The following is a 115,343-nucleotide window of genomic DNA, read 5'->3' as shown; positions in this document are numbered from 1 at the left end:
CCACGCTTTTGCGCGCCCTCAAGGCCCCAATCTTCAAACCCGTAAAGGTTGGTAAAAATGCGGTCTTTATCTGTCAGCATTATCGACGCCCCCGCATAAATGCATAAAACAACACCAATCCGATCGCTGCGCTAACCACCAGGCCAAAAATACCGTTGGTGAGAAAAGCTGCAAAAAATGCAATCAAACGGATCGAGATATAGGTGCCCACCATGAAGGCAATCGCCAACATGATGTTTCTCGCGTTCAACTCAATGCCCATGAAACGTTCAGCCATTAGCGTGGATCCTTACCAAAGACTTTGCGATATTCGTCAGCACCACCTTTGGCCAAAGCCTTGGCTTGTGCTTTCCAATCATCGCGTTCAATCCGACCCTTAAAGCTCAAACGATCATCGACTTCTGCGATCTGCTTTTTGGTCAGCTTTGCCACTTGTTGATATGTGGTAATGCCCAAATCATTCAGCTTGCCTTCAAGCACTGGGCCAACACCTGAGATCAATTTCAAATCGTCTTTTTGTCCTTCAGGTGCCTCGAACAAAGGTGTCTTCATTTCAGCATCGTCAGCCTTTGCCGCTGCTTTCTTCGCTGTCTTGCTTGGCGTTTTTACTTTCGCGCCTGGCTCTTCAGCTTTCTGCTTGGCTGTTGGCTTCGGTGCTGTATTTGACGCTGGCTTTGCCGCAGGTTTGCGCGCTTTAGTGGCTTTTGCAGGTACATCCGTCAATGTTACATGCCCGCCTTCCGGCGCGGCAAACTGACGGTTGATCTGTGGGCCAGTTTTCACGTCCTTGCCCGCCTCAAACTCATCGATCATTTCTTCGAAACGTTCAGGCGTCAAATCTTCATAAGTGTCTTTAAACACCATCGCCATTGGCGCGTTCACACATGCGCCCAAGCATTCCACTTCTTCCCATGAAAGCGTGCCGCTCTCATTGGTTTCAAACGGCTTCTCATTGATCTTGCTTTTACAAACTTTGATCAAGTCTTCTGAGCCGCGCAACATGCATGGCGTTGTGCCACACACTTGAATGTGTGCTTTGGTGCCCACCGGTTTCAATTGGAATTGGGTATAGAAGGTCGCCACTTCCAACACGCGGATGTAAGGCATCTCCAACATGTCAGCGACATGTTCAATGGCAGCCTTGGTCACCCAACCATCTTGGTCCTGCGCCCGCATCAATAGCGGGATCACAGCAGATTGCTGGCGGCCTTTTGGATATTTCGCAATGGTTTGCTTTGCCCACTTCTTATTGTCGGCATTAAACGCAAATTCTTGCGGTTGAACTTTATCTTCTGCGAGACGACGAACTGACATTAGCGATCTACCTCGCCGAAAACGATATCAAGTGTACCAATAATGGCTGAAACGTCAGCCAACATATGACCACGGCTCAAAAAGTCCATGGCCGACATATGCGCAAACCCGGGCGCTCGAATTTTACAGCGATAGGGCTTGTTGCTGCCATCAGACACCAAATAGACCCCAAACTCGCCTTTAGGCGCTTCCACCGCCGCATAAACTTCACCTTCAGGCACTTTGTAGCCTTCCGTGTAGAGCTTAAAATGGTGGATCAAGCCTTCCATTGATTGCTTCATCTCACTGCGTTTGGGCGGCACAATCTTGCCGTCGATTGACGAAATTGGCCCCTGCCCATCAGGCGAACGCAATTTATCAATGCATTGGCGCATAATTTTCACTGACTCGCGCATTTCTTCCATGCGCACCAAATAGCGGTCATAACAATCGCCATTTTTCCCGATCGGAATATCGAATTCCATCTCGTCATAGCATTCGTAGGGCTGGCTCTTGCGCAAATCCCATTTTGCACCAGAACCACGCACCATCACGCCAGAAAAGCCCCAAGCCCAAGCATCTTCCAACTTCACGGTGGCGATATCCACGTTCCGCTGTTTGAAGATACGGTTGTCGGTCAAAAGGCCTTCAATATCGTCGAGAACATCCAAAAATGGATCACACCATGCTTCGATATCGTCGATCAGCTCAGGCGGCAAATCCTGGTGCACACCACCAGGCCGCACATAAGCTGCGTGCATGCGCGCGCCACAAGCACGCTCATAAAACACCATCAGCTTTTCGCGCTCTTCAAAGCCCCAAAGCGGTGGTGTCAACGCGCCAACGTCCATCGCTTGGGTTGTCACGTTCAGCAAATGGTTCAAAATCCGCCCGATTTCAGAATAAAGCACGCGGATCAACTGACCACGTTTTGGCACTGTGATGCCCAGCAAACGCTCAACTGCCAAAGCAAAAGCGTGCTCCTGGTTCATCGGCGCCACATAGTCAAGCCGATCAAAATAAGGCACAGCCTGCAAATAGGTTTTGTGCTCGATCAGCTTTTCAGTGCCGCGGTGCAACAAGCCCACATGCGGGTCAACCCGCTCAACAACTTCACCGTCCAGCTCAAGCACCAAACGCAACACACCGTGCGCTGCCGGGTGTTGCGGGCCAAAGTTGATGTTGAAATTTCTAAGTTGCGCTTCGCTCATAATATGATCCTCAACCTTGCGCCTTTTCATCACCAGGCAGCACATAGTCGGTGCCTTCCCAAGGTGACAAATAGTCAAATGAGCGGAATTCTTGTGTCAGCTTCACAGGCTCATACACAACGCGCTGCAACTCTTCATTGTAGCGCACCTCGACAAAGCCGGTGAGCGGGAAGTCTTTGCGCAAAGGAAACCCTTCAAAGCCATAATCAGTCAGCAAACGGCGCAGTTCCGGGTGATTCACAAACAAAATGCCATACATATCGTAGGCTTCGCGCTCGAACCAATCCGCACCAGGATAAACTTCACAGATTGAAGCCACTGGTGTGTCTTCGTCTGTTTTCAGCTTAACGCGAATGCGCAAGTTCTGAGTTGGGCTCAAAAAGTGGTAAACCACGTCGAACCGCTCGACACGCTGTGGATAATCAACGCCACAAATATCAATAATGCAGCTGAACTGACATTGGCTGTCATCACGCAGCAGGCGCGCAACATCCACAATTGAATCTGCGGCAATGTTTAGCGTCAACTCACCAAAATTGCCTTCAACTGATTGCACAGCTTCCGGCAGTTTCGCGCTGATATAATCGCCAAGTTCTGAAAGGGAAGAATCCATTTGCCCCCTGCCCCTTATCGCTCAATGGTGCCGGTACGGCGGAGCTTCTTTTGCAAAAGCAAAACGCCATACAGCAAGGCTTCGGCTGTTGGTGGGCAACCAGGCACATAAATGTCCACTGGCACCACACGATCACAACCGCGCACAACAGAATAAGAATAGTGATAATAGCCGCCGCCATTCGCGCAGGACCCCATAGAGATCACATAACGCGGTTCCGGCATTTGGTCATAGACCTTGCGCAACGCAGGCGCCATCTTGTTCGTCAACGTGCCAGCAACGATCATCACGTCGGATTGACGCGGGGATGCGCGCGGCGCAAAGCCAAAACGCTCCGCATCATAACGCGGCATAGACATGTGCATCATCTCAACGGCACAACAGGCAAGACCAAATGTCATCCACATTAGGGAACCTGTACGCGCCCAGTTGATCAACTCGTCGGTTGACGTGACCAAAAAGCCCTTATCGGCCAGCTGATCATTCACATCTAGAAAGAACGGATCATCAGCCCCGACTGGCTTACCAGTCTTTGGATCGATAATACCTTTTGGCTGCGAAGACACCAAAGTCGAATTATTGTCTAATCCCATTCCAAAGCCCCTTTGCGCCATTCATAAATAAAGCCAATGGTCAAAACACCCAAGAAGATCATCATGGCCCAAAAGCCGAACCAGCCAACATCTTTAAATGCGACGGCCCAAGGAAACAGGAACGCAACTTCCAAATCAAAAATGATGAACAAAATGGCCACCAGATAGAAGCGGATATCAAATTTCATCCGCGCATCATCAAACGCTTCAAAACCACATTCATACGCAGACACCTTTTCAGGGTCGGGACGTTTAACGGCGATAATGAAGGGAGCAACCAAAAGTGCCAAACCGATCACTGCGGATAAACCAACAAATATGATCACGGGCAGATACTGAGAGAGCAATTCGGTCATAATTGCCTTGCCTTTTTTGACAGCTGAAACCCAGCCAAAGAATTTGTCACAAGCCAGACTCACAAAATGGAGCCGAAACTTCGATTTGGTACGGCTTACGCCAACACCTTACGTGTTTCAAGGGCTTTGGCTTCAAATTTTTAATTTATCTCCTCATTCAAATCAAATAAGGCAAGCATCGTAAATAGTTTTAAAAACTGGACTTTTTCACTCATAAAAAAAGAGCGCTCCAAAACGGAACGCTCTCTCGAACACTGTGTTGTGCACTTCAGCTTAGTTGAAGTACCAACGTGCTTTCGCGTCAATCGCGTGGCTTGATGTACCGCCGCTGTAAACTGACCAGTTGTATTCAGAACCAATCGTCACATCGTCAGAAACAGCAAACTCGATACCACCACCGAGGATGCCTACCGCGTCGCCGAAGTGATGGCCAATACCACCAACAGCATAGAGCAACACATCGTCAGATACGAGGTAACCAGCGCGACCTGTCAGGTCATACTGAGCACCATAATATGTGCCGCCATCATAGTTGGCTTGTGCGCCAACTTCGAAACCGAAAACCATTTCGTCGAACTGTGTGTTCATACCGGCAATGGCACCAATGCCCCAAACGTCTGATGCTGCATTTACATATGCACCGTTCACACCCGCATAGAAGCGGTTCCAGTCAAAGCCTGGATTAGAGTATGCAGGCGCAGCTGTTGGAGCCGGGGTATAATCAATCACAGGGTCCGCTGCGGACGCGCCTGCCGTCATTGCTGCTGATGCTAGCATAGCAATGGAAATTTTCTTCAAAATGCTCATAATTGCCTCCATGGCTCTCTTAAGCGTTACTCTCGGCATATAGGTTCTAATCTCAAGAACGCAACGGCAACCGGGAAAGTTCCGTAAGTTTCCATTTAATTCGCGCAAAAATAGCGCGTAAGAGATCCCCTAACACCTATGAATCAAATCTACAGGCAAAAGGTGACCGGAATTAGTCTGAAATGTGGCTAAATCAATTCATGGCTAACAAAGTGTAAAAAAGCCACACTACCCATCGTAGTGTGGCTTTACATGCCATAAAATGAATTTATCGCTTAATTGAAATACCAACGCATCTTAGCGTCGAATACGTGACCGTTCGTACCGCCACCATCTGTGATGTACGTATATTCACCGCCAAAAGTTACATTGTCATGCACGGCAAACTCGATGCCGCCGCCAATGCCAGCAAATGTATTGCCGCTATTGTTGAATACAACACCGCCTGTGGCATAGAGCAATGCTTCAGGTGCGACGAGATAGCCCGCGCGTCCGAAAACATCATAGAGAGCGCCTGAGTATACTCCGCCATCATAGTAGGCCGTGCCCTGCACTTCCAAACCGAACACCCAATCACCTGATTGCATATTCAAACCTGCAAGCCCACCAACACCGAAATATTGTGTGCCATCATTCATGCCACCAGCACTCAGGCCGATATAAAAACGATCCCAATCAAATGTCGAAGATGTCACAACAGGAGCAGGTTGTGTATAGATAATTGGATCGGCAGCAGACGCGCCAATCACTCCGGTAGCAACAATCGTTGTTGCAAGAATCATTGATTTAAACATTTCGCCTCACCTTTTTATTAATTAACAGTAAATTTAGGCGCGAAGCGAAAAAGAGTCAATTAGTCTCGGAAACAGCGAACTGTTCCAAGCGGTGATATACAACGATTTTTTGAAAAGTGGCGGGAGTGACGGGACTCGAACCCGCGACCTCTGGCGTGACAGGCCAGCGCTCTAACCAACTGAGCTACACCCCCTTTAATGAGAAAGTCTCGTCAAAGAGTGTGCGTGGTTTAAAACTGAAAGCACTTTGTGTCAAGCGCCATTTTCAATCTTTATGACATTGTTTTCAAAGAGAAAATATTTCTTTTTGCGAACAGTGCCGAACCACGACAAGAACCAAAATGGTGGGCGGTGAGAGACTCGAACTCCCGACATCTTCGGTGTAAACGAAGCGCTCTACCAACTGAGCTAACCGCCCCCCGTTTGGTGATGCATCGTTTAAGGTGTTCTTTCGCCCTCGTCAACAAAAAAGGTCTCGATTTTCACCGAGACCTTCAAAAAAATGCAAAAAATTTTGCTTAGACTAGTTCACAGCGTCTTTGAGCTGTTTACCAGGCTTGAATTTAGGCACGTTTGTCGCTGCAATATCAATTTCAGCGCCAGTTGCTGGGTTGCGGCCTTTGGTGGCTTTACGGTGAGAAACCGCAAATGTACCAAAGCCTACCAGGCGAACTTCGTCACCATTTTTCAATGTACCAGTAATCGCTTCGAAAACAGCGTCCACTGCGCTTGCGGCGTCTGCTTTTGTCAATCCAGCTTTTTCCGCCGTTGCAGCGACCAAATCATTTTTGTTCATTAGTCCATCCTCATTTTTTGGCCCGACTTACTTTTGTCGGGCAATACGCCATGAACCTTTTGACGATTCTTTCCCAAACGCAAGGAATTCCGGCGCTTTCAGCCCGGTTTTAGGCAAAAAAAGAGCGGAAAAGTTGCCTTTTCCGCTCCTTAAGCATCAAATTGTGGAAAACACTAGTGTGCAACCACGCCTGTGCCTTCGCCTTTTTCGGCTTTTTTGCTCGCGGCATACGCCTCAAAGTCCCACTCAATCGGCTCTGGAACTTCAACCAGAGCGTGTTTGAGGGCGTCTTCCATTTGCTTCACAGGGACAATTTCCAGCCCCTCTTTCACAATGTCTGGCACTTCAGAAAGGTCACGCACATTCTCTTCGGGAATCAGTACCTTTTTGATTCCCCCGCGCAATGCCGCCAGCAGCTTCTCTTTCAAGCCGCCGATTGGCAGCACACGGCCGCGCAAGGTGATCTCACCAGTCATCGCCACATCGTGACGCACCGGAATGCCGGTCATCACCGAAACAATCGCCGTGGCCATACCAATGCCCGCTGAAGGACCGTCTTTTGGCGTGGCCCCTTCCGGTACGTGCACGTGAATGTCATGCGAATCAAACTTTGGCGGCTCAATGCCAAAATCGACTGCCCGGGAGCGCACATAAGTCGCCGCGGCAGTGATTGATTCTTTCATCACGTCTTTCAAATTGCCGGTAACGGTCATTTTGCCCTTACCATGGGTCATCACGCCTTCGATGGTCAGCATTTCGCCGCCCACCTGTGTCCAGGCCAGGCCTGTGACCAGGCCAACTTGTGGATCCAGCTCGATTTCGCCATAGCGGTGCTTTGGCGGTCCCAAATACTCCTCGATTTTTTCCACATCGAGCATGATGGACTTTTTCTTGTCATCCATCATCAGTTCGGTCACCGCTTTCCGCATCAGGTTCGCAATTTCCCGCTTCAAGTTCCGCACACCCGCTTCACGCGTATAGCGGCGAATCAAGAATTCGAGCCCTTTGTCCGGCAAAGCAATCTCAGATGTTTCCAGGCCATGCTCTTTAATCGCGTCGGAGATCAAATGCTGACGCGCGATTTCCATCTTTTCGATCTCGGTGTAACCAGACAAGCGAATGATTTCCATACGGTCCAACAAGGGCCCCGGAATATTCAACGTGTTAGCCGTTGTGATGAACATCACGTCCGACAAATCGAAATCGACTTCGAGATAGTGGTCAGAAAATGAGTTGTTTTGCTCTGGATCGAGCACTTCCAACAACGCAGAACTTGGGTCACCGCGGAAATCCATGCCCATCTTGTCGATCTCGTCGAGCAAGAACATCGGGTTGGACTTGCCAACCTTCTTCATGGACTGAATCACCTTGCCCGGCATGGAGCCAATATAGGTCCGGCGGTGGCCGCGAATCTCGGCCTCATCGCGCACGCCGCCCAGCGACATGCGGGCAAACTCACGCCCAGTTGCCTTGGCAATCGATTTGCCCAGTGAGGTTTTACCCACACCTGGAGGACCAACAAGACACAGAATCGGTCCCTTCAACTTGCCCGTACGGCTTTGCACAGCAAGATATTCAATGATCCGCTCTTTAACCTTCTCAAGGCCATAGTGATCCGCATCCAAAACCTCTTGCGAAAACTTCAAATCGCGTTTGATTTTGGACTTTTTGCCCCAAGGTAAACCAAGCAACCAATCAAGATAGTTGCGCACAACTGTCGCTTCGGCCGACATTGGGCTCATGGCTTTCAGCTTTTTCAGCTCGGCCTTCGCCTTGTCTTTCGCTTCCTTCGACAATTTTGTCTTTTTGATCCGCTCTTCAAGCTCTGTCAGCTCGTCAGTGCCATCTTCAGAATCACCCAACTCTTTTTGAATGGCCTTCATCTGCTCATTCAAATAATACTCGCGTTGGGTTTTTTCCATCTGGCGCTTCACGCGCGTGCGAATCCGTTTTTCCACCTGCAGAACACCGATTTCGCCTTCCATCAACTCCAACACACGTTCCAAACGGCCCGGTACGGAGGTGATCGACAAAATGTCCTGCTTGTCTTGGATTTTCACAGCCAAATGCGATGCGATCGTATCTGCCAATTTCGAATGATCTTCGATCTGCGATACGGCGCCCACCACTTCTGGCGATACTTTTTTGTTCAGCTTGACGTAGTTTTCAAACTCATTGACCGCTGAGCGGGCCAAGGCTTCCGCCTCAACGTCATCATGATCATCCATCTCCATCGCAGTGGCTTTGGCTTCATAATAGTCGTCGGTGCGGACAAACTCTTCAATGCTTGCACGCGATAGCCCTTCGATCAGCACTTTAACGGTGCCATCGGGCAGTTTCAGCAGTTGCAACACAGAGGCAATGGTGCCCACATCAAACACATCTTCAGGAGATGGGTCATCTTCTTGCGCACTTTTTTGGGTCACGACCAAGATATTCTTGTCGTCGCGCATGACTTCTTCAAGCGCTTTAACCGATTTTTCGCGCCCCACAAATAGCGGCACGATCATGCCCGGAAATGCCACAATGTCACGCAAAGGTAAAACCGGATAAACCCGGCTCTCGCCTGGTGCCAAATCAAGTTCAGTTGTCTTGGATTCGGACATAATTATTCCTTTCATCAACCAGCATTGATTTCCCTGTTACAAGCGGCAAAATCAATCCTGTTCTGGACCGACAATGGGTCACAACATGGCCACGCCCTTGCAAGGACGCACCAAGACTCATTGATACTATTAGATAGGAAGTTTTGATGGCCCTACAAGTGCTTTGCAGGGCCAAATCACAAAACTTTATGCGCCGGCTTCCAGCTCTTCTTCTTTGCGGTCCGCATAGATGTAGAGGGGACGTGCGTCCTTCTCCTCAACAACATCTTCGCTGATCACAACTTCTTCCACGCCTTCTAGCGATGGAAGGTCATACATGGTGTCGAGCAAAATGCCTTCCATGATCGAACGCAACCCGCGTGCACCGGTCTTCCGCTCAATGGCTTGGCGCGCGATTGCGTGCAAGGCATCTTCGTGGAAAGTCAATTCAACATCTTCCATTTGGAACAAACGTTGATATTGGCGCACAAGGGCGTTTTTGGGTTCTGTCAGAATTTGCACCAAGGCACCTTCGTCCAAATCTTCCAAAGTCGCAATCACAGGCAAACGGCCGATAAATTCGGGGATCAAACCAAACTTCACCAAATCTTCTGGCTCAACTTCAGCAAAAACCTCGCCCAAACGACGATCTTTAGGATCGCTCACTTCGGCATCAAACCCGATGGAGCTGTGCTCGCCACGTTCGGCAATCACCTTTTCCAACCCGGCAAAAGCACCACCAACGATAAACAGGATGTTGGTCGTATCCACCTGCAAAAACTCTTGCTGTGGATGCTTGCGCCCGCCTTGCGGTGGAACACTGGCTACAGTGCCTTCCATAATCTTCAACAAGGCTTGCTGAACGCCCTCACCTGAAACGTCACGTGTAATTGATGGGTTGTCAGATTTACGAGAAATCTTATCCACCTCATCGATATAAACGATGCCGCGTTGGGCTTTTTCAACATTGTAGTCAGAAGACTGCAATAGTTTCAAAATGATGTTTTCAACATCTTCACCAACATAGCCAGCTTCAGTCAAAGTCGTCGCGTCAGCCATGGTGAACGGCACATCAATGATGCGCGCCAAAGTCTGCGCCAAATATGTTTTACCGCAACCTGTTGGGCCGATCAGCAAAATATTCGACTTCGCCAATTCAATGTCTTGATTTTTCGTGGCGTGGTTTAACCGTTTATAGTGGTTGTGCACGGCAACCGACAAAACGCGTTTCGCGCGCGCTTGGCCGATCACGTAATCGTCGAGCACTTCACAAATCTCTGCTGGCGCCATCACTCCATCGGAGGACTTAACTGTGGAGGACTTATTCTCTTCACGAATAATATCCATACACAGCTCAACGCACTCATCGCAGATGAAAACGGTTGGCCCGGCAATAAGCTTGCGTACCTCATGCTGGGATTTACCGCAGAATGAGCAGTAAAGCGTATTTTTTGCGCTGTCGCCGTTACCGTTATCTTTTGTCATCAAAGCACTCCTAAATGTGCATTTTTAGCAGCATGTCTTTAAAACGCTATCACTTGCAAATAAACAAACCGTAAGCGTTTTGGATACCTTAGCTTTTCTCTATCGTTCTCGCAAATAGCGAAACGGTGCACACACTGTGTCCCTTTTCCGCCATTTGCCTATTTGGCGGGCGCCCTATTGTTCGTTGGGCACCGCACGCTTTTCGTAAACTTTATCGACCAGACCAAACTCTTTAGCATCGTCGGCGGACATGAAATTGTCACGCTCAAGCGCCTGCTCGATGGTTTCGTAATCTTGGCCCGTGTGCTTCACATAGATTTCATTCAAGCGGCGCTTGAGGTTTTCTGTGTGTTTGGCGTGGATCAAAATGTCCGTTGCCGTACCTTGGTAACCACCAGAAGGCTGGTGCACCATAACAGAAGCGTTCGGCAACACGCCGCGCATGCCCTCGTCGCCAGCAGCCAACAACAACGATCCCATTGAAGCGGCCTGACCTACACACAAGGTAGAGATTTTCGGGCGGATAAACTGCATCGTGTCATAAATAGACAATCCAGCTGTCACAACACCGCCAGGCGAATTGATATACATTGCGATCTCTTTCTTGGGGTTTTCACTCTCCAAGAACAAAAGCTGCGCCACAATCAAAGACGCCATATTGTCTTCAACCGGTCCGGTCACAAAGATAATGCGCTCACGCAGCAAGCGTGAGAAAATATCAAAAGAACGCTCCCCACGGTTGCTTTGCTCTACAACCATTGGCACCAGCGTGTTGGTCAACATATCCATCGGATCTTTCATACGTTCCACCTTCTTTGCAATCGAATCGATTGTTTCGATCAGATATGATCCTGTCTTAACTTAGCGTAAAGGCGGGAGATAGGCCCTAACACTGAGTCATTCAAGTCACGGTTAATTTATTTATCCACCGCCATCAGCACTTCTGGCAGCTTTGCCACAAGGTCTGAGGCGATCATGCCTTCTTTTCCAAATCCCTGCGCGCAAGCCCCATGAATGAAGGCACCTGCACACGCTGCATCTATCCCGGACATGCCGCGCGCCAGCATGCCACCAATAATTCCAGCCAAAACGTCACCTGAACCCGCCGTTGCCAGAATGGCCGGCGCATTTGAATTTATGACCACACGACCATCGGGCGCTCCAATAACCGTGTCGGCACCTTTTAAAAGAACCTGCGCACCGCTCGCCTCAGCCGCTATGCGCACCATCTCAATCTTGCTCTCCGCCTCGTCCACTTTACCAAACAAACGGGCAAATTCACCGCTATGCGGCGTCAGCACGATATTATCGCCACCATATCTATGAATATGGTCGAATAATGACTTTGGATCACTCTCAAACGCCATTAAAGCATCGGCATCTAGCACACATCCGCGCTGCGCCGCAATGGTCGACAGGACCTTATCGCGCAGCGCGTTTGTCACGCCAGCGCCCGGCCCCAAAACCAAGCTGTTAAACCGTTCATCTTGCAGCAACTTTTCCAATGCCGCAGGTTTAAGCATAATTTCGGTAACATGGTGCGCTTGCACCTCAAGCGCTGCCTTATCACCAAATAGCGACACAAGCCCGGCCCCGCTGCGCAATGCCGCCATTGCACTCAATCGCGCCGCGCCACCGCTCAACGCGTCACCAGAAAGCACCAGACAATGCCCCCGGCTATATTTATGCCCCTGCGCTTCATATGGCGGTATCTGCCAAAGATCTGGCCCATTGTGCCAAACTTTCCCGCCTATTCTCGGCAACACCGCATCCAAGATGCCAATCTTCCCCAAATGGACGTCACCGCAATAGGACTTGCCCGGCAACAGGAAATGCCCCGGCTTCAACCGGAAAAAACTCACACTGGCGACCGCACGAATGGCCGCACCGCGGACGGCACCAGTTGCCCCGTCAATCCCGCTTGGCATATCGATGGCCACAATTGGCTTCCGGGCGCGATTCATCCGCTTTATTAGTTCGGCAAACGTACCAACAATATCTCGATCCAGACCAGCGCCGAAAAGCCCATCAATCAGGAGGTCACACTCATCCAGCAAATCATTGATCGGGCTGTCTTCCGCCCCCCAAAGATCCAGATGCTGGCGCGCTGCCTCACCCAGACGGTCACGCGCACCCATGAACGTTAGTTTGACGAACCAACCGGAATCGCGCAGCAAGCGGGCCACAACAAACCCATCGCCACCATTATTGCCAGGTCCAGAAACGACACCAACCGTGCAAGGCGAAAAATTGGCGCGCACATAGTCGGCCACCACTTGCCCGGCATTTTGCATCAGCTCAAATTCGGGCACGCCTTTTTGGATGGTCAGGCGGTCCGCCTCTGCCATTTCATCCGGTGTCAACAATAGGTTCAGTGATTCTGTTTTCATCGCCCATATGCTGGCATATTCCCGGTGCCTATTTCCATCATAAAACAGCCGGTGCAAACGCGACAAAACTTCTCTGCGAACCTTCATGTTGCCAAACAAACAAAAGGCCGCCCGAAGGCGGCCTAAATGCAATCAAACTAAATCTTGAAAAAGATATTAGTCGTGGTTGTGAGGCTCGAGGTCTTCTTCTTCGCTCTCTTCAACCAGTTTGATCAATTCTTCTTTGGTGACTTTCTTGTCAGTCACTTCAGCCAGTTCAATCACGTAATCAACAACTTTGTCTTCAAAGATTGGCGCACGAAGGCCAGCCAAAGCTTGTTGGTTGTTACGGAAATAGTCATATACTTGCTGCTCTTGACCAGGATATTTCTGCACTTCCGCGATCAACGCTTTTTGGTGTTCTTCTTCGGTCACTTCAATCTCGTTTTTATTGCCGATTTCAGCAATCACGAGGCCCAAACGCACCCGACGGTCAGCAATCGCGCGATATTCTTCGCGAGCTTTCTCTTCGGTTGTGCCTTCATCTTCAAAGCTACGACCATGATGCTCGATATCGTGCATCACACGGTCCCAAATGCCTTTAAACTCAAGGTCAACCAACTGCTCAGGCACGTCAAATTTGTGCGCTTCATCCAAAGCGTCCAAAACTTCCCGCTTCACGCGACGACGTGTCAAACCGTCCAACTGGCCTTTCAACTGGTCTGTGATCATTTCACGCAATTGTGCAATTGATTCCAAACCAAGAGTTTTGGCGAATTCATCGTCGATCTCAACTTTGGCAGGTGTTTCCACCTCAAGCACTTCAACGTCGAACGTTGCGTCCTTACCAGCCAAGTCTTCAGCGCGATATTCCTCAGGGAATTTCACTTCAACAACTTTTTTGTCGCCTTTTTTCAAGCCAACAAGCTGCTCTTCAAAACCTGGGATAAACTGGCCAGAACCAAGCACCAATGGTGTTGAATCTGATTGGCCGCCTTCAAATGGTTCGCCGTCAACTTTGCCCAAGAAAGACATTGTTACGCGATCGCCATCGGCAGCTTTGCCGTCTTTAGCTTCAAACGGACGGTTCTGATCGATCACAGCATTAAACTGCTCATCGACTTCTTTCTCGTCTGCTTCAACAATAGGACGTTCAATTTTGATTTTTTTGAAGTCCATCAATTCAACATTTGGCAAAATCTCATACGCAACTGAGAAGTCCAAATCTTTATTGCCTTCAAAAACTTCGTTCAAAACGGCTTCGTCTTCGCCAAAGTCGATTTCTGGCTGCGCAGCAGCTTTTTCATCGCGCTCGGTCAAAGAAGACTGAACAGCAGTGTTCACAGTCTCTTGAATAACGTCACCCATGACAGAACGGCCATAAACCTTTTTCAAGTGCGCAAAAGGAACTTTGCCAGGACGGAAGCCCTTAATGTTCACTTGGTCCTTGAGTTCGTTCAATTTGGCGTCGAGCTTCTCATTGAGTTCAGAAGCTGGAATGCTCATTTCGAGCTTACGCTTCAGCCCTTCATTGAGGGTTTCAGAAACCTGCATGCGGAATATCCCGTTCTTTAATTCGATCGATCATTGTTCGCTGGGAAGAATGGTGCGGGTGGAGGGACTTGAACCCCCACGCCTGAGGCACTAGAACCTAAATCTAGCGTGTCTACCAATTTCACCACACCCGCCAATAACTTCCCTCAGCGATGAAGTCGGCGCTGGGTCTAACCCAATTGCAAACAACAGTCAAAGCACTTTCGTGATTTTTTTGCTCTATTTCTCGAAAAACTGACATTTTTCCCGTTTCGCCCTCACCTGTTGGTCAAAAAACCACACATTTGTCACCTGCCTCAGCAACGAAGTGACCTAAAGACACCTCCAAATCGACTGCCTAAAAAAAAGGCAGCTTGCTCATTATTTAGGCAAAGACAACCAAAGCGGACTGCCGCAATTTTAACCGCAAACGCATAAGTAATTGATTTTTAAACACTTCGCCACCTTGGCAAAAACTGGCACGCGGCATGCATATGTAGGGGCAGACGAACCAAAGCCTTATGGAGAATGGGTCTCGTGAAAAAAATAGAAGCTATTGTGAAGCCATTTAAACTTGATGAGGTCAAAGAGGCCCTTCAAGACGCTGGCTTTCAGGGGATAACAGTTACCGAGGTAAAGGGTTTTGGCCGCCAGAAAGGCCATACCGAGCTTTACCGCGGCGCAGAATATGTAGTGGATTTTCTGCCGAAAGTGAAAATTGAGATCGTTGTGGCCGATCATATGGCGGAAGAGGCTGTTGAAGCCATCCGCAACGCGGCCCAAACCGGGCGCATCGGCGACGGCAAGATTTTTGTTTCCACGATCGATCAAGCCATACGGATTCGTACCGGGGAAACCGACGAAGACGCAATCTAAGTCAACAACCAACTAAATAGTAAAACCCAACAAGGGATAACAGGATAGATCAATGACAACTGCTAACGATATTCTGAAACTGATCAAAGACGAAGACGTACAATTTGTTGATTTGCGCTTCACTGACCCACGCGGCAAGCTGCAGCACGTCACTATGGACGTGAGCGCTGTCGACGAAGACATGTTTGAAGATGGCGTCATGTTTGACGGCTCATCTATCGGTGGTTGGAAAGCCATCAACGAGTCAGACATGGTGTTGATGCCAGACAATGAAACAGCTCATATGGACCCGTTTTTCGGCCAGGCAACTTTGGCCATCAATTGCGACATTCTTGAGCCAGCCACATTTGAATCATACAACCGTGACCCGCGCACCACAGCGAAAAAAGCTGAAGCCTATGTGAAATCATCAGGCATTGGTGACACAGTTGTTGTTGGTCCAGAGCCAGAATTCTTCATCTTTGACGATGTGCGCTTTAAAGCTGATCCATACAACACCAGCTTCCAGCTCGATAACATCGAACTGCCAACCAACACAGACACACGCTATGAAGCAGGCAATATGGGTCACCATATCAGCCAAAAAGAAGGCTACTTCCCAGTGCCTCCTTTGGACAGCGCGCAAGATATGCGTTCAGAAATGCTGACTGTGTTGAAAGAAATGGGCGTAACTGTTGAAAAGCACCACCACGAAGTGGCGTCTGCTCAGCACGAATTGGGCATCAAGTTCGACACATTGACCCGCATTGCCGACCAAGTGCAAATCTACAAATATGGCGTGCACCAAGTCGCTCAAGCCTACGGCAAAACAGCAACCTTTATGCCAAAGCCAGTTTATGGCGATAACGGCACAGGCATGCACTGTCACTTGTCTATCTGGAAAGATGGTAAGCCAAACTTCGCTGGCGACGGCTATGCAGGCTTGTCAGAGCAGTGCTTGCACTTCATTGGCGGCATCATCAAGCACGCTAAAGCAACAAACGCCTTCACAAACCCATCAACCAACTCTTACAAGCGTTTGGTTCCGGGCTTTGAAGCACCCGTATTGTTGGCTTACTCAGCGCGTAACCGCTCTGCGTCTTGCCGTATTCCATTCGGTTCGTCACCTAAAGCGAAGCGCGTTGAAGTGCGTTACCCAGATCCAATGGCCAACCCATATTTGGCGTTCTCTGCCTTGTTGATGGCTGGCCTTGATGGCATCAAAAACAAAATCAATCCTGGCGATCCAATGGATAAAGATTTGTATGAGTTGCCAGCTGAAGAGTTGAAAGAAATCCCAACTGTGGCGTCTTCATTGCGCGAAGCTTTGGAAGCGTTGGATTCAGACCGCGACTTCTTGAAAGCTGGCGGCGTGTTCGATGACGACCAAATCGATGCATACATTGCACTGAAAATGGAAGAGGTTATCCGCTTCGAGCACACACCTCACCCAGTTGAGTTTGACATGTATTATTCCTCATAAGGAATTCCCTCCTATCCCCTAGGTAGCAATACCTAAACCTTAGGGCGCCTCCGGGCGCCCTCTTTTTTTGCCCAAATCCAACACGCATACCCCAACGCGTTCCTCACTCAAAATGTACCATTTGACATAGGGGTACATATAATACATATAGAGGATATGAAGATTGTCATCGATATCGAAAATGAAGAGCCGCTCTTTTCGCAACTGATCGCGCAAATCAAGCTGGCGGTGCAAACCAACGCGCTCAGCCCTGGCGCGCCGCTACCGTCCATTCGGCAATTGGCGAATGATTTGGAAATCAACAGTAAGACCGTGGCCAAAGCCTACAAATTGCTGGAACGCGACAAGATCATCGTCACCAAGGGCTATCGCGGCACCTATGTGCATGCCGATGCCAAATCAAACAGCGCGACAGATCTCAATGCTTGGACACATGAAATATTGGCAGATGCAACGGGCAAATTGCGCGCTGCTGGCGTGACCGATTCTGAAATTCGCATCGCTTTTCAAGCCTGCATGAACAACCAAAACAAACAGAACATTGGAGATTAATATGTGGATCGACGTTGTGTTTTACATCGTACTTCTAAGCCAGGTGATATTGATCTCATTCTACTACCCTGCGAAAATCGTGCGCCGCACCACTTATGTGCTGGAAACCTGCCCGCCCGAGCAATATCCAAAGCTTTATGAAAGCACTTTTTATGCCGAGCCCGAGGCCGTCATCCGGCGCACACTCACCCGCTTCAAATTGATGAACATGGCCATCGGGAATCTGGGCATAGCACTTCTGATTGCCATGGCGATTACTTATTATTCACCCCATGAAATCAAGCAGAACGGTCATATTCTGTTCGTGCTCTTGTTCGCGATCCTGCAAATGGTGCCCTGCTTTTATATTGAATTTGCTACATGGCGCTGGCACGCCCATGTGCGCGCCACAGTTCAACCCAGCAAACGCACAGCGGACCTGCGTCCACGTCGGCTGTTTGATTTCATTTCTCCAATATGGGTGGGTTTGGCCGGGGGCTTGTTGATCACCTGGTTCGTCCTATACCTCACCATCAATAATGATGGCACGCCATGGCAATGGAATCATTATCTCACCATGATCATTTTTCCCATCCAGATGCTGTTCGCATTCAAGATTTATCGGGCAATCAATGGCAAAAAATCCGATCCGCACCAATCCTATCAGGATCAGATCAGAAATATTCAGACGGTGGTGCAAGTGAACATTTTCGCCAGCATCGGCATGAGCCTGTTTTTGATCATCATGGAGCTGGTCAATCTGTACCGCTTGGATATGTATGAACCACTATTTCTCAGCGGATATGTACAATTCATGGTGATCTTCGGCATTGGGCAACTGATGCGCACCTATTCGATCAAATCTGTCGACTTTGATGTCTATAAGGCAGAGACAGCATAAGTCCTGTGGACACATTGACGAAGGGCGCCATCATTGGCGCCCTTTTGTCTATTCTTTGGCGCGTGGCACAATTTTGCTGCCCTGCTCAATCGCAGCAGAGGGATAAAGGATCACTTGATCCCCCTCTTCAATGCCACTGACCACTTGGGTCAACACACCATTGCTTTGTCCAATTTCAATCTGCGTCAATTGCGCCTCGCCATCCTTGGCCACAAATACTGACCAATTGCCATCTTCACGAAACAGAGCACTGGCGGGCACCAGCAAAACATCGTTTGCTTGCCAAACCACAATAGCAACCTCAAGCCGATAGCCATGCCCAAGCGCCGTGCGCTCCTCAATCGGGCTAAGCAGATCAATTTCCACACGCACCCGTTGCTCTTCCACGCCAAGGGCAGAATATTTGGTCTCCCCGAAAGGGTGCACCCGCCGCACTTTGCCGCGCAAATCATTGTCGCCGCCCCAATCCCGCAGGATCACTGGGTCGCCTTCGCTCACCTGAACTGCATCAGAGGAAATCAACTCTGAAACCACCTCCAAATCGGAGGCAACATCACCAATCTCCATAATGGGCGCACCGACGGGCAAAGTGGTTTCACTTTCTTGCAACACCTGCAAAATGCGCCCATCGATCGGCGCATAAAGCGGAATTTCATCACCGTCATGATCGCCACCCGCATCTGCCTGGCCAATATCTTCACGACCATTCAGGCTTGCGCGCGCATTCGCCAACTCGGCTTCGCGCATGGCAATGGCGGCCTCTGCCGTTTCGCGGCTAGCACGGCTGGACCGTAAATTGCCCTCCGCCCGTTCGAGCGTGGCTTCGCTTTCAATGCCGCGCTCCGCAAGCGCACGGGTGCGTCTAAACGCAGCTTCAGCAAGTTCCTCGCTTGCAATGGCCGCATTCAAATTGGCTTCCGCAACCCGCAGCGAGGCCCGCGCCACATCCACCGCCGCAATCGCCTGCTCTCGCGTGCGGCTGTCCAGCACAGCCGGATTGATCGGCCGCATCTTGGCCACAACCGTTTCACCTTGCGTCACCAAATCGCCCGCATGCATCTCAACGCGCAGCAATCGTCCGGCAACCGGGGTCGAAACCGTATAGGTTTCCCGCACCCGTGTGCGGCCCTCCTCGTCGATGGTCACCGCAAGGTCACCCCGATTGACGACACCTAAATCCACCTCGGTGGGTTTTGGCATAAGCGTCAGTGCAATCGTTGCAGATACAGCCGCAACGGCCGCAAAGATGAATAGGTTTCGAGAAATTTTTGCGCGTTTGGGCATAATGTTACTCTCTTGTCTTCAAAGCCAAGGTGATGTCAGATCGGCCGAGGTCTCGCCACACCAGCCACCCGGATGCGAGTGCTGCGCCGACGACAACGGCAATTGCGGTCCCATATGCCTTTGGGGCATATACGACAGGAATTTGATAAAGGTCCGTAGAAAAACCGGCGGCAATCAGGGTCGTCAGGCCATTGCCCAACAACACACCCAACGGAAGCGCCACTAGGGTCACAGCGCCGAGTTCGCCGAGCAATACAAAAGCCGTTTCGCTTTTATAGAACCCCATAACCCGCAAACTCGCCAGGTCCCGCGCCCGCTCATCCTGCGCAACCCGGGCCACATTATAGATAATACCGAACGTAATCGCGAAAGCCATGAAGCCCATGATAAAGCGCGAGGACCCTGCGCCCTGGTTCATGACCTCTTGGAACGCCTGCTCGGCTTCTCGCCGCAAGCTCACCCCGGCCACCATCGGCATACCCTTTAGGGCAGTATAGATCGCGTCTTGCTCGCCATCATAAATTGAAAGATAGGCACCAGATACGCGCAATGGCTCGCCCATTAAACTGTTCAACGCGTCAATGTCCATAAAGGCCGGCGACCCAATCAAACTTTGCGCAATGCCTGCAACGCGCGTCGAAACAACCATTTGGCTGCCCTCGCGAATATCCACAGTGATGCGATCACCAATGCCCACATCGAGGATATCGGCCAGCGGTGTCGACAGCACAATCCCCCGCGTGGGCAAGGGAATTGGTGCCGCGTTGGAATCAAGCGCCCGAAACAATTGCGACTGAGGCGCCAACCCTGTCACCGCGCCGGAATGGCTGCGGCGCCCATTGCGCAGCACCACCGCCACGTTGCGCACAGGCTCGGCCAAGGTCACGCCCGGTAAACGCTCTAACTCAAAAATCGTTTTGACGGGCGCGTTGGTCACAAAACTCACCGTCGCGTCGGATCTGTCGATAACGTTGAACGTTCTGTCGAGAACCGTGTCAAAACCCTCATAAATAATCAGCATCGACAGGCTAAGCGCCATGCCTGCGGCGATCCCCGCCACAGCACCCATCATGCGCCAGGGTTGCCGCACCAGGCGCCGCACCACCATGCGTGTGGGCTGATCAAGAAATGTCATCACATGGGACCCAACGGCGCCCGCTTTCGAAAAGTCTGGCGGCGCCGCAGGCCGCATCGCTTCCGCCGGGGTCAAGCGAAACACACGACGCAACGCAAATGCGCCGCCCAATGTCGCCACAAATACGCTGGTCAAAATACCCGTTACAAAGGAGGAGAATTCCAAACGAAACAGAAGAAAGGGCAATTTATAATAAGTTGTGTAAAGCGGAATGGTCATCCGCCCCAACCCAACACCGAGCAGGCAACCAAACAAAGCCCCGCTTAGCGCGATGATCACCACAAGCTGCACATAATGGCCGCTCACTTCTGTATCCGTATAGCCAAATGCCTTCATCAATCCGATTTCTTCGCGTTCAGATTGGATCGTGCGACTGGTTACAATATAAAGCAAAAATGCCGCCACCAGCATGAAGATGGGCGGCACATTCTTGGCCGAGATTTCAAGGCCCGCAATTTCTTCCGATATAAACCGATCCGAGGGATGATCTGCCAGCCCGTATGCGCCCGGCGAGCCATAAGGCTCAAGCACGCGATCAACATCATCCAACACGGCATCCACCACCGCACCACGCAACAAAGTGATCAATGCCTCATTAAACGCCCCTTCAAGATCAAGCGCCGCTGCCAGTGCCGGTCGTCCAATCCAGATCACGCCAAACCGGGCATCATCGGGGATCATTTCCCCCGGCGCTGCATAATAAATGAATTCGGGCGATTGGGCGGTGCCAACAACATCAAAAGTCCGCCGCGAACCATTCAGCGTCACTTCAATTTGATCGCCCGGCACAATGCTGTGCGCCGCGGCAAAGCTATCAAGAAGCACAATCTCGGCTGATTTCCCGCTGTCTGGGCGTCGCCCTGCTGTCAATCGAATCTCATTGAGATGCCGCAACTCATGCGTCGGCAGAGATAGGATACGTGCGGACACAGGAATCTCGCGCGTGGGGATGTCGATCAATCCCATGCCTGAAATACGGGTCTGCACGGTCGCCACGCCCGGTATGTCATGCAATTGCCCGGCCACATGCTCGGGCGCCCGCGACACAGGGGCAAAAACCTGCGCAAATTGATGCCGCTCATAATAGGCGTCGCGCGTCTGTGAAAGCGAGGCCACAAGCCCCGTCATCATGACCTGCAAGGCAACACCAATGCCTATCACCAGCATAATCGCCAGCGCTTGTCCCTTGATTCGCCATAAGTCACGCGTCAATTTGGCATGAAGCGGTTTGAGCCGTCTCACCACTCGATCTCCTCTGCGGCAAGACGTTCTTTGTTCAACACCACTTCGCGGATGGCGCCATCGGCAAAATGGATCACGCGATCTGCCATGGCCGCAGTGGCCGCTGCGTGGGTGATGATGAAAACAGTGGTGCCCAATGTTTCATTCACATCCTGCAACACCCGCAACACAGCCCGCCCCGTGGCGCTATCCAAAGCGCCTGTCGGCTCATCACAAAACAAAACATCAGGCTGTTTGGCCACCGCCCGCGCAATCGCCACCCGCTGCTGCTCACCGCCTGAAAGCTGCGCTGGAAAGTGATCCAATCGCTTCCCCAACCCCACCAGATGAAGCGCGTCATCAGCGCTCATCGGGTCGTCAGCAATCTCAGTGACCAGCTCAACATTTTCGCGCGCGGTCAGGCTGGGCATCAAATTGTAGAACTGAAAAACAAACCCCACATGATTGCGCCGATACATGGTCAACGCCCGGTCATTCATTTCAGTCAAACACATGCCGCCAAACTTCGCCGACCCGCTGGTGGCCTTATCAAGGCCACCCAAAATATTGAGCAGGGTCGACTTGCCGCTACCCGACGGCCCCAGCAAAACCACGATTTCACCCCGGCCGATCTCCAAGTTCACCCCGCGCAGGGCATGCACAGCCGTGCGCCCCTCGCCGTAGGTCTTGGTCAGTTCTTCCACCACATATGCTTTTGCCAAATCGGCTTCATTAATCTTTGCCATACCTCAACATAAAACAATTCGCGGCGCATAAATTGACCGACATCAACTTGCCACGCTTATCTGGCTCAATTTGAAATGAAACCAATTCGCCGCCACGCTCGTTTCACTATTAAGTCCCACGCAAGCTGAGGAGTTCACCAATGCTGATCAAGTCTTTGTCCGCCACCCTTTTCGTCGCCGCACTGGTTGCGCCCGTCGCCGCGCAAGATGCAGCCTATGGGGGCCCAAAAAATGTGCCCGAATTTGCCCCCGCGTTTGAAAACCAAACACGTGCGCCGATCATGCAAAGTGAGGTGTCCCTAAACGTAGAAGAAATCGCCACGGGCCTCACGCATCCATGGGGCATTGCAGTGCTGCCCAACGGCGGATATTTGGTGACTGAGCGCGAAGGGCGTTTGCGCCATATCGACGCCCAAGGCAATTTGGTCGATGCCCCAATTGAAGGCGTGCCGCAGGTCTTTAATCGACGACAGGGCGGCCTGCTTGATGTTGCGCTGGCCCCGGATTTTGAGAAAAGCCGCGTGATATTTCTGACCTATTCAAAGCCGATGGGCAGCGGCACATCATCCACCGCCGCCGCGCGCGCTGTCCTGTCCGAAGATATGCGCACGCTCACCCAAGTGCAGGACATTTTTGTGCAGCAGCCCCCGTCTCCAACCCCTATGCACTATGGCAGCCGCATTGTCTTGCATAACGGATTTGCCTATATCACCACGGGTGAACACTCCTCACGTCAGGAACGCGAATATGCACAGCATTTGGATAAGACCTACGGCAAAGTCATCCGCGTCACCCCAAATGGTGAAACACCAACAGACAACCCCTTTGTCGGCCAAGCGAACGCGATAGACAGCATTTATGCGCTTGGCCTGCGCAACCTGCAAGGCGCGGCTCTGCGCCCCGGCACCGATGATGTCTGGGTGCTGGGTCATGGCCCCAGAGGCGGCGACGAGTTGAACAAGCTGCAGGCAGGCGCCAACTACGGTTGGCCCGTGGTCAGCTATGGCGAAACCTATGGCGGCCGCCCCATCGGCAGCGGCAAACCGCGTGCCGAAGGCTTCACAGAACCACGTTATTATTGGGATCCGGTGATCGCGCCGGGTGGCTTTGATTTTAAAACTGGCGACGTGCTTTCTGACTGGAACGGCAACATCATCGCCTCATCGCTCAATCCCGGCGGCATTGTGCGCCTGGCGCTGGATGGTGACAGCGTGACCGGCGAAGAACGCCTACTCCCCGAACTTGGCCGCGTTCGCGATATTGAGATCGATAAGGACGGCTCCATCCTCGCCCTTACCGATTCCGGCAATGGCAAAGTGGTGCGGATCACTGGGGAATAGTGTCCGGATGTGGATTCAACACGCCCGTGAAGGCGCGAAGGCGATCACTTCGCGCCGAGATAATGGGCTGAATGTGCGTCCAAGCAATCAGCAATGGCGCGTGCGGGCAATGTGCCCACCTTTTGCCCCAGCAAGTGGAGCACCATAGCCAGATTGCGCCTATTGCTGTTTTGCCACGTCACAATCAGCCATTCACCGTCAAAGCCACTGGGGGACAGCGGCACAAGCCGCGCCAAAAGTCCCGTATATTGATCGACACTTAAATTGGCCCGCAAAATAAGCTCGGCAAGGCAAAGCTCTTCATTGGCAGAAAAGTTCTTGCGCGCATCCAAATAGATTGTCAGCAACAAATCCACCAACGCGCGCCGATCGTCATAATTGTAACTCATATGCTCAATGGCAGACCCCACAAAGAACGTCATGTGGTTCATAAAATGGATAAAATAGCCGTCCGCGCTTAATACGTGATGGGCAGAAGCAGCCTCCACATAAGGGACAATGCACGCTTCGATCGCGCCAACAGGCAAAGCCGTCGGCTCGATCTGACCGGAATCAAGCAGCGCGGAAAGATATAAAAATCCATAGGACTGCAGCACAGGATCAGTCTGCCGCTGCTGCCAACTGGCTAGGCCGCGAAATAAATCCAGCCCTGCCCCTGCACTCAAATCCACGGCCCGACATTTGGTATAGATGGTTTCATAAAAGGCTTCAGCGCTTGCCGGTTTTACCGACAAGAGCAAATCCTCGAATTCTGCATTTATCAAAATTCACTCCAAAAATTATTATAAAAATAAAAAGCACGCTCAGGTGCCGCCGCAAAAATATGAACTCATTATATGCGATTCCCACGCCACAAACTGGTTTCTTTTGAAACCAAATGAACTTCAATTAGTTCGGGCAGCTAAATGGGCATCAAAAACAAAAGAGGCCGGGGAAATCCCCGGCCCTTCTCAATCTCATACAAAGCGCCTGCGCTTATTTAGTGCGCAACATTCATATTTGCCGCTTCCATCTGCCGAAGCGCCGCTGATGACCGCAGCACGGTGTCCCGCTCTACTTCTGCAAAGTTCAGCACCTCATTGGTTAGGTAACCAAACCGCACCATTTGTTGCGCATGCACTTCCAAAACAGCGCGCGCATAGGCGGGGCTCAAGCCTTTTTTCCACGGCTCGTTTGATGCCTTTTGCCCAGCAAAGCCAACGGCCTTGACCGCCTCATCAGCCGCTGTTTTCAACTCTTTGGGATCAAGTCCAAGACGCATATGATCCGCAAGGCGCTTAAATTGCGCGTGTGGATCATTCAGTAAATCTTCAAACCGCACCACCAGATCATGCGCCAAAGTTGGCTCAGTCCAGCTTTGCACGTTCTCCGACCAGGAGCCCCAAGGCTCGAGGGCGTTCTGCGCAGTTGTTGGCTGCCGATATTCCGTGGTGGCCAACAATTTTATCGCATCAAGCGGCTGTTTTTTACCGGCATAGGCAAATGCCATCACCAGATTCAACGGATTGCGGATCAAATAAACACTGCCACCGGAAACCTTCGTGTTGATGCTGAGAACATCATGAAACTCAGCACGAACCGCATGCGTTTTGACGAACGGCAATCCGGGATATTTTTTCGATAGATAATCGTGAATTTTAGGGCGCGCCGCCGCGATTTCCGGCTCACTCATTTCCGAGGGGGCCTTACCGATCACTTCGCGATAGAACCAGACATCTGTATCCCACGGCACATCACGATTGATATATTCTAGGCTTGCCGGCTCATTCGGGCGATAGCCTTTAATTTTTGCGGCCTGTTGCAGAAACGAACGCACTGCCAAATCTCCGCTATGGGGATATGACGCGATCCAAAATAGTGGCCGACCCTTCGCTTCACTCATAATCACTCGCTTTTAATCAAATTCTTGCTGCGCGTTTTACAAGGCTTTCATCATGGCGACAACCCTGCCGCCATGCATGAACAGGATTTTCTATTCTAGCCGTTAACGGCCGCCACTTCTTTTGCCTGCAACCGATCAAAGAATGGCTCTGGGCTATCCACCTCAATCAAACGGTCTCGCCGGTCAATTTCAAAGAACCGCGTGCCCACGGCCCGCACAAAATGCCGATCATGTGAAATCACCAAAGCGCTGGGTTCGCGCTCCACCAATTCCCGCTCCAATTGTTCACGCCCATCAATGTCCAAATGATTGGTTGGTTCGTCTAACAAATAAAAGTTCGGCTCCGTCAAGCGCAGCGCCAGCAGCACCAACCGCGTCCGTTGCCCAAAGGACAATTGGGCAATCGGCTGGCTTTGCTGCTCATATATATAGCCGATATTGGCCAGCAATCCCTTCGCCCGCTGGTCCCCCACATCAAAATGCTCCGTCACAAAACTCAATGGCGATTGCTTATCCGGCAGCATATCCAAATTCTGATCCGCATAGGCCACCACATTAGAGGGCGTTGTCCAAATGCCGGCCACTTCCTGGCCACTCAGTGCACGACGGACAGCCTTGATCAGCTGGGTTTTACCCCGGCCATTCTCCGCCAACACCACGATGCGGTCGCCCTGATAGTGAAACAGCTTTTCAATCGAAAAAAGCTTTCCCCCATCAGGCGTTGCCACTTGATAATGATCAAAGCTCATTGCCACCTTGGCATGAGAGCCCCGATTGGCAAGTGTCACATCGCCTTGTCGGTCTTTATGCAATGCCCCAATCTGATCCTCAATTTTGGCTGCACGCACCTTGAGCTGCTTCGCCTTCGTTTGCAGCAGGTCTGAACCGCTATTCAACCCCACATTATAAAGCTTGGCCGCGTTGGTGCGCAGGCGATTGATTTCCTTCATGTCGCGCTCGGCCTTGTTTCGCGCGGCCTGATCCAATTCCTCAAGCGCGATCCGGGCATGAGAATAGGACACATCAAACGAAAGGCAGGTGCCGGGCCGCAAAAACAAGGTCTTGTTGGTCACAATGTCTAAAAATGCCCGGTCATGACTGGTCAACACCGTCACCACCTTGCCTTGCATTGCCTTCAACACCCGCTCAATCAGGTAGATTTTTTCCAAATCCAAATGGTTGGTCGGTTCATCCAACACCAAAATATCAGGTTCACCCACCAACAGCCGCGCCATCATCACCAGTCGACGCCAACCGCCAGACAATTCTGCCAACTGATAATCAAAATAGTCATAAGGCACAGCCAAATCATTCAGCGCCACATCCACACGCCATGCCTCGAAGTCGCGTTGATCTGCGGGTAGTGCTGACAACACATAATCACGCACCGTTAGCGGCAAATCATCGGCGGCCAATTCCTGCGGCATATAGCCGATCTTGGTGCCGCGAGAGGTGATGATTTGCCCTTGATGTGGATCTAACTGACCCACAATCTGCCGCAACAGCGTGGTCTTGCCCTGCCCGTTGCCGGCCACAAGGCCCAAGCAATCGCCCTTATTGAGCGTCAGATCTAAGTTTTGGAATAGGATGTCGCGCGCAATCGCACTGATGGATTGAAATTGTAATATCGTCATAATCTTTGTCGCTATTTATGCTGGCCATAGGCCAATGAAATCCACGTCATCAAAAGGATGACGCCATTAAGCGAGTCACAAAGATGTTTCGACCTTTTGCGCCCGCCCTACTTCAAATTTTGAAATAGGGCCCAACGAGGTCCGAAATATAAACGATATTGATGTGCCAAATCCATCGCCCTCCGGGGGAAGCGACATTGCTTCTCATGCAAAACTAACCAACCAAAACGCGATTTGGCAAGAGATCAAACAAAAAAGAAAACGAGGGCTAAACCAACAGACAGAAAATGTCTGGGCATTTGGATATGGGCAAGTCGGTACGCAAAACTATTAAATCCGACTTGCACCATCCAATTGGATAATGTCGTGGCAAAAGATCCGGTTACGCTGGTTTTCGCTCTGACACTCATACGGGAACTCCAAACTCTTCGACCGTATGAAATGATTTTTAGCAGCACGTTGTTAAAAAAGTGCTGACGCCTCAGAAAGATTTTATCAATAATTTCCGCAGCTTAGTCAGGCATAAAGTTAAACAAACCTTTACTACTTGTTCGACTTTCAGTCGCTTCAACCACTTAAGGGTCTCATTCTGAAACAGCCGCACTTAATTCACCTGTAAATCACCGAAAAATTACGCCAGAAAAAAATCTTTTCTTTTGTTTTTTCAAAATCAGTCGATAAGTCCCGCAAAGCGGCAATTTTCCAGGTGAAGTGATTGACCAAGCGCCCGGGCCAACAAATATGGTAAGCAAGGCATAAGAGATGATTCGAGGCGTTAGAATATGAGCAATAGTGACGATCTGTTTTCAACAATTGGCGGCAGCGACGAACCGAGCAAAACGGAAAGCGCGACCCCTGAAAACAAATCTGCGCGCCCAGATCCTAAAAAACCCAATGTCATGCCTGCGGCCTCAAAGGAGAACCTCTCCTATAGTGCGCAAGATATTGAGGTGCTTGAAGGCCTAGAGCCTGTCCGCCGTCGCCCCGGCATGTATATTGGCGGCACCGATATTAATGCCCTGCACCATTTGTTTGCCGAAATCATCGACAACTCAATGGATGAAGCGATCGCGGGCCACGCATCGCGCATTGAAGTTCATCTGGATGCCGAGGGCTATTTGGCCATCACCGATAATGGTCGCGGCATTCCGGTGGAAGAACATCCAAAGTTTCCCGGGCGCTCCACGCTCGAAATCATCATGACCACCCTGCACGCTGGCGGTAAGTTTGATTCCAAAGCCTATGAAACATCGGGCGGTCTACACGGCGTAGGTGTTTCCGTGGTCAACGCGCTTTCCGACGATTTGATCGTTGAAGTTGCGCGCGACCAGACGCTCTATGTGCAAAAATTCTCTCGCGGCCATGCGGTCACAGGCATTGAAAATCTCGGCCAAGTGCGTAACCGCCGCGGCACCACCATCAAGTTTCACCCCGACGCACAAATCTTTGGCGAGGCGGCCCGCTTTGCACCAAAGCGCATTTTCGAAATGTCGCAGGCAAAAGCCTATTTGTTTGCTGGTGTTGAAATCCGTTGGTCGTGCGACCCAGAATTGGTCGAAGGCAGTGACACACCGCCGAAAAAGACCCTCCATTTCCCAAATGGGTTGAAAGACTATGTCGAACATCGGGTTGAAGGCCGCACCCGCATTGTCGAAGAGATTTTCGCTGGCCGTGCCGGCGCTGCGGGCAAGCATGGCACCGTCGAATGGGCCATCGCCTTCACCCTCGGGGACAATTTTGTCTCGTCTTATTGTAACACGGTGCCAACACAGGATGGCGGCACCCATGAAGCAGGTTTGCGCGCCGCTTTATTGCGCGGTCTGAAAGCCTATGCCGATCTGACAGGCAATAAACGCGCCTCCATTCTGACCGCCGAAGATGTTTTGTCGACATGTAGCGCAGTGTTGTCTGCCTTTATTCGTGAGCCTGAGTTTGTTGGCCAAACCAAAGATAAGCTTTCGACGACCGAAGCCACCAAGATCGTTGAAAACGCCGTGCGCGATGCCTTCGACCATTGGCTGGCCGCATCGCCAAACCAAGCCAGCAAATTGCTTGATTGGAGCATTGAGCGCGCCGAAGATCGATTGCGCCGCCGTAAAGAAAAAGAGATCGACCGCAAAAGCGCCACGCGCCGCCTACGGCTGCCGGGCAAACTGGCGGACTGTTCGCAAGGCGCGGCACAAGGTGCCGAAATCTTTATTGTAGAGGGCGATTCAGCGGGCGGCAGTGCCAAACAAGCACGCAATCGCGCCAACCAAGCTGTGTTGCCGTTGCGCGGTAAAATCTTGAACGTTGCAGGGGCAACGCGCGACAAAGTCACCGCCAACCAACAAATCGCAGATATAGCCCAAGCGCTCGGTTGCGGCACCCGCGAAAAATATCGCGGCGACGATCTTCGCTATGACAAAATCATCATCATGACCGATGCCGACGTAGACGGCGCCCACATCGCAGCCCTTTTGATGACATTCTTCTTCCAGGAAATGCCGGACCTCATTCGCGACGGCCATCTGTTCTTGGCCGTACCGCCGCTTTACCGCATCACCCAAGGGGCAAAAACCCTTTATGCCAAAGATGATGCCGACAAAGACCGGCTGATGGCGGAAGAGTTTACGGGGCGTGGCAAAGTTGAAATCACCCGCTTTAAAGGCTTGGGCGAAATGCCCTTCAAGCACCTTAAAGAAACCACCATGAAACCGGGGTCTCGGACACTGTTGCGCATTGATGTTGCAAGTGAATTCGACGACACCAAGAAAAGCATTGACCGGCTTATGGGCAACAAACCCGAACTGCGTTTTCAGTTTATTCAGGAAAATGCAGCCTTTGTTGACGACCTGGACATCTAAATTCATCGCCAGTTCAGATCCCAGCCGTTAAGAAAGTTTCCTAATAACCCATTGACTTAGCGGCTATTGTCGTTATGGTCTCGTGCGCGGGGCCACTAAACATATCACGACCAAAACAACTGGCAGAGTGGACGTATTTACTTGAGCGAAAAATTTTCAAATCTTGGATTGAGCCAATCCGTTGTCGATGCGGTAACTGACGCAGGTTACACGCAGCCAACTGATATTCAGCAAAAAGCCATCCCACACATTCTCGAAAAGCGAGATATTGTCGGGATTGCTCAAACAGGCACAGGGAAAACAGCTTCGTTTGTTTTGCCCATGTTGACCTTGCTGGGCAAAGGTCGGGCCAGAGCGCGTATGCCGCGCACCCTGATCTTGGAACCAACACGCGAATTGGCCGCACAAGTTCATGAAAACTTTGAAAAATACGGCAAAAATCACAAGCTCACCGTAGCCTTGTTGATTGGTGGCGTTTCCTTTGAAGAGCAGAACAAAAAGCTGGACCGTGGCGCTGATGTCTTGATCGCGACCCCCGGCCGTTTGCTTGATCATTTTGAACGCGGCCGTTTGCTGATGACCGGCGTTGAAATTTTCGTCATCGACGAAGCTGACCGCATGTTGGATATGGGCTTTGTGCCGGATATTGAACGTGTGAGCGCACTGTTGCCGAAACGTCGTCAAACCTTGCTATTCTCTGCAACTATGCCAGATGAAATCGCAAAACTGACCAGCAAATTCCTGACCAATCCTGAGCGTATCGAAGTCGCACGGCAAAATTCTACTGCCGAGACCATCACGCAAAAAGCGGTCAAGGTCGGCACCAAGCCATTTGAAAAGCGCGCTGCTTTGCGTGATCAAATCAATGCGGCGAAAGAATTGAACAACGCCATCGTTTTCTGCAATCGCAAGCGCGACATTGCCACCCTCACCCGTTCACTTGAGCGACATGGGTTTAATGCCGGCGCACTGCATGGCGATATGGATCAAAAAAGCCGCATGGCAACATTGGATGGCTTTAAGGCTGGTAAAATCAAAATTCTCGTGGCCAGTGATGTTGCTGCCCGCGGGCTCGATATTCCCGAAGTAAGCCACGTCTATAATTTCGATGTACCCACCCATGCGGAAGATTACGTACATAGAATCGGTCGCACAGGTCGCGCGGGCCGTTCGGGACAAGCGATCAGCTTGGTCACAAAAGCGGATGAAAAATATTTGACGGCAATTGAAAAACTGATCGAGCAAACCATTCCTGTTGAAACCTTCCAACAAGATGGTGGTGACAATGCCGCACAAGAGAAGCCGAAAAGCGAGCGCCCCAAGCGTACGCGCGGTGGTAAAAAGCAGCAACCGGCTGAAAACGCTGAAAAAAGCGCCGAGGCCCCCTCGACAGAATCACCAAAATCAACAAAAACTGGCCGCAAGAAGCGTTCAGGACATGACAATCAAGATCGTGTGCCATTTGGTCAATCTGACCAGGTGCCCGCCTTCTTGCTCCGTCCGGTTCGGCGCGCAAGTTAGAGCTGTTTTTAACGCAATCTTTATAGATCGCGCATTAGAAACACTGAGTGGGTAAATAAGCTTTGGGGAAATTGCATCAAATTGCAACTATCCCAAAGTCTGGTTCGGAAAAAGATATGCTTGTATCTGAACATGACTATCAACGTACTCTCGAGTACTCCTTTGCCGCTTTGGGCATGCTCAAGCGCGCGAAGATTCCGCCCTATCCCCACTTTTACGAACTTTGCTACACCTATGCTTCGGGCATCAACGAGCAGCTTAATGAGCGGCTTAATATGCTATTGGGCGAAGACAACACACTTTCAATGGAAAATGTGTTGCAGGTTTATCGCGAGTTCTTTGACAATCCATCTGACCTTGAATCACGACTGACCAGCGTTTCGCAAGAGATGTCATCCAAAATTGACGCGGTTAATCGCGCCATGGATGACGCCATCGACACGGCGGAAGGCTACTCAGGGTCATTGGACAAGGCCGAGCAACAATTGCTTGGCGCAGTTGATCAAGAAGCGTTGCGCATTTTGGCAAAGCAGCTTTTGCACGAAACGCAAAAAATGCAGGAAGCCAACAAGAACCTCGAAGAAAAACTCAAAGTATCAAAACAAGATATTTCGAGCCTCAAGCGGGACTTGGATACGGCACGCCGCGAAACAATGCTGGACCCACTTACCAAAATCGCCAACCGCAAGAGCTTTGATCAGCGTCTAAAGCAAGTGCTTGAACTGTCTAAAAAGACAGGCACAACATTCTGCTTGTTGATGATGGATATTGATCACTTTAAGGCGTTTAACGACAATTACGGCCACCAAACAGGTGACCAGGTTTTGCGTCTTGTTGCAATGACAGTGAAGTCAAACCTCAAAGGCAGAGATCATGCATCTCGCTTTGGTGGCGAAGAATTCGCAGCAATCCTGCCCGACACCGACATTCGCGGCGCGCGCACCATTGCCGAAAAAATTCGCAAAGCTGTCCATGCCAAAGAATTGCTCAAACGCTCCACTAACGAGAAGTTGGGCCGGATCACCGTTTCTATCGGCGCAGCGCAATTCCGGCACGAAGAATCAATTCATGAACTGATCGATCGTGCTGATGGGTGTTTGTACACCGCCAAGCGTTGCGGGCGTAACCGCGTGATTTGCGAAACTGACGAAGAGTTCCGCAAACCAAAAGTCGCTTAAGTTTTCAATAGATTATTCGCGAACAGATCCGCTAGTCAGCGTTCGCACGTGCTTCTGCAAGCGCTTTCAAATCTGCAGGCTCAAGCATAACGCTCTCGCCGCAACCGCACGAACCTGTTTGGTTCGGGTTGTTGAAGGTGAATTCAGAGCCAAGCAGCTCTTCCTTAAAGTCCATCTGCGTGCCCAAAAGAAACATCGTTGCTTTTGGGTCGACAAAGACGTCCACCCCATGCTCGCTCACATGGTCATCGCCTGGCGTCTTTTCTTTCACATAATCAAGGGTATAAGCCATGCCAGCACAGCCGGCATTCTTTACCCCAACGCGCACACCGATCACGTCATCATCGCCTGATTGCGCGATAATGCTCTTCACCTCGTCGGCGGCCCGTTCGGTTATGCTCATGATTTTCAAAGCCATTTTACCACCAATTCAGGGCGACCATCGCCTCTTCTGACATGCGTGTCTGATCCCATGGAGGATCAAATACCATGTTCACTTTAACATCCTGTACGCCTTCAACCGAGGCCACAGCATTTTCCACCCAAATCGGCATTTCGCCAGCCACCGGACAGCCCGGCGCCGTAAGCGTCATGTCGATTGTGATGTTGCGGTTGTCATCGAGATCAACCTTATAAATAAGCCCAAGCTCGTAAATATCGACAGGAATTTCAGGGTCATAGACCGTTTTCAGCGCCCCAACGATATTGTCGGTCAACTGCTCGATCTCTTGCGGAGAAAGATTCGAGCTTTCAGTCGAGATCGTCGCCGCATTCGGGCTGACTGGCTCTGCTTGTGCAGTTTCTGTTTCGCTCATTTTCTTCTCCTAACCAAAGAATGTCTGCGCTTTGCCAATGGCTTGAACCAACGCATCCACATCATCTTTCCCATTATATAGGGCGAATGAAGCGCGACATGTAGAGGTCACGCCAAATCTTTTTAGCAAGGGCTGCGCACAATGGCTGCCCGCCCGCACCGCAACACCGTAACGATCAAGGATCGTCGACAGATCGTGGGCATGTACATTTTCAATGGCAAACGAGAAGATGGCTCCTTTGCCGGGCGCATCGCCAATCAGCCGCAACGCATTGATTTTTAAAAGCTCTTGCCGCGCATAGTCACCAATTTCATCTTCATGCGCTTTGATATTGTCGCGGCCAATGCTTTCAATATAGTCGATTGCCGCGCCCAAGCCAATGGCTTGCACAATGGGCGGCGTGCCCGCTTCAAACCGATGTGGCGGCTCGGCATAGGTCACATTGTCCTCAAACACATCGGCGATCATCTCGCCACCACCTTGGAAAGGTCGTGTGTCTAACAAACGATCATATTTGCCGTAAAGAATGCCAATGCCAGTCGGGCCATATAGCTTGTGGCCCGTGGCGACATAGAAGTCGACGCCCAAATCCTGCACATCAACCGGCAAATGCACCGCACCTTGCGACCCATCCACCATCACAGGAATACCACGCGAATGCGCTATTTCTGTGACTTTTTTGATCGGCACAATCGTGCCCATCACGTTGGACATGTGCGTAATCGCCACAATTTTGGTGCGATCTGTGATCGCGGCTTCAAATTGGTCCAAGTCAAAGCTGCCATCTTCGGCAACATCCACCCATTTGATCACCGCGCCCTGACGTTCGCGCAAAAAGTGCCACGGCACAATGTTGGAATGGTGCTCCATCTTGGTGATGATGATCTCATCACCCTCACCAATTTTTGGTCCCACAAAGCTTTGCGCGACCAAATTGATGGCTTCTGTGGCCGAGCGTGTGAACACAATCTCGTCCACCCGCTCCGCGTTGAGAAACTTTTGCACCTTGGTGCGCGCATCTTCAAACGCCTCTGTGGCGCGATTGGATAACGTATGTAATCCACGATGCACATTGGCATATTCGTGCGCATAGGCGTGCTGTATCCGCTCCAAAACCTGGTTAGGTTTTTGCGCCGATGCCCCACTGTCGAGATAAACAAGCGGATGCCCGTTCACTTCTTCCGACAGAATGGGAAAATCACCACGAATTTTGCCAAGATCCAGCATAATTACTCCGTTGCCGCCAACCACGCATCCACGCGGTTTTCCAATTTGGCGTGAATTTGCTCATCTTCAATTTCGTCGAACAATTCCGCCAAAAAGGCTTTAATCAACATAGATTCTGCTTCCGCACGTGGAATGCCGCGGCTCATCAAATAGAACAGCGCATCTGCATCCAACTCGCCGCAAGTTGCCCCGTGGGCGCACAACACGTCGTCAGCGAAAATCTCAAGCTCAGGCTTCACCAAAACTTCAGCGCGTTCAGACAGCAACAAGCCTTGGCTCATCATCTGCGCATCAGTTTTTTGCGCATCCGGCGCCACAATGATTTTGCCTTGGAAAATCGCTTTGGCGCGATCCCGCACGATAGACTTAAAGCTTTCCGTGCTTGTGGTGTTCGGCACGGCGTGGTTCACATTCAACGTGAAATCGCCATGCTGCTTGTCCATCAAAAGGGTCAAGCCTGCGAAGTCGGCATGGGCGCCCTCGCCTTTAAACTCCGCCTTAACATCTGTACGGCCCAGCTGGAAATTGGCGTGGGTCACAAAAGTGCGCAAGTTCGCCTTTTCGTGCAAATCATAGCAATTTTGCACAAATTGACGGGCGCCTGTGGCGTTTTGATCAAGTTGAAGATGCAGCAAGTTCGAATTGGCTGCCACATCCATGGCGCAGTCCGCGAACCGCAAGCCGCGATCATTCTGCCCTTCAAACGTCTCGATAATGGTCGCTTCTACGCCATCGGCCGAAGTCACCTTCAGCTTGCTGGCCGCAACACTATCCGCCCCCGCATGCACCTGAGCAATGTGGATTGGCTTATTGAGCGATTTTGAAATCGAAATTTCGATCTGACTTTGGGCAAACCCATCCATCAAATTGATGATCTGATCATCGCCAACTTTTTTGGCCACATCCACAGACTTAATTTCAACGCCGTCAATTGCATCCGCATGCACCAACTTGCCGTTCACGATAACAACGCGGCTAAAGCCGTTAAATTGTTCGCTTGGCAAATCATCATTGGCTTTCGCCAGTTCAGCCGGGACATCGCGCAACAAGGTGCGCAAATCGGTATAGTGATATTCTTCAATCCGACGATGCGGCAAACCATGCTCGGTGAGCGCCGCCTTTGCGTCCGCCGCGCCAGCCGCTTGCAACAAATCCGCAAGCTGGTTTTCGGCATCCGTCAGTTTCACAATATGTTGTTCCATGAATTTCGCTCCAGCGTTGGATTAAGCAGCAGTGCCGTCAAACTCGGCATAGCCTTTTTTCTCAAGCTCAAGCGCCAACTCGCGATCACCACTTTCAACCACACGACCGTCTGAGAACACGTGCACACGATCAGGCACGATATAGTTCAACAAACGCTGATAGTGGGTAATGACAAGCATTGAGCGATTGGCATCACGCAAATGGTTCACACCATCAGAAACCACTTTCAACGCATCAATATCGAGGCCAGAGTCGGTTTCATCAAGCACGCAAAGCGATGGCTGCATCAGCGCCATTTGCAAGATTTCCGCACGCTTCTTTTCCCCGCCAGAAAAACCAACATTCAGCGGACGCTTCAACATATCTTGGTTGATTTCCAACTGGTTGGCTGCGTCTTTCACAAGCTTCATGAAATCAGGAATTTTCAACTCTTCTTCGCCGCGTGTTTTGCGCTGCGCGTTCAAAGCCGCTTTCAAGAAGGTCATGGTGGCAACACCAGGAATTTCGATCGGATATTGGAACGCCAAGAACAGGCCCGCTGCCGCGCGCTCGTCCGCACCCATTTCCAACAGGTCTTCACCCATGAACAGGACCTGACCTTCGGTAACTTCATAGCCTTCTTTGCCCGCCAACACATATGAAAGTGTTGATTTGCCAGAGCCGTTCCGGCCCATAATTGCGTGCACTTCACCGGCAGGCAGGGTCAAATCCACACCTTTCAGGATTTGCTTGTCTTCGTCTTCCACTTTCACGTGGAGATTTTTAATTTCCAGAATTGGCGTTGTCATTTCATGTCCTCAATTCTCGCGCCGCAAGATTGGCGCTCTATCTTTGTTCAAAAGGCGGGATCACCACATATAGGTGATCACCAGCCAAACACTTACGGCGGCAAAAACCCCTGCAATGCCACCGATAATCTTATACCCTTCGGGCTCTTCCGCCTTCACGCGGCCAGCCACCACATAGCCCATGCCGAGCCCGGCGATGATGGCAACGATGATTGCGCTCCAGCCCATTAGCCCACACTGCCTTCAAGGCTGATGCCGATCAGCTTTTGGCTTTCCGCCATAAATTCCATCGGCAAATGCTGCAGCACTTCACGCACAAATCCATTCACGATCAGCGCCACCGCCTCTTCTTCGTTCAGGCCGCGTTGCTGGCAATAAAACATCTGATCATCGGAAATCTTGGAGGTAGTCGCCTCGTGCTCAAACACGGCGCTTGCGTTGCGGCTTTCAATATAAGGCACCGTGTGTGCCCCACATCTATCGCCGATCAGCAAGCTGTCACACTGGGTGAAGTTCCGCGCGCCGGTTGCTTTCGCATGGGCGGAAACCTGACCACGATAAGTGTTCTGCGATACGCCGGCTGAAATACCCTTTGAAATAATCCGGGAAGAGGTGTTCTTGCCCAAATGGATCATTTTGGTGCCGCTATCCACTTGCTGGTGGCCATTCGAAATCGCGATGGAGTAGAACTCACCTTGTGAATTGTCGCCGCGTAAAATGCAGCTTGGATATTTCCAAGTGATCGCAGAGCCGGTTTCAACTTGCGTCCAAGAAATCTTGGAGTTTTTGCCGCGACAATCGCCACGCTTGGTCACAAAGTTATAAATGCCGCCCTTGCCGTCTTTATCGCCCGGATACCAGTTTTGAACGGTCGAATATTTGATTTCAGCGTCGTCCAAGGTCACCAGTTCAACCACGGCCGCGTGCAGTTGGTTCTCATCACGCATTGGCGCGGTACAACCTTCGAGATAGCTCACATATGAGCCTTCGTCGGCAATAATCAACGTCCGTTCAAACTGACCAGTTTTCTCTTCATTGATACGGAAATAGGTCGACAGTTCCATGGGGCAGCGAACGCCTTTTGGAATGTAAACAAATGACCCGTCAGAGAACACAGCCGCGTTCAACGTCGCGTAGAAATTGTCTGAGGTTGGCACAACAGAACCGAGATATTTCTTCACCAGCTCAGGATGCTCTTTCACCGCTTCAGAGATAGAGCAGAAAATCACGCCCGCTTTGGCCAACTCATCTTTAAAGGTGGTCACAACAGACACACTGTCAAACACAGCATCTACGGCAACTCGTGCGCCTTCAACGCCGGCCAAAACAGCCTGTTCAGACAGCGGAATACCCAATTTCTTGTAGGTTTCCAAAAGCTCCGGATCAACTTCATCAAGGCTTTTTGGCCCTGGTGTCGATTTCGGTGCCGCATAATAATAAAGGTCTTGGAAATCGATTTTGGGATAATTAACGCGCGCCCAGCTTGGCTCTTCCATTTGCTGCCAGCGGCGGAAGGCTTCCAAACGCCATTCCAGCATCCATTCCGGCTCATCCTTTTTCGCCGAAATAAAGCGCACAATATCTTCATTCAGGCCTTTAGGCGCCATATCCATTTCGATATCGGTCTTAAAGCCATACTTGTACTTATCGACGTCAATTTCCTTGACCTGATCAATGGTTTCTTTAACCGCAGCCATTTCAAGACCTCTCTTTCATCAACCCTATCGTGACAGCTCTAGGCGCTTGCCCGCGCACTGCCCTTAAACTTTTCCGCTATCTGCGCACTTGCAGATAAAAACGCCTCAACATCTTCAGGCGTGCTGTTCCACCCAACGCTTAGACGTAACGCACAGTCTGCAAGCGCTGGATCAATCTTCATGGCGTCCAAAACGTGTGAACGCGACACTTTGCCCGACGAGCAGGCAGAACCAGCCGAAAGCGCGATCCGCGCCAAATCATACTGAATCATCGATATATTGTTTTTGATGCCCGGCAGAGCAAACGCGCTGGTAAACCCTGAGCGCGGCACTTCCGCGCCAAAAATCACGACATCGGCAAAAATCTCGGCCAAGCCGCTTTCGGCTTTGGCCACCAAATCATGCGGCACATTGGCGAAGTTCTCCTGCGCCTGCGCTGCCGCCACGCCAAACCCGGCGATCAATGCCGCTGATTCCGTGCCGCCGCGTCGGCCTTGCTCTTGTCCCCCACCGGGGATCAAGCGCACATCATCCACGCGCGGCTTCAAAATAAGCGCACCAACGCCCGCTGGTCCGCCAATCTTATGGGCGGAGACAGAATAAAAATCAGCCCGCGATGGGTCGAAATAAAATTCAACCTTGCCCGCGCCTTGTGCACCATCCACCAGCAAATAGTGCTCGCGATCAAATAATAGCTCACCAATCTCGTGAACTGGCTGCACAACCCCGGTTTCATTATTCACTTGTTGCACCGCAACCAAAACCCGCGCACCCGTCGCATCGGCTTCGTCAAGTTGACGCTCCAAAGCGCCAAGGTCCAACAATCCATTAGGCAATAAAGAAATAAACTCGAACGCAACGCCCGCGGTTTCAACCGCGCGGATCACGGCCATATGCTCGCCAGCACCCACCAAAATACGGTCAATCTTTTCACTGCGTGCCAAACCCCAGATTGCGTGGGTCAGGCTTTCAGTCGCTGAACCAGTGAACACCACCCGTCCCCGCGCCGTGCCACATAGCAGCGCAACCTTGTCGCGCGCATCTTCAATGATCGCGCGCAGTTTGCGGCCATTCTCATGTACGGAAGAAGGATTCCCCGGAATCGCCATTGCATCGACCATGGCCGTCTGCGCGTCCGGCAACAAAGGTGCCGATGCGCTATGGTCCAAATATGTCACTGCATTGCGACTCATCGAAAAAATTCACTCTTTTTCAGGGCCATAGGCCGATTCAACCAATCAGTTCTTGAATTTTGCGCTCTACAATAGGTAAAAGAAGCGCAAGATTATTGACTGTTGGGCGAAAAACTAGTTTTGAATAATTCTAAACTGGTTTTTCGCACTCACGTTTTAGGTAGCGTGCCGACATTCGTCAACCCTTTTCGCCGAACAATCCCTGCATTCGGCAAAAGCATTTGGTTTTGTGTGGGGATAGAAGGTCTCGTGTATGCCTGAAGTATTCTTTAATGGTCCAGCTGGTCGTCTTGAAGGACGTTACCAACAAGCAAAAGACCCTAATGCGCCCATCGCGGTGGTGTTGCACCCGCATCCAGAATTTGGCGGCACCATGAACAACCAAATTGTCTACAATTTGTTCTACATGTTCGCCCAACGCGGTTTTTCCGTTTTGCGTTTCAATTCACGTGGTGTTGGACGTTCGCAAGGCACGTTCGATCACGGCGTGGGTGAACTCTCAGACGCGGCGGCAGCGCTTGATTGGTTGCAAACTCTCAATAAAGAAAGCCCCGGCGTGTGGATCGCTGGCTTTTCGTTCGGTGCGTGGATTGGCATGCAGCTTTTGATGCGCCGCCCCGAGGTTGAAGGCTTCATCTCCGTTGCCCCACCAGAAAACCTTTATGATTTTGCCTTCTTGGCCCCTTGCCCGTCCTCTGGCCTGATCATTCATGGCGAGAAAGACCGGGTTGCACCGCCAGAATCAGTGCAAAAACTGGTGGACAAGCTCCAACAGCAAAAGGGCATCACCGTCGAACAAAAGATTGTCGAAGGTGCCAACCATTTCTTTGAGGACCGTATTGAACCCCTCATCGAAGATTGCGCCGAATATTTGGATCGTCGACGCGAAGAAATCGCTCAGGGCGGTGGCCGATAGCCACCGACCGGGCAGCAGCTAAAAAATAAGAATAAAAGGAAAAGCATATGACCTACAAATCCGACTTTTTGCGCACGCTTGAAGAGCGCGGATTTTTGTATCAGCTTTCTGATGCAGAGGGCCTCGACAAAAAATTGTGTGAAGGTCCGGTCACAGGTTATATCGGCTTTGATGCCACAGCAAAGAGCCTGCATGTGGGCAACCTCGTGCAGATCATGCTGCTCTATTGGCTGCAAAAAACCGGCAACAAGCCTCTTGTTTTGATGGGTGGCGGCACCTCCATGGTCGGGGATCCGTCTGGTAAAGACGAGATGCGCCAAATGATGACGCCGGAAATCATTGAAGACAACAAGTCAAATATCCGCGAGATATTTTCTGGCCTGCTTGAATTTGGTGACGGCGAAACCGACGCACAAATGCTCGACAATGCCGAATGGCTGATGAAGCTGAACTATGTTGAGTTTTTGCGCGATGTCGGCAGCAAAATCTCGATCAACCAAATGCTCACCCGCGAAAGCGTCAAACAACGTTTGGATCGCGAACAATCGCTGAGCTTTTTGGAGTTCAACTACATGATTTTGCAGGGCTACGACTTTGCCGAGCTCAACAAGCGCTATGGCTGTACCCTGCAAATGGGTGGCTCCGACCAGTGGGGTAACATCATCTCGGGGGTCGATCTGGCCCGCCGCTTGAACGGCGCCGAATGCTTTGCAGTGACCACACCACTGATCACCAAGTCGGACGGGTCCAAAATGGGCAAGTCCGTTGCTGGTGCCGTTTGGCTGCGCAAAGAAATGCTACCGGTCTATGACTACTGGCAGTTCTGGCGCAACACAGGCGACGCTGATGTGGCCAAATTCGCAAAATTGTTCACCACGCTGTCGTTGGACGAAATCGCCCGTTGGGACGGTTTGGAAGGCAACGAGCTGAACGATGTGAAAAAGCAGTTGGCCACCGCTGCAACGGCAATGATCCATGGTCAGGCCGCAGCGGAAGAAGCAGCAGAGACAGCCCGTCGCACCTTTGAAGAAGGCGCGATTGACCTCACCTTGCCCACCGTGGAAGTCACCAAAGCTGAGTTGAATGAAGGCGTCGGCATCCTTAGCGCATTTGTCACCGCCGGGTTGGCAGGCTCAAATGGCGAAGCGCGCCGCCTGATCAAATCAGGTGCGTTGAAGGTCAATGACGAAAAAGTCGACGATGAACGCGCCACATTGGGCGAAGGACAGCTTTTGCCTGAAGGTGTGATCAAATTGTCCGCGGGCAAAAAACGCCACATCTTGTTGAAGCCTGCCGAATAAGGCCGACATCACCAAAAATCAAAAAGCCCGGCCAGTTGCGCCGGGCTTTTTTGTTACTGATTTTCAACTTGCTCAAGCGCCCGGCGTGCTTCTGGATCACCTTGCGCCCGGAACTCAAAGATCTGCCGGAACACGCCTGGTGCCAAAATTGATGCCGGGTTGATCGAGAATTGCGGATCATCCAATGGTCCGCGCACTGCAAAGGTCACGCCGATCAGCCCTTCCCCGTCACGCCCGCCCAATATCGCACCAAGCAGTGGAAGCTTTTGGAAAATATTGTTCAAACCAAACAGCGGAATATAAGTCCCCACCAAATCATATTGGCGCTGACCGGTGTAAATATTGCCCCGCAATGTCCCACCAATCGTGCCCCCATCAAGCGCACCCTTGGTCACAGTTATCACGCCATCGCCGCCATTGAACTCAATCTCAGCTTGCTTGAAGCGCAACTGGTTCTGACGTTCAATCAATTTGCGACTATCCCGGTGGTTGCCCAATACGAGTGCGACCTTCTCTTCATCCGCAATCGCAAAATCATTCAATGTGAACCCGCCAGAAATGCGTCCGGCTTTGTCATTTATGTTCAGCACCAAGCTGCCCACCCCGTTGAGCAAACGCGGATAAATGCCAACAAAACGCAACAAGGTGCCCAGATCATTCGATGCTGCGACCATCGATCGACCAAATTGCACGGGGTTTGTGGTGATCGACACGGACTTATCATTGCCAAATGACGTTTGCATATTCACCGTGCGGAAATCGGCTCCGCGAAAAACAAACCGTCCATTGGTGTTGTAGGCAGTTGTTTTGTAGAACCCTAAGGCACGATCCAAGGACAGGCTGATATCAATGACCTGATCTTCTGCGTTGGAGGTTGCGGCCGATGTCCCTTGGTCTAGCCCCAAAAACCGCCGCAACATCGGCTTCAAATCAAGCTGTTCACCGGAAAGTTCAACCTTAAACCCGCCTTCAATAGGCGAGAGTTCCACTTGAGCTTTGTCCCCGGGATTGAGCTGGAAAGTGGACATCTTGGCACTGGTCAGCCCTTTTTCATAGTGAAAGTCCAGCTCACCTGCGATGCGAACATCACCGAACCGCAAATCAATCTGGGGCACATCAACACTGTCCTCAGCCATGCGGATTTCTGCGTTGAGCTGGCCCGCCACACCCTTTTTCTTGGTGACACCCAATTCAGAGAATTTCAGCGCCGCATTGGTCAGATCAACGGCCACCTGAATATCGTCACCCACCGGACGACCCACAACCCGGATGGGCCCGGTCACAAACTGCGACACATCAAAGCCAAGTTTCGCGCGTTCCTCTTCCGACAAGGTTGCAGACGCCGTAATAACCGGTTCCGCATCGTCCTCAGCCTCGATCCGAAGATCGGCGAGAACATCATCAACCAAAACGCGACCAGACGCCTGATACCCGGCCTGGGAGGCGGTAAATTGCAAGTCACCTTCTTTGACGTCGCGGCCTTCGATCGGCGCCGCACTCGCAAAATCCTGCACACTGCCATTCAGCGTATAATCAAGCCCTTCCGGCTTACCATCACCAAACTGCGAGATGGTGGCGATCACATTAATGTCCGCCGCCCCGGTCAAATCCTCAGGCTGATAGTCGAGATCAAAATCCTCGAGCAAATTGAGCGGTTCTTTCGACGCAATCGAAATCAGCGTGCTGACATCGCCTTTTAGATCGCCAGAAATCTCAAACACTTGATCTGTGGGAAATGTATTGCGGTTCAGATAGGCTGCATTGGTGATCTCCACCTGCCCCGCCGCATCACTCACCGTGCCGCGATCAAATCCCATTTCAATAAAATGGTCCTTCACCTTAATGGTCGTCGTGCCGCCAATATCAATGGTGGGAAACCCGGGCAAAGGTAGCAGCGATACATGCTGCGCTGTGCCGAGAATGGTCAGTCCATTTTCAGGAATCTTCTTGTTCTCGCCCTTCTCGCCGATGGTGCCGACCGGAAAGTCAAAACGCATTTTGGCGGTATTCAAGCGGCCGTCACTGACATTCTCAACGAACCATTCGCGCGCTTCACGGGCCAGAAAATATGGCCACAACCGCTTTAAACTGTCCGCATCCATATTGCGGGCGACCATTGCCAAATCCAGACCAATACCCGCCTGCAAAACATCAACGCGACCATCGGCTTGCAGCGAATACTCACCCGTATCAATTGTCACCTTGTCGATGCCAATCGCACCATAAACGGGGGCAGACCAGCCATTAAACACGATATTGGGGATGGCCTTTTCCGGCGCTTCCATATCGTTCGGATGCAAATAAACATTGGCCAACTGCATCCCGATGCCGACTGTGGGCCCGAATTGTTCGTCAAGCCCAAGCGCGAACTCACCAGAAATATCAGCATAGCTCTGCCCAATCTCGATCCTTGTGGGCGACAAGTAGTAGCGACTTTCGCGCGGCTTCCACTCCACTTCAGCCACTTCTGAACGCACTGGAAACGTGTCGCCTTCAATGGCGGCCAAGGTTCCGGTCACATCCACATTGAATTGACCTAAATAGACCCCATCCTGATCAAAACTGACATCAAAATCGAGCTGAGACCCGCCCTTCAAGGCAAATACCCCATCCTGATCGTCCATAAAGGGCATGATCAGTGCCAAATCGAGATTTTCGAACGCACCAGATACCCGACGCCCGTCATTCACTTCTGGTGTCCAGAAAAAACTGCCAGACGTGCGACGCCCTGCAGCGGTAAACCGCGCAAACATGGACACGCCATTTTCATAGGCCAGCAATTCAAGCTCAACTTCGTCAAGCGATCGATAAAGCTGATAAATCCGGTCCAACACATCAATGCGCCCGCCGGTCACCGTCAGTTTGCGATACGCGCCATCAGCGGTGTTTTCAGCGAACAGCGCCAATAGGCCTTCAAGCCCATTAACCGCCTCAATGGCCCACGCATTGTCGGATTTAACCTTCAGGTCTTCTTCGCCAGCCCGCAATTGCACGCCATCATCGCTAAACGTCACGCTTAGGCCCGTTTGCGCCCCAACTTGCAGGCGTACCGTGGGGGTGTCGCCCACCGCCTCTTCATCAAACTCAAGGTTGGCAAGATTAACGCCGTTAAAATCCTGCACCAGCTGGACGTGCGGTTCGCGCACCTCAACTTCGATGGCGGGACGGCCAGAAACCCAAGCGGGAAAAAACCACCGTAAATCAACGTCTTCCGCAACAAATTGCGCTCCAGATTGTTGGTGCCAAACCTTAAGCTCACTCAGATTGAGGGCCGGAATCCAGCCTTCCCGCAGCGTTAGGCCGGCTTTTTTAAAGTCGGCGGCATAGCCGGGAGGCAATTGTTCCTCAATCTTTTGTGCGACCAGCCCGTGCACGCCGGGAAAAGAGACCACATTCAACGCCAAAATAATGACGGTGAGGACGATGAGAGCAACGAAACCGCCGGAGAAATGCACCCGCTTCTTCTTGTGCAAGGGCCTTGTGTCTTTGGGCGAATTAGCGCGTTTTTTCTTTTGTCTCATTAAAGGCTTTTATGCTGCGGGTTGAATTGTGTCAGCTTCAATGGCAAATGATTGAACAAGCTGATATTTTGCTCTTAAATCTCAAAATGGGCTGATCTGTGACCAAATCGAATCTTCTTGTCCTCTCATAAGGGAAATCTCTGATGGCTGAACTTCAAATCGGCGATGTCGCCCCTCATTTCACCAATCCAACCGAATCGCAAGATTTTACCCTGTCTGAGCATAAGGGTAAAAACATAGTGCTATTTTTCTACCCAAAAGACGACACACCAGGCTGCACAGTGGAAAACATTGATTTCACCGCCCTCCTGCCAGAGTTTGAAGCACACAACACCATTCTAGTCGGTTGCTCTGCTGACCCGGTGGCAAAACACGCCAAATTCAGGGAAAAGCACGATCTCAAGATCATCCTGCTATCAGATGAAGACCATAAAACCATGGAAGCCTATGGCGCTTGGGGCGAAAAGAAGATGTATGGCAAAACATTCATGGGAATCAAACGCACCACGTTCCTAATCGATGAAAATGGTAAAATCGCGCATATCTGGCGCAATGTTCGCGCCAAAGGCCATGCCCAAAAAGTACTCGATAAACTAATTGAGCTTGAAAATGGCGCGTGAGCTGTTTGAAAGCGCAGTTGCCATTGTCCATGAGCCAGATTTGGTCAAAAAGACTGATCTGGCGATGGATACGGCGCGGGCGTGGCTCAAACGACAAATGGGCAAGGGCCGATATGATGATTTGGCCTTGCCTGACCAGCCCGGACGCCCCGAAAAACCTGAACTGTTGCCGCCGGGCAAAATGCCCAAACGCAACTTGCGCACCGAGCATGGCCGCAAAGCCCATATTCACGCCCTCGCCCACATTGAATTGGGCGCCGTGGACCTGACATGGGATCTGGTTGCACGCGGGTGCGGCCATAATTTGCCGCGCTCTTTTTTGGATAATTGGGTTCAAGTCGGGCTGGAAGAGGCAAAGCACTTTCGTATGCTCTCCAATCGCTTGAACGAGTTGGACAGCGCCTATGGGGATTTCCCCGCCCATGATGGTTTGTGGCAATCTTGCGCAGATACCGCCCACGATCTATTGGCGCGCCTGGCCATCATTCCCTTGGTTTTGGAGGCGCGTGGGCTGGACATCACCCCTGTAATGATTGAACGCACCCAAGCGGTGGGAGATGAGGCAACAGCCAAAATTTTGCAAACCATCTATAATGATGAAAAGCGCCACGTGGCGTTTGGCGCCAAATGGTTTCGGTATCAATGCGACATTGAGCGCAAGCAACCCATACCAACTTTCCAGTCATTGGTGCGCAAGCATTTTCGTGGGGCATTAAAACCACCCTTCAACGACAAAGCCCGCGCTGCAGCTGGGCTAACACCCAGTTTTTATAAGCCCATCGCTCCCATTATCGGATAGTTAACCATAATCCTCCATCTTTAGCAGTAGAAGAGAATCGACGCTAAAGAATGGGCGGATCAAGTGAGTGTATCGCGTAACTTTTCGGGTAAAGTAACAAGCCAGAATGGCCACACCCAAAAGAAATCAGACCTGGATCGCTGGTGGGTTTATGGCCTCGTCGCCATCCTGTTTTCCGGCAACATCGCATTCGCGATCACACTATATATGTCGCCTGATTTTGCGGCGACACGCGACGCTCAAGCGGCGCAAACCATATCCGCCTATGAAACCCGCATCGCTACTTTGCGCGCCGAACTGGATCGGTTGCACTCGCGCCAATATGCCAAGGCGGGCGATATAAACTTGCAGCTGCAAGATCTGCTGGCCCAGCAAGAACAAATTCTAGAACAACATGATTTTGTGCGTTCAATCGCGAAAAAGGCAAAAGCTGTTGGAATTGAAGTGCCCGCGCAAACTGACCCAATAAAAACAAGCGCGTTGGGCTTTGCACCAACCAACTCGTCAAAAACAGACATTCATGCGATCATTGAAGACCTTCAATTGATGAAGGAAGATACGATTTCAGCCCTCACAGCCCTAGGCACCGAGGCGGAAAGATCGACCGCAAAAATCATGACTGAATTATCCCGCGTTGGCCTCAAGCCCCGCTTTGAAGATGATGCCGTCGGCGGCCCCCTTTTGCCCCCCGCAATGGGCGATGCATTTGCGGAACAAATGCAAGCGGCCAATTTCGCGCTGGATGCACTTTCAAAGTATGAGCAGGCCAAACAGCATATTTATTCAGCCCCCGTTTTCCGCCCCCTGCCCGAATCTTACGGTCTAAGCTCCCGGTTCGGTAACCGTCGCGATCCCTTCACCGGGCGATCCGCGTTTCATTCCGGATTGGATTTTCGCGCACCGAGTGGAGCGTCTGTCTCCGCGCTTGGCGCAGGTAAGGTCACGTTTGCCGGACGCAAGGGCGGTTACGGCAACGCAGTTGAAATCACCCATGTAAATGGTTTGATGTCACGCTACGCGCACCTTTCCAAAATCAAGGTCAAAAAGGGCCAGCACGTCACGCCACAAACGATCATTGGCTTGGTGGGCAGCACAGGGCGCAGCACGGGCCCTCACTTGCACTTGGAAGTGCGCAAAGATGATCGGCCGACCAACCCCGCGCACTACATCAATGTTGGGAAAAAGCTAAGAAGCCTGCTTTAAAGCAGCCGCTTAGTCATCCTCGTCTGATTTGCCAACCCGTTGCGCCAACGCAGCTTCCATAAACGCATCCAGATTGCCATCCAGCACATCATTCGGCGCGGTGCTTTCAATGCCTGTGCGCAGATCTTTCACCATCTGATAGGGCTGCAACACATAGGAACGGATCTGGTGTCCCCAGCCAATCTCAGATTTCTGCGCGGTCTCGGCATTGGCCTCCTCTTCACGCCGCTGCAACTCAGCCTCATAAAGCCGCGCCCGCAACATGTCCCATGCTGTCGCCCGATTCTTATGCTGTGACCGATCATTCTGGCATTGCACCACAATGCCGGTCTCAATATGAGTGATGCGCACGGCACTATCAGTCGTGTTCACGTGCTGACCACCCGCGCCAGAGGCACGATATGTGTCGATCCGCACGTCAGATTCAGACACTTCAATGTCAATTGAATCATCAATAACCGGATAAACCCAGATCGATGAAAAGCTTGTGTGTCGACGGGCTTGGCTGTCGAACGGTGAAATTCGCACCAACCGGTGCACGCCGCTCTCAGTTTTCAGCCAACCATAGGCGTTGTGCCCTTTGACGAGGATCGTGGCAGACTTAATGCCAGCTTCTTCGCCGTCATGCACTTCCATCACTTCGACCTTGTGGCCCTGGCGTTCCGCCCAGCGTGTATACATGCGCAACAGCATGTTGGCCCAGTCTTGGCTTTCAGTGCCGCCGGCGCCCGCATGCACTTCCACATAGCAATCATTGGCATCGGCTTCGCCAGAAAGCAAAGTTTCCACCTGCATACGGTCAGTTTGGGCTTTAAGGCCGATTAGCGCTTTTTCCGCTTCGGCCACAACTTCATCGTCGCCTTCCATTTCCCCCAATTCGATCAAATCGATATTGTCGGTCAATGTAGCCTGCAATCCATTGATGGAATTGATTTGGCCTTCAAGATATTGCCGATCCCGCATCACGCCTTGCGCTTTTTGCGGGTCATTCCACAGGTCGGGATCTTCGGCGCGCTGGTTTAGCTCGTCTAGCCGTGACTGGGCACTATCCCAGTCAAAGATGCCTCCTCAGCAAGCTCATGGCCTGCTCGATCTCATCAACAACACTTTGAATTTCTGCGCGCATAATCACTCACACTCATTTGTCTGTGCATGTGATCTATCCGATCGACCACGCCCCATCAAGCCCCTCGCCCGTGGGCGAAGGCAATATCCAAAGCTTAGAACAAACCGCCACGTCCGGCATTAAAGTCTTGCGATCCACCTTCCAGATCCACAAACACGTCCGAATCCACCCCGATCACAGATGTGATCAAGTTTGGTCCCGTGCCGGGTTTAAATGCTTCAACGATCGCACCTTCGCCGCCACCAGCAACCTTCACACCGGTTTTGGGGTCAATCCAAATCGGGGTCATCCCACCCGGTATATTGAACGGGGTTGGTGGTTTGCCTTTCATGGCATTTTCCATAAAGTCACGGAAGATCGGTGCGGCCAATTCGCCACCAGTGGCATTACGGCCCATATTGCGTGGCGTGTCGTAACCGACATAAACGCCAACCGCCATATTTGGGGTAAAGCCAACAAACCATGCATCTTTATAATCGTCGGTGGTGCCGGTTTTGCCAGCAACAGGACGGCCCAGAGCGCGGACGCGTGTGCCGGTACCCCGCTGGACCACGCCTTCCATCATCGATGTGATCTGATATGCCGTCATAGGATCAAGAACTTGATCACGGTTATCGATCACCAATGGTTCGGCTTGGTTTTGCCACTCTTCAACCGCACAGCCATCACAGATCCGCTCATCATGCTTAAACACTGTATTGCCGTAACGATCCTGCACACGGTCAATCAAAGTCGGATTAATCTTGCGCCCACCATTGGCAATCGTGGCGTAGGCAGCTGTCATCCGCAGCACGGTGGTTTCACCTGCCCCCAAAGCCATCGCCAAATAGGGCGGTAGATTATCGTGAATACCAAACAAGCGCGAATATTCAGAAACCAACGGCATGCCAATATCTTGCGCAAGCCGCACCGTCATCACGTTCCGAGAACGTTCAATGCCGCGCCGCAATGTTTGTGGCCCATAAAACTCGCGTGAATAGTTGTCCGGCTGGTAGGACGTGCCGTCGGCGTTTTTGATTGACAATGGCGCGTCCAGCACCACAGAAGCGGGCGTATACCCATTATCAAGCGCTGCAGCATAAACGATCGGCTTAAACGATGAACCCGGTTGACGCTCCGCCTGTGTGGCGCGGTTAAACTCACTCTCGGCAAATGAGAAGCCACCCACAAGGGCCAATACACGCCCGGTCCGAGGGTCCATCGCCACCAAACCGCCTTGCACTTCTGGAGGCTGGCGCATTTGATAGACACCCTCATTGTCCGGCACCTGCTCCACATAGATCACATCGCCCACATTTAGGATTTGTGATAGCGGCTTGGCGATCCACTTCTGCTCTTTGCCGGGTAGTTGGCCCGTTTCACGTTCGGCCAGCAGATTGCCTTGCAAATCCTTTTCCGGCCGCAACCCAACAACAGCCGAGTTCTGTTCCAACTCGATCACAACGCCCAAGCGCCACTCTGGTACATCACTTAAAATGTCCATTTCGGCCAGATCGTCGCCCCAATCATCATCAAGCTCAATCGTGGCCACAGGGCCGCGATAGCCCTTGGTCTGGTCAAACTGTACCAACCCATTGATCAAAGCGTCGCGGGCGTAGGATTGCAATTTTGGGTCCATTGTGGTGCGCACGGACAAGCCGCCGCCATAAAGCTGGTCCTCACCATAGATACGTGCCAAACGCCGCCGTACTTCCTCGGCGAAATATTCTGCAGAATAGACTTGTGAGCCTGAGGTTCGCGGAAACACATTCAGTGGTTCTTGTTGCGCCGCTTTCGCCTCTTCCGCGCTAATATAGCCTTCGGCCTCCATGCGACCAATCACATAATTGCGCCGCTCAATCGCCGCTTTCGGATACCGGATTGGATGATAGTTTGCCGGCCCTTTTGGCAACGCCGCGATATAGGCCGCTTCTGCGATGGTCAGCTCGTAGAGCGCTTTGTCGAAATAGTTCAGCGCCGCCGCGGAAATACCATATGAATTGAGCCCCAAGAATATCTCGTTGAGATAGAGCTCCATAATCTTGTCTTTGGAAAAGGTTTGCTCAATCCGAATGGCAAGCAGCATTTCCTTGATTTTACGATCCCAGGTTTGATCAAGCGTCAGCAAAAAGTTCCGCGCCACCTGTTGTGTGATGGTAGAGGCGCCCACCAGCGGACCACCAGTTCCATCGATCTTTTTCTGAATATTGTCACGCACCGCACGCAAAATACCGTCAAAAGCCAAACCGCCGTGCGAATAGAAGTCTTTATCCTCCACCGCGACGAACGCGTTCACCACCATCGGCGGGATCGTCTCAATAGGTTGGAACAAGCGCCGTTCACGCGCATATTCGCCAAGAAGCGACCCATCCGCAGCGTGCACCCGCGTCGTTACCGGCGGTTGATAGTCTTTCAAAACCGTATAATCGGGCAAATCCTCAGAGATCGTCCACAGAAAGTAGCCCACACCAGCCAACGCAATTAACCCGGTGAAGAAACCGAATGCAAAAAGCCAGCTCAAAATTCTCAGCATCTATTCAAACCTAGTTCGTTACTTTGATGGTCAGTGCTAACCTTCAAATCCATTAGTGACCCCACGCTATCGCCCGAAACAAGGGCAAAACTGTGAACGCACGGCTTTAATCAGTTTTGCGCTTCCGCGTCAAAATATTTAACAATTCCTTGCGCCAACGCTTGTGCCGCCTTCTCCTGCCAGCTTTCTTCGGCAAGATTTTCCATATCTAGCCCATTAGACAAGAAGCCGAGCTCCAATAGGATGGACGGAACTTCAGGCGATTGCAGCACGAAAAAGTCGGCCCGACGCAACGGATATGGCCGCATGGGCAATTGTGTTTCGATATCGTCTACGATGGAGCGTGCCGCCAGAAAGCTCTGCCGCCGCGTTTCCCGCCGCATCAAATCAATCAAGATGTTGACCACTTGATCATCATCCTTTGGCGCATCAAAACCAGCGATCAAATCGACACGGTTTTCACCCTCAGCCAACACCTTGTCCAACACGTCGGTCGCTGCTTCATCTCTTGTGTAAACGCTTGCGCCGCGCACGTTGGGGTCGTCAAAACTATCCGCGTGCAGCGAAATCATCAGGCTCGCTTTGTTTTCCCGTGCCAATTCAACCCGTTCATTCAAGCTCAAAAACTCGTCTCCCGTGCGGGTCAGCGCCACATCAAACTTGTCTGTGGCCAGCAAGTGCTTTTGCACGCGTTTGGCAAATTCAAGCACCACATGTTTTTCTTCTAAGCCGTTCTCGGCTTTTGCCCCACCATCAATGCCGCCATGACCGGGGTCCAGCAAGATCAGGGGGCGGATTTGCACCACGCTGGGCAACGCCCCCTCTGTCGTGGGCGTGCTTGGCGCCTCTGGCGTTTCAGCCGCAGCCTTGTCTTCGGCACCCGCCTGCCCCGTTAACAACGCCTTGGATCGTGCCACAGCTTGATCAAATATCTCCCGCTCACCTTCGGCAATCTCAACCACAAGGCGCGCCGGCTGTTCACCCACCGCTTCAAGCATTTCAATGGTGGTAACTTGAACGGGTTTGTTCAAAAACAAAACCAAACGGGCGCGGCCTTCATCCACCATGCCGATGGCGGTTTCCCGCACCAAACCGTCCGTCTTTAGCTCTGTTGGCGCGTCATCGGCCAGTTTTTCAACGCCCAGTTCCACCACCAGCCGATCCGGTTGGTCTATGGGAAACGTCGCATAGCCTGCCACGGCGCTCAGATCGACCACCAAACGGCTTTTATCCGGCCCAACGGCCAGACGCGCATCAAGAATTTGGATGCCTTGCTGTGCCAACGCGCCGCCAATAAGGCTGAGCTGCATCACAAAGATCAATAAGAAGTGTACAAAAAGGCGCTGAGGCATCACGATCCGTGCATAAAAATTTAATTGACCCTTTAGCTCATATGCGATTCGTGCAGGTTTTTGAGGCCATTGAATGCGATCAACCTGCAGTTTCTTGCCATTCGTTGCTTGAATTCAACGCTTTTCAGCCCAACATAAATTTAACGCCAATAAACATATTTGTTGCTAAAATTGACGTTGGAGATTAAACACTAACCATCAGCAGGCGTAATGCCCTCGATTCTTGTTCTATAGTTTGACCCTCAAACTGGTCAAAAATTTGTCAAACCTTCCTCGAGAATGACAATTCTGAACAATAGAACCGACAGCATTTGCTGAGAACGAGATTCGGCCGAAGCGGCCATGCCGGCAAACCGTCAAGAAATAGTGCGATTTGCCACCCAAATGAAAGAAGACGAGATGAGGTTTGAAAAGTTGCATTGCATAAAGGGCCCAATTGCCCGCGACGCAATCGCACACGCCGCATTGTCTTCAAATGCCAATCTCTTGCGTGAGCAAAAATCCGCAAGACAATCTTACATTTTCGCAACGCAACCGCTCACTCCGTCAAAAACGGGTGGGCTGCGCTCATTTGCGCCAAGGCTGCGTATGCGTGGAGCTTTAATATATGCCTACGAAAAGAATGTTGGTGGATGCAATCCACCCGGAAGAAACACGAGTAGTTGTCACTAACGGGAACCGTTTAGAAGAATTTGATTTTGAATCGGCCACACGCCGGCAATTAAGAGGCAATATCTATCTCGCGAAAGTGACGCGGGTTGAGCCATCTTTGCAGGCCGCTTTTGTGGATTATGGCGGCAATCGCCACGGTTTCCTGGCTTTTTCTGAAATTCACCCAGATTATTATCAGATCCCACTTGCGGATCGTGAAGCGCTGTTGGCTGAGGAAGAAGAAGAGGTCAATGACGATTTGGCTGATTCAGATCAGCCTGCAATGCTGAAATCCGATAGTCCTGCGTCTAAAGAAGATGATGGCGACAGCGAAGCAGCTTCAGACAATGATGATGAAAATGGCGACAGTCAGCAATTTGACGAAGTCGGCACGGAAGATGCGCTGGAAGAAGTGCCAGAGCGCAAGCGCAAGCGTCCCCGCTCCTACAAAATCCAAGAAGTGATCAAACGCCGTCAGGTGTTGTTGGTTCAAGTGGTGAAAGAAGAGCGCGGCAACAAAGGCGCGGCGCTGACAACTTATTTGTCCCTCGCCGGTCGCTATTCAGTTTTGATGCCAAACACGGCGCGTGGCGGCGGCATTTCTCGCAAAATCACCAACGCAGTTGACCGGAAACGCTTGAAACAAATCGCAGGCGAACTGGACGTGCAAAAAGGCATGGGCGTTATTTTGCGCACTGCTGGCGCAAGCCGCACCAAAGCCGAAATTAAACGCGACTTTGAATATCTGTTGCGCCTTTGGGAAAATGTGCGCAGCCTGACGCTGGAGTCTACGGCCCCTTGCCTCGTTTATGAAGAAGGCAGCCTGATCAAGCGATCCATTCGCGACCTCTATAACAAAGAGATCACCGAAGTGCTGGTGTCTGGCGACGATGCTTATCGTGAGGCCAAAGACTTTATGCGCATGATCATGCCTTCGCATGCCAAAAATGTGCAGCCATTCCGCGATGATCAACCGATCTTTTCCAAGTTCAATGTGGAAGAGCAACTCGATTCCATGTTCTCGCCGAAGGTGAACTTGCCGTCAGGCGGCTACTTGGTCATCAACCCGACTGAGGCGCTCGTATCGGTCGATGTGAACTCGGGTAAGGCCACAAAAGAACACAATATCGAAGACACCGCACTGCAAACCAACCTTGAAGCGGCGCACGAACTGTCACGGCAGTTGCGTTTGCGCGACATGGCGGGCCTTGTGGTGATCGATTTCATCGATATGGAAGAAAAGCGCAACATTCGCAATGTTGAGCGCAAACTCAAAGACAGCCTGAAAAACGACCGTGCACGCATTCAGGTCGGCCGTATTTCACATTTCGGTTTGCTCGAAATGTCGCGTCAGCGCATTCGCTTTGGTGTGCTTGAAAGCTCAACCAACGCATGCCCAACATGTAACGGCACAGGCCTTGTGCGGTCTGTCGAAAGCCTTGCCTTGATGGTGATGCGCGCGATCGAAGATCAGGTCATGCGGCGTCCGAACCAGGCGATCAATGTGAAGGTAGCATCTGAAGTTGCCCTTTACATTTTGAACGCCAAACGCCCATCCCTCTCTGTGCTGGAACAACGTTACAATTTGGCCATTTCAATCACAGCTGAGCCCCATATGCATGGCGATCAGTTCACGATTGAAAAAGGCGATCCATACGACAATGGCGAGCCGCGCATCACCAACCACGTGAAGGTTGATTCTGCGCCTGTTATTGATTTGGTTGAAGACGAAGATGTTGTCGCCGAAACCGAAGAAGAAGACAACAAAGAAGAAAAGCCCGCGCGTCGCCGCAAGCGTCGTCGGGGCAAAGGGCGCGATCGCGACGAGTCAGACAATCAGAACCAACAGCAAAATCAGGATAATGCCGATAAAGCTGAGGCGTCTGACCAGGATGAAACGTCCAAGCCAAGTGACGATGAAGATGGCGAACAACCGAAAAAGCGCCGCCGTCGTGGCCGCCGCGGTGGTCGCCGCAATCGTCGCAACCAAGACAATGATAATGGCGCAAACGCCAGTCAGCAGGATGGTCAGCAATCTGACGACGAGAACAAGTCAGATGCGCCAAAAGACGATCAGAACAAATCTGAAGCGCCAGCCAATTTCGACCAGGAAGCCATTGAGGCGGTTGAAGAAAATGTAACACGCGCTAAAGATCCAGAGGATAAAGACACGGACGCGTCGAAAGAAGCCGCGTTGGCTGATGCGAAGGTGGATACCAAAGCGGAAACGCTTGACGATGAAGACGCTAAGGCAACGCCGCCTAAGCCGAAACGTCGGCCGCGTCGCAAAAAGTCGGATGACAACACATCCGATGCTGCACCTCAGGAAGAGGCCGCAAAAACTGATGACGACAAAGGCACCGCAGATGCCGCTGAGGAAAAGCCAAAGCGTCGTCGTGCACCGCGCAAACGCGTAAAAAAAGACGATGAGACTGCGCCTGCCCAAGAGGCTGCTGCAGCATCAACTGAAGAACCAAAGCAAGATGCCGTGAAAGCGCCTGAAGTACGCGAAGAGCCGAAGCAGGAGCCAACGGAAAAGCCGAAAACCGATAAGCCAACGGAAGACGGCATTATCGTTACATCTTCATCCAGCAGTGACGACGAAGATGAAGGCAAAGCCAAGGAAAAAACCAAAAAGGGTTGGTGGCAGCGCGGCTTCTTTTAAAGCCAGCAATTGCTAGATCTAAAGTGACAATGGTCGGCTCAAAAAGCCGGCCATTTTTTCTATCGCCTCAACCAGCATGTCATGGTCACCAGCGTAGGAAAACCGCACAAATTTGTGGCCATTCACGCGGTCAAAATCCACACCTGGCGTTGCTGCAACGCCTGCTTCTTGCAGCAGTGCTTTACAAAACGCCACACTGTCTTGCGCAAATCCTTCAATCCCGACATAGGCATAAAATGCGCCATCTGACATGCGCGCATCTTTAAAGCCCATCTCGCTCAGCGCTTCCACCAGCAACATGCCATTGCGCACATAAGCCGCCTTTTGCTGATCATAATAGTCACGGCATGGCAACGCGACCCGCCCGGCAACTTGCGACAGGCTGGGGGCGGAAATAAACATATTCTGGGCCAAAATCTCAGTTTGCCGCACCATTTCGTCAGGCAGCACCAGCCATCCCAGCCGCCAACCAGTCATGCAATAATATTTCGAAAAGCTATTGATAATCAGTGCATTGTCGCTCAATTCAAGCGCGCTTGTCTCTGGCAATCCATGGCTCAGGCCATGATAGATTTCATCTGAAATAAACCGAACATCCAGATCATCACAGGCGTTCATAATCCGCGCAAACTCTTCCCGTTCAATCATCGCCCCAGTTGGATTGGCAGGCGATGCCAGCAACAAGCCATCAAACGGCGTTTCACTGTGCGCTGCCCGCACAGCATCAGCATCCAGCCGCCAGCCATTGCTTGCGCTGAGTTCAATTTCGACCGGTTCGAAACCGAGGCTCGAAATAATATTGAGGTAGGCGGGATACCCAGGTCGGGTAACCGCAATTTTGCTCCCCTTTTCAAATCCCGACAAGAACGCCAGGACAAACCCGGCGGAAGACCCATTGGTCACCAAAATATTCTCAGGATTGACGATGGCCTTATGCTGTTGGCGATAATAATCAACCAACGCCCGCCGCAAGGCCAAATCACCTTTTGCAGGAGTATAGCGTTGCGGATCAGTTTGCGCGCTTTGTTGCACCGCCGCGATCACTTCTGGCGCAGGTGCCGCGCCGGGTTCCCCCACTTCCAAATGACAAATTTTGCGCCCTTCGGCCTCCAGCGTTTTGGCCATCGCCAGAATTTCCATGGCGAAAAAGGGTTGCAAATGCGGGAGCTGCGCGATCTCTGTCATCAAATTGTCCAACTGTTCGCGTTTTTGTGAGGTCAACGGCCCGTGCCAACTGCACGAAATGCCGTTATAGTTGCGCCCACAATGTCAGTGATTCATGGTTTCAGTAAAGGCCAAAACATGCCAAAGCATCTGCGGTTAATCCCGGCTTTATTCGCCATTCTGTTGGCCTTTGCTCCCATCAGCGCCATGGCGCAGCAAATTCGTTTGATCACGGACGCTGAAACGCAAAACATGATCAAGGATTTTGCACGTCCACTGCTCAAAGCTGCGGGCGTAAATCCACGAAGTGTCAGCGTTAATATCGTCAATGATCGGCGGTTTAATGCCTTTGTCATCGAGAGTGGCGATATTTTCATCAATTACGGCACCATTTTGGATTCAGACACGCCCAACGAGCTCAAGGCCGTGTTGGCGCACGAAATCGGCCATTTGGCCGGCGGCCACTTGCGACGTCTGCGCGAACAGGCTGAAGTCGCAGGCCGCGTTCAGGCGGTTTCAATGGTGCTCGGTATTGGCGTTTTGGCTGCAGCCTCCGGCAATGATCAGTCCGGCGAATTGGGCAGAATGGTCTCAGGCTTCATATTGGGCTCAAGCGCCGCCGCCCAAAACAATTTCATGGCCTACCGCCAATCCGAAGAAAGCGCAGCAGATGCCGCCGCGCTAAAATATCTGGAGCGCACCAAACAAAGCGCGCAAGGTTTGATTGAAGTGCTCGACCGTTTGCAGCGCAACCAGTCCAGCCGCGCCGCCGCCGCTGGTTATTTGCGCACGCACCCCTTGGCAGAAGATCGCCTCAACCAAACGCTCAATCGCGCCGCAGGCAGCCCCTTCCGCAACAAACGTGATTCAAGCGAAGATGTTCAGCGCCTAGCGATGGCAAAAGCCAAGCTTACCGGATATTTGGAACGCACCCAGACTGTGCTCAACCGCTATCCCAATTCAGATAAATCCCTGCCTGCACGCTATGCCCGAGCCATTGCAGGCTATCGCGCAGGTGCTGGTCCGGCTGCGGTTCAGCAAATGGCCGCGCTCGCCTCGGCCAATTCGCGCAACCCGAACTTGCAGGAACTTCTAGGGCAAATGCTGTTCGAAACCGGCCAAGCCACAGCGGCGCTCAAGCCACTGGCCCGCGCTGTTCAATTGGCGCCCAATGAGATCGAATATCGTCTGATCTATGGTGCTGCCCTTTCCGACACGGGTCGCAGCCAGGATCTGGATGAAGCCATCATTCAGCTTTCCCGCGCCACACAAATGGATAGCGGTTCAGCCCGCGCCTTTTCGCTTCTTTCGCGCGCCTATGGCCGTGCCGGTCGCACTGGCGAAGCTGACCTTGCCGCCGCCGAAGCCGCCTTCCTACGCCGCGACATTCGCTTGGCGCGTGGCTTGGCGAAAAAAGCAAAACAGAATTTGCCCGAGGGCAGCCCCGCTTGGTTACGCGCTGATGACATTTTGGCGCTAAGCTAGACACAAATCTTTTCAAACTGGATCGACATTTATGACCCTTCTAAACTCTATTCTCAAATTGCCGCTGATCATTGCGACCATGTTGGCACTTTTGATCCCCGCACAGGCCCAATCCGTTGGCGACATGTCAAAGGACGAACTGAGCGCCCTCATCGAGCAAATTGTGGAAGAAAAAATCGAGAATCTGCTCGCCGATACCCCAAAAGCATCAGCCGCCCAAGGTCGCTTTGGCGTCGCTGTTGAGAACTATCTTTTGGCCAACCCGCAATTGCTGGAGCGCATGTCTGTGGCGCTGCAAACCCAAAGCCAGCAAGCCGAAATTGCTCAAACCAGCCAAACATTGGAAGCACTTGGTGATCGGGTACACAACGATCCAGACCAAGTCGTGCTCGGCAACCCGGATGGTGACGTGACCATCATTGAGTTTTTCGACTACAATTGTGGCTACTGCCGTCAAGCTGTGGGCAACATGTTGCAGCTGTTGGAAGAGGATAAGGATGTTCGCTTCATCCTGCGTGAATTCCCGATTCTCAGCCAAGGGTCTGCTGATGCAGCGCGCGTGGCGACCATCGTCAACCGCAGCGGCAAAGTCGACTACATGGAATTTCACACCAAACTTTTCCAATCGCGTGGCCAGGTTGATAAGGAACGCGCTTTGGAAGTTGCCGCCGAGTTGGGGCTAAACCCGGTTGAGGTTGAGCTGCAAATGCAAGACCAGTCAGTCACCCAAGCCATTGGGCGGACTTACCAATTGGCTGATGCCCTCGCCATTAGCTCCACACCAAACTACATCATTGGCAATGAAGTGGTGCGGGGCGCAGAAAGCTATGAAGGGCTAAAGCGCCGCGTTGATAATATGCGCGAATGCGGGGAAACCACCTGCCCCTAAGGCTGTGAATTGAGTTGAGGCGGTGCAATAGTTGCGCCGCCTTTAATTTTCAATTCGACGCCCCACAATGCATATACCGCCCAAATGACACAAAAGCGCAACAATTTCATATGCTAGTGGTGTAAAACCGCGAGTAATCTTTGCCTTTTCATTTGTTTTCATATAGTGCAAGCTCCTGCACGGGAGATAAAAAGGTATAACCCGCAAAATGGCGAAACAAATTCATATTCTAAACGGCCCTAATCTTAATCTGTTGGGCGAGCGCGAAGGCAGCATATACGGTCACGTTACATTGGCCGATATAGAGCAAAACTGCCAAGAAGAGTGCGCGCGTTTGGGCTTTGAGTTGGAATTTGCCCAGACAAATCATGAAGGCGACTTGGTTGAGCTGATCCAGAATGCGGGCAAAACCGCTGATGGCATCATCATCAATCCCGCTGCCTACACCCACACATCTGTGGCGATTCATGATGCCATTCGCGCCATCAACATCCCGGTGGTCGAGGTGCATTTGTCTAATATTTTTGCGCGGGAAAGTTTTCGTCACCATTCATATGTGTCACCAGTCGCACTGGGCACAATTTGCGGTTTTGGCCCGGCGGGTTACATTTTGGCCCTCGGTGCTTTAACATCACACATTCCGGAATAACAAAATTGGAGAGCCCCTTAAATGAGTAAAGGTTCACAAGTTGATCGCGATCTGATCCGTACGATTGCTGAATTGCTGAACGAACAGAACTTGGTTGAAGTCGAACTTGAGCATGATGATTTTCGTGTTCGTGTGACCCGCAGCCATGCTCAAGAAGTGGTTCACATGCCAAGCGCGCCATATGCACCAGCACCTGCCGCGCCGGCAGCGGCACCAGCGCCAGGCGCAGTAACACCTGCCCCGGCAGCGGCCGAAGCCCCTGCGGACGATATTGGCTCGAACCCCGGCACCCTCACCTCACCTATGGTCGGCACCGCCTATATGGCGCCTGAACCCGGTGCATCCAACTTTGTGGAAGTCGGCACCAAGGTGACTGAAGGTCAAACCATTCTCATCATCGAAGCGATGAAAACCATGAACCAAATTCCGGCACACCGCGCAGGCACTGTCACCAAAATCTTGGTGGAAGATGCGCAACCCGTTGAATTTGGTGAACCTCTTGTGGTGATCGAGTAAACCTGATGCCCATGTTTAAAAAAGTTCTGATTGCAAACCGAGGCGAAATCGCGCTGCGCATCTTGCGTGCGTGTAAAGAGCTCGGCATCTCAACGGTTGCGGTGCACTCCACAGCCGATGCCGACGCCATGCATGTCCGCTTGGCCGATGAAAGTGTATGCATTGGCCCAGCGTCCGCCACCCATAGCTATTTGAACATTCCATCCATTCTGGCCGCGTGTGAAATCACCGGTGCAGATGCGGTGCACCCTGGCTATGGCTTCTTGTCCGAAAATGCGCGCTTTGCCCGCATTCTGGAAGAACACAACATCACCTTTATTGGCCCTTCAGCGCACCATATCGAAATTATGGGCGATAAGATTCAAGCCAAGCTCACCGCGAAAGAACTTGGCATCCCTGTGGTGCCAGGATCCGATGGCGGGGTGACCAGCGATGTGGAAGCGCGCAAAATCGCCGCTGAAATTGGCTACCCAGTGATCATTAAAGCGGCCTCAGGCGGCGGTGGTCGCGGCATGAAAGTGGCCAAGACTGAAGCAGAAGTTGGCACAGCGCTGTCAACGGCACGCTCAGAAGCAAAAGCTGCCTTTGGTGATGATGCGGTCTATATCGAGAAATATCTCGGCAAACCGCGCCACATCGAAATTCAGGTACTGGGTGACGGTAAAGGCGGTGCCATCCATTTGGGCGATCGCGATTGCTCCTTGCAACGTCGTCACCAAAAAGTGTGGGAAGAAGCCACCTCACCCGCCGTTACGCCTGAACAACGAGCCGAAATTGGCGGCATTGTTGCCGATGCCATCGCCAAGATGAAATATTCTGGCGCAGGCACCATCGAATTTCTGTACGAAAATGGCGAGTTCTATTTCATTGAGATGAACACCCGCTTGCAGGTGGAGCACCCGGTGACCGAAAGGATCACCAATATGGATTTGGTCTATGAACAAATTCGCATTGCCGCCGGGCACCCAATTTCTGCCAAACAGGAAGATATCACCTTCTTTGGTCATGCCATTGAAGTGCGTATCAACGCCGAAGACCCAGAAACGTTTGCCCCCTCACCGGGCCGCATTTCGTTCTACCACCCTGCTGGTGGTGTGGGTGTGCGCGTTGATTCAGGTGTTTATCAGGGCTATAACATCCCGCCCTATTATGACAGCTTGATCGGCAAACTGATCGTGCACGGCCGCACCCGCGAAGAGTGCTTGCAACGCTTGCGCCGCGCTTTGGGTGAATTTGTGGTCGATGGCGTAAAAACCACCCTGCCTTTGTTCCGACGTTTGATTGAAGAAGAAGACGTGATCACGGGCAATTATGATATTCATTGGCTCGAAAAATATCTCGGCATGAAATAGATTTAAGGGCCCCGCGGGGCCCTTTCTTTTGAACCTTATGCAAGAAGACGAATCTGATCCATATGACGTGACGCTGACCTCAGATATGATTCTGGGCGCCTATGCGCATGGCATTTTCCCAATGGCCGAAAGTGCGGATAGCCCAGATTTGTTTTGGGTTGATCCCGAGTTGCGCGGCATCATCCCGTTGGATGGGCTTCACATTTCCAAATCCTTGCGCAAAGCCTTGAGAAAAAAAGACTATGAGGTCCGCTTCGATCATGACTTTGATTTGGTGATTGGCCATTGCGCGGCCCCCATGCGTGACCGCGAAGAAACGTGGATCAATCCTGAGATCAGAGAGCTTTACGCCCAGCTATTTGAACGGGGATTTTGTCACACCGTTGAAATTTGGCGGGATGGTGAGATCATCGGTGGCCTCTATGGCCTTGCCCTTGGCGGCGCGTTCTTTGGCGAAAGCATGTTTCATCGGGCAACAAATGGCTCAAAGATTGCGCTTGTTGAACTGGTCAATCACTTGAACGCCAAAGGCTTTGAGTTGCTCGACACGCAATTCATCACACCACATTTGGAAACGCTCGGCGCAATCGAAATCACGCGGGAGCAATACCAGGCCCGCCTCGCTCAAGCCCTAAAGGTGCGGGCGGCGTTCTAGCGGCTGTCAGGCGGCGGAATGTCAGAGCTTTGTTTGCAATCAACCAACCAGATGTCATAAACCGCATGGTCCACTGCATTCAGCGCCGGGCTGTCTGCAAACATCCAACCGGTGAAAATCCGTGTCACCGTCTGCTTCAGGGACACTTGATCCACTTCCAAAAACACAGAGGTGCGCTGGGTTTCATTTGGCGGACGTGAATAACAGGCGCGCGGCGTAATTTGCAGCGCCCCGAATTGTACCGTTTCGTCGATATATACATCAAAAGTGATGATGCGTCCGGTTACTTTGTCGAGCCCTGCCAAGGAGACGACAGGATTCGCGACTGGTTCTGCCCAAGCGGGTGCAGCGCCAATCAAGAATAGCAAAGAGAACAGTGTGCGCCGCAACATGGTCAAATTAAACAACCCGCAAAACCAGGCTTATTCTGGTGACCAGGCGTCATAATCCCCGGTCACATCTGGACGTGTTTCATTGTTCAACATGCTGCCTTTGGGCCGATAAGCATAGGCTGTGCCGGTCATGTTTTGCTTGTGTGGCAACTCCCAAGACCGCGCGTCATATTTTTTGTCGACGGGGGAAATGTCGGTGCGGTGATGCATCCAACCGTGCCAACCAACAGGAATGCGCGATGCTTCGGCCGGTCCATTATAAAGGACCCAGCGGCGATCGCCTTTTTTGGATTTGAAATAGCGGTTACCCGCCTCATCTTCGCCAACAAACTTGCCGTGCAATGCCGTGTGAAGACGCGTGCCAAGGGTTTGTCCGTGCCACCAAATAAACAATTCCGCCAAAAACTGTTTCATATCAGTTCCAATCGCCACAATCTGTCGTGTTTCTTGTTGCCAAGCATTTAGCACCTAACATCGGCAAAGCCTAGTGCGCAAAGATGTTTTGATTGAAAAAATCCGAAGAAACTGGCCAAATCATGGCCAATAGAGCCATTCCCCTGCAGCCAGCCTACCCGCCTCTCAATAAAATGCCGAGTTGAGGATGCGATCCACGTCGGATTGGATCGAATTAATCTGCGCCATATGTTGCGCTTCAGCCATCGAATCGACACCAAACTTGGAGCGGTTGGCAAATTCGGCATCTACCCGCTGCAACAGGCTGGGCACAACATATCGCTGCCCGTTCAGCTCCATAGGCATCTGCGCCGCCAATATCCACGAGATATAGTCAAACAAGCGTGTGCACGAGATCGGCTTGGCCAACACCGCATGGGCGCCCCATTTGATCGCTTTATCGAAGCGGCGCTTGCGCACCACACTCATGACCACAATGATGGGCGTCAGACACACAGGATATAGACGGCGATCTCGAAAGTGTTTGAGAAAATGTCCCCCGTTTGAACTATCGTCACTCCAATCCACCAACACAATATCTGGTGGGTCAGACAGAATCGATTCGGCGGCACGTTCGGTGCTGGAAAAAACGCGCAATCCCCTCACGCCAGAGGCGCTAAGCATTGATCGATAAAGGATTTGCATGTGCCGGGCTGGTTCGATGACGACTATATTGGAGTCGGAGACGTGGAAGGACTTATGATCGAATTGAAATGACATGAAAAAAATCCAAAAAAAACGCAAATACACATTCAAATTATGCCCTTGACAGGCTTTGGACAAAAGTTAGGGCCGTCCCCAATCGGATCAATCCGCAAGCAGTTTCGCGTGTCGAAACCTTCACCTTTCATTTAGGATAAGCAGAGTTTTGCTGATTTTTTCGTGAGATAGCGCCGCAAGATCAAGTGGTTTGGTCGCCGAACAATATAGGCAAATATTGCCGAATCTGCCACACGAAGCCCGAATCGCGTCTGCCACAACTTATCCCCATTGTTCACATATTATATACCAGATATGGGCCATATTTAGCCCTCAGACTACTAGTGGTGGTAATTTTCGAAAAAAATTGCCTTGAACAATATTGGGAAAAATGTAGGTTCGGAGATGCAAATTGAGTATCCGTATGATGACCGATCAACCACCCAAGGTTGCGTAGCCAATAAGCTGCACAGCGACCGAAGCGGTGACCGCCATTTGGGAATGCCCCGCAAGCGCTATAAGGCGCAATTGAGGGTAAAGTGGCAAGGGATTGGCCCCACATATGCGTGCAAATTTGCATCCACTGCCCGGCTTCATACTGGCAAGAAAGTCAGGCGGACGGCGGATAAAAAAAGGCGAATAAGCCTCGTGAGTGCGGCTCGCAACTCACACCCAACAGGAAGCGAACAAACAGAAACTGAAAAACCATATTGGTTTTGATCGGACAATATATTTTGTCCATAATTTTGGGGACGAACTCAAATGCGCATTAAGCGGCACTACACCAAAAAAGGCCAATCGGCCTATGCTGGCATCGAATTTCGCAAGGCCACAAGCGAAATTAAGAACCCGGACGGTTCAATCGTTTTCCGGTTAGACAATATTGATGTTCCCGCATCATGGTCTCAGGTGGCTGCAGATATTATTGCGCAGAAATATTTCCGCAAAGCAGGCGTTGCGAAAGTTCTCAAAAAAGTTGAAGAAAACAGCGTGCCTTCTTGGCTGTGGCGCTCCGTGCCGGATGAAAAGGCACTTGAAAAGCTGCCCGAAGAAGAACGCTATGGTTCTGAAATTGATAGCCGTCAGGTGTTTGATCGCTTGGCTGGCACATGGACATATTGGGGCTGGAAAGGCGGCTACTTCGATAATGAAGAAGATGCCCGCGCCTTCTTTGATGAGCTTTGCTATATGCTCGCCACCCAAAAATGTGCCCCCAACTCCCCACAATGGTTTAACACCGGCCTGCATTGGGCCTATGGCATTGATGGCCCTGGCCAAGGCCACCATTATGTCGATCCATTTTCTGGCGAGCTGGTGCGCTCAGCTTCCGCTTATGAGCATCCCCAACCCCACGCCTGTTTCATTCAGTCTGTTGAAGACGATTTGGTCAGCGATGGCGGCATTATGGATCTTTGGGTGCGTGAAGCGCGCCTGTTTAAATATGGCTCCGGCACAGGTTCAAACTTCTCTTCCTTGCGTGGCTCCGGCGAAAGCCTTTCTGGCGGCGGCAAGTCCTCTGGCCTGATGTCATTCCTCAAAATTGGTGACCGCGCAGCGGGTGCCATTAAGTCTGGCGGCACCACACGCCGCGCAGCGAAAATGGTTGTGGTCGATATCGATCACCCGGATATTGAAGAATATATCAATTGGAAGGTGAAAGAGGAGCAAAAGGTTGCTGCCCTCGTCACCGGGTCTAAAACCGTTTCCAAACACATGAAAGCCATCATGAAGGCTTGTGTGAATTGCGAAGGCGCAGGCAATGATTGCTTCGACGTCACAAAAAACCCTGCCCTGAAGCGCGAAGTGCGCGCGGCGAAAAAAGCGATGGTGCCTGAAAACTATATTCAGCGCGTGATCCAGTTCGCCCAACAAGGCTATACCGACCTTGAATTCCCTGTTTACGACACTGATTGGGATTCAGAGGCATATTTGACCGTTGCTGGCCAAAACTCAAACAACTCAATCCGCGTCACCGACGGCTTTTTGAATGCCGTTGAGGAAGATGGCGATTGGGATTTGATGGGCCGCATCAGCCAAAAGCCAACCAAAACCCTGAAAGCCCGCGATTTGTGGGACAGTGTGGGCTATGCCGCTTGGGCTTGTGCCGATCCCGGCATTCAATACCACACCACCATTAACGACTGGCACACATGCCCAGCGTCTGGCGACATTCGCGCGTCGAACCCCTGTTCAGAATATATGTTCCTGGACGACACCGCCTGTAACCTGGCCTCGCTGAACCTGCTTCAGTTCCGCGCCAAAGACGGCCAGTTCATGATCGATGCGTTCGAACATTCTGTGCGCTTGTGGACCATTGTGCTTGAAATCTCTGTGATGATGGCGCAATTCCCATCTAAAGCCATTGCCGAGCGTTCTTATGAGTTCCGCACCTTGGGTCTTGGCTATGCCAATATCGGCGGCCTGTTGATGACCTCAGGCATCGGCTATGACTCAGACGAAGGCCGCGCCATCGGCGGTGCCATCACCGCGATCTTGACCGGTGTGTCTTACGCAACATCAGCGGAAATGGCGAAAGAGCTGGGCCCGTTCCCAAGCTACAAGCCAAACGCAAAGCACATGCTGCGCGTGATCCGCAACCACCGCAATGCGGCCCACGGCAATGATAAGGGCTATGAAAAACTGTCCATCAACCCCGTGCCGTTGGATCATGGCAACTGCCCCGACGAACGCTTGGTCGATCACGCCAAAAAAGCGTGGGACAATGCCCTGAAACTCGGCGAAAAGCACGGCTACCGCAACGCACAGGTTTCTGTGATTGCCCCAACCGGCACCATCGGCTTGGTGATGGATTGTGACACAACCGGCATTGAGCCAGACTTTGCTTTGGTGAAGTTCAAAAAACTCGCTGGTGGTGGGTACTTCAAAATCATCAACCGCGCTGTGCCAGAAGCGTTGCGCACCTTGGGCTACTCAGAAGACCAGATCGCAGAGATCGAAGTTTACGCAGTGGGCCACGGCAATATGAACCAGGCCCCGGGCGTCAACCCAACCACGTTGAAAGCCAAAGGCTTCACTGACGAAAAGATCGATGCCATCAATGCCGGTCTCGGCAGCGCATTCGACATCAAGTTCGCCTTCAACAAGTGGAGCTTGGGCGAAGAGTTCTGCAAAAACGAGCTTGGCCTCACTGACGAGCAGCTCAACGACATAAACTTTGACATGCTCGCCGCGCTTGGTTTCTCGAAAAAAGAAATCGACGATGCCAACATCCATGTGTGTGGTGCCATGACGCTTGAAAAAGCACCGCATTTGAAAGAAGAGCACTATAAAGTGTTCGATTGTGCCAACCCATGTGGCCGGATCGGCAAGCGCTTCTTGAGCGTGGAAAGCCATATCCGCATGATGGCCGCGGCACAGCCTTTCATCTCTGGCGCGATTTCAAAAACCATCAACATGCCAAACTCGGCCACGGTTGAAGAGTGTAAAGAAAGCTACATGCTCTCTTGGAAACTCGCTTTGAAAGCCAACGCTTTGTACCGCGATGGCTCCAAACTCAGCCAGCCTTTGAACGCGCAATTGCTTGCCGATGATGAGGATGATGAAGATGGTTTGGACGCAACAGAAGAGTTGATCGCAAAATCACCCGTTGAGCGCACCGCGGCTATTGCTGAAAAAGTGGCCGAACGCGTTGTAGAACGTGTGGTTGAGCGGGTCCGCGAGCAGGAGAAATTGCCAACACGCCGCAAGGGCTACACCCAAAAGGCCAAAGTTGGCGGTCACACCCTCTTCTTGCGCACTGGCGAATATGAAGATGGCCGATTGGGCGAAATCTTCCTTGATATGAACAAGGAAGGCTCAACCCTACGCGCCTTGATCAACAACTTCGCCATCTCCGTATCTCTTGGCCTGCAATATGGTGTGCCACTTGAAGAATATGTTGAAACCTTCGTATTCACCAAGTTCGAGCCTGCTGGCTTCGTGCAAGGCAACGACTCGATCAAGAACGCCACGTCCATCTTGGATTATGTGTTCCGCGAATTGGCCATTTCCTATCTGGATCGGTCCGATTTGGCCCACGTCACCCCCGGCAGCGGCGGCGACAAGGGATCAAGCGTTACCGACGACAGCGAAGGCATGGCCGCAGATCAGTTTGTCTCCAAAGGCCTCACCCGTGGCCGCGTGAAGGACAAAACCTTGATGCTGGTCTCGACCACCGAGACCACCAGCACCACCAATAAGGTGCAAGCCATGCAAACCAGCGCCGCCACCATGATGAAGGCCACCACGGCCCTCAAAAAGGAAGTGGAGCAGGAAATCGGCAAAGTTGAAGAAAGCGCCCCGGCCCCCATGGCCGACGCCAGCATCCAACGCAGCCAAGCCCGCATGAAAGGCTACGAAGGCGAAAGCTGCCCCGAATGCGCCAACTTCACCCTCGTGCGCAACGGCACTTGTTTGAAGTGTGACACTTGCGGATCGACGACTGGGTGTAGCTAAGGCTCAGGCGGAAACGCTGGATTGAAATGATTTCCCCCGGGCGGCGCAAGCTGGCCGGGGGTTTGTTTTTTGAGGAAGTACAATGACTAACCGTAGAGAAGAGCTTGAACAAATCAAACCTCACAAGCCCAACAAAAGCAAATGGCCGAAGCACATCCGCACTGTTGAGCTTAACGAAACTGACAATTTGGGGATCGATGCAAAAGGCCAACTTTATTGGGACGGTGAACTCATTCACATCCGTAAGCACGAATTAGGTAAAATCGAACGAATTCAGGCCTGGATCATAGCAGGCGGAACAATTATTTTTGCTTTGACAGCGTTGGGCCAGCTCGCCCAATTCCACAATATTGATTGCCTGCTACCGTGGCTAGAATATCGGTGCAGCGTTATGACATCTTCCGGTTAGGCGGCGCCGTCGGCAAACCTCTACCTCATTACAATACGGAAACGTGAAATGGACCCCAAGATCAAGTCTTGGGGTGACGATGATGGGTGGCGCTGATGTCGGGGAAACCACGCACAACATTTGATCTCGTGACAACATATGTGGTTACGAAGGCCCTCTCCACCTCCCCGTCATTGCAAGACTTGATCTTGCAATCCATTTGCGGGCAACCACAAAGCACCTAGACGGCGACCAAAGGCACCCTAACCCGCAATCGCATCATACAAATCATCCCACCGCGGATTGGACTGCTCAATCAGCTCCACCTTCCACCGCCGAGGCCAGCCTTTAATGGTCTTTTCGCGTTGAATGGCGGCAGAAATGCTGTCGTGCGGTTCAAAATACACCAGAGACTTGAGCCGATAGCTATGGGTGAAGCCTTCAACCACCCCCTCACGATGTTCCCACACACGCCGCACCAAATCAGCAGTCACGCCAACATAAAGCGTGCCGTTAATTTTGTTTGTCATGATGTAAACCCATCCACCCATGCGCAAAAGATTGCGCGCAATTGGGCCCCAAGATCAAGCCTAGGGTGACGATGGTGGCTGCTATTGGAGAGGTGCAGTTGCAATAAACGCGACGTGCCGGGCCGAAAATCCATCTGGTTTCCCAACTTCGCAGAAAATACGGCGGTAATTCCCCGGTCAAGGCACAACCCAAAATTGATTTCTCGGCGCGACTAAAGCATTCGTCCACACATGAAACCGCACGCAACACACTGAAAAAAAATCACAATTCGGCATACAGTTCAAGCGGACAGCTCTCCTGCCCTCCAAAACCACTCGCAAACTTATCCCCGCCCCCAAAAGCGGTGGTATAATTCACCTATCCTCTGCCCCAAGCGGTTTGTTGACGGATAAACGGGGTATACCGCCCAAGGGCGGTGAAAGAGGAGGCAGTGGGCCAATCGGACGCGATGGGCCACGCGGCTTTGGTTGATGTCGCCCGACACCGAGGGCAAACCGTTGCAATATGGTGCAACGGTTGGGGCTATTGGGTCAGCACCCCAACACACCATTGCTTGCGAAAAAAGCTGTCGGCGCGAGGCGAACGAGACCTCACCCTATTGCGCAACACCACGAGTTCTTGAACGCCTCGTGCCCCGCAAGCTCAACTGGCGAAACCATGCGTTCCGCCAGCCAATCAACGTGCAAAATTGTTTTCAACCTGCTGAGAAACATGCAGCAATCGAAATTATTTCTTCTTCTTTTTCTTTTTGGGCTTATCCGCTGACATTTCATCATCGGCGAAACCGTCATCGCTCTCGTCCGTTTCGACATCGCGTACAACTTCAATTTTGACCCTGGCCATAACGCCGGCCAAACCGCCGAGAATGGCAAGCCATGGCGCGGCCAAAACCACAACGCCACCAACCACAACGCTGCCTGTCAACGGCACTTCAATCATCACATCATCATTGGACGAGCGCACGCGCAATTTGCGCACATTGCCTTCAGAAATCAGCCGCGTGATTTCTTCGACCAGTTTGTGGCCAGCCACTTCAACCTCTTCGGTAAAAGTTTCCCAACCGCCTTTGGGTTCGTCTGAGTTTTTCCGTTTTTCATCAACCATGACATCCGCTCCTGTGCTGCCGATCAGTAAAGATGTAGGGATTGCAGCGACAAGAACAAGTTTCCTGGTCGATAATAAACGCAAAAAAGCCGCCTTGAAATAAGGCGGCTCATTACAATCGGATACTTTAACCGTTGAGTTAGCTTACTTTTTTTCCTCCGGCCGCACGTCGCTGTATTCTTTTGTCGCAGGCTTGCCGCGGAACGTCACCCAAAAGAAATTCAGCACATAAACGCCAGCCGTTTGGAACACGCCTTCTTCCGCTAACCGGCGACCAGAAGTGCGCATGGGCAGCTTAAATGTCCACTTCACCGGGCCAACTTTAGAGAGGCGCACGGCAATATCCGTGTCTTCGCCATAAAACGAAATCGAGGTGTCATATCCCCCCGCTTTCAGCCAGGCGCTGCGGCGGATAACAAAGTTGCCGCCTTGGATCATGGAGCCGACTTTCAACACAAATCGGTTCAGCAAATAAACCGCATAGGAGATGCCATAAAACAGCCGCACCAAAAACTGGTTCCACAACGACAAATCATAATAGATATATGGGCCGCTCAAGCCCACCAACTCCGGCTGCTTTTCAAAGCTGGACAAAACGGTCTCAATCCAACCCTCGGGCAACTCAGTGTCTGCGTCAATATTGGCCACCAGTTCGGCAGTTGAGGCATTAAAGCCCGCGCGTCGGGCATAAACCAGGCCTTTATCGAACTCGTCGACCACTGTTACGCCCTGGTCTTTAAAGCTTTCAGCAATCTCTTTGGTGCGGTCTTTAGAGGCGTTGTTGACCACGATAATCTCGCACTCAACGCCGGACTCTTTCACCCGCTTAACCACGGATTCAAGGCATCGGCCAATCAACCGCTCTTCATTGTAAGCGGGAATAACAAAAGCCAATTGCATCTGTGCTCCTTCCGGGTGCCCGTTCAACGCGCCGCACACCTTGATAAAACAAATAAAACGTTGGGCGGTGCATTACACCATTTTGACTAAAGGTCAAACACTTGCCATCCAAAACCCACTATTGACCGCGCGAAACCTTTGGTGATGATAACAGCATGACAGAGATAACACCCGAACAATTCTTGCAAACGATTGAAGATCCACAGCGGCGCGCCGACTGCACCCGCATCCACGACATGATGCTGGCCGCCAGCGATTGGCCGGCCAAAATGTGGGGGCCGTGCGTGATTGGCTATTCCAGCTACAAATATAAATACCCCAGCGGCCATTCGGGCGAAACGTTCCGAATTGGCGTCGCCAATCGCAAAAACCAGATCACGCTCTATATCCTTTGGTATCCCGATAAGGATGATCCCCTTCTGGCAAAACTGGGCAAGCACAAAATAGGCAAAGGATGCCTTTATATCAAACGCTTAAGCGACATTGATGAATCAGTTCTAGAACAATTGATCGCGCGGGCTGTGCGCGAATTTGGCCAACGCCACGAAATCGTGGAATAATGTTTGTCGGGGGACATCCAATGAGCAAAAGCGATAACAAAACCCAGCAAACCAATGAGAGTGTGGATGAATATCTGCTCAAAATTGGCGATGAGCAAAAACGCGCCGACGCCTTCAAAATAAAAGAAATGATCGAGCGCCTGTCCGGCGAACCGGCTAAAATGTGGGGCAGCTCCATCATCGGCTGCGGCACCTACCATTATAAATATGAGAGCGGCCGCGAAGGTGATTTTATGCGCGTTGGCTTCGCCCCACGCAAAGCCAATTTGGTGGTCTATATCATGAGCGGCTTTAAAGAATATGATGGGCTACTGGAAAAGCTCGGCAAACATAAAACTGGAAAGAGCTGCCTTTATATCAAGCGCTTAAGCGATATTGATGAATCAGTTTTAGAAGAACTCATCACCCTTTCACTCGCCTATATGGCGGAAAAGTACCCGGAGCAATAATGCCGACCATTACCGTTTCTGAGCAGTTTAATTGCTCGCCCGAAATCGCCTTTGCGGTGCTAAAAGACTTTGAAAATACCCCAGAATTCATTGATGGCATCATCAACAGCACCCTGCTGACCGAAGGGCCAATTGATGTTGGCTCTCGTTTCCGCGAAACCCGGATCATGATGGGCCGCGAAGCTGATGAAGAAATGGAAATCATAGAGCTCCAAGCGCCGAGCATCATAAAACTCTACGCCTTTTCGCGCGGCACTGAATATCACACCACCTACGAAATCACGCCAAATGAAAATGGCGCCAAGGTGACATTAATCTTTCAACCCAAGCCAAAAACCTTGATGGCAAAGGTGATGAGCGCACTTTTTTCGCGCATGGTCGGCCAAGTCGCAGATTTGCTGCAAAAGGATTTGCGGGACGCAAAGCTGGAAGCTGAAAAGCGGCAGGAACAGGCATAATCTGGGGAGGTTATTGGCCGCCACAATCCAGCACATGAGGGCTGCAAAGGGGGAGGAGCTGAAAAGCGGCGGCCATTTCGCAATCAAGGGCTGATTGATTGCTCAGCCAGATATGGGCATGCCATTGGGCAAATTAAAGGCTGTCACACGTTTGTGATCAAAAAAATTCAAAAGCTGCATCACCGTCAAATTGATGCTAGTTTCGACAAACGATAATTGTGAGATTTACAGGGTATTCATATGAACATTATTCAACCGCCAAGCCTCCCCTTTAAGAGCTTCGACAAAGCAAATGAGGCCGTTGAATATGTGAAGGAAATCTATGCTCGCAACACCACTTTTATCCGCGATGCTGTGCTCAAGCTGAACAAGGGTGAAGTGCCAAGTGGGCGCGTGCGCGCCAGCTACCCCCTAGCAAGGGTCCGCAACACCAGCTTTCAAAAAGTGGATTCCCACCTACCGTTCGGCTTTTTGCATTCACCGGGCACCTATCAAACCACCCTGTCCGACCCGGAGCTGTTCACCCATTATCTCACCGAGCAATTTGAATTGCTGCTGAAAAACCATGACTGCCATATCGAAGTCGGGGAATCGGATACGCCCATTCCAGTTCACTTCGCACTCGAGCCAAGCGACACGCTGGATGGCGAAACCTTCAACGCCTATGATATTCCACTGCGTGACCTCTTCGACGTGCCGGACCTCACCCACACCGACGATGAGATCGCCAACGGCACCTTTATTCCGCCTGCGGGCGGTCCCTACCCGTTGGCCGCGTTCACGGCACCGCGCGTCGATTATTCCTTGCACCGTTTGGCGCACTACACCGCCACACGCCCGGAGCATTTCCAAAATTTCGTGCTGTTCACAAACTATGGCTTCTATATCGAAGAGTTTTGCCGCACCGCCCACCAATGGATGGAGGACGGACATCCCGATTATGATGCCTTTGTTGAACCAGGCAACGTCGTCACCACCAACAAGCGCCTTGGCGGCGGCTCTGTTGGGGCGGCACCCCCGCGTGAGCCACAAATGCCCACCTATCACCTCAAGGCCAAGCATGGCGGCGGCATCACCATGGTCAATATCGGTGTTGGCCCGTCAAATGCCAAAACCATCACCGATCATATCGCCGTGCTGCGCCCCCACGCGTGGCTGATGCTCGGCCACTGCGCAGGGTTGCGCAACTCACAAGCCCTTGGCGACTATGTGCTAGCTCATGCCTATGTGCGCGAGGATCATGTCCTCGACGCGGATCTGCCGCTCTCTGTGCCCATCCCTGCGCTTGCAGAGGTGCAAGTGGCACTCGAGGAAGCTGTCGCAGAAATCACAAATCTGTCGGGTCAAGATCGAAAACGCATCATGCGGACGGGCACGGTGGCCACTTTCGACAACCGCAATTGGGAATTGCGCGACCAAACCGAAATCGCCCAGCGCCTCTCACAATCGCGCGCCATCGCACTGGACATGGAAAGCGCGACCATTGCCGCCAACGGTTTCCGCTTCCGCGTACCCTACGGCACCCTGCTCTGCGTGTCTGACAAGCCCTTGCATGGTGAACTCAAACTGCCCGGCATGGCCAGCGACTTCTATCGCACACAGGTCTCAAAGCACCTGCAGATCGGCATCCGCGCGATGGAGATTTTGAAAAAGCAGCCTGCGCACGCGATTCACTCACGCAAGCTGCGTTCATTTGCCGAAACGGCGTTTCAGTAAGAATTAGTCTGCTGTGACCAAAACATCAGATATTGAAAAACCCGGCCAATTTTCACGTTGCCGCGCTTCGCACTTCAACTGAACGGAATAGTCGGACTGGTCTGTCAGGCTTAAATCCAAACTTGAACCAAGAGCTAGCTCCAGTTGAGACAGATTGCGTTTTGCATCAGTCATATTTGTGGTGGTAATTTGGGCACCGTTCAATGCGGTAAGCCCCACATCTTCGCCGTTTGGCACCATATAGGGCTTATTCTTCTCCGCCGCCCCTGGGTCATATTGGATCAGACCAATTTCAATTCGACTTCCTGGCAACGGTGGAAGAATAAGATATCGCCACGGCAATCTCTTTTCCAAGAGGCCGAACAACCACTTAAAGCGTGTTTGTTCTATAACGCCATGTGCAATATTGGCTTGAGACAGCTTTTGAGCAACTGTCTCAAGATCTTGATCAACACGAAAGAAAACACAAAATGCGCCACGCTCGCCGGCTAGGTGGCGCTGCACCCATTCATGCCGCCAAACACTATCATCATTGGTAATCTCCACGATTTCAAAGTAATCACGTCCAATCCAAACGTTGGAAACCTTAAAACCCGTCGCTGATTTCCCCCAATCGGGCTCAAAAGGTACATCCGCAGACTCAAGCTTCGATTTCAAAGCCGACACATCTTGGGCGCCCGCCATGTGCACAACGATGTGATCGAAGGGCATCCCGCTAGACATGGAATTACCCGTCTTGCTCAAGGCCAATGGCTTCAGAAACGGCAACGGCGGTCATATTTACAATGCCGCGGCTGGTCACTGATGGGGCCAGAATGTGCGCGGGGCTTGCGGTGCCCATCAAGATCGGCCCAACTGCAAGTGCTTTATTAAACTCCTTGATTAAGGTCATGGAAATATTAGCACTTTCGAGGTTCGGGAAGATCATCAAATTGGCTTCACCTTCCAACGCACTATTGGGGATATAGCGCTCGCGCAACATGGCATTCAATGCCACATCGCCCTGCATTTCGCCTTCCACAACGAGGTCTGGTGCCTTTTGCTTGAGCAGGCGATAAACCTCACGCATTTTCGCTGAACTATCACCGTCACGAGACCCGAAGTTCGAATAAGACATCAGCGCTGTTTTCGGCTCAAGGTTGAACCGTTTCAAGTGGTCTTGTGCCTGCATGGCAATCTCAACCAACTCGTCAGCACTTGGGTCCATCGACACATAGGTGTCAGCAAAGAAGAACACGCCTTGCTGCAAAATCAACATGGAAAGCGCCGAAACGTCTGACGAATTGGCGTCCAGCCCAATCACAGACTTAATATCGCGCACGTGCTTGATATATCGCCCCTGCAAACCACAGATCAAAGCATCCGCTTCACCGCGCTTAACCGCCAACGCGCCAATCACGGTGGTGTTGGTGCGCACAATCGTCCGTGCTGTGTCTGGCGTGACCCCTGAACGCCCGACGAGCGAATGGAACAAGTCAACATACTCGCGGTACCGCGGATCATCCTCAGGGTTGATAACCTCAAAGTCCTCACCTGGCCGCAAATGCAGACCAAACTTCTCGATGCGGTGTTCAATGACCGACGGACGACCAATCAAAATTGGCTTGGCAATGCCATCTTCCAAAACAACCTGTGTTGCGCGCAACACGCGTTCGTCCTCACCATCCGCGAACACGACGCGTTTCGGATCAGATTTTGAACGTTCGATGATGGGCTTCATCACCATGCCAGACCGGAAAACAAACCGTGTCAGGCGGAATTTATAGGCCTCAAAGTCCTCAATAGGCCGCGTCGCAACGCCACTGTCCATCGCGGCTTTAGCCACGGCGGGCGCAATGCGCAAAATCAAACGTTGGTCAAACGGGTTGGGGATCAAATAGTCAGGGCCAAATGTGGCGTCCGTGCCGGTGTTGCTTGCTTCCAACGCCGGCTCATGCGCCAGTTTGGCAATGGCATGCACCGCGGCCATCTTCATCTCTTCATTGATCGCCGTTGCGCCAACATCGAGCGCACCACGGAAGATGAAGGGGAAGCACAGCACATTGTTGACCTGGTTGGGGTAGTCAGACCGCCCCGTGCAAATCATCGCGTCAGGACGGGCTTCACGCGCCAATTCAGGCATAATCTCGGGGATAGGATTGGCCAACGCCATAATGAGCGGATTTGGGGCCATCTTGGCCAACATTTCCGGCTTTAACACGCCTGCCGCAGAAAGGCCGATGAAGATATCCGCATCTTCCATCACTTCTGCGGTTTTCGTCAGGTCAGATTTTTGCGAAAACGCCGCGCGCCAACGATCTACATCGTCCTTGCGCTTGTCGGTCACCAAACCGTCACGGTCAGCCACCCAAATATTTTCCCGCTTGGCCCCAAGGCTGATCAGCAAATTCAAACATGCGATCGCAGCCGCGCCAGCACCGGAGGTGACAATTTTAACGTCTTCAATCTTTTTCTTGGCCAGACGCAACCCGTTGATGACAGCAGCAGCAACAATAATCGCCGTACCATGCTGATCATCGTGAAAGACCGGAATTTGCATGCGTTCACGCAGTTGCTCTTCCACCTCAAAGCAATCCGGTGCTTTGATGTCTTCAAGATTAATGCCCCCAAAGGTCGGCTCAAGCGGCGCAATCACTTCCACCAACTTGGCGGGATCGTTTTCATTGACCTCAATGTCGAACACATCAATGCCAGCGAATTTCTTGAAGAGAACGGCTTTACCTTCCATCACGGGCTTTGAGGCCAAAGCGCCAATCGACCCAAGCCCCAGCACAGCGGTGCCATTGGAGATCACAGCCACCAAATTGCCTTTGGACGTATAATCCGCCGCAAGCGATGGATCTTTCTCAATCTCTTCACAAGGTGCTGCAACGCCTGGCGAATAGGCCAGCGCTAAGTCGCGCTGGTTCCCCAGCGGCTTGGTTGCTGTAATTTCAAGTTTGCCGGGTTTTGGCCACTTATGAAAATGCAGCGCTGCTTCGCGCAAAGATTGTTGGGTTTCGTCAGAATCCTGAGCCATCTAAGTCCCTTTCGTTCACCGATAATGGTGTGCCACCAATTGCAGCAAAAGAAAAGTGCAACTTATTCAGATTCGGTCAGTAAGGGGAAATTCTAAAGCGTGGAAAACGGTTAGATGTGCTCCTATGCAACATCTTCTTCGTCATCATCATCATCGTCGTCAAACACAACGAGGTCATCGTCAAAATCATCGATCAATTTGACTTCCTCATTGTTCATCCGCTCTGCCAACGCAATATAGCTATCGATGGGCAATGCCGGCGCAAACAAAAACCCTTGTGCCTGACGAATACCCTTGGCGCGCAAATAGAGCGCTTGCTCTTCCGTTTCCACGCCCTCAGCGATGATTTCCGTGTTCAGCTCTGTCGCCATGCCAATCAGGGCATCAACCACCGGCACGGGCACATTGCGATGGCGGATCAATTCCACAAATACGCGGTCGATTTTAACAATATCAATCCCAAGCTTTTGAATATAAGCGAGGTTTGAATGCCCGGTGCCCGCATCATCAAGTGCAACCTTCGAACCGAGTTTGCGCAAATCTTCGATGACGGCGTTCACACCCTCCATATTGGACAGGGGCTGGCGTTCTGTAATCTCAAATACAAGCTGTGAATAACGCACAGCGGTGCCGCTAAAGATCGCCTTCACATCTTCCACTATCGCACCATCGCGGAAATGGCGTTCAAACAGGTTGATGCTGATTTTCAAATGCGGGTGACGCGCGCACAAATCTTCCAAATCATCGCGCACCTGCTCCATCAGTGACAAGGTCATCGGAATGGCAAGGCCGGAAAGTTCCGCATATTCAATAAAGGCGCCTGGCGAGATGATTTCACCATTTGGCTTTTCCCAGCGGATCAACACCTCGCACCCAGCGATTTGCCCGGTTTGCAGGTCAATCACCGGCTGATAACGCGGTTTCAGCTCGCCCGCCTGGATAGCACGCTCCAGATCGAAGGTCGGCACCTGTGAGCGCCGTACATATTGAATGCAAAGCCAAAGGAAAACGCCACTTGCTAAGCATGCAACAATGGTAAACCCGATTTTGAGGTCGGCATATTCAGCCCGCACCACATCCATCAGCACCGCAGCGCTCAATTTGATCGGCACGTTCTGCGCAACCTGCTCTACGAACAGGAAGTCGCGTTCCCGGTTAGGACTGTTGTAATAGGCATCCGGGTCACCAAACTCAAGAATCGCCAACCCACTTGTCAGTGCATATCTGGTCATAATTGCACCGCGGATCGCATTACTCTGTTGCACCAGCATTTGCACATTGATCGGCACAAAAGCGGAAACTTCGCGCCCCGGACGAACTTTCAAACTCACCTTGATCAAGGGTTGTTCACTGTCCTGGATGCGTACAATCGTCATTTCCTGCGGCCCAGTGGGCATCGTCATGGTCGGTGTAATGGTCGAGTATTTGAACCCTTTGCCATAAGCACTACAAAGAACATTGCCATCGGTCGAATTGACGACCAATTGACGAAGCAAATAGTTGGACCGCATTTGTTCGGCGGCGCTGTCGATAAATGTGGGGGTGCACAGGGATGGGCTGCGGCTGACAATCGCCGTAAGCGAACGAAGCGCGCTATCCACACTGCCCTGGGTCTCATTGATGATTGTATTGACTTGCTGCCGCAGCTCTTTGCTTTCGCGCATGCGGACATATTCATCCAACATGAAATCGACAGTTAGAATCGGGGCGAACGCCAACAAGGCGCACAAAAACATCAGAAAGTGAGAAAACTTGGCTTTCACCGTCGCCCTGCCCCGCAATTTAAGCCACTGAAATTATTTATACCCTAGCGGGCTTAACACAGGATTAACCACGTCCAAAGCAAAACGGCGCCCCCAAAGGAGACGCCGCTTCAAATTCGATTTATCGAAATCGCCTATTCTTTCGGCAAATTCAACCGGATATGCAATTCGCGCAACTGACGGGCGGAAACGTCTGATGGCGCATCCATCAGCAAATCTTCGGCCTGTTGGTTCATTGGGAATGCGGTCACTTCGCGAAGGTTTTCTTCGCCGCATAACAACATCACAATCCGGTCAATACCGGGGGCAATACCACCGTGCGGCGGTGCGCCATATTCCATGGCCCGCAACATGCCGCCAAATTTGTCATAAAGAACAGCTTCGTCATAACCAGCAATGTCGAATGCCTTCTTCATGATTTCTGGCCGATGGTTCCGGATCGCGCCAGAGCTCAACTCAAAACCGTTACACACAATGTCATATTGATAAGCATTGATGGTCAATGGATCTTGGTTTTCCAACGCCTCTAGGCCACCTTGCGGCATGGAGAATGGGTTGTGAGAGAAATCGACTTTCTTCTCGTCTTCGTCCCACTCAAACATAGGGAAATCAACAATCCAGCACAGCTCAAACCGATCCTTATCGATCAAATCAAGCTCTTGCCCTGCCCGTGTGCGAGCAGCGCCAGCAAAGCTGACGAACTTGGATGGCAGGCCGCATAGGAAGAAGACCGCATCGCCATCTTTCAGACCAAGCTGATCACGGATAGCTGCCGTGCGCTCTGGGCCAATATTCTTCGCAACTGGGCCAGCGCCCTCACCGTCACGGAAGAAGATATAGCCAAGGCCAGGCTGGCCTTCATGCTGTGCCCATTTGTTCATGCGGTCGCAGAATGCGCGCGAGCCACCCGTTGGTGCAGGGATCGCCCACACTTCAACTTTGGGGTCGTTGGCGATCTGGTTGGCGAAAATGCCAAAGCCAGAGCCGTCAAAATGCGCGGTCACGTCCTGCATCTCAATCGGGTTCCGCAAGTCTGGCTTGTCGTTACCATATTTGCGCATGGATTCTGCATAAGGAATGCGCGGGAATTCTTGGGTGACGGGCTTGCCTTCACCAAATTCTTCAAACACACCACGCAACACAGGCTCAATCGCTTGGAACACGTCTTCTTGTTCCACAAAGCTCATTTCGATATCGAGCTGATAGAATTCACCTGGTGACCGGTCGGCCCGGGCATCTTCATCGCGGAAACAAGGCGCGATTTGGAAATAACGGTCAAAGCCAGAAATCATCAACAATTGCTTGAACTGCTGCGGCGCTTGCGGCAGAGCGTAAAATTTGCCGGGATGCAGACGTGATGGCACCAAAAAGTCCCGCGCGCCCTCAGGGCTCGATGCGGTCAAAATCGGCGTTTGATATTCCATAAAGCCTTGATCGACCATGGTGCTGCGCAAGTGCGAAATGATCTTTGAGCGCATCACGATATTGTTGTGAATACGTTCACGACGCAAATCAAGGAAGCGGTATTTCAAGCGGATATCCTCAGGATATTCCTGCTCACCAAACACAGGCATCGGCAATTCTTTTGCCGCACCCAAAACTTCCATCTCGCGAATATAGATTTCAACTTCGCCGGTTGAGAGGTCTTTGTTCACAGTTTCAGCGCTACGCGCTTTCACTTCACCATCAACGCGAACAACATATTCAGAGCGGACTTTTTCAGCCAATTCAAACGCATCAGAATCAGGATCAATCACGCACTGGGTCATGCCATAATGGTCACGCAAATCGATGAACAATAGACCGCCATGGTCCCGGATGCGGTGCACCCAACCTGATAGGCGAACCTTCTCATCCACATGGTCTTTATTTAATTCAGCACAAGTGTGGCTACGATATAGATGCATCTAATCCAATCCCGGAATTTTTGGGGCAATTTTGCTGGCGAAAAGCGCACGCCATGCCCGATTTGTCAAGCATCTCATACGTTTTTCATTCTGCTCTTGCAAGTCAGCATCATTTCCAGCCATTATCGGCGCAACAAATAGCCTCGCAAGAACCGCGCAAAAATAACTGAAAGCACCTATGCATATAATTACTGAAACGTCCGAACTGGCCAGATTTTGTCAGGCTGCTGCTGCCCATCCTTACGTCACAGTCGATACTGAATTTTTGCGCGAGACCACCTATTGGCCCAAACTATGCTTGGTGCAAATGGCAACGCCCGACGAGGCCGTAATTGTAGACCCGATCGGTACTGACATTGACCTGGCGCCGATGTTCGAACTGTTCGCCAATGAAGATGTGGTCAAGGTTTTTCACGCAGCCAAGCAGGATGTAGAGATTTTCGTCAATCTTTCCGGTGAGGCGCCTAAATCCTTGTTCGACACTCAAGTGGCAGCTGCCGTTTGTGGTTTTGGCGACAGCATTTCCTACGACAATATGGTGCGGCAAATCACCGGGGCTCAAGTGGACAAAAGCTCCCGCTTTACCAACTGGTCTCACCGCCCCTTGACGGAAAAGCAACTCACCTATGCCCTTGGCGATGTCACCCATTTGCGCGACTGCTATTTGCACATTGTCGCCGAATTGGACAAACGCGATCGCTGGGCGTGGATCAATGACGAGTTGAAGGCGCTTATGCAACCGGAAAACTATGTGGTGATGCCCGAAAATGCGTGGAAACGCATGAAGATGAAGGTCAATCGTCCACGCGACTTTGCCCTGTTGAAGATGCTCGCGGCATGGCGGGAAGAAAAGGCGCAGAAACAGAATGTGCCACGAGGTCGCGTATTGAAGGATGAGGCCCTGTTCGAATTATCGCAGCAGCAACCCACCAACCCAAAAGCGTTTGACCGCCTCCGCGCCTTTTCAAATGGCTTCGGACGGTCCAGCACAGCCGCTGAACTGATCAAGATCGTAGAAGCGGCAAAAGAATTGGACAAATCTGAATTGCCCAAAATTCCCCGCAAGCCAAACGGCCCCTCACCCAAAGGCGCAATTGGCGATTTGTTGCGCGTGTTGCTGAAAGCAGTGAGCGAACAAGAGGGCGTGGCCCCGCGTATCATCGCCACCAGCGATGACATCGATTCAATCGTTTTGTCAGATCAAGCCGATGTGGCCGCCTTGACGGGCTGGCGCGCCGAAGTGTTTGGCGAAAAGGCGCTGGCAATCAAACATGGGAAAATGGCCCTGGGCGCCACAAGCGAAGGCATCGTGCCGGTCAAAGTTGACCTGACCCCAGAGGAAATTGACTAATTGATGCGAATTTCAGCTTGCCGATCCACAAGACTGGCAAGCTGATCAAAGCGTCGGATCATCTTTTCTGCCGCCAAAAATTCCAATCCCTTCGGGATGCATAAATAGAGTTTTTCGTCATCAGCCAACCAAGACAGCTGGTTTAAAACACCCGGCATAGCTGCGGAGAGCAGATAGGCGACCCGATAAATCGCGGCAACCGTCAATGCATGGTCGCGATGGCTCTCTTTGCACAGATTGAGAATATGATCATGGCCGAGCTTTTTGGCCTTCAACCCATTGTAACGGGCCGCCAGGACCATAGCGACATAGGCCCGTTCTGCGTGATCAAGCCCCACAAATGATCCAAGGGTGACCAAATCCACCGCCTGCGCGCCGCGATAATCTGGATGTCCGCGCCAGGACACGTCCGACAGCAAACAGGCGGCTTCGCGCAACCGTTTCAGCGCACCACTCTCTTCAATTCGCAATTGTGTGAAAAATGCCGATGTGAACGCGGATAGATCGGCACTGTGCGCCGGGGCACGAGAGCGCAGCAACGAATAGTCCCGACAGGCCAATAAAAGAGGGTCCGCCCGCTGATCATCATCGCTCAATTGACCAAACAGATAGCCTTCACGCAGGCCCAATGCCGAGAATTTTACCGATGAAAACGCGCCAATCTCCAGCACCGCCTTTAGCGCCGCAGCACCGAAGGGCAGCAATGTGCGCCGGTTCGACGATAGGCTTTGTGCCTCTTCAGGCAGCTCGCCTTTCTTAGCGCGCTTCAAAACATGGTCACAAAGGGCCAGCATATCCGGCGCATCCACGCGATATCCCTGCACCATGCTGAGCGGATATTCATGGGTGATCTGATGCAGTTTTGCCAAAGCACGCCACGTGCCGCCAATGGCAACAAATTCCGGCAAATGCTGATTTCGAATTAATGGCGATTGTTCAAGCTGCTTGCGCGCAAGCTCGAGCGCCTTTAGCGCATCATCGTCACTGTCATCTTGCAGCCGGATAGCGCCCAAAGTGTAGCTTTCACCGCCGAAAACATTGTCGCCATCAAGGCCTGCCAGTTCAAGACTGCCGCCCCCAAAATCGCCTAGCAATCCTCTCTGGTTGGGCATACCGGCCAAGGTGCCAAGCGCCGCATAATGTGCTTCCTCCTCACCAGAAAGGATTTGCACCTCAACGCCCATAATTTCTTGCACTGCTGTGATAAATTCGGCGCCATTTTTGGCGTCGCGCGTCGCCGCGGTCGCCAATACATAAAGCGTTTCGACCTTGGTGAGCTCACACACCATGGCAAACCGACGCATTCCCGTCAGCGCACGCTCAACCCCTTTGGCGTTGAGTTCGCCAGAATGGGCAATGCCGCGGCCAAGACCGCACGCTACTTTTTCATTGTAAAGTGGGGTGAGCGCCCGAACATGGCGCTCATAGATGACCAAACGAACAGAGTTGGACCCGATGTCCAATACAGCAATGGGATTGTCCCCACCGATACGCCCTTGCGCTGTGGGCTTACGCAACGCTTTTACAAAGCTTTTGATCAATCCTCGTCCTCATCATGACGACCATCCTGAGACAGTGCACTGCCCCGGCCTGAAAGCGACGGATTATTCATGAAATATTCCTGCGCATTAAAGACCGGTTCGTCCTCGAGCGGTTCGATCCGCCGCGATGTGCCATCGGGCAACACTTCCCAGCTTTGCTGATTGTCATTGATGTTGGCAACCATAATCCGATCAAGCACCTGCTTATGAACGGTTTTGTTGAACAGTGGCACAAGGGCCTCCACGCGCCCATCAAGATTGCGCGGCATTAGATCGGCGGATGAGATGAACACCGCTGCCTTGCGTGACGGCATTTCATGCCCCCGCCCAAAGCAGAAAATCCGCGAATGTTCGAGAAAGCGACCGACAATCGACTTAACACGAATTTTATCGGAAAAGCCCGGAATACCAGGCCGCAAACAGCAAATACCGCGCACCACCAGCTCAATTTCCACCCCAGCCTGCGATGCCACATAAAGCGCATCAATAATGCGCGGATCTACCAATGAGTTCATTTTGAACCAAATTGTTGCTGGCTTCCCTGCCTTGGCATATTCAATTTCAGCGTCAATATGCTCCAAAAGGGTTTCGCGCAACGACATGGGCGACACCGAAATGCACTCAAGGCCAGACGGTCTGGCATAGCCTGTCACAAAGTTAAACACCCGCGCCACATCGCGCGTGATCGCCCCGTTGGAGGTGAAATAGGACAAGTCGGTGTAAATCTTAGCGGTGATCGGGTGATAGTTGCCCGTGCCGATATGGCAATAGGACACCAGCTTGCCCTTCTTCTCCCGGCGGACCACTTGGCTCAATTTGGCGTGGGTTTTCCAATCGATAAACCCAAACACGACTTGCACGCCTGCCCGCTCCAAATCACGCGCCCAGCGAATATTCGCCTCTTCATCAAACCGCGCCTTAAGCTCCACAAGCGCGGTGACCGACTTGCCCGCTTCCGCCGCCTGAATCAGGGCTTTGACAATCGGGCTATCGTTAGAGGTGCGGTAAAGCGTTTGCTTGATGGCCACTACATCTGGATCAGACGCCGCTTGCTTGAGGAATTGCGCAACAATATCGAAGCTTTCATAGGGGTGATGCACCACAATATCTTTTTGCTTGATCGCCGCAAAGCAATCCCCGTTGTGATCGCGCACACGCTCTGGAAAGCGGGCATTAAACGGCTGGAACTTCAGTTTTGGCCGTTCAATATCGCAAAGCTTGGACGCATCCGCGAGGGCCAGAAAGCCCTCGACCTCAAATGTATCTTCAATACCCACATGCAGTTCGTCAGCAATACGACGACGCAAGCCGCGCGGCATAGAGCGTTCAATTTCCAGCCGGATCACCTGGCCGCGGCGGCGTTGCTTCAACGCAGACTCAAACTCCACCACCAGATCAGCTGCTTCATCATCAATCTCCATTTCGCTATCGCGAATAAGACGGAAAGCACCTGCCCCAACCACTTCATAACCGGGAAACATGCGCTCAAAAAACAGATTGATCAGCGTTTCAATCGTGACCATTTCGATGCGTTTGCCCGTGGTCAAATCCTGCGGCAAAAACACAAACCGATCCATGTTCTGGGGCACGCGCACCAAGGCAGTGAGCGTATGATCTTCGCCCCGCTGCTGCAATTCAAAGGCGAGCGAAAAGCCCAGATTGGGAATAAAGGGGAATGGATGCGCCGGGTCCACCGCCATAGGCGTCAGCACCGGAAAAATCTCTTCCTGGAACAATTCTTCTAAATATTTGAGCTGCTTGGGGCCAAGATCTTCTGTGTCCAACAACACGATCTCATGCTCTGCCAATTCATTGCGAATGGATCGCCAGCTATCTTGCTGCTCCAAATGCAGATGTTGCGCTAACGCCGCAATCTCTTCCAATTGTTCAGACGCTGTCATGCCATCGTCGCTCAACCGGGTCACCCCCGCGCGCAATTGGCCTTTGAGACCCGCCACCCGAACCATGAAAAACTCATCAAGGTTGCTGGCGGAAATCGAGACAAAGCGAAGGCGTTCAAGCAAAGGATGATTTTTGTTCCCCGCCTCTTCCAACACCCGCATATTAAATTGCAGCCACGACACCTCACGGTTCACAAAACGCGCAGGGCTTTTTGACAGCACTTCAATATCAGGGGCTTCGCTCTCCGGCATATCCGCCAGATTCATCATCTCATCCATAATTCACATCCAACAATTTGAGCCGCAATCGTGCGCGTTTGCGCAACCAAATCTGCGCCTTTGCCCAAGGGCTTAAATTGATTATATGGCAATTGTGTAACAGAATTATTGACTATAGAGCCGCGCCAAGGCTTCTCCGGCCAACCGTTTGGAAATTGGCTTATGCCGCTCGAGCGACATTTGATCCATCATTTCCACCAGCGTTACCACATGGGCGGGTGACCGCTCCATCCGCGACAGCAAATAAGGAATAAGGCCCGGATCAATCTGAATTTGTCGGTCATCGAACAGTTTGACGAACAATTGCGCCAAATGCGCATCATCAAGCGGCGATATTTCCAAGTTCAGCGCCAACCGAAGACGTGACCGCACATCCTGCGTTTCCAACGGCCACTCTGCCAACGTACGGTCTGCCGTCATCAAGAGCGGCATTTGCGATCGCATGGATTGATTGAGCAGGTTGAACAGCGGTGTTTCGCCCATCCAAAGCGCATTGCAATCCTCAACCAACAATGGCCCATCCATATGTTGCGGCCAAGCCGCCCCACTGTCGCGCGACAATATCTGCGCACCCGTGTGGGCCGCCCACATGTTCGCCAGATGGGTTTTGCCAGACTTTTCAGGCCCAATCAGCAAAGTGGTTGGCCCTGGCCATTCGCGCATGCCCATCAAATATTCATAAGCCTGCAAATTGCCGGCGCTCACCACAAAATCGTCCTCGCCGAGCGCCGTTTCAAATGGCAGGTCGAGCACCAATTGTTGTGAAGGAGCTTTTTGGGCGGTCATGCGCGATCCTTAAGCCTGCTCTTGGGCGGCATCAGATTCGCCCGCCATTTCTTTTTTCGCCTGCTCGAGCTCACGCTCGGTTTTGGCTTCGTAAAGCGAGCTCTCTAGATATTTGCGCACCGCATAGCGCACCAAAACGCCAGTAACAGCAGCCAATGGTACGGCCAACAACACGCCAACGGCACCAAACAAAAGCGCAAACGCAAACAACGCAAACATCAACCATACCGCGTGCACGCCGATGGAACGGCCAACCAGTTTCGGATAAAGCACATTGCCTTCAATAAACTGGCCAAACATAAAGATACTGAAAACCACGGCAATCATAGTCCAATCAGGCCAAAACTGCACGATCGCGACGCCCATGGACAAAACAAAACCAATAAGGAAACCCACATAGGGCACAAAGGAAAACAGGCCCGCAGACAAACCGATTGCCAAGCCGAAATTCAACCCCACCAAGGACAAGCCTGTAGCGTAAAACGCAGCCAAAATCAGCACCACGCTAGATTGGCCGCGCACAAAGCCCGCCATCGCCTGGTTGATCTCCACAAACACGTCGCGAATTTCGTCGCGATAGGCGCGTGGCAACAATTCATCGCCGCGCTTGATCATATTGTCCCAATCCAGCAGCAAATAGAATGCCACAACAGGCGTCACAATCAACAAGCCGACAACGTTGAGAACCGCCAAGCCGCTCTGCATGACGCGCGACAGGAGTTCGATGGCAAAGCCGACGCCCTGGCCCAGGAAGTTCGAAATATTGCCCTCAATTTCGGCCAATTGCTCCTCGCCAATCCATTCGCGCAAGGCGGGCGCATATTCGGACACCAATTCCTGCAAATCCTGCACATAGCCCGGCAAGCGTTCAGCCAACCCAACCATCTGCCCCAAAATGCTGGGCACAAGGAACAAAAAGGCCCCCACAAATGCTAGCACGCACAAGAGCATGATCAAAAAAGTGGCCCACAAACGGGAAAATTTCAGCCGCTCGAGAAAGTCTGCCGCGGGGTCCAGCATATAGGCCAAGACCATCCCGGCGATGAAAGGCAACAATATGCCGCGGAATACCCACAAAAACAAAACGGTGACCACCAAAATCACCAACCAGGTTTTTATTTGGTTTTGTAGTGTCATTCCCCACTCCCACTCTTGCGCGAACGCCCGCAATTCTTTATCAGCGCTGTTAAAGCGTTTGCGGCCCCGTTGCAAGAAGCTGCACTCTATGCCCCAACGCAAATTATGCATCTAATTTGTGCGATTGCACGTTGCCACACATATGGGGAATGGACCAGCCCAATGCCAGATCAGACCAAGAAAAACACAAATTCACTTTCTTATGCAGATGCAGGTGTGGATATCGATGCCGGAAACGCCTTGGTCGACCGGATCAAACCGGTCGTAAAATCCACAGCCCGCCCTGGTTCTGATACAGAAATCGGTGGTTTTGGCGGCTTGTTTGATTTGAAAGCCGCAGGCTTTAAAGACCCCATATTGGTCGCCGCAAATGATGGCGTGGGCACCAAACTCAAAATAGCAATCGATAGCGGCATTCACGACACGGTCGGCATCGACCTGGTAGCTATGTGCGTCAATGATTTGATCGTGCAAGGCGCGGAGCCCCTGTTCTTCCTCGATTATTACGCGACTGGCCAATTGGACAATGACGTAGCCGCTGCCGTGATTGAAGGCATTGCCGCAGGCTGTCGCGATGCCAATTGCGCCTTGATCGGCGGCGAAACGGCTGAAATGCCCGGCATGTACAGCAAAGGCGACTATGACCTTGCGGGCTTCTGTGTTGGTGCTGCGGAACGCGGCAATATGCTGCCCACAAACGACATTGGAGCTGGCGACGTGTTGATTGGCCTACGCTCCTCAGGCGTTCACTCCAATGGTTATTCGCTGGTGCGCAAAATCGTTGAGATCAGCGGCCTGAATTGGCAAAGCCCTGCCCCGTTTGAAGATGGGGTGACACTCGGCGAAGCATTGCTCCGTCCGACACGGATCTATGTGCGGCAAGTTTTGGCCGCCCTCAAGGCAGGCCACAAGATCAAGGCCCTCGCCCACATCACAGGTGGTGGCTTCACCGAAAATATCCCCCGCGTGTTGCCAGACACATTGGCGGCCAGCATTGACCGCTCAGCGATCAAAGCCCCACCAGTATTTGGCTGGTTGGCCAACACAGGTGGCGTGGAAACCAACGAAATGATGCGCACCTTCAATTGCGGCGTCGGCATGGTGCTCGTGGCCAGCAAAAATGAAGCGGATGAACTCATCAACGCATTGAAAGATGAAGGCGAAGAGCCAATCGTTCTGGGCGAACTGATCGAGCGCGATGGTGACGCCGTGACTTATAGCGGTGAGCTTGCGCTATGAGTGGCAAAACCAAAGTCGCCATTTTGATCTCAGGCCGCGGCTCAAACATGAAAAGCTTGATTCAAGCTGCGAAGGATAAGGAATATCCTGCTGAAATTATTGGCGTCTTCTCCAATCGCGCTGACGCCGCCGGGCTCGAATTTGCCAAGGACCATGGCATTCAAACAGCCGTTATCTCCCATAAAGACTTCGAAAGCCGCGAAGCCTTTTGCGACGCCCTTGATGAACAGCTTGAAGCGTGGGGCGCTGAGTTTATTTGCCTCGCCGGCTATATGCGCATCCATTCAAACGCATTTGCGGAAAAATGGTTGGGCAAGATGCTCAATATCCACCCCTCTCTGTTGCCACTCTTCAAAGGCCTGAAGCCTCAACAGCAGGCACTGGATGCAGGTGTGAAGGTCTCGGGCGCCAGTGTTCATGAAGTGATCCCTGAACTCGATGCCGGACCGATTGTGATGCAGGGCGTCGTGCCCGTACTCGAAGATGATGATGCCGACCGCCTGGCAGCCCGCATTCTCAAAATCGAGCATCAAATTTATCCCAAAGCACTGGCACATTATTTAAAGGTGCAAACCAATACTGACCGATCAGCCGCCGCTGATCAAAGCCTCATCTGGCCGCAATAGGAGATAACACATGACCAAAACCGTACTGATCACTGGCGCAAACAGAGGCATTGGATTGGAATTGGTCAAACGTTATTTGCAGGAAGATGAGTGGCACGTGATCGGCACGTGCCGCCATCCTGAAAACGCCGTCGAGTTAAAGCAACTGGTGGACAGCTCATCCAACCGACTGACAATCCTGCCCCTCGAAGTGACAGATAGCGCTTCAGTTTTGCAGCTCAAAAATAGCTTGAGCGACAAAATAATCGACGTGCTGATCAACAATGCAGGCATTTTCAACGATCGCGGTTCGAGTATTGGCTCGTTTGAATTTGACAAATGGGCCGAAAGCTTCGACGTGAATGTGCTGGGGCCGATGCGGGTGACAGAGGCATTGCGCGATAATCTTGACCATGCAAACACCGCCAAGATCGTCACCATCTCCAGCCAATTGGGCGCCCTTAGCCGTCGTGCTGTATCCAATTACGCCTATTGCAGCTCCAAAGCCGCACTCAACAAGGCCATGTCCACCCTGGCCAATGAGCTTGAGGACACCAACATGATCGTCGCCATGTTCCACCCGGGCTGGGTGCAAACAGACATGGGCGGCAGTGATGCGGAGATCACCCCGGCGCAAAGCGCTGATGGCATTTTCTCAACGACAGAAGAGCTGACCAAGGCTGACAGTGGCAAGTTTTTGAAATGGAATGGCGAAATCCACCCCTGGTAGACTGATCACGAGAATTGATCACACTATTGCCAAAAACGGTTCGACCAATTTTGACTCATCGGTTAGGTTCGTCGCGCTAATTAAGTCACGAAAGCAAAAACATGCGCATTTCCGATTGGTTGATTGTTATTCTGTTGGGCACCGTTTGGGGCGGATCATTTCTGTTCAACGCCATCATGGTGAAAGAAATTGATCCCATCACCATCTCATTCGGTCGTGTGTTTTTCGCCGCACTTTTGTGCTGGGCGGTCTTTTTTGCCCTTGGCAAGCGCATCAGTATTAACGGGAAAACACTTTTGGGCCTGTTTGTCCTTGGCGTCATCAATTTCGCCATTCCATTTGCTCTGTTTCCACTGGCGCAAAAGAGTGTTTCTGTTGGTGTATCCGGGATCACCAATGCCCTCACCCCGATCATGGTAGTGATTGTTTCGCAATTGTGGCCTGGCGGGGAAAAGGCGACTTTTAACAAATCTCTCGGTGTCTTGGCGGGCTTTACCGGTGTCACCATTCTGGCCATTCCGGCTCTGCAACAGGGTGGACACAGCGAAGTGTGGGCCATCGGGCTGATCATGTTGGCAACGCTTTGCTATGGTTTCGCCATGAACATTATCCGTTCATACCACCATATCGATTCCACGCTTACTGTCTGTGTTGCACTCACCGGCGCATCGCTGGCCCTGTTCCCCTTCATGCTGGCAATTGAGGGGGTTCCCACCATTGCCAAGCCCGAAACATGGTGGTCCATCGGGTACATCTCGATCATTGCAACGGGTATTCCGTTCCTGATCGTCTATAAGCTTGTGGAACGTGTTGGCGCCACCAACTTCTCCACCGCGACGTTCGTTGCGCCAATCTCAGCCCTGATTTTGGGCTTTGTTGTGCTCGGCGAGCCGATTTTGCCTGTGCATCTATTTGGCATGTTGGCGATTTTTGTGGGGATCTTGATGATCGATGGGCGGCTTTTCCTATTGTTTAAAAAGGCCAAACCGAGCATTTAGAGTGCCTTGGCATCTGGAATTGATCTTTTATGCAAGCACTTAATGAGGGCGTAAACTCAGTCACACCCTCATTAAATCGTGTGCTATTTGCTACTGAACGGAACCGCGTGGCGCGAACAATATGATCATCGCCGCGAGAACGGCCAACCCGGCACCAATCAAATCCCATCTGTCAGGTATTTGCCCTTCCGCCCCCCAAAGCCAAAGCAGTGATGCAGCTATATAAATACCACCATAGGCCGCGTAAGCCCGGCCTGCATGGTCGCTTGGGGCCAGCGTGAGCAAGTAAGCAAAAGCAATAAGCGCCACTATGCCAGGAGCTGCCCACCAGATGGACTTGCCCATGCGCAGCCACGCCCAAAATGCAAAGCAGCCCGCAATTTCCGCAAGCGCAGCGGCGGCATATATTGCAGCAGTCAAAACAACTTGGTTCATGGTTTCACCATACCTGACTTTTTTTCAACATATCGATCTCAACCGATCCATAAAGCTTTCGGGCTTGTCTATAGGCAGCTCGCAAGACTCGCCAGCATTGCAACCAGCGTTGGGTCCGCAGGAGCAAGACTTGGTCCGCAACTGCGCCTTGCGCTGCTTATGACGATACCAAATATAGGCCCCACCGCCAGCGAGAAACAGCGCCGCCAGCCCAAACTGGCCTAAGAGTGAAAGGGTGACACCACCAGCAGCAAACAAGGCGATCACCGGCGGGGCAATAAGGGGCGCACAACAAACCACGCAGGCCGCCACAAGCACTCCACCCGTTTTGGCCGCATTCATTTTTGTGGAACTTTTGCTCATGCTATCCCCCGATCTATTTTTGCTACAAAGCTGTCGAACAATTCATCGATTATTGCTGCTGCCGATTTCGGCGCAGTGATGGTTAGGTCCACCTTGTCGTCACTATGCTGCCATGCAAAATCAAGGAACGGGCAGCACTCCGCTTCCTTGGCCACAAGGTTTTGCAGCGTGCTCAAAGCTTCCTTGCTATAGGTGAGCTGCAGCCGCAGTGGTTCGCGCTGGCTGGCGAGCAGCGCACGCTGCCCAAGCGCCTCGATATTTTCTGCACGTTTCTTAAACCCATTGCCCAGCGAACATGCGATCACAGGCGTAGGTTCAATGTTGTCGCGGGCTGCTGAGCCACATGTCGAACAACATGTGTCCGTTGCGATATTTTCTGAATTGGTCTCCATCTCAAATCTCTCCATCCTTGTTCACGATAGACAGACCTTACTTCTTCAAGTAACTTTAAGGGCAAGAGGAAAATTGAAATTGGAGTTCTTAATGGCGAGACAAGTGCAACGACTCACCATAGGCGCGTTGGCGAAGGCCACAGGCGTGACCACGCCAACAATCCGTTATTATGAGGATATTGAACTCCTCCCACCCGCCGAACGGTCGGAAAATGGGCAGCGCATGTATGTTCAGACCGATGTTTCTCGCTTGATATTTATCAAGCGCTGCCGCGACTTCGGTTTTTCAATTGAGCGGGTTCGGCTGCTTTCAGGTCTTTCAGTTAGCCAGGACAAGGATTGCTCTGAAGTGCGCGACATTGCACGTGTTCATCTGGACGAAGTGCGCACCCGCCTTGAGGAACTAAAGGCGCTGGAGTGCAGCCTAAGCAATTTTGTCGGCGCCTGCGATAAAGCCTGTGCGGGCGGGGCGAGCGTGGATTGTACAATCTTCAAGGATCTATCAGAACCAACACAGAATTGCTGCTAACACGGCAATGGGGCCCATAAGGTTTCCCTCAATGCTCACAGCGACTTGGTCCTACGGAACTCATAGAGTTCATCGTCCGCGAACCGTTTTTACCCGTGCATCTGTTTCGCATGATGGCAATTTTGTGAGGATCTTGATGATTGATAGGCGGCTTTTCCTACTGCCTAAGAAGGCCAAACCGAGCATTTAGAGCGTCAATTCCATCAAAATCTCGTTGACGCCTTCTGGTGCAAACTCAGACGGAGCGCGTGCTTTCTCCACAAAGCCGTAGGCCTGGTAAAATCGAACAGCTCGATGGTTGGGTTCATAAACCTCCAACCGCACCAAACGGGCTTGCGGAAACGCGGCAATGCCCTCGTCCAGCATTTTCTTGCCAAGCCCCAAGCCGTGATATTGAGATGCAAGATAGAGGCGCGCCACCCGGACAATGCCGGGTTCTACCTCACGCATCAAAATCTGCCCGACGACCTCGTCACCATCCACCGCTAGCAACGAGAGAATAGCGTCGCTCTCAGCTTCTTTGCGCAATTGCTGATCCGTCAGCCACAAGCTCACAAACCGCTCAACGCGCTTTGCACCAATGAACCCGTCGTAGGTTTCATGCCAAATGGCCCTCATACAGGTTCTCAGCTTTGCTATGTCGTCCACCCGACTAGGGCGAATAAGGATTTCACTGTCCATGTCGAAATTATAATCAGATTAGAGGTGAAACCAAGCTAAAGCGCCTTGGTCATCCGAAATTCATAAAGTTCATCATCCGCAAGCTTGTCACGCAATTTTTCGCAAACGGCAAAGCCTTGCGCCCTGTAAAACGCCACCGCCCGCGCATTGTTTTCATACACCTCAAGGCTGACACGCCTACCTTGCGGAAATGCGGACAGCGCGACATCCAGCAATTGCGCGCCAACACCATGACCATGGTAGGTCGCTTGGAGATAAAGTCGCCTGAGATGCAAATGCCCCTCACCTTCGTCCGCGACGAGAGCATGGCCGACAATGTCGCCATTATTTTCGGCAACCAAGGACACACAATTTTCTGCAGTCGTTTCGGCCGCCAGCTTTTCAGGCGTGTGCCACATTGTTGTGAGTTGGTCGACACGCGCACGACCCAAAAACGGCGCGTAGGTCTGATGCCACACCTGCTGCAGCATCGCCTTCAACCCAGAAACATCATCAGCCCTTGTGCGGCGGATAAGCACGTCAGCACCTCAAATCGTATGTCGAACAAGATGAGGTTGGCGCTTGCTTTCAACTGCCCACCACTCTTTCTTCAGCTGAGCGCGACTTTTGGGCAATTTTTGGTCGAGAACATCAATGGATTGAATGCGGTCCGCCCGGAAGGCGCGAAAATCCTGCCGCAACTCACACCAGCCGAGCAAAAGCCGCTTGAAGTTAAAATAGCCAAGCGATATCGGCCACACCCGCCGCCGCGATTGGGCGCCCGCCTCATTGATATAGTCAATCTCGATGATTTGACCGCTGCGCAGCGCCTGCCGCAATTGCCCGGAGGTTACCACACCAACATAGGTTTCCGTGCTGCCAGGCGGCGCATAAAGCGACACATCGTAAAATTCGTCGCGCAAATGATCCGGCAAAACGGCCGCTATCTTGGCCACAATATCTTTGGCTGCCATTTGCTGATCAGCGTCGCCGTGCGCTTCCACCCAACGCGCCCCCAGCATCAACGTTTCCAGCTCAAGCGAATTGAAAAGAAGTGGCGGTAAATCAAGCCCATCTTCAAGCACATAGCCAACCCCCGCCTCACCGCGCACAGGCACACCGACAGATTCCAGCGACGCCATATCGCGATAGATGGTGCGGGGTGTTACCTCAAGTTCTTCAGCGATCTTTTGCGCCGAAATGGGCTGATATTTGGCGCGGCGCAAAATCTGCACAATTTGTAATAACCGATCTGCGCGACGCAATTTAATTCTCCATGCTGACACAACGCTGTCAGTAGCGTGTCAGTATTTTAATCGTCATTCAAGCCAAATCAAAGGATGCAGATATGACGATCAAATTTTTCCAACCGCCCGTGGCGCCAGGCACCCCTTGCCTGAGCCCCTTTTGCGCCAAACTCGACATGCTGTTGCAACTCTCCGAACTCGATTTTGAACGCCATGTGCAAGGCGACCCGCGCGAAGGGCCGAAACAAAAAGTACCCTTCATCGAAGACGCAGGCAAACGGCTGGGAGACAGCAATTTTATTGCCGAATATTTGCAGGAACAGCACGATTTTGACTCACTACGCCATCTAAGCGCAACGGACCGCGCCATGGGCAACATGGTGATTTCAACAGTGGAAGAAAAGCTCTATTGGGTGCTCGTATATGGCCGTTGGCACAAGCCAGAGAACGCGGCAATTATGAAGTCGATCTTCTTTGGCCACATGCCCGATGACGCGATGCGCAAAGAGATCAGCGATGGCGCAGAGCAAATGATCAACAACACGCTTTATGGCCAGGGCATTGGCCGCCACACAGAGGAAGAAGTGGTGGCGATCGGCTGCCAGATCATCGACGATTTAAGCACGCTTTTGGGCGACAGCACCTGTTTTTTCAGCAACATTCCAACGCTTATCGATGCCAGTGTTATCGGCTCATTGGTCAATTTCGCCTACGGCCCGGTGCAATCACCGGTGGCTGAACATATACGGCAAAAGCCCAATTTGGTGCAGTATATGGATCGGCTGGCGCAGCAATATTTTCCCAATTTGGAAAAGCAAGCGGCATAAAGAATTGGGGCGGCTTGCCGCCCCATCATGCGCTATTCCTGCATTGGCACGGTGGGCGAAGACACATCGATCATCTGACCATTTGGATCTTCAACCAACAAGCGTTCTTGCCCATAGGGCATGGCTGTGGGCGGTGAAATGATGTTGGCACCCGCCTGTTGCGCCGCAGCATGGGCAATATGAACATCCGCCACGACAAAATTGAGAATACCGCCAGTGGCGCGGGCGGCCATTCCTTCAGGGACAATCGGGTTGTTGGCATCAAGGATCGCCAATTCGATCACTGGACCATCTACCGGGGTGAGAATCACAAACCAATCACTGTCGAAATGGCGCTTCAGGTCCAAAATGTCGGTATAAAAAGTGGCTGTTGCCTCCACATCCTGTGCAAGCATTGTATAGAAAATACGCGAAACCTTATTGCTCATAAAAATCTCCTGAGAAAAGAATTTAAAGAACTTTGGTCATCTTGATGCTGGGCGGCTCATTTTCTGGCGTCGGCTCCGGCCCAGCTTCAAAAAAGCCGATATGCTTATAAAATCCGATGGCGGCCTGGTTTTTCTCCAAAACAGCCAGTTCCAAATGCACCGTGCCCGGAAATACTTCGAGCACTGCATTTAGCAGCGTGGTGCCAATTCCCGCGCCTTGCGCTGTTTCCAACACATAAAGATAGCCGATCAAAACAGATCGGTTTTCGCGTGGCAATGCATAGCAATGCCCTACGATTAATCCATCATTTATGGCCAGAATATTGGCGGCATTTTTGTCGGCGATACGCTCTTTAAAATTGCGCGGCGCCAACCACATCTCGCAAATCTCATCAAGCTGATGCCCGGGCATCAGCCCGCGATAGCTTTCGCGCCAAGACTGCCGCATCATCACGCTGAGTGCACTTGCATCGGCAAGGCGAGCGTCGCGGATCGAAAATGCCATCGGACCCGCGACCATCAGTTTAAAGTCCTAATTTCGACTTCAAAATTTCATTCACGGCTTGCGGGTTGGCTTTACCCTGCGATGCTTTCATCACCTGACCAACAAACCAGCCCATCAATTTTGGATTTTGTTGTGCTTTGGCCACTTGGTCCGGGTTGGCGGCAACGATCTCGTCCACCATCTTCTCAATGGCACCCGTGTCAGTCACCTGCTTCATGCCGCGCTCTTCAACGAGCTTGGCTGGATCTCCACCTTCAGTCCAAACGATTTCAAACAGATCTTTTGCGATCTTACCCGAAATATCGCCCTTGGAAATCAAATCGACAATGCCGCCCAATTGCTCAGCGCTCACAGGGCTGGTGGAAATCTCAAGGCCCTCTTTGTTCAAACGACCAAACAATTCATTGATCACCCAGTTTGCCGCCAATTTGCCATCACGACCGTCCGCCACTTTTTCATAAAAGTCGGCTGAGGTGCGATCTGCCACCAAAACGCTGGCGTCATATGGTGTAAGGCCCAATTCCTCAACGAAGCGATGCCGCTTTTCATCGGGCAATTCGGGCAAGCCAGCCTTCAAGCCCTCAATAAAGGCATCGTCAAATTCCAGCGGCAACAGGTCTGGTTCCGGGAAATAGCGATAATCCTGCGCATCTTCTTTAGAGCGCATAGAGCGGGTTTCCCCGGTTTTGGGGTCGAAAAGCCGTGTTTCTTGGTCAACAACGCCGCCATCTTCCAAAATATCGATTTGCCGACGGGCTTCATATTCAATCGCCTGGCCGGCAAACCGCATAGAGTTCACGTTTTTGATTTCGCAGCGTGTACCAAAGTCACCGCCGGGCCGACGCACGGAAACGTTGATATCCGCCCGCAGCGAACCCTGCTCCATATTGCCGTCACACGTGCCCAAATAGCGCATAATGGTGCGCAGCTTATTGATATAGGCCTTGGCTTCGTCAGACGAGCGCAGATCCGGCTTAGACACAATCTCCATCAGCGCCACGCCAGCGCGATTGAGGTCGACAAAGCTCATATTTGGATGTTGGTCGTGCATTAGTTTGCCCGCATCAGTCTCCAAATGCAGCCGCTCGATACCAATTTCAACTTCGCCATCCTCACCCATGTCGAGCAAAACCTTGCCTTCGCCAACAATCGGGTCGAGATATTGAGAAATCTGATAGCCAGGTGGCTGGTCGGGGTAAAAATAGTTTTTGCGGTCGAAAATAGAATGCTTGTTGATTTGTGCTTTAAGGCCAAGACCTGTGCGCACAGCTTGGCGCACACATTCTTCGTTGATCACTGGCAACATGCCCGGCATCGCCGCATCCACAAAACTCACATTGTTGTTGGGTGGCTGGCCAAACTCGGTTGATGAACCGGAAAACAGTTTGGATTCCGAGGTCACTTGCGCGTGCACCTCCAAGCCCAAGACCATTTCCCAATCGCCCGTTGCGCCGCTGATAAACTTCTTCGGGTCGGGCGTGCGTGTATCAACAAGTGTCATATTTTCTTCTCTTCGCTTGATGTCGCGATAGGATTAACTCGCGCTGTCGCTTGTTCTTCTTATGCTATTCTTGGCTGCGGCGGGCGGCAATGACGCCCTTTTCAAAATTCACGTTCCAGTCGATCAAGGTCCGCCAAATCAGCTCGGCTTGGTCCTCGTCCAAATTCTTTTCTAAAGCGCGCTTCCGCACTTTTTCAATCACCGTTTCAATGCGCGCAGGATCAAACGCTTCGTGCGGGTCGGTCTTGATGGCCGCCATCCGGGTCACATAGGCATGGCGCTCCGCAAACAATGAAATCAATTGCTGGTCCAGCCGATCAATCTCGGCGCGTACATCGTCCTTCGTGTGACAGTCTTTAGGCGTCTTCATCAATTCGCTCAATCTGGTCAAAATCCGCATTTACGATAAGACGCGCCAATCAAGGCGCGCCAACGATTTGGATTAAAGCAATTAGCCCCAATTGTCTATTGCTGTGGCAGGCTTTTTCAGTCCATTTTTGCCGCTAATCCGCCAATGTCACCACTCGAAAACCGATGTGCCCATCATTATAGGAAGGGCCATCCTCAAAATGCTTATAGGCAGAGCGCGCCACAAACGGATTTGAGCCCCACCAGCCGCCCTTTTCAGCCTTTTTGTAGCCTGTTTCTGGGCCGGTTGGATCATTGACCGGGCTGTTCGCATAATACCCTTCTCCCAACCAATCCTGCACCCACTCCATTACATTGCCAGACATGTCGAGCGCACCAACCCAACTGGCACCCGCCAGATATTGGCCCACGGGCGCTGTACTCGTCTGGCCAACAATATGAGCATGTTCTGCAACCCAATCATCGCCCCACGGATAGGTCCGGCTTTCTGGCCCGCGCGCCGCGTACTCCCACTCAGCCTCAGTCGGCAATCGACCACCACGCCAAGCGGCAAAGGCTTCGGCTTCATAAAATGTGATGCAGGCACGCGGATGATCTGGTTCATCGGAGGTGTCACAAGGCAGTGGCAAAATGGCGATATATTGCCCTGACAACCATTTTTTGCCCGCCTCACTCCAATATTCTGGCTTTTCATAACCCCCCGCGGCTGCAAACTCAGCAAAGGCCGCATTAGTGACCTCTGTACGGTCAATCCAATAATCGTTCGTCAGGCAAACCTTATGCGCCGGTGTTTCATATTTCGGCGCCGCATTCGCGGCCCATTCTGGCGCGTCCAGACTGTTGATATGAGCGCTTAGCGCCGATTCATTTGTTCCCATTTGAAAGCACCCCGCAGGCACAAATACTTGCGTCACGCCGCTTTCATCCTGTCGCTCAGATCCAGCTTCAATTGCCATTGCGCTAGACCCTGTCATGAGCGCAACACCAATTGTCAGCGCCCGAACCACATTTTGTTTGGCCAAGTTTCCCATCCCCTTTTTCCACCAACTTTAAGCAGCAACGGCGAAATTGCAACGCACGATGCAGCGTTGCCGAATTGCCGCACTCGCTGCGCAATTACAGTTGAAAATAAGATTGAGACTAGACCAAATCGAGCAAATCACTATTGGATAAAATTCCTTCCGAACCTACGGAGTTTTAATGCAACAACTGTCGGAAACCCGCTAAGGACCTGCCGCAAGCGCAGGTCTAAAACGAATTTAAAGACATCATGCGAATGGGCTGGTGGCTTTACGGGTTTGTTGCGCCTTGAAAGATCAAGGCAAAGATCGACAGAATATCAATGGACATATCAAAAGAAGAGCAACACATCTTGCACCATTTGGCGCAAGGCGGCGTGCTGCGCGTGACAAAGAACGAACATAAAAAAGTGACGAAGGTTGAATGCCTTACCCGCGAGGGTTGGCGACTCGAGGCCATCAATGTCCCGCTGTTTCAAAAGATGAAACGCAGGAAATGCATTGCCTCATCCGGTGGCCAACCCTACCGGATCACACGACGCGGACTTGAACTGGTGCGCAGTCAACTCAACAATCGGTAAATCTGAAGGGCGGCCTTGTGCCGCCCTATTTGTTGGTTTTGGCTGAGGGCCGAAGCGCGGCCTCATCCACCAATTCAAATGGCTCTGCACTAAACATGGCGTCCAACCCCACGCCCAGAGCCTTTGATAAATTCAGCGCCAATTCAATGGTTGGGTTAAACTGCTGACGCTCGATGTAGCCAATTGTTTGCGGGTGCACATTGATCAGCTCCGCCAATTGCTGACGTGAAAGCCCCCGCTCAACGCGCAGCATTTTCACCCGATTGTAAAAATTGACCTGTTTGCTGCTCATAGATCATCCTCAACCGATTGCTCACCAGACGCGCCAAGCATCCAGCTCAACACAATATGCTGCGCTGATGCCACAACCACCCAAATCGGGATTGCGAATGCAACATAAACGGCGAATGCCACATCAAGATTCTGAATTGTCAAAAAGAGTGCGGGCGCAAAAAACAGCGAAAATGCAAAAATCACCACTGAAAGACTATGTGATCGCGCTTTGGCTTCGAGATAAATCTGCTCCATGCGTTCATCAAAATGCTTAAACATGGCGCGATTGACCTGAATGACCATCGCCGCCTCAGAAAGCCACGCAATAAACACAACAATGGCGAGCAATGCAAAGTAGGGCAACATCGACCAATTCTGATCCGTTGCGTAAACAAGCAAGCCTGACACAAAGCCGATCCCCATTGCCCCAAGGATAAAAGCGATCACTGTGAGGCGGCGCGCCAAAGCGCTTTGCAAGCCCTCGCCCAATTGCGAGTCAGCCATGCGCTCGATAAAGCGGACATATCCAATGGCACTCAAAAACTTAAAGTCTCGGGATTTCTTTTCATATTTGGGATAACTATACATCATGCAGCTCCATCGGTGCTTATATTAAACATAATATAGCATATATACTACATTTTATAAATTACAAGATACAAAATGAATTTTATCCCGGCACCACATGAATTCCAAATTTTGAAATGATCGCCGCCAATTGGCTTTCGGAAACTTTCATATTCCGAATGCCCGAAAGGGCGGTAATATCAATAGAGTCGAGATTTGCGCCTTGCAGATTGGCATTTTCAAAATTGGTGCGATCATGCAGCACATTCGCCAAATCGCTTTCGCTTAAATCGGCACCGTAAAAGCTGCTGTTTGACAAATCAGCCCCCATCAAGCGGGACCGTACAATTTTGCAATCGTCAAAATTCAACTCATTCAACTTGGCATAATCAAGTTGGCAATCTTCAAACCGCACATCGCGCAACATCTTGTTGTTGCCCACCTCGCGCCCCAAAATGGCGCGGCGCAAATCAACGCCCATCATTTTGCAGTCAGCGAACCGCACCTCATAAAGTTTGGTGCCCATAAAACTGGCGTTGGAAAGGTTGCATTGCTCAAACTGAACGTCGCGCATTTCCACTCGCTCAAAGCTGATTCCCTTATGGGATTCGCTATTGAAGAAGCGGCAATTCTCAAAGCTCACATTGTCGAACTTCGCCGATTTCACACTGGCTTTGGACAGATCGCAATTGATAAAGCTGGCATCTATAAACTCAGCTTCGCTTATGTCGGTCTCCTCGAACACGCAATCTTCAAACTTTGCGCCGGTGAAGTCTTCATCGACCAAGTTTAGCTCAAAAAGAAGGCACGCCTGAATGGGCGTGCCTGCATCAACCCGATCCAACAAATCGGCTTTTGATATTTGTTCGCGAACCAAACTTACCACCACTGTTTGGGGGTAAAATCTTCACCGTGCGCTTTTTCGATCACGCGGCCAGCCGCAAACAATGTTTCTTCATCAAACGGCTTGCCGATCAACTGCAGCCCCAATGGAAGGCCCTGCCCATCTTTGCCCGCAGGCACCGCGATGCCTGGCAAGCCAGCCATGTTCACTGTTACGGTGAAAATGTCATTCAGGTACATTTTGATCGGATCTGTTGCCATGTCCTTATCGGCTACACCAAAGGCAGCTGAAGGCGTGGCTGGCGTCAAAATCGCATCCACACCATCATTAAAGACATCTTCAAAGTCTTTCTTGATCAAGGTGCGCACTTTTTGCGCCCGCAAATAATAGGCGTCGTAATAGCCAGCAGAAAGCGCATAAGTGCCGATCAGCACACGGCGTTGCACTTCACGACCAAAGCCTTCGGCGCGGGTTTGCTCATACATGTCGGTGATGTCTTTGCCCGGCACACGCAAGCCATATTTTACGCCATCATAACGCGCCAAGTTGGAAGAGGCTTCCGCAGGCGCCACGATGTAATAAGCTGGCAAAGCATATTTGGTGTGTGGCAAAGAAATATCTTTGATGGTCGCACCTTCGGCTTTCAACCATTCAAGCCCTTGATGCCAAAGTTTCTCAATCTCTTCGGGCATGCCCTCAACGCGATATTCTTTCGGCACACCAATGGTGAGGCCTTTCACGCCACGCTCAACGGCGGCGGCAAAATCCGGCACAGCCAAATCAACTGACGTGCTGTCTTTCGGGTCAAAGCCTGCCATCGAGGTCATCAAATGCGCACAATCTTCCACCGTGCGGGCAATTGGGCCAGCCTGATCCAATGACGACGCAAAGGCAACAACACCCCAACGCGAACAACGGCCGTAGGTCGGCTTAATGCCCACCGTGCCCGTAAATGCAGCTGGCTGACGGATTGAACCGCCGGTGTCTGTTGCTGTGGCCCCTGCACAAAGCCATCCGGCAACGGCAGATGCAGAACCGCCAGAAGAACCACCAGGCACCAAATCCTTATTGCCGTCTTCAGCACGCCATGGATTGATGACGGGTCCGTAATAGGAGGTCTCGTTTGATGAGCCCATGGCAAACTCGTCCATATTGAGTTTGCCCAACATCACCGCGCCATCGTTCCAAAGATTTTGCGTGACGGTGCTTTCATATTCAGGCTTAAAGCCATCCAAAATGTGGCTCGCGGCTTGGCTGTGCACACCTTTGGTGCAGAACAAATCTTTAATGCCAAGGGGCACACCTTCCAGCGCACCGCCCTCACCTTTGGCCAAGCGTTCGTCACTTTTTTCAGCCATATCCAGCGCCTGATCCGCCGTGACAGCGACATAAGCATTAAGGCTTTGCGCTTTTTCAATGGCGTAAAGGTAAGACGCCGTGACCTCTTTCGAAGTGAAGTCTTTATTTTTCAAGCCTTTTACAGTGTCTGTAAGGCTCAATTTTGTCAGTTCAGTCGTCATGAATTCGTTCCACGCGCAGCGCTATATTCTGCAATCTTGAGGATATGAGAAATTGAAGGGCGTTGGCCTATTCAACCACTTTGGGGACCATAAAGAAGTCGTCTTCGCTCAACGGCGCATTGGCGACAATCTTTTCGGGATAACCACCATCCGTGATCTGATCTTCCCGACGGCGCAACGCCATGGGGGCAACAGATGTCATTGGCTCTACGCCCGAAACATCCACCTCAGACAATTGGTCAACAAAGCCCAAAATAACGTTCAGCTCGCCTTGAAGCTTCTCAACATCATTTTCTTCAATCTTAATGCGGGCAAGACGGCCAATCCGTCTTACGGTATCGGCATCAACCGACATGGCATTCTCCTGAAATAGAAATTAGATCGTCCGCTTTTAGCAATGCGATGCCGATCTCGCAACCAAAGATCAGCAAAAAACACATGTTGACCCCTAATCCCCATAAAGCAAGGGCCACACTGCTTCTCGCAATGCGGCCCCATGGAGCTTTAAAGATTTGGAAAACTTAGTTTTCTTGATCAACACGCACGGCAAATGTGGCCGTGCCAACAATTTTACCGGTGTCATCGCGCACAGGCACGCTCACCTGGCTTTGCACAACCTGTGTCGATTCATCCAACTCGATATCGCCAAGGTCCACACCACCACTATTGAAAGGAATGGACCATTTGTCCTCATCGCCCTGCCAATAGTCCGAAGTTACTGCACTTTGGCCAACATTAAGCCCTTTTGCGTCCACCACAAAAATCTCAGTCAGCACACCATTGCTGTTCGCTTGCACTGATTTTAGGTAATTCGACAAGGGCCGATCCATGACCTCATTGATAAATGGCTTGTCCTCGGCATCAACCTCTGCGCGCCATTGGGCATCAAGTTCATCAATTTTCGCCTGATCATATCCGGCCGTCATTTCATTTTGCTGCACAACAGATGACCAAACAGCCTCACTGTTCACCACCTCAGCAACAGGGCCCGCCACAATCTCATTCAGTAAGTTTTCATAATCGTTCGCCGCAGCGATTTGAACGAAACCCAAAGAAACAATAGCCGTCGCCAAAACCAAATTACGCATTCTCGATCTCCTTCTACAAGACCATAGAAGGGTGCAGCCCATCGGGTTAACGAAGGTCCAATTTGAAACGGTTTCACCGAAAAATCTGATGGCACCGTTAGAAATTAGTTACAAAATAGAATAAAGGCCGATCAATCACTACCAACACGCACAGCAAAGGTGGCTGTGCCTATGGTTTGGTTACGACTATCTCTGACTGGAACACTGATTTGGGCTTGTACTTTTCCGGTTGAGTCATCCAAAGAAACCTCGCCCAGATTAATGCGGCCAGACTGGAAAGGCACTCGCCACTTTTCTTCATCGCCCTGCCAATAATCTGAGGTCACTTTACTCAGCCCCACATTTAAACCCACGGCATCGGTGATGATAATCTCCGTGATCACCCCTTCGCTATTGCGCTGAATACGCTTTAAATAGTCAGACAGGTCCCGCTCGAGGACATTGGATATTAGGGGCTGATGCTCCGCTTGCAATTCAGCACGCCATTTCTCATCCAGCGCCAAGATTTCATTTTGCGAGTAGCTCTCGGTTTGTTCGTTCTGTCGCGCAATTGCCGCGCGGACTTGATCACGGCTCACAACCACAGCGATCGGTCCGGCAACAATCTCATTGAGTAAATCTTCATACTCGCTGGCACCTACTTGCTGCCCAAACACAGCAAGCAAACCCAAAATAATAAAGAATCTAGAGAGCAAGGTTCCTCCATTTTCTTTTCTGTTTCAACTGACGGGATCAAATCTCGACAGCGTAACCCGGCTCCAATATTTGAGCGGGACTATCCCCAACGGCGCACACAAAGCGCTCGAATAGCTCTTCGTCCGGCGTGGGTATGGCCAAAAGGTAATGCCTGGGCTGAATAGTCATCGATTTTTTCGCTTTAATTTCTTTAAAGCTCTTAATCAATTCATCTCGTTCGGCCGCCGCAATGATGACTATAGCATCCGATACCCAATCTGCAGGCAGTATACCATTTTCCAGCCCATCAATCACGATGATAAGGCGTTCTATCCCCACCCTGTCAATCAGGAGGAAGTTTTCGCCCTGCAGATAAAGGTCACCGGCACTATTGTCTTGATCGATTAACCGGCGCGGTCTTGCAGCAGGCTCCTGGCCCGAAAAAGCGGTAAAAGGTGCCGTGGGCTCGTCCTCAAAGGCGATGATCTTCGCCCCTGCTGCTTTCCCGGCATCAATATCCTGAATATTTTGTTTGTTTTTCGCGATCAAAAAATGCTCTAAGCCAAGCTCAAGACGCAAAACATTTTCACCAAGCCAAGTAATACGCATAATTAAAATTCCTATCAGTATATGAAAATGCTAATACAGATTTGGGCACGGTGCAATGGAACTTATGAGAGATTTTTATGTCAGTTGATAACCCGGCAGAATTGCCCGGAAAAGGCCGATTGATGGGCCTGGATTTGGGCACAAAAACCATAGGCGTGGCCATCTCTGACGGGCTGCAATATACAGCGACCCCGCATTCCACCATCAAACGCAAAAAATTCACGCAGGACGCCGAGCAGCTTTTAGCCATCATCAGCGATAATGACGTTGTGGGGATTGTAATTGGCCTACCGCTCAACATGGACGGGTCCGAAGGGCCGCGCGTTCAATCCACCCGCGCCTTCCAGCGCAACTTTGCTCAAAAGACAGATCTGCTCATGGCCTTCTGGGACGAACGCCTGTCCACCAGCGCGGTCACGCGCACCATGATCGAGGCAGACATTTCCCGCGCCAAGCAAGCGGCAGTGGTTGATAAACTCGCGGCCAGCTACATTTTGCAGGGTTATCTAGATAGTAAGCGCTAACAGTTTTTTTAAGGATATGGAGCCAGCTCACTTGTTATGACCGCCGCATTGGGTTATGCCCGATAAACCGATTTGGAATGGCAGGCAAATGACTCCCAACTCGCGCACAAATTCTGACAATGCGTCTGGCACCAACGTGCCCACTCAACACCATTTTTCTCAAAAACATCTTTTAGGCATATCGCACCTCAATCCAGTGGAAATCACTGAATTGCTGGATCGGGCCGAAGCGATGGTGGACATCTCCCGGCAACCCAGAAAGGCAAAACATAGCCTTAAGGGCCGCACCCAGATCAATCTGTTCTTTGAGAACTCTACACGAACCCAATCCAGCTTTGAGATTGCAGGCAAACGATTGGGCGCGGACGTGCTCAATATGGCGGTGCAAACTTCCTCTGTGAAAAAGGGCGAAACCCTGATCGACACAGCGGCAACTTTGAATGCCATGCAACCCGATGTGATCGTGGTGCGCCATGCGGCATCCGGCGCCGTAGAGCTTTTATCACAAAAAGTGGCTTGTTCAGTGATCAACGCTGGCGACGGCACTCACGAGCATCCGACACAGGCCCTGCTTGATGCCTTGACCATCCGCCGCAATAAAGGCCGCCTGAACGGCCTGACCGTGGCCATATGCGGCGACATTGCCAATTCGCGGGTCGCCCGTTCCAATCTTTTGCTGCTGGGTGCCATGAATGCACGTACCCGCGTCGTCGCGCCGAAGAACATGTTGCCCACAGGGGTTGAACATATGGCCGCCGAAGTCTTCACCGATATGGAAGAAGGCTTAAAGGGCGCCGACGTGGTGATGATGCTGCGCCTGCAACATGAACGCGCCTCAGGCAAAATGATCCCCTCTGTGCGAGAGTTCTACCATTTCTACGGCCTGGATGAGCGCAAGCTGGCCTTTGCCAAAGATGATGCCATCGTGATGCACCCTGGCCCCATGAACCGCGGCGTCGAAATTGCACCGACCATTGCCGATGGCCCCCGCTCTGTGATCACCGAACAGGTGGAAATGGGCGTGGCCGTGAGGATGGCCGTATTAGAGGCGTTATTGGCCAATGGGGAGGCAAGCTGATGAAAAACGAATTGATCATCAAAAATGCCCGCTTGGTTGATCCCGCCTCCGGCAAAGATGCGAACGGCGCCCTCTGGATTAAGAACGGCAAAATCAAAGAGATCCATTGGGGAAACGCACCTGATGCCCCTGAAGGGATCGAAACGCGCGACGCCCACGGCAATGTGATTGCCCCCGGCCTGATCGATACCCGCGTTTTTGCAGGCGAACCGGGCCGCGAGCACCGCGAAACCTTGGAAAGTGTCTCCAATGCCGCCGCTGCTGGCGGGGTCACCAGCTTTTTGCTGATGCCTGACACGACTCCGGTGATCGACGATGGCGCACTTGTGGATTTTATCATCCGCCGCGCTGAAGCCACATCCTGCGTGAAAATTCTACCCTCGGCCGCCATTTCAAAGGGGCTTAAAGGACAAGACCTCACGGAATTTGGTTTGCTGAAAGCAGCTGGCGCACGCGCCTTCACGGATGGCAACAGCTCGATCCAGAGCACCGCCATGCTGAAAAATGCTTTTACCTACGCGCAAAATTTCGACATGCCGATCATCCACCAAGTGGGTGATCGCGAACTGATCGGCTCTGGCGTCATGAATTCCGGCATCCTGGCCACAGGGCTTGGACTTAAGGGCATTCCCCACGAAGCCGAAACCATACCCCTGGCACGGGACCTGCAACTGGCGGAAATGACTGGCGTGCGCTATCACACTGCGCAGATTTCCTGCGGCAAAGCTGCCGAGATGATGGCCTATGCCAAGCAAAGCAATAAAAACATCAGCGCGGGCATTTCGATCAATCATTTGTGCCTGAACGAAAATGACATTGGGTCATACCGAACCTATTTCAAACTCAGCCCGCCTTTGCGCGCTGAGGACGAGCGGCAAAAGATGGTCGAAGGTTTGCGCAATGGCACAATCGATATCTTACATTCTGCCCACGACCCGCAGGACACTGAGGGCAAGCGCCGCCCATTTGCAGAAGCCACCGATGGCGCAATTGGCCTCGAAACATTGCTGGGTGCAGCGCTGCGTTTGGTGCATGACGAACAAATCAGCCTTCTGGACCTTCTCAAAACCCTCACCATCAACCCTGCCAAGTTGTTGGGCCTTGAAACAGGCCGCTTGGCCAAAGGCGCAGCGGCGGACCTGATTGAGATCGACCTCAACTACCCATGGGTCGTGGCGGAAACCGACCTCAAATCACGCTCGCAAAACACAGCCTTTGAACATGCTCGCCTATTCGGTAAGGTGACTACAACATGGGTGAACGGCAATATTGTTTTCGAACAAGATGGCACAACAGCGCCATAAGCCTTTGGCCGATACTATTTGACGGGGATCATCATGGACTATGTAAATTTCATCATTGCAATCGCTGGCGGCTATCTGCTGGGTGCAATCCCCTTTGGTTTAGTGCTCACCAAGCTGGCTGGCTTGGGTGACATCCGTGAAATTGGGTCCGGCAATATCGGCGCCACCAACGTGCTGCGCACCGGACGGAAAGATTTGGCCCTACTCACCCTGATTGGCGATGCCGGCAAAGGCGGCCTGGCCGTGCTGTTGGCGCGCTATGCATTTGGCGAGCAAGCTGCCCTATTGGCAGGTGTTGCCGCATTCGCCGGTCACGTATGGCCGATCTGGTTGGGTTTCAAAGGCGGCAAAGGTGTTGCCACATATATCGGGACCCTGTTGGCCCTCAATTGGATGGTGTGCCTGCTGTTCTGCGCCACATGGCTTATTGTTGCGGTGCTGCGCCGTTATTCTTCACTCGCCGCGCTCAGCGCTGCAGCAGCGGCCCCTGTTTTTGCCTATATCTGGTCCGGCGTTGCGTTAAGCGCTGCTTGTGCCATACTCTCGCTTATTCTTTACTACCGACATAAAGACAATATTTTAAGATTACTCGATGGCACAGAAACCAAAATCGGCGGCGCAAAAGCTGCCAACGGCGAGACGTCATAAGCAATTTGGCAGGTGCCGCTAATGGACGGCACTGCGCAATCAACAGAAATTGGCGAACAAACGCTTTTTGATTGGCTCCGGCTTATCCGGTCAGACAATGTCGGGCCCGCCATGTTCAGGCGGCTGATCAATCGCTTCGGCTCAGCAGAGAATGCGATAGAGGCGCTGCCCGACCTCATCAAAGGATCAACGGCCAAACGCGCGATCCGACTGGCGCCGCCGGACAAGATCGCACAGGAAATTGAACTCACCCGCAAATTCAGCGCACAATTCGTCACGCTTATCGACCCTGCCTATCCAGAGCTCCTCAAACATATCAGCGACGCCCCGCCGGTTCTGATTGTCTTGGGCAACAAGGAGTTGCTCAACGCCAAAGCAGTTGCTGTGGTGGGCGCGCGCAATGCCAGCGCGGCAGGCACGAGCGTCACCAAGCAAATCGCGCATCAACTGGGCGAGGCTGGCTATGTCATCGCCTCCGGCTTGGCCAAAGGCATTGATGCCGCTGCGCACGCGGCGGCGCTCAAGACGGGCACAATCGCTGTATTCGCCGGGGGCATTGATCACATCTACCCTGACAGCAATATCGAGCTTGCCCGAAATATCCTGCGACACAAAGGGGTTTTGATGACCGAACGCGCCTTTGGCAGCGTGCCGCGGGCGCAAGACTTTCCGCGCCGCAACCGCATTGTCTCCGGCATTTCTCAGGGCGTCGTGGTGATTGAAGCCGCCATCCGTTCCGGGTCATTGATCACTGCCCGCATGGCACTTGAGCAAAATCGTGAAGTGATGGCCTTACCCGGCTTCCCGCTCGATCCCCGCGCCGAAGGCGGCAATAAACTGATCCGCGACGGCGCAACTTTGGTGCGACATGCGGATGATATCTTGCAAGAATTGGAACAAAGCCGCACACCCAAGCAACAAGGCTTCTTGCAAGAAGATGAGTTCGACACTATCTACACCTCAACGCAACAAGCCCCCAATGCAACCGAACAGGTGCTCAGCGCGTTAAGCCCCACACCAACACCAATCGATGATATTGTGCGCCATACAAAGCTGCCGGTGGCGATTGTCTCAACGATATTGTTGGATTTGGAAATCGCTGGTCGACTTGAACGATCTGCGGGTCAGCTTGTCGCGCTGCGCCCCTAAAAACTGATCCAAACACGCAGCAAAACCGAATATGCAAAGAGGCACTTTACCGTTTGGTCATTGACAATTGGACCAAAGCAAGACCATGTTGCCGCCGATTTGACGTTAGGACCTAAGGACCGATTGAATGAAGCTGGTTATTGTCGAAAGCCCTGCAAAAGCGAAGACCATCAATAAATATTTGGGCAAAGACTATGAAGTTTTGGCTTCATTTGGCCACGTGCGCGATCTGCCATCTAAAGATGGCTCCGTCGACCCCGATGACGATTTTGCCATGAAATGGGAAGTCGACAGCGACAGTAAAAAACGTCTCACTGAAATCACCAAGGCCACAAAGGCCGCCGACGAACTGATTCTCGCGACTGACCCTGACCGCGAAGGTGAAGCCATTTCGTGGCACGTATTGGAAGTGCTGAAACAGAAAAAAGCGCTGAAAGACAAAAAAGTCAGCCGCGTCGTATTCAACGCCATCACCAAAAAGGCGATCTTGGAGGCGATGGAAAAGCCGCGCGAACTCGACACGCCGCTGGTGGATGCCTATCTGGCCCGCCGCGCGCTCGATTATTTGGTGGGCTTCACCCTGTCGCCTGTGCTGTGGCGCAAACTGCCCGGCTCACGCTCCGCTGGCCGTGTGCAATCAGTAGCGCTGCGCCTTGTTTGTGAACGCGAAGAAGAGATTGAAAAGTTCAAGCCACAAGAATATTGGAGCGTCACCAGCACGCTCAATCAAGGCGGCAAAGACTTTGATACGCGCCTCTACACCCTCAACGGCAAGAAGACCGACAAGTTGGAAATCGCGACACAAGAACAAGCCGCGTCGCTGAAAAGCGCCATTGAAGCGGGTAACTTGCAGATCAAATCGGTTGAGAAAAAGCCAACCAAGCGCAATCCCTATGCGCCGTTCACCACATCAACCATGCAGCAGGACGCATCGAGCCGCTTAGGGTTTTCCCCATCGCGCACCATGCAAGTGGCTCAACGCCTCTATGAAGCTGGTTTGATCACTTATATGCGGACAGATGGTGTGCAAATCGCCCCTGAAGCGATCAACGCCACACGTGCGCAGATTGAAAAAGAGTTTGGTGGCAACTACTTGCCCGAAAAGCCGCGAATTTATCAATCCAAAGCCAAGAACGCGCAAGAGGCCCACGAAGCGATCCGGCCAACAGATTTGTCGCGTAATCCTAAAGACACTAAGAGCCTCGAGAGCGATCAGGCACGCCTTTATGAATTGGTGTGGAAACGCACCATGGCCAGCCAGATGCGCGCCGCTGAAATTGAACGCACCACCGCCGACATCGATGTGCTTGGCGGCAGCGACCAGATTACGCTCCGTGCTGTTGGGTCGGTGACCACTTTCCCCGGCTTTATGTCGCTCTATGGTGTTTCCACCACCGAAAAAGACGATGAGAACAGCCGCGAATTGCCACCACTGGCCGAAGGGGACAACCCAGCGCTGAAGAAATGCGAAATTGAACAGCATTTCACTCAGCCGCCCGCCCGCTTCAGCGAAGCCAGCTTGATCAAAAAAATGGAAGAGCTGGGCATTGGCCGCCCCTCCACTTACGCCGCAACGCTCGGCGTGTTGCAAGCGCGTGATTATGTGCGGCTGGAAAAGCGCACCTTGATCCCGGAAGACCGGGGCCGATTGGTGACCGCCTTCTTGCAAAGCTTTTTCGAACGCTATGTGGAATATAGTTTTACGGCGAATTTGGAAGAACAGCTCGACCGCATTTCAGCGGGTGAAATCGACTATAAGAAAGTCCTGGTCGATTTTTGGCGCGACTTTTCCGAACATGTCACCGAAATCAAGGATTTGCGCGTATCCGAAGTGCTCGACGCCTTGAACGCCTTGCTCGGCGACCATATCTTCCCGCCAAAGGAAGATGGCAGCGACCCGCGCAAATGCCCAGATTGTGACACAGGCCAACTATCGCTCAAAGTTGGCCGCTATGGCGCCTTTATCGGCTGCTCCAACTATCCAGAGTGTAAACACACCCGCCAATTGGGCGAAAGCGCCACAGGCGAAGCCGGCCAAGCGGATGGCACAGGTGTGGTGGGCCAGCACCCGGAATATGGCGTCGATATTGAATTGAAAAAGGGACGTTTCGGTCCCTATCTCGAAATGGAAGTCGATGGCGAGAAAAAGCGGTCTGGTTTGCCCAAAGGTTGGACCCCGGACAGCATCGACCTCGACAAAGCCGTGAAACTGATCTCACTTCCCCGTGACGTTGGCGAACACCCCGAAACGGGCAAAATGATCACTGCAGGGCTTGGCCGCTATGGCCCATTCGTGTTGCACGATGGCACTTATGCCAACTTATCGGATATTGAAGAAGTGTTCAGCGTTGGCTTAAACCGCGCCGTATCCGTTCTGGCTGAAAAAGCCGCCAAAGGCGGCCGTCGCGGCGCCGCGCAAACACTAAAAGAATTGGGCGATCACCCAGAGGGTGGCCCCATAACCGTAAAAGATGGCCGATATGGCCCTTATGTCAACCATGCGAAAATTAATGCCACCCTGCCCAAGGACACTGACCCACAGTCCGTCACCTTGGAGCAAGCGCTTGAGCTGATTGCAGCAAAAGCGGCCAAGGGCCCGGCAAAGAAAAAACGCAAAGCCCCCGCAAAAAAGAAGGCTCCGGCCAAGAAGAAGGCGGCGGCGAAGTCATAAGAAATAATTGAAGGATTAAAATGGCAGGAAAAGATAAAACGTCACGCCTGAAACAATCACCTGAGGCGCGGCAAAAACCTAATTTCCGCGCCAAACAAAACCGCGATGGCACCATGCCAACGCGCGAAGAGATTGTGGACTATATTGTTCGCTTTCCGAACCATGCCAGCAAGCGCGATTTGGCCAAAGCTTTTGGCATTCGCGGCGATGACCGCATCATCTTCAAAGCACTCCTAAAAGAGATGGAAGAAGATGGCTTGCTGACGCGGGACAAGAAAAAATATCACCCCGTAGCGGAACTGCCCTCTGTCACCGTGATTGAAATCCCCTTTGATGCAGATAGCGATCACATGATTGGCTATCCCGCCAAGTGGGATGGCGATCAGGAAAGCCGGCCGAAAGTGCTCATTTCTAAGGGCAAAAACGACCGCGCGGTGCCCGCGCCGGGCGATCGGGTGTTGGCGCGTATTGACCGCGACGAAAACAAAGACCCCATTTATACCGCCCGGCCCATGAAAGTGCTGGATAAGCCGAAAAAGGCATTGATCGGCATTGTTCGGAAAACAGACAAAGGCGCGCGCCTGATCCCTGTGGACCGCAAGGGCAAGGAAATGCAAATCCATCAGGGGGATATTGGCGACGCCAAAGAAGGTGACCTGGTGGAGGTCGAGCAATATGTGTCTGGCCGCATGATGGTGCCACGCGCCCGCGTCACACACATTATTGGCAACCCGAAAAGCGAAAAGGCCATCAGCCTGATCGCGTTGCACAATCAGGATATTCCCTACCGTTTTCCGAATTCAGTGATCGAAGAAGCTGAAGCGCAAGAAGCTGCGGGCCTTGAGGGACGCGAAGATTGGCGCCACATTCCCATTGTCACCATTG

108 protein-coding genes and 3 tRNA genes (2 of these 111 cut by a window edge) are annotated in these 115,343 nt (G+C 51.8%); 41 read left to right on the top strand and 70 right to left on the bottom strand.

Annotation, left to right across the window (positions count from 1 at the left end; all coding sequences use genetic code 11):
• The 18 genes from nuoF to G549_RS0112080 all read right to left on the bottom strand — a co-directional run.
• Window positions 1-80 carry the 5' end (the start) of an NADH-quinone oxidoreductase subunit NuoF gene (gene nuoF, locus G549_RS0112165; protein WP_027835258.1) on the bottom strand. 1,228 nt of this gene lie to the left of the window's left edge, so the window shows 80 of its 1,308 coding nt (coding positions 1-80); the start codon lies at window positions 78-80; its stop codon lies off the left edge, out of view.
• Entirely contained in the window at window positions 80-277 is a 198-nt protein-coding gene (locus tag G549_RS0112160) for a hypothetical protein (protein ID WP_027835257.1), read from the bottom strand. Before G549_RS0112160 ends, nuoF begins: the two co-directional genes overlap by 1 nt.
• Window positions 277-1,314, bottom strand: a complete 1,038-nt coding sequence (gene nuoE / locus G549_RS0112155) for an NADH-quinone oxidoreductase subunit NuoE (RefSeq protein WP_027835256.1) — start codon at window positions 1,312-1,314, stop codon at window positions 277-279. Before nuoE ends, G549_RS0112160 begins: the two co-directional genes overlap by 1 nt.
• Window positions 1,314-2,504 (bottom strand): NADH-quinone oxidoreductase subunit D, encoded by a 1,191-nt coding sequence (locus G549_RS0112150; RefSeq protein ID WP_027835255.1) that lies wholly within the window; start codon window positions 2,502-2,504, stop codon window positions 1,314-1,316. The genes nuoE and G549_RS0112150 overlap by 1 nt, the downstream gene beginning before the upstream one ends.
• A gap of 10 nt (window positions 2,505-2,514) precedes the next feature.
• Window positions 2,515-3,117, bottom strand: coding sequence for an NADH-quinone oxidoreductase subunit C (locus G549_RS0112145; protein ID WP_027835254.1), 603 nt, complete (start codon window positions 3,115-3,117; stop codon window positions 2,515-2,517).
• 14 nt (window positions 3,118-3,131) lie between these two features.
• Entirely contained in the window at window positions 3,132-3,710 is a 579-nt protein-coding gene (locus tag G549_RS0112140; protein WP_027835253.1) for a NuoB/complex I 20 kDa subunit family protein, read from the bottom strand.
• Window positions 3,701-4,066: an NADH-quinone oxidoreductase subunit A gene (locus G549_RS0112135; protein ID WP_027835252.1), complete on the bottom strand. Its 366-nt coding sequence runs from the start codon at window positions 4,064-4,066 to the stop codon at window positions 3,701-3,703. The genes G549_RS0112140 and G549_RS0112135 overlap by 10 nt, the downstream gene beginning before the upstream one ends.
• Before the next feature lie 273 nt (window positions 4,067-4,339).
• Window positions 4,340-4,873 carry an outer membrane protein gene (locus G549_RS0112130; RefSeq protein ID WP_036222568.1) on the bottom strand — a complete coding sequence of 178 codons (534 nt, stop codon included), beginning with the start codon at window positions 4,871-4,873 and terminating at the stop codon, window positions 4,340-4,342.
• Window positions 4,874-5,148: 275 nt separating this feature from the next.
• Entirely contained in the window at window positions 5,149-5,667 is a 519-nt protein-coding gene (locus G549_RS0112125) for an outer membrane protein (protein ID WP_027835250.1), read from the bottom strand.
• 117 nt (window positions 5,668-5,784) lie between these two features.
• Window positions 5,785-5,861: transfer RNA gene (locus G549_RS0112120), tRNA-Asp, on the bottom strand.
• A gap of 148 nt (window positions 5,862-6,009) precedes the next feature.
• Window positions 6,010-6,085 (bottom strand) — tRNA-Val (locus tag G549_RS0112115).
• 105 nt (window positions 6,086-6,190) lie between these two features.
• A complete protein-coding gene (locus G549_RS0112110; RefSeq protein ID WP_027835249.1) occupies window positions 6,191-6,463 on the bottom strand; it encodes an HU family DNA-binding protein in 273 nt (90 codons plus the stop codon).
• A 173-nt stretch (window positions 6,464-6,636) separates the two neighbouring features.
• On the bottom strand, window positions 6,637-9,069 hold the full coding sequence (gene lon / locus G549_RS0112105) for an endopeptidase La (RefSeq protein ID WP_027835248.1): 2,433 nt from the start codon (window positions 9,067-9,069) through the stop codon (window positions 6,637-6,639).
• A gap of 186 nt (window positions 9,070-9,255) precedes the next feature.
• On the bottom strand, window positions 9,256-10,533 hold the full coding sequence (clpX, locus tag G549_RS0112100) for an ATP-dependent Clp protease ATP-binding subunit ClpX (RefSeq protein WP_027835247.1): 1,278 nt from the start codon (window positions 10,531-10,533) through the stop codon (window positions 9,256-9,258).
• 174 nt (window positions 10,534-10,707) lie between these two features.
• A complete protein-coding gene (locus G549_RS0112095) occupies window positions 10,708-11,334 on the bottom strand; it encodes an ATP-dependent Clp protease proteolytic subunit (protein WP_027835246.1) in 627 nt (208 codons plus the stop codon).
• 116 nt (window positions 11,335-11,450) lie between these two features.
• Window positions 11,451-12,923, bottom strand: coding sequence for a bifunctional ADP-dependent NAD(P)H-hydrate dehydratase/NAD(P)H-hydrate epimerase (locus G549_RS0112090; protein ID WP_036222566.1), 1,473 nt, complete (start codon window positions 12,921-12,923; stop codon window positions 11,451-11,453).
• Between the two features lie 156 nt (window positions 12,924-13,079).
• The gene (gene tig, locus G549_RS0112085) at window positions 13,080-14,456 is read right to left on the bottom strand and encodes a trigger factor (RefSeq protein ID WP_027835244.1); all 1,377 of its coding nucleotides are present in this window, start codon (window positions 14,454-14,456) and stop codon (window positions 13,080-13,082) included.
• A 50-nt stretch (window positions 14,457-14,506) separates the two neighbouring features.
• Window positions 14,507-14,590 (bottom strand) — tRNA-Leu (locus G549_RS0112080).
• Between the two features lie 382 nt (window positions 14,591-14,972).
• Here G549_RS0112080 and G549_RS0112070 point away from each other — a divergent pair.
• From G549_RS0112070 to G549_RS0112055, 4 genes are all read left to right on the top strand, one after another.
• Window positions 14,973-15,311: a P-II family nitrogen regulator gene (locus G549_RS0112070; RefSeq protein WP_027835243.1), complete on the top strand. Its 339-nt coding sequence runs from the start codon at window positions 14,973-14,975 to the stop codon at window positions 15,309-15,311.
• A 52-nt stretch (window positions 15,312-15,363) separates the two neighbouring features.
• A complete protein-coding gene (gene glnA, locus G549_RS0112065) occupies window positions 15,364-16,773 on the top strand; it encodes a type I glutamate--ammonia ligase (RefSeq protein ID WP_027835242.1) in 1,410 nt (469 codons plus the stop codon).
• Window positions 16,774-16,929: 156 nt separating this feature from the next.
• Complete coding sequence (locus tag G549_RS0112060) at window positions 16,930-17,325, top strand: GntR family transcriptional regulator (protein WP_027835241.1); 396 nt, start codon at window positions 16,930-16,932, stop codon at window positions 17,323-17,325.
• A 1-nt stretch (window position 17,326) separates the two neighbouring features.
• Complete coding sequence (locus tag G549_RS0112055; RefSeq protein WP_027835240.1) at window positions 17,327-18,205, top strand: hypothetical protein; 879 nt, start codon at window positions 17,327-17,329, stop codon at window positions 18,203-18,205.
• Between the two features lie 48 nt (window positions 18,206-18,253).
• Here G549_RS0112055 and G549_RS0112050 read toward each other — a convergent pair whose 3' ends face one another.
• Genes G549_RS0112050 through G549_RS0112040 form a run of 3 tightly spaced genes read right to left on the bottom strand, consistent with a single transcriptional unit; the run spans window position 18,254 to window position 22,591 of the window.
• A complete protein-coding gene (locus G549_RS0112050; RefSeq protein ID WP_027835239.1) occupies window positions 18,254-19,489 on the bottom strand; it encodes an efflux RND transporter periplasmic adaptor subunit in 1,236 nt (411 codons plus the stop codon).
• 4 nt (window positions 19,490-19,493) lie between these two features.
• On the bottom strand, window positions 19,494-21,866 hold the full coding sequence (locus G549_RS0112045) for an ABC transporter permease (RefSeq protein WP_036222741.1): 2,373 nt from the start codon (window positions 21,864-21,866) through the stop codon (window positions 19,494-19,496).
• Entirely contained in the window at window positions 21,863-22,591 is a 729-nt protein-coding gene (locus G549_RS0112040) for an ABC transporter ATP-binding protein (RefSeq protein WP_036222563.1), read from the bottom strand. Before G549_RS0112040 ends, G549_RS0112045 begins: the two co-directional genes overlap by 4 nt.
• A gap of 140 nt (window positions 22,592-22,731) precedes the next feature.
• On the opposite strand from G549_RS0112040, the gene G549_RS0112035 reads away from it, so the two are divergent.
• Window positions 22,732-23,931: a PQQ-dependent sugar dehydrogenase gene (locus G549_RS0112035; RefSeq protein ID WP_027835236.1), complete on the top strand. Its 1,200-nt coding sequence runs from the start codon at window positions 22,732-22,734 to the stop codon at window positions 23,929-23,931.
• Between the two features lie 44 nt (window positions 23,932-23,975).
• Here the strand turns inward: G549_RS0112035 and G549_RS0112030 are convergent, their stop codons facing one another.
• From G549_RS0112030 to G549_RS20150, 3 genes are all read right to left on the bottom strand, one after another.
• On the bottom strand, window positions 23,976-24,695 hold the full coding sequence (locus G549_RS0112030) for a hypothetical protein (protein WP_027835235.1): 720 nt from the start codon (window positions 24,693-24,695) through the stop codon (window positions 23,976-23,978).
• A gap of 215 nt (window positions 24,696-24,910) precedes the next feature.
• Window positions 24,911-25,813, bottom strand: a complete 903-nt coding sequence (locus tag G549_RS0112025; protein ID WP_027835234.1) for a sulfotransferase domain-containing protein — start codon at window positions 25,811-25,813, stop codon at window positions 24,911-24,913.
• 95 nt (window positions 25,814-25,908) lie between these two features.
• Window positions 25,909-27,447 (bottom strand): ABC-F family ATP-binding cassette domain-containing protein, encoded by a 1,539-nt coding sequence (locus G549_RS20150; protein WP_036222560.1) that lies wholly within the window; start codon window positions 27,445-27,447, stop codon window positions 25,909-25,911.
• Window positions 27,448-28,229: 782 nt separating this feature from the next.
• Between G549_RS20150 and parE the strand changes: the two genes are divergently transcribed.
• The 3 genes from parE (at window position 28,230) to G549_RS0112000 (ending at window position 32,992) form a co-directional block, all read left to right on the top strand.
• Window positions 28,230-30,293 carry a DNA topoisomerase IV subunit B gene (gene parE / locus G549_RS0112010; RefSeq protein WP_027835233.1) on the top strand — a complete coding sequence of 688 codons (2,064 nt, stop codon included), beginning with the start codon at window positions 28,230-28,232 and terminating at the stop codon, window positions 30,291-30,293.
• A 141-nt stretch (window positions 30,294-30,434) separates the two neighbouring features.
• On the top strand, window positions 30,435-31,814 hold the full coding sequence (locus G549_RS0112005) for a DEAD/DEAH box helicase (RefSeq protein ID WP_027835232.1): 1,380 nt from the start codon (window positions 30,435-30,437) through the stop codon (window positions 31,812-31,814).
• A 116-nt stretch (window positions 31,815-31,930) separates the two neighbouring features.
• The gene (locus tag G549_RS0112000) at window positions 31,931-32,992 is read left to right on the top strand and encodes a GGDEF domain-containing protein (RefSeq protein WP_027835231.1); all 1,062 of its coding nucleotides are present in this window, start codon (window positions 31,931-31,933) and stop codon (window positions 32,990-32,992) included.
• A gap of 31 nt (window positions 32,993-33,023) precedes the next feature.
• Here G549_RS0112000 and G549_RS0111995 read toward each other — a convergent pair whose 3' ends face one another.
• The 8 genes from G549_RS0111995 to G549_RS0111960 form a co-directional block, all read right to left on the bottom strand.
• Complete coding sequence (locus G549_RS0111995) at window positions 33,024-33,410, bottom strand: HesB/IscA family protein (RefSeq protein WP_036222557.1); 387 nt, start codon at window positions 33,408-33,410, stop codon at window positions 33,024-33,026.
• Window position 33,411: 1 nt separating this feature from the next.
• Complete coding sequence (locus G549_RS0111990) at window positions 33,412-33,807, bottom strand: SUF system Fe-S cluster assembly protein (protein ID WP_027835229.1); 396 nt, start codon at window positions 33,805-33,807, stop codon at window positions 33,412-33,414.
• A gap of 9 nt (window positions 33,808-33,816) precedes the next feature.
• Window positions 33,817-35,034: a cysteine desulfurase gene (locus tag G549_RS0111985; RefSeq protein WP_036222554.1), complete on the bottom strand. Its 1,218-nt coding sequence runs from the start codon at window positions 35,032-35,034 to the stop codon at window positions 33,817-33,819.
• A 2-nt stretch (window positions 35,035-35,036) separates the two neighbouring features.
• Window positions 35,037-36,236 carry a Fe-S cluster assembly protein SufD gene (sufD, locus tag G549_RS20145; RefSeq protein WP_051213737.1) on the bottom strand — a complete coding sequence of 400 codons (1,200 nt, stop codon included), beginning with the start codon at window positions 36,234-36,236 and terminating at the stop codon, window positions 35,037-35,039.
• A 21-nt stretch (window positions 36,237-36,257) separates the two neighbouring features.
• Window positions 36,258-37,013 (bottom strand): Fe-S cluster assembly ATPase SufC, encoded by a 756-nt coding sequence (sufC, locus tag G549_RS0111975; protein WP_027835227.1) that lies wholly within the window; start codon window positions 37,011-37,013, stop codon window positions 36,258-36,260.
• 72 nt (window positions 37,014-37,085) lie between these two features.
• On the bottom strand, window positions 37,086-37,253 hold the full coding sequence (locus G549_RS21835) for a hypothetical protein (RefSeq protein WP_156905551.1): 168 nt from the start codon (window positions 37,251-37,253) through the stop codon (window positions 37,086-37,088).
• On the bottom strand, window positions 37,253-38,722 hold the full coding sequence (gene sufB / locus G549_RS0111965; RefSeq protein WP_027835226.1) for a Fe-S cluster assembly protein SufB: 1,470 nt from the start codon (window positions 38,720-38,722) through the stop codon (window positions 37,253-37,255). Before sufB ends, G549_RS21835 begins: the two co-directional genes overlap by 1 nt.
• A gap of 38 nt (window positions 38,723-38,760) precedes the next feature.
• Window positions 38,761-39,915 (bottom strand): cysteine desulfurase family protein, encoded by a 1,155-nt coding sequence (locus G549_RS0111960; protein WP_027835225.1) that lies wholly within the window; start codon window positions 39,913-39,915, stop codon window positions 38,761-38,763.
• Window positions 39,916-40,168: 253 nt separating this feature from the next.
• Here G549_RS0111960 and G549_RS0111955 point away from each other — a divergent pair, with 253 nt between their 5' ends.
• Both G549_RS0111955 and tyrS read left to right on the top strand, forming a co-directional pair.
• Complete coding sequence (locus G549_RS0111955) at window positions 40,169-40,831, top strand: alpha/beta hydrolase (RefSeq protein WP_027835224.1); 663 nt, start codon at window positions 40,169-40,171, stop codon at window positions 40,829-40,831.
• A 47-nt stretch (window positions 40,832-40,878) separates the two neighbouring features.
• Window positions 40,879-42,132 carry a tyrosine--tRNA ligase gene (tyrS, locus tag G549_RS0111950; RefSeq protein ID WP_027835223.1) on the top strand — a complete coding sequence of 418 codons (1,254 nt, stop codon included), beginning with the start codon at window positions 40,879-40,881 and terminating at the stop codon, window positions 42,130-42,132.
• Between the two features lie 53 nt (window positions 42,133-42,185).
• Here tyrS and G549_RS0111945 read toward each other — a convergent pair whose 3' ends face one another.
• Entirely contained in the window at window positions 42,186-45,605 is a 3,420-nt protein-coding gene (locus G549_RS0111945; RefSeq protein WP_169449647.1) for an AsmA-like C-terminal domain-containing protein, read from the bottom strand.
• Window positions 45,606-45,796: 191 nt separating this feature from the next.
• Between G549_RS0111945 and bcp the strand changes: the two genes are divergently transcribed.
• The 3 genes from bcp to G549_RS21435 all read left to right on the top strand — a co-directional run bounded on the left by bcp (window position 45,797) and on the right by G549_RS21435 (window position 48,275).
• Window positions 45,797-46,273 (top strand): thioredoxin-dependent thiol peroxidase, encoded by a 477-nt coding sequence (gene bcp, locus G549_RS0111935; RefSeq protein WP_027835221.1) that lies wholly within the window; start codon window positions 45,797-45,799, stop codon window positions 46,271-46,273.
• Window positions 46,263-47,072, top strand: a complete 810-nt coding sequence (locus tag G549_RS0111930) for a ferritin-like domain-containing protein (protein ID WP_036222551.1) — start codon at window positions 46,263-46,265, stop codon at window positions 47,070-47,072. Before bcp ends, G549_RS0111930 begins: the two co-directional genes overlap by 11 nt.
• Before the next feature lie 63 nt (window positions 47,073-47,135).
• Complete coding sequence (locus G549_RS21435) at window positions 47,136-48,275, top strand: M23 family metallopeptidase (RefSeq protein WP_027835219.1); 1,140 nt, start codon at window positions 47,136-47,138, stop codon at window positions 48,273-48,275.
• A 9-nt stretch (window positions 48,276-48,284) separates the two neighbouring features.
• On the opposite strand, the gene prfB is transcribed toward G549_RS21435, so the two are convergent.
• The 3 genes from prfB to G549_RS20135 form a co-directional block, all read right to left on the bottom strand.
• Window positions 48,285-49,401 (bottom strand): peptide chain release factor 2 gene (prfB, locus tag G549_RS0111920; RefSeq protein WP_156905550.1). Its coding sequence is split into 2 segments (ribosomal slippage): window positions 48,285-49,331 and window positions 49,333-49,401, totalling 1,116 coding nucleotides; the frame shifts between segments, so codons are not numbered across the junction.
• Window positions 49,402-49,495: 94 nt separating this feature from the next.
• On the bottom strand, window positions 49,496-51,913 hold the full coding sequence (locus G549_RS0111915) for a penicillin-binding protein 1A (RefSeq protein ID WP_027835217.1): 2,418 nt from the start codon (window positions 51,911-51,913) through the stop codon (window positions 49,496-49,498).
• A gap of 110 nt (window positions 51,914-52,023) precedes the next feature.
• Window positions 52,024-53,265: an N-acetylmuramoyl-L-alanine amidase gene (locus G549_RS20135; protein WP_051213734.1), complete on the bottom strand. Its 1,242-nt coding sequence runs from the start codon at window positions 53,263-53,265 to the stop codon at window positions 52,024-52,026.
• Window positions 53,266-53,872: 607 nt separating this feature from the next.
• On the opposite strand from G549_RS20135, the gene G549_RS0111900 reads away from it, so the two are divergent.
• Entirely contained in the window at window positions 53,873-56,581 is a 2,709-nt protein-coding gene (locus G549_RS0111900) for a ribonuclease E/G (protein ID WP_027835216.1), read from the top strand.
• 18 nt (window positions 56,582-56,599) lie between these two features.
• Here G549_RS0111900 and G549_RS0111895 read toward each other — a convergent pair whose 3' ends face one another.
• Entirely contained in the window at window positions 56,600-57,802 is a 1,203-nt protein-coding gene (locus G549_RS0111895; RefSeq protein ID WP_051213732.1) for a pyridoxal phosphate-dependent aminotransferase, read from the bottom strand.
• A gap of 45 nt (window positions 57,803-57,847) precedes the next feature.
• On the opposite strand from G549_RS0111895, the gene G549_RS0111890 reads away from it, so the two are divergent.
• From G549_RS0111890 to aat, 6 genes are all read left to right on the top strand, one after another.
• Window positions 57,848-59,230 carry a M48 family metalloprotease gene (locus G549_RS0111890; RefSeq protein WP_051213730.1) on the top strand — a complete coding sequence of 461 codons (1,383 nt, stop codon included), beginning with the start codon at window positions 57,848-57,850 and terminating at the stop codon, window positions 59,228-59,230.
• A gap of 31 nt (window positions 59,231-59,261) precedes the next feature.
• Entirely contained in the window at window positions 59,262-60,119 is an 858-nt protein-coding gene (locus G549_RS20130; protein ID WP_051213728.1) for a DsbA family protein, read from the top strand.
• A 208-nt stretch (window positions 60,120-60,327) separates the two neighbouring features.
• Window positions 60,328-60,768, top strand: a complete 441-nt coding sequence (aroQ, locus tag G549_RS0111875) for a type II 3-dehydroquinate dehydratase (protein ID WP_027835213.1) — start codon at window positions 60,328-60,330, stop codon at window positions 60,766-60,768.
• A gap of 21 nt (window positions 60,769-60,789) precedes the next feature.
• Entirely contained in the window at window positions 60,790-61,284 is a 495-nt protein-coding gene (gene accB / locus G549_RS0111870; RefSeq protein ID WP_027835212.1) for an acetyl-CoA carboxylase biotin carboxyl carrier protein, read from the top strand.
• Between the two features lie 11 nt (window positions 61,285-61,295).
• The gene (accC, locus tag G549_RS0111865; RefSeq protein WP_027835211.1) at window positions 61,296-62,636 is read left to right on the top strand and encodes an acetyl-CoA carboxylase biotin carboxylase subunit; all 1,341 of its coding nucleotides are present in this window, start codon (window positions 61,296-61,298) and stop codon (window positions 62,634-62,636) included.
• A gap of 37 nt (window positions 62,637-62,673) precedes the next feature.
• Window positions 62,674-63,291, top strand: a complete 618-nt coding sequence (gene aat, locus G549_RS0111860) for a leucyl/phenylalanyl-tRNA--protein transferase (protein ID WP_036222545.1) — start codon at window positions 62,674-62,676, stop codon at window positions 63,289-63,291.
• On the opposite strand, the gene G549_RS20125 is transcribed toward aat, so the two are convergent.
• From G549_RS20125 to G549_RS0111845, 3 genes are all read right to left on the bottom strand, one after another.
• Window positions 63,288-63,698, bottom strand: coding sequence for a DUF2155 domain-containing protein (locus G549_RS20125; RefSeq protein WP_342773333.1), 411 nt, complete (start codon window positions 63,696-63,698; stop codon window positions 63,288-63,290). The genes aat and G549_RS20125 overlap by 4 nt on opposite strands.
• A 15-nt stretch (window positions 63,699-63,713) precedes the next feature.
• Window positions 63,714-64,097 carry an NADH:ubiquinone oxidoreductase subunit NDUFA12 gene (locus G549_RS0111850; protein ID WP_027835209.1) on the bottom strand — a complete coding sequence of 128 codons (384 nt, stop codon included), beginning with the start codon at window positions 64,095-64,097 and terminating at the stop codon, window positions 63,714-63,716.
• A 165-nt stretch (window positions 64,098-64,262) separates the two neighbouring features.
• Window positions 64,263-64,856, bottom strand: coding sequence for a response regulator (locus G549_RS0111845; protein WP_156905549.1), 594 nt, complete (start codon window positions 64,854-64,856; stop codon window positions 64,263-64,265).
• Window positions 64,857-65,597: 741 nt separating this feature from the next.
• On the opposite strand from G549_RS0111845, the gene G549_RS0111830 reads away from it, so the two are divergent.
• Together G549_RS0111830 and G549_RS0111825 are read left to right on the top strand one after the other, a co-directional pair.
• The gene (locus G549_RS0111830; RefSeq protein WP_027835207.1) at window positions 65,598-69,290 is read left to right on the top strand and encodes a vitamin B12-dependent ribonucleotide reductase; all 3,693 of its coding nucleotides are present in this window, start codon (window positions 65,598-65,600) and stop codon (window positions 69,288-69,290) included.
• 82 nt (window positions 69,291-69,372) lie between these two features.
• Window positions 69,373-69,699, top strand: a complete 327-nt coding sequence (locus G549_RS0111825) for a hypothetical protein (RefSeq protein ID WP_027835206.1) — start codon at window positions 69,373-69,375, stop codon at window positions 69,697-69,699.
• 242 nt (window positions 69,700-69,941) lie between these two features.
• Here G549_RS0111825 and G549_RS0111820 read toward each other — a convergent pair whose 3' ends face one another.
• From G549_RS0111820 to G549_RS0111810, 3 genes are all read right to left on the bottom strand, one after another.
• The gene (locus tag G549_RS0111820) at window positions 69,942-70,229 is read right to left on the bottom strand and encodes a GIY-YIG nuclease family protein (RefSeq protein ID WP_027835205.1); all 288 of its coding nucleotides are present in this window, start codon (window positions 70,227-70,229) and stop codon (window positions 69,942-69,944) included.
• Window positions 70,230-70,935: 706 nt separating this feature from the next.
• Window positions 70,936-71,313 carry a DUF4342 domain-containing protein gene (locus G549_RS20120; protein ID WP_084634156.1) on the bottom strand — a complete coding sequence of 126 codons (378 nt, stop codon included), beginning with the start codon at window positions 71,311-71,313 and terminating at the stop codon, window positions 70,936-70,938.
• 144 nt (window positions 71,314-71,457) lie between these two features.
• Entirely contained in the window at window positions 71,458-72,213 is a 756-nt protein-coding gene (locus G549_RS0111810) for a glycosyltransferase family 2 protein (RefSeq protein ID WP_027835204.1), read from the bottom strand.
• Window positions 72,214-72,368: 155 nt separating this feature from the next.
• Between G549_RS0111810 and G549_RS0111805 the strand changes: the two genes are divergently transcribed.
• The 4 genes from G549_RS0111805 to G549_RS0111785 all read left to right on the top strand — a co-directional run bounded on the left by G549_RS0111805 (window position 72,369) and on the right by G549_RS0111785 (window position 75,396).
• Window positions 72,369-72,773, top strand: a complete 405-nt coding sequence (locus G549_RS0111805) for a DUF1801 domain-containing protein (protein WP_027835203.1) — start codon at window positions 72,369-72,371, stop codon at window positions 72,771-72,773.
• Window positions 72,774-72,793: 20 nt separating this feature from the next.
• The gene (locus G549_RS0111800; protein WP_027835202.1) at window positions 72,794-73,222 is read left to right on the top strand and encodes a DUF1801 domain-containing protein; all 429 of its coding nucleotides are present in this window, start codon (window positions 72,794-72,796) and stop codon (window positions 73,220-73,222) included.
• Window positions 73,222-73,680, top strand: coding sequence for an SRPBCC family protein (locus tag G549_RS21430; RefSeq protein WP_051213725.1), 459 nt, complete (start codon window positions 73,222-73,224; stop codon window positions 73,678-73,680). Before G549_RS0111800 ends, G549_RS21430 begins: the two co-directional genes overlap by 1 nt.
• A 240-nt stretch (window positions 73,681-73,920) precedes the next feature.
• A complete protein-coding gene (locus G549_RS0111785; RefSeq protein WP_027835201.1) occupies window positions 73,921-75,396 on the top strand; it encodes an AMP nucleosidase in 1,476 nt (491 codons plus the stop codon).
• Between the two features lie 3 nt (window positions 75,397-75,399).
• On the opposite strand, the gene G549_RS0111780 is transcribed toward G549_RS0111785, so the two are convergent.
• From G549_RS0111780 to aspS, 4 genes are all read right to left on the bottom strand, one after another.
• A complete protein-coding gene (locus tag G549_RS0111780; protein ID WP_027835200.1) occupies window positions 75,400-76,107 on the bottom strand; it encodes a hypothetical protein in 708 nt (235 codons plus the stop codon).
• Between the two features lie 16 nt (window positions 76,108-76,123).
• A complete protein-coding gene (locus G549_RS0111775; RefSeq protein ID WP_027835199.1) occupies window positions 76,124-78,415 on the bottom strand; it encodes an NADP-dependent malic enzyme in 2,292 nt (763 codons plus the stop codon).
• Between the two features lie 122 nt (window positions 78,416-78,537).
• Window positions 78,538-80,100, bottom strand: a complete 1,563-nt coding sequence (locus G549_RS21425; RefSeq protein ID WP_169449646.1) for an EAL domain-containing protein — start codon at window positions 80,098-80,100, stop codon at window positions 78,538-78,540.
• 212 nt (window positions 80,101-80,312) lie between these two features.
• Window positions 80,313-82,085 (bottom strand): aspartate--tRNA ligase, encoded by a 1,773-nt coding sequence (aspS, locus tag G549_RS0111765; protein WP_027835198.1) that lies wholly within the window; start codon window positions 82,083-82,085, stop codon window positions 80,313-80,315.
• A 178-nt stretch (window positions 82,086-82,263) separates the two neighbouring features.
• Here aspS and rnd point away from each other — a divergent pair, with 178 nt between their 5' ends.
• Window positions 82,264-83,436, top strand: coding sequence for a ribonuclease D (rnd, locus tag G549_RS0111755; protein ID WP_036222539.1), 1,173 nt, complete (start codon window positions 82,264-82,266; stop codon window positions 83,434-83,436).
• Here the strand turns inward: rnd and G549_RS0111750 are convergent.
• The 4 genes from G549_RS0111750 to G549_RS20105 all read right to left on the bottom strand — a co-directional run bounded on the left by G549_RS0111750 (window position 83,433) and on the right by G549_RS20105 (window position 89,080).
• Entirely contained in the window at window positions 83,433-84,977 is a 1,545-nt protein-coding gene (locus G549_RS0111750; protein WP_051213721.1) for a Ppx/GppA phosphatase family protein, read from the bottom strand. The genes rnd and G549_RS0111750 overlap by 4 nt on opposite strands.
• The gene (locus tag G549_RS0111745; RefSeq protein WP_027835195.1) at window positions 84,974-87,157 is read right to left on the bottom strand and encodes an RNA degradosome polyphosphate kinase; all 2,184 of its coding nucleotides are present in this window, start codon (window positions 87,155-87,157) and stop codon (window positions 84,974-84,976) included. Before G549_RS0111745 ends, G549_RS0111750 begins: the two co-directional genes overlap by 4 nt.
• A gap of 105 nt (window positions 87,158-87,262) precedes the next feature.
• Window positions 87,263-87,943, bottom strand: coding sequence for a P-loop NTPase family protein (locus G549_RS0111740; RefSeq protein ID WP_027835194.1), 681 nt, complete (start codon window positions 87,941-87,943; stop codon window positions 87,263-87,265).
• Between the two features lie 9 nt (window positions 87,944-87,952).
• Window positions 87,953-89,080 carry an AI-2E family transporter gene (locus tag G549_RS20105; protein WP_084634155.1) on the bottom strand — a complete coding sequence of 376 codons (1,128 nt, stop codon included), beginning with the start codon at window positions 89,078-89,080 and terminating at the stop codon, window positions 87,953-87,955.
• A gap of 162 nt (window positions 89,081-89,242) precedes the next feature.
• On the opposite strand from G549_RS20105, the gene purM reads away from it, so the two are divergent.
• From purM to G549_RS0111715, 4 genes are all read left to right on the top strand, one after another.
• Window positions 89,243-90,319 (top strand): phosphoribosylformylglycinamidine cyclo-ligase, encoded by a 1,077-nt coding sequence (gene purM / locus G549_RS0111730; RefSeq protein ID WP_027835193.1) that lies wholly within the window; start codon window positions 89,243-89,245, stop codon window positions 90,317-90,319.
• Complete coding sequence (purN, locus tag G549_RS0111725) at window positions 90,316-90,945, top strand: phosphoribosylglycinamide formyltransferase (RefSeq protein WP_027835192.1); 630 nt, start codon at window positions 90,316-90,318, stop codon at window positions 90,943-90,945. Before purM ends, purN begins: the two co-directional genes overlap by 4 nt.
• A gap of 10 nt (window positions 90,946-90,955) precedes the next feature.
• Window positions 90,956-91,654 (top strand): SDR family oxidoreductase, encoded by a 699-nt coding sequence (locus G549_RS0111720; RefSeq protein ID WP_027835191.1) that lies wholly within the window; start codon window positions 90,956-90,958, stop codon window positions 91,652-91,654.
• A 101-nt stretch (window positions 91,655-91,755) separates the two neighbouring features.
• Window positions 91,756-92,652 carry a DMT family transporter gene (locus G549_RS0111715; RefSeq protein WP_027835190.1) on the top strand — a complete coding sequence of 299 codons (897 nt, stop codon included), beginning with the start codon at window positions 91,756-91,758 and terminating at the stop codon, window positions 92,650-92,652.
• A gap of 90 nt (window positions 92,653-92,742) precedes the next feature.
• Here G549_RS0111715 and G549_RS0111710 read toward each other — a convergent pair whose 3' ends face one another.
• Genes G549_RS0111710 through G549_RS0111700 form a run of 3 tightly spaced genes read right to left on the bottom strand, consistent with a single transcriptional unit; the run spans window position 92,743 to window position 93,842 of the window.
• Complete coding sequence (locus tag G549_RS0111710; protein ID WP_084634154.1) at window positions 92,743-93,087, bottom strand: YnfA family protein; 345 nt, start codon at window positions 93,085-93,087, stop codon at window positions 92,743-92,745.
• A 24-nt stretch (window positions 93,088-93,111) separates the two neighbouring features.
• On the bottom strand, window positions 93,112-93,450 hold the full coding sequence (locus G549_RS0111705; protein WP_027835188.1) for a hypothetical protein: 339 nt from the start codon (window positions 93,448-93,450) through the stop codon (window positions 93,112-93,114).
• On the bottom strand, window positions 93,447-93,842 hold the full coding sequence (locus G549_RS0111700; RefSeq protein ID WP_051213719.1) for a hypothetical protein: 396 nt from the start codon (window positions 93,840-93,842) through the stop codon (window positions 93,447-93,449). Before G549_RS0111700 ends, G549_RS0111705 begins: the two co-directional genes overlap by 4 nt.
• 91 nt (window positions 93,843-93,933) lie before the next feature.
• Here G549_RS0111700 and G549_RS0111695 point away from each other — a divergent pair, with 91 nt between their 5' ends.
• Window positions 93,934-94,371 (top strand): MerR family transcriptional regulator, encoded by a 438-nt coding sequence (locus G549_RS0111695; protein WP_027835186.1) that lies wholly within the window; start codon window positions 93,934-93,936, stop codon window positions 94,369-94,371.
• 186 nt (window positions 94,372-94,557) lie between these two features.
• On the opposite strand, the gene G549_RS0111690 is transcribed toward G549_RS0111695, so the two are convergent.
• The 3 genes from G549_RS0111690 to G549_RS0111680 all read right to left on the bottom strand — a co-directional run bounded on the left by G549_RS0111690 (window position 94,558) and on the right by G549_RS0111680 (window position 96,296).
• The gene (locus tag G549_RS0111690; RefSeq protein ID WP_027835185.1) at window positions 94,558-94,989 is read right to left on the bottom strand and encodes a GNAT family N-acetyltransferase; all 432 of its coding nucleotides are present in this window, start codon (window positions 94,987-94,989) and stop codon (window positions 94,558-94,560) included.
• Between the two features lie 98 nt (window positions 94,990-95,087).
• On the bottom strand, window positions 95,088-95,570 hold the full coding sequence (locus G549_RS20100) for a GNAT family N-acetyltransferase (RefSeq protein WP_051213717.1): 483 nt from the start codon (window positions 95,568-95,570) through the stop codon (window positions 95,088-95,090).
• Window positions 95,571-95,579: 9 nt separating this feature from the next.
• Window positions 95,580-96,296, bottom strand: a complete 717-nt coding sequence (locus tag G549_RS0111680; RefSeq protein WP_027835184.1) for a helix-turn-helix transcriptional regulator — start codon at window positions 96,294-96,296, stop codon at window positions 95,580-95,582.
• Window positions 96,297-96,379: 83 nt separating this feature from the next.
• Between G549_RS0111680 and G549_RS0111675 the strand changes: the two genes are divergently transcribed.
• Window positions 96,380-97,105: a glutathione S-transferase family protein gene (locus G549_RS0111675; protein ID WP_027835183.1), complete on the top strand. Its 726-nt coding sequence runs from the start codon at window positions 96,380-96,382 to the stop codon at window positions 97,103-97,105.
• Window positions 97,106-97,137: 32 nt separating this feature from the next.
• On the opposite strand, the gene G549_RS20095 is transcribed toward G549_RS0111675, so the two are convergent.
• The 5 genes from G549_RS20095 to G549_RS21420 form a co-directional block, all read right to left on the bottom strand.
• Entirely contained in the window at window positions 97,138-97,533 is a 396-nt protein-coding gene (locus tag G549_RS20095) for a VOC family protein (protein ID WP_036222534.1), read from the bottom strand.
• Window positions 97,534-97,555: 22 nt separating this feature from the next.
• Window positions 97,556-98,038, bottom strand: a complete 483-nt coding sequence (locus tag G549_RS0111665; protein WP_169449645.1) for a GNAT family N-acetyltransferase — start codon at window positions 98,036-98,038, stop codon at window positions 97,556-97,558.
• A gap of 19 nt (window positions 98,039-98,057) precedes the next feature.
• The gene (gene gatB, locus G549_RS0111660; protein ID WP_027835181.1) at window positions 98,058-99,539 is read right to left on the bottom strand and encodes an Asp-tRNA(Asn)/Glu-tRNA(Gln) amidotransferase subunit GatB; all 1,482 of its coding nucleotides are present in this window, start codon (window positions 99,537-99,539) and stop codon (window positions 98,058-98,060) included.
• 64 nt (window positions 99,540-99,603) lie between these two features.
• Window positions 99,604-99,909 (bottom strand): chorismate mutase, encoded by a 306-nt coding sequence (locus tag G549_RS0111655; protein ID WP_027835180.1) that lies wholly within the window; start codon window positions 99,907-99,909, stop codon window positions 99,604-99,606.
• 133 nt (window positions 99,910-100,042) lie between these two features.
• Complete coding sequence (locus G549_RS21420; RefSeq protein ID WP_169449644.1) at window positions 100,043-100,930, bottom strand: formylglycine-generating enzyme family protein; 888 nt, start codon at window positions 100,928-100,930, stop codon at window positions 100,043-100,045.
• Window positions 100,931-101,250: 320 nt separating this feature from the next.
• On the opposite strand from G549_RS21420, the gene G549_RS0111645 reads away from it, so the two are divergent.
• Window positions 101,251-101,508, top strand: coding sequence for a YjhX family toxin (locus G549_RS0111645; RefSeq protein WP_027835178.1), 258 nt, complete (start codon window positions 101,251-101,253; stop codon window positions 101,506-101,508).
• Between the two features lie 25 nt (window positions 101,509-101,533).
• Here G549_RS0111645 and G549_RS0111640 read toward each other — a convergent pair whose 3' ends face one another.
• From G549_RS0111640 to G549_RS0111605, 8 genes are all read right to left on the bottom strand, one after another.
• Complete coding sequence (locus tag G549_RS0111640; RefSeq protein ID WP_027835177.1) at window positions 101,534-101,800, bottom strand: helix-turn-helix transcriptional regulator; 267 nt, start codon at window positions 101,798-101,800, stop codon at window positions 101,534-101,536.
• A complete protein-coding gene (locus tag G549_RS0111635; protein WP_027835176.1) occupies window positions 101,797-102,369 on the bottom strand; it encodes a hypothetical protein in 573 nt (190 codons plus the stop codon). The genes G549_RS0111640 and G549_RS0111635 overlap by 4 nt, the downstream gene beginning before the upstream one ends.
• Before the next feature lie 82 nt (window positions 102,370-102,451).
• Window positions 102,452-103,225 (bottom strand): pentapeptide repeat-containing protein, encoded by a 774-nt coding sequence (locus G549_RS0111630; protein ID WP_169449643.1) that lies wholly within the window; start codon window positions 103,223-103,225, stop codon window positions 102,452-102,454.
• A gap of 2 nt (window positions 103,226-103,227) precedes the next feature.
• The gene (gene gatA, locus G549_RS0111625; RefSeq protein ID WP_027835174.1) at window positions 103,228-104,712 is read right to left on the bottom strand and encodes an Asp-tRNA(Asn)/Glu-tRNA(Gln) amidotransferase subunit GatA; all 1,485 of its coding nucleotides are present in this window, start codon (window positions 104,710-104,712) and stop codon (window positions 103,228-103,230) included.
• A 67-nt stretch (window positions 104,713-104,779) separates the two neighbouring features.
• Complete coding sequence (gatC, locus tag G549_RS0111620; protein WP_027835173.1) at window positions 104,780-105,067, bottom strand: Asp-tRNA(Asn)/Glu-tRNA(Gln) amidotransferase subunit GatC; 288 nt, start codon at window positions 105,065-105,067, stop codon at window positions 104,780-104,782.
• 166 nt (window positions 105,068-105,233) lie between these two features.
• A complete protein-coding gene (locus G549_RS0111615; RefSeq protein ID WP_036222530.1) occupies window positions 105,234-105,800 on the bottom strand; it encodes a hypothetical protein in 567 nt (188 codons plus the stop codon).
• Window positions 105,801-105,931: 131 nt separating this feature from the next.
• Entirely contained in the window at window positions 105,932-106,495 is a 564-nt protein-coding gene (locus G549_RS0111610) for a PDC sensor domain-containing protein (protein WP_156905547.1), read from the bottom strand.
• 37 nt (window positions 106,496-106,532) lie between these two features.
• Window positions 106,533-107,084: a hypothetical protein gene (locus tag G549_RS0111605; RefSeq protein ID WP_027835170.1), complete on the bottom strand. Its 552-nt coding sequence runs from the start codon at window positions 107,082-107,084 to the stop codon at window positions 106,533-106,535.
• Between the two features lie 77 nt (window positions 107,085-107,161).
• On the opposite strand from G549_RS0111605, the gene ruvX reads away from it, so the two are divergent.
• From ruvX to rnr, 7 genes are all read left to right on the top strand, one after another.
• Complete coding sequence (ruvX, locus tag G549_RS0111600) at window positions 107,162-107,608, top strand: Holliday junction resolvase RuvX (RefSeq protein ID WP_036222529.1); 447 nt, start codon at window positions 107,162-107,164, stop codon at window positions 107,606-107,608.
• 88 nt (window positions 107,609-107,696) lie between these two features.
• A complete protein-coding gene (locus G549_RS0111595; RefSeq protein WP_084634185.1) occupies window positions 107,697-108,686 on the top strand; it encodes an aspartate carbamoyltransferase catalytic subunit in 990 nt (329 codons plus the stop codon).
• Window positions 108,686-109,990, top strand: coding sequence for a dihydroorotase (gene pyrC, locus G549_RS0111590; protein ID WP_027835167.1), 1,305 nt, complete (start codon window positions 108,686-108,688; stop codon window positions 109,988-109,990). The genes G549_RS0111595 and pyrC overlap by 1 nt, the downstream gene beginning before the upstream one ends.
• Window positions 109,991-110,023: 33 nt before the next feature.
• The gene (gene plsY, locus G549_RS0111585) at window positions 110,024-110,638 is read left to right on the top strand and encodes a glycerol-3-phosphate 1-O-acyltransferase PlsY (protein WP_036222527.1); all 615 of its coding nucleotides are present in this window, start codon (window positions 110,024-110,026) and stop codon (window positions 110,636-110,638) included.
• 21 nt (window positions 110,639-110,659) lie between these two features.
• Window positions 110,660-111,787 carry a DNA-processing protein DprA gene (dprA, locus tag G549_RS0111580; protein ID WP_036222526.1) on the top strand — a complete coding sequence of 376 codons (1,128 nt, stop codon included), beginning with the start codon at window positions 110,660-110,662 and terminating at the stop codon, window positions 111,785-111,787.
• 127 nt (window positions 111,788-111,914) lie between these two features.
• The gene (topA, locus tag G549_RS0111575; protein ID WP_027835164.1) at window positions 111,915-114,458 is read left to right on the top strand and encodes a type I DNA topoisomerase; all 2,544 of its coding nucleotides are present in this window, start codon (window positions 111,915-111,917) and stop codon (window positions 114,456-114,458) included.
• A 20-nt stretch (window positions 114,459-114,478) separates the two neighbouring features.
• Window positions 114,479-115,343 carry the start of a ribonuclease R gene (gene rnr, locus G549_RS20085; RefSeq protein ID WP_051213713.1) on the top strand. Its footprint extends 1,454 nt past the window's final position, so the window shows 865 of its 2,319 coding nt (coding positions 1-865); its start codon is at window positions 114,479-114,481; its stop codon lies off the right edge, out of view.

It is taken from the genome of Maritalea myrionectae DSM 19524 (genome assembly GCF_000423365.1).
In the GTDB taxonomy this organism is placed as follows: Bacteria; Pseudomonadota; Alphaproteobacteria; order Rhizobiales; family Devosiaceae; genus Maritalea; species Maritalea myrionectae.
This window is presented reverse-complemented; position numbering and strand designations above follow the sequence as displayed.

Excerpts from the sequence above, each read along its gene's own strand:
- G549_RS0112160 (WP_027835257.1), bottom strand. The coding sequence starts at position 277 with ATGGCTGAACGTTTCATGGGCATTGAGTTGAACGCGAGAAACATCATG.
- nuoE (WP_027835256.1), bottom strand. The coding sequence starts at position 1,314 with ATGTCAGTTCGTCGTCTCGCAGAAGATAAAGTTCAACCGCAAGAATTT.
- G549_RS0112150 (WP_027835255.1), bottom strand. The coding sequence starts at position 2,504 with ATGAGCGAAGCGCAACTTAGAAATTTCAACATCAACTTTGGCCCGCAA.
- G549_RS0112145 (WP_027835254.1), bottom strand. The coding sequence starts at position 3,117 with ATGGATTCTTCCCTTTCAGAACTTGGCGATTATATCAGCGCGAAACTG.
- G549_RS0112140 (WP_027835253.1), bottom strand. The coding sequence starts at position 3,710 with ATGGGATTAGACAATAATTCGACTTTGGTGTCTTCGCAGCCAAAAGGT.
- G549_RS0112135 (WP_027835252.1), bottom strand. The coding sequence starts at position 4,066 with ATGACCGAATTGCTCTCTCAGTATCTGCCCGTGATCATATTTGTTGGT.
- G549_RS0112130 (WP_036222568.1), bottom strand. The coding sequence starts at position 4,873 with ATGAGCATTTTGAAGAAAATTTCCATTGCTATGCTAGCATCAGCAGCA.
- G549_RS0112125 (WP_027835250.1), bottom strand. The coding sequence starts at position 5,667 with ATGTTTAAATCAATGATTCTTGCAACAACGATTGTTGCTACCGGAGTG.
- G549_RS0112110 (WP_027835249.1), bottom strand. The coding sequence starts at position 6,463 with ATGAACAAAAATGATTTGGTCGCTGCAACGGCGGAAAAAGCTGGATTG.
- lon (WP_027835248.1), bottom strand. The coding sequence starts at position 9,069 with ATGTCCGAATCCAAGACAACTGAACTTGATTTGGCACCAGGCGAGAGC.
- clpX (WP_027835247.1), bottom strand. The coding sequence starts at position 10,533 with ATGACAAAAGATAACGGTAACGGCGACAGCGCAAAAAATACGCTTTAC.
- G549_RS0112095 (WP_027835246.1), bottom strand. The coding sequence starts at position 11,334 with ATGAAAGATCCGATGGATATGTTGACCAACACGCTGGTGCCAATGGTT.
- G549_RS0112090 (WP_036222566.1), bottom strand. The coding sequence starts at position 12,923 with ATGAAAACAGAATCACTGAACCTATTGTTGACACCGGATGAAATGGCA.
- tig (WP_027835244.1), bottom strand. The coding sequence starts at position 14,456 with ATGCAGGTTTCTGAAACCCTCAATGAAGGGCTGAAGCGTAAGCTCGAA.
- glnA (WP_027835242.1), top strand. The coding sequence starts at position 15,364 with ATGACAACTGCTAACGATATTCTGAAACTGATCAAAGACGAAGACGTA.
- G549_RS0112060 (WP_027835241.1), top strand. The coding sequence starts at position 16,930 with ATGAAGATTGTCATCGATATCGAAAATGAAGAGCCGCTCTTTTCGCAA.
- G549_RS0112055 (WP_027835240.1), top strand. The coding sequence starts at position 17,327 with ATGTGGATCGACGTTGTGTTTTACATCGTACTTCTAAGCCAGGTGATA.
- G549_RS0112050 (WP_027835239.1), bottom strand. The coding sequence starts at position 19,489 with ATGCCCAAACGCGCAAAAATTTCTCGAAACCTATTCATCTTTGCGGCC.
- G549_RS0112040 (WP_036222563.1), bottom strand. The coding sequence starts at position 22,591 with ATGGCAAAGATTAATGAAGCCGATTTGGCAAAAGCATATGTGGTGGAA.
- G549_RS0112035 (WP_027835236.1), top strand. The coding sequence starts at position 22,732 with ATGCTGATCAAGTCTTTGTCCGCCACCCTTTTCGTCGCCGCACTGGTT.
- G549_RS0112025 (WP_027835234.1), bottom strand. The coding sequence starts at position 25,813 with ATGAGTGAAGCGAAGGGTCGGCCACTATTTTGGATCGCGTCATATCCC.
- G549_RS20150 (WP_036222560.1), bottom strand. The coding sequence starts at position 27,447 with ATGACGATATTACAATTTCAATCCATCAGTGCGATTGCGCGCGACATC.
- parE (WP_027835233.1), top strand. The coding sequence starts at position 28,230 with ATGAGCAATAGTGACGATCTGTTTTCAACAATTGGCGGCAGCGACGAA.
- G549_RS0112000 (WP_027835231.1), top strand. The coding sequence starts at position 31,931 with ATGCTTGTATCTGAACATGACTATCAACGTACTCTCGAGTACTCCTTT.
- G549_RS0111995 (WP_036222557.1), bottom strand. The coding sequence starts at position 33,410 with ATGGCTTTGAAAATCATGAGCATAACCGAACGGGCCGCCGACGAGGTG.
- G549_RS0111990 (WP_027835229.1), bottom strand. The coding sequence starts at position 33,807 with ATGAGCGAAACAGAAACTGCACAAGCAGAGCCAGTCAGCCCGAATGCG.
- G549_RS0111985 (WP_036222554.1), bottom strand. The coding sequence starts at position 35,034 with ATGCTGGATCTTGGCAAAATTCGTGGTGATTTTCCCATTCTGTCGGAA.
- sufD (WP_051213737.1), bottom strand. The coding sequence starts at position 36,236 with ATGGAACAACATATTGTGAAACTGACGGATGCCGAAAACCAGCTTGCG.
- G549_RS21835 (WP_156905551.1), bottom strand. The coding sequence starts at position 37,253 with ATGGGCTGGAGCGCAATCATCGTTGCCATCATCGCCGGGCTCGGCATG.
- sufB (WP_027835226.1), bottom strand. The coding sequence starts at position 38,722 with ATGGCTGCGGTTAAAGAAACCATTGATCAGGTCAAGGAAATTGACGTC.
- G549_RS0111960 (WP_027835225.1), bottom strand. The coding sequence starts at position 39,915 with ATGAGTCGCAATGCAGTGACATATTTGGACCATAGCGCATCGGCACCT.
- G549_RS0111955 (WP_027835224.1), top strand. The coding sequence starts at position 40,169 with ATGCCTGAAGTATTCTTTAATGGTCCAGCTGGTCGTCTTGAAGGACGT.
- tyrS (WP_027835223.1), top strand. The coding sequence starts at position 40,879 with ATGACCTACAAATCCGACTTTTTGCGCACGCTTGAAGAGCGCGGATTT.
- bcp (WP_027835221.1), top strand. The coding sequence starts at position 45,797 with ATGGCTGAACTTCAAATCGGCGATGTCGCCCCTCATTTCACCAATCCA.
- G549_RS0111930 (WP_036222551.1), top strand. The coding sequence starts at position 46,263 with ATGGCGCGTGAGCTGTTTGAAAGCGCAGTTGCCATTGTCCATGAGCCA.
- G549_RS0111915 (WP_027835217.1), bottom strand. The coding sequence starts at position 51,913 with ATGCTGAGAATTTTGAGCTGGCTTTTTGCATTCGGTTTCTTCACCGGG.
- G549_RS20135 (WP_051213734.1), bottom strand. The coding sequence starts at position 53,265 with ATGCCTCAGCGCCTTTTTGTACACTTCTTATTGATCTTTGTGATGCAG.
- G549_RS0111900 (WP_027835216.1), top strand. The coding sequence starts at position 53,873 with ATGCCTACGAAAAGAATGTTGGTGGATGCAATCCACCCGGAAGAAACA.
- G549_RS0111890 (WP_051213730.1), top strand. The coding sequence starts at position 57,848 with ATGTCAGTGATTCATGGTTTCAGTAAAGGCCAAAACATGCCAAAGCAT.
- G549_RS20130 (WP_051213728.1), top strand. The coding sequence starts at position 59,262 with ATGACCCTTCTAAACTCTATTCTCAAATTGCCGCTGATCATTGCGACC.
- aroQ (WP_027835213.1), top strand. The coding sequence starts at position 60,328 with ATGGCGAAACAAATTCATATTCTAAACGGCCCTAATCTTAATCTGTTG.
- accB (WP_027835212.1), top strand. The coding sequence starts at position 60,790 with ATGAGTAAAGGTTCACAAGTTGATCGCGATCTGATCCGTACGATTGCT.
- accC (WP_027835211.1), top strand. The coding sequence starts at position 61,296 with ATGTTTAAAAAAGTTCTGATTGCAAACCGAGGCGAAATCGCGCTGCGC.
- aat (WP_036222545.1), top strand. The coding sequence starts at position 62,674 with ATGCAAGAAGACGAATCTGATCCATATGACGTGACGCTGACCTCAGAT.
- G549_RS0111850 (WP_027835209.1), bottom strand. The coding sequence starts at position 64,097 with ATGAAACAGTTTTTGGCGGAATTGTTTATTTGGTGGCACGGACAAACC.
- G549_RS0111845 (WP_156905549.1), bottom strand. The coding sequence starts at position 64,856 with ATGTCATTTCAATTCGATCATAAGTCCTTCCACGTCTCCGACTCCAAT.
- G549_RS0111830 (WP_027835207.1), top strand. The coding sequence starts at position 65,598 with ATGCGCATTAAGCGGCACTACACCAAAAAAGGCCAATCGGCCTATGCT.
- G549_RS0111825 (WP_027835206.1), top strand. The coding sequence starts at position 69,373 with ATGACTAACCGTAGAGAAGAGCTTGAACAAATCAAACCTCACAAGCCC.
- G549_RS0111820 (WP_027835205.1), bottom strand. The coding sequence starts at position 70,229 with ATGGGTGGATGGGTTTACATCATGACAAACAAAATTAACGGCACGCTT.
- G549_RS20120 (WP_084634156.1), bottom strand. The coding sequence starts at position 71,313 with ATGGTTGATGAAAAACGGAAAAACTCAGACGAACCCAAAGGCGGTTGG.
- G549_RS0111810 (WP_027835204.1), bottom strand. The coding sequence starts at position 72,213 with ATGCAATTGGCTTTTGTTATTCCCGCTTACAATGAAGAGCGGTTGATT.
- G549_RS0111805 (WP_027835203.1), top strand. The coding sequence starts at position 72,369 with ATGACAGAGATAACACCCGAACAATTCTTGCAAACGATTGAAGATCCA.
- G549_RS0111800 (WP_027835202.1), top strand. The coding sequence starts at position 72,794 with ATGAGCAAAAGCGATAACAAAACCCAGCAAACCAATGAGAGTGTGGAT.
- G549_RS21430 (WP_051213725.1), top strand. The coding sequence starts at position 73,222 with ATGCCGACCATTACCGTTTCTGAGCAGTTTAATTGCTCGCCCGAAATC.
- G549_RS0111785 (WP_027835201.1), top strand. The coding sequence starts at position 73,921 with ATGAACATTATTCAACCGCCAAGCCTCCCCTTTAAGAGCTTCGACAAA.
- G549_RS0111780 (WP_027835200.1), bottom strand. The coding sequence starts at position 76,107 with ATGCCCTTCGATCACATCGTTGTGCACATGGCGGGCGCCCAAGATGTG.
- G549_RS0111775 (WP_027835199.1), bottom strand. The coding sequence starts at position 78,415 with ATGGCTCAGGATTCTGACGAAACCCAACAATCTTTGCGCGAAGCAGCG.
- G549_RS21425 (WP_169449646.1), bottom strand. The coding sequence starts at position 80,100 with ATGTTGGATGAATATGTCCGCATGCGCGAAAGCAAAGAGCTGCGGCAG.
- aspS (WP_027835198.1), bottom strand. The coding sequence starts at position 82,085 with ATGCATCTATATCGTAGCCACACTTGTGCTGAATTAAATAAAGACCAT.
- rnd (WP_036222539.1), top strand. The coding sequence starts at position 82,264 with ATGCATATAATTACTGAAACGTCCGAACTGGCCAGATTTTGTCAGGCT.
- G549_RS0111745 (WP_027835195.1), bottom strand. The coding sequence starts at position 87,157 with ATGGATGAGATGATGAATCTGGCGGATATGCCGGAGAGCGAAGCCCCT.
- G549_RS0111740 (WP_027835194.1), bottom strand. The coding sequence starts at position 87,943 with ATGACCGCCCAAAAAGCTCCTTCACAACAATTGGTGCTCGACCTGCCA.
- G549_RS20105 (WP_084634155.1), bottom strand. The coding sequence starts at position 89,080 with ATGACACTACAAAACCAAATAAAAACCTGGTTGGTGATTTTGGTGGTC.
- purM (WP_027835193.1), top strand. The coding sequence starts at position 89,243 with ATGCCAGATCAGACCAAGAAAAACACAAATTCACTTTCTTATGCAGAT.
- purN (WP_027835192.1), top strand. The coding sequence starts at position 90,316 with ATGAGTGGCAAAACCAAAGTCGCCATTTTGATCTCAGGCCGCGGCTCA.
- G549_RS0111720 (WP_027835191.1), top strand. The coding sequence starts at position 90,956 with ATGACCAAAACCGTACTGATCACTGGCGCAAACAGAGGCATTGGATTG.
- G549_RS0111715 (WP_027835190.1), top strand. The coding sequence starts at position 91,756 with ATGCGCATTTCCGATTGGTTGATTGTTATTCTGTTGGGCACCGTTTGG.
- G549_RS0111710 (WP_084634154.1), bottom strand. The coding sequence starts at position 93,087 with ATGAACCAAGTTGTTTTGACTGCTGCAATATATGCCGCCGCTGCGCTT.
- G549_RS0111705 (WP_027835188.1), bottom strand. The coding sequence starts at position 93,450 with ATGAGCAAAAGTTCCACAAAAATGAATGCGGCCAAAACGGGTGGAGTG.
- G549_RS0111700 (WP_051213719.1), bottom strand. The coding sequence starts at position 93,842 with ATGGAGACCAATTCAGAAAATATCGCAACGGACACATGTTGTTCGACA.
- G549_RS0111695 (WP_027835186.1), top strand. The coding sequence starts at position 93,934 with ATGGCGAGACAAGTGCAACGACTCACCATAGGCGCGTTGGCGAAGGCC.
- G549_RS0111690 (WP_027835185.1), bottom strand. The coding sequence starts at position 94,989 with ATGAGGGCCATTTGGCATGAAACCTACGACGGGTTCATTGGTGCAAAG.
- G549_RS0111675 (WP_027835183.1), top strand. The coding sequence starts at position 96,380 with ATGACGATCAAATTTTTCCAACCGCCCGTGGCGCCAGGCACCCCTTGC.
- G549_RS20095 (WP_036222534.1), bottom strand. The coding sequence starts at position 97,533 with ATGAGCAATAAGGTTTCGCGTATTTTCTATACAATGCTTGCACAGGAT.
- G549_RS0111665 (WP_169449645.1), bottom strand. The coding sequence starts at position 98,038 with ATGGCATTTTCGATCCGCGACGCTCGCCTTGCCGATGCAAGTGCACTC.
- gatB (WP_027835181.1), bottom strand. The coding sequence starts at position 99,539 with ATGACACTTGTTGATACACGCACGCCCGACCCGAAGAAGTTTATCAGC.
- G549_RS0111655 (WP_027835180.1), bottom strand. The coding sequence starts at position 99,909 with ATGAAGACGCCTAAAGACTGTCACACGAAGGACGATGTACGCGCCGAG.
- G549_RS0111645 (WP_027835178.1), top strand. The coding sequence starts at position 101,251 with ATGGACATATCAAAAGAAGAGCAACACATCTTGCACCATTTGGCGCAA.
- G549_RS0111640 (WP_027835177.1), bottom strand. The coding sequence starts at position 101,800 with ATGAGCAGCAAACAGGTCAATTTTTACAATCGGGTGAAAATGCTGCGC.
- G549_RS0111635 (WP_027835176.1), bottom strand. The coding sequence starts at position 102,369 with ATGTATAGTTATCCCAAATATGAAAAGAAATCCCGAGACTTTAAGTTT.
- gatA (WP_027835174.1), bottom strand. The coding sequence starts at position 104,712 with ATGACGACTGAACTGACAAAATTGAGCCTTACAGACACTGTAAAAGGC.
- gatC (WP_027835173.1), bottom strand. The coding sequence starts at position 105,067 with ATGTCGGTTGATGCCGATACCGTAAGACGGATTGGCCGTCTTGCCCGC.
- G549_RS0111615 (WP_036222530.1), bottom strand. The coding sequence starts at position 105,800 with ATGCGTAATTTGGTTTTGGCGACGGCTATTGTTTCTTTGGGTTTCGTT.
- G549_RS0111605 (WP_027835170.1), bottom strand. The coding sequence starts at position 107,084 with ATGCGTATTACTTGGCTTGGTGAAAATGTTTTGCGTCTTGAGCTTGGC.
- ruvX (WP_036222529.1), top strand. The coding sequence starts at position 107,162 with ATGTCAGTTGATAACCCGGCAGAATTGCCCGGAAAAGGCCGATTGATG.
- G549_RS0111595 (WP_084634185.1), top strand. The coding sequence starts at position 107,697 with ATGACTCCCAACTCGCGCACAAATTCTGACAATGCGTCTGGCACCAAC.
- pyrC (WP_027835167.1), top strand. The coding sequence starts at position 108,686 with ATGAAAAACGAATTGATCATCAAAAATGCCCGCTTGGTTGATCCCGCC.
- plsY (WP_036222527.1), top strand. The coding sequence starts at position 110,024 with ATGGACTATGTAAATTTCATCATTGCAATCGCTGGCGGCTATCTGCTG.
- dprA (WP_036222526.1), top strand. The coding sequence starts at position 110,660 with ATGGACGGCACTGCGCAATCAACAGAAATTGGCGAACAAACGCTTTTT.
- topA (WP_027835164.1), top strand. The coding sequence starts at position 111,915 with ATGAAGCTGGTTATTGTCGAAAGCCCTGCAAAAGCGAAGACCATCAAT.